The organism is Muribacter muris (assembly GCF_004569585.1).
GTDB classification, from domain to species: domain Bacteria; phylum Pseudomonadota; class Gammaproteobacteria; order Enterobacterales; family Pasteurellaceae; genus Muribacter; species Muribacter muris.
This window is the reverse complement of sequence record NZ_SPPA01000010.1, coordinates 1-81,209: the sequence shown is the minus strand read 5'-3', so window position 1 is coordinate 81,209 and position 81,209 is coordinate 1. Positions and strand designations below refer to the sequence as shown.

Sequence of the window (81,209 nt, the reverse complement as noted above, 5' to 3'; positions counted from 1 at the left end):
AAGAGCATTTTGAACTGTATTTGAAGGAATGTGAATGGCGTTTTAACCACAGTGAAATAAAAGTTCAATTTTCCATTTTAAAACAATTAGTAAAGCAGAATTTATTCTAGTTATCTAGTACAGCCCCTAAAACAAAGACAATGAAATAATAAAAAAAATTACGGTTAAACCATTAAATATCAATGGAGATAGCCAATTTATCCGAGGGGTTAAAATAGCGGAAAATACCCAGATTTTGTGAAATGATTGCGACAAGAGGATAAAAAAGGACGCCGATTGTGGCGTCCTGACAAAGTAGAAATACTGTGCTATGCGGGCGGGAAATTGCAAAAAATCACGCCGATCCCGCCCGCTTGCGTTACCTTAAAAAGTAGCGATAGGCAGGGCTTTCGCTAACATTTTGATAGCGATAGCCCAGACGGTCTAAATCCTGCCGGAAAGCGGTGTGATCCGCCTCATTCATTACAAATGCAGCGAGGATATCCCCGTAATCCGCGCCGTGTGCACGGTAGTGGAACAGTGAAATATCCCAGTTTGACAACACCTGTAAGAACTTGAGCAATGCCCCTTTCTGCTCCGGAAATTCAAAGCTGTAAAGCTGCTCTTGTTCAACGGAAATTGCCCGCCCGCCGACCATATAACGGATATGGGTTTTCGCAATATCATCTTCCGACAGATCGGTAACTTGGAATTGATTATGTTGTAAGTCCTTGATAATTTCAGACTTTTCACTGTTGCCGCTGATCCGCACCCCAACAAAAATGCAGGCTTGTTCATCGTTGGCATGGCGGTAGTTAAATTCTGTCACCGCACGGTTGCCGATTAACTGGCAGAACCTCAAAAACGCCCCTTTTTGTTCCGGAATGGTTACCGCCAGTAAGGCTTCGTGTTTTTCACCGATTTCACAACGCTCGGATACATAACGCAAAGTATGAAAATTCAAATTTGCGCCGGACAAAATACAGGTAAGGTTTTTTCCCTGCACATTATGTTGCGCAATATATTTTTTCAACCCTGCTAACGATAATGCACCTGACGGTTCTGCCACCGCACGCACATTCTCAAATACATCTTTAAGTGCGGCACAGATTTCATCATTATCCACCAACACGACATCATCGACATATTGTTGGCAAAGCCGGAAAGTTTCATCGCCGATACGTTTAACCGCTACCCCGTCCGCAAACAGCCCGACCCGTGCTAAGTCTATCGGCTGCCCCGCTTGTAGTGCGTGGAACAAACAAGCGGAATCTTTAGATTCCACCCCGATAATTTTGATGGTCGGCATCAACTGCTTAACCAGCACAGCAATACCGGCAATCAAACCACCGCCGCCAACCGGCACGAAAATATAGTCTAAATCGGCATTCTGTTGCACTAACTCCATTCCGATTGCCCCTTGCCCTGCAATGACGAGCGGGTGATCGAAAGGGTGAACGAAGGTCATATTCAGCTCTTTAGACAGCTCAATCGCTTTGGCTTTGGCTTCATCAAAATTTGCACCGTAGAGCAACACTTCACCGCCAAACCCTCGCACTGCCTCAACTTTAATCGCCGGCGTATTTTGCGGCATCACAATCAGCGCTTTTAAACCGAGATGTTTAGCGGAAAGGGCGACCCCTTGAGCGTGATTACCCGCCGAAGCGGCGATTACACCGGCTTGTTTCTGGGCAGGGGAAAGGCTTGAGATCATCGCATAAGCGCCGCGCAGTTTAAAACTATGCACCGGTTGGCGATCTTCCCGCTTAATTGAGATGTGATTGCCCAAACGCGCGGAGAGTTTCTCCATTTTTTGCAGGGGCGTAACTTGGGCGAGATCGTAAATTTTAGAGCTTAAAATGGCACGGAGATAATCCGTGCCGTTGAGTGAATGTTCACGTTCCATTGTCCATCCACCTTGAGATTAGTGGCTACAGCCGCAACCGCCGTGTCCGTGATGATGGTGGTCGTGATCGTGGTGATGACCGCCGCAGCCACAGCCGTGGCCTTCTTCATCGCTGTCGTGTCCGCAGCAACCGCCCTCTTGGTGAATATGACCGTGGGCGATTTCTTCTAAGGTTGCTTCACGGGTCGCCACCACTTCCACACTGAACAGCAACTCTTGACCGGCTAGCATATGGTTACCGTCCACGACCACTTCATCACCGTCCACTTCGGTAATCACCACAGGGAGCGGACCTAAATCGGTATCGGCGATAAAACGCATACCGACTTCAAGTTCGTCCACGCCCATAAACACCTCTTTCGGCACACGTTGCACCATATTCTCGTTGTATTCGCCGTAGGCTTCTTCCGGTTTCACACGCACTTCAAACGTATCGCCAACCGCTTTACCTTCTAACGCATTTTCTAAGCCGATCACCAAGTTATTATGACCGTGTAAATATTCAAGGGGCTGCTCAACCGGTGCTTCATCAACTAATACGCCGTCTTGAGTACGAACTTGGTAAGCAATGGCAGGCACAACATTTTTTGCGATTTTCATAAAGATTCCTTTGTGTAATGTAAATAGTAGTCGGCATTGTAGCCTGTTATGGCAGATTTGCAAATTTTAGGGCGAAAATACCCGCTTGCAAGCGGTCGGATTGATGGGCTTTTTAGCCAATCAATCCATAATGTCCGGCGTAACGGCATCCACCACATCGACCGCCGTGCCAACTGCCGCCCCGACCACCGAGGTAACCATACACCCGCTCAAACCACCACAAAGGCAAAGTAAGCCTAAGATTTTAATCAATTTTTTCATTCTGTCTTTGTTCCTAAAAAAATGCAGCCGTTTTGGCTGCATAACATCACAAATGATAACGGCTTACTCGAATGTTACTTTACCGGACGCCGTAGCGGAGATTGTTTCCTTGCCGGCTTCAAGTGGAAGATTATCCGATTTCATTTTCATCGCACTGGCTTCCATTGCGTACATTACCCGAGGGCTTGGATAGCCTTGATGGGCGCTGTTTGGCGTATCAAGTTGAATATCACTCAACACATACTGTTTGGCATTTAAGCCCTTTTGAATGACTTCGGCTTTGTGCTGGAATTGTTTGATAATATCCAACGTCATTTCATCTTCAAGAGAAACCATTTTTTCAGGCGAAACGCTGAAATGGATATATCGAATCGCCACTTTGTCGCCAAGTTGATCCAATACTTTAGCAAGGTTTTCAAACTGCTTACTTTTTAGCTGAATATTGCCTTCCGCCGTCCAGCCGACAACCTTGCCTTTCTCGTTATATTCCACATTATGGGTGATGCCTTGAGCGGTAACCTCAATAGCCGCGTCTTGCTTGGCGTGTTCTAACACTTTATTAAGCTGAGCAGAGACGCTTTTTTTCAGGTCGGCGAGATTTTTACCGGATTGGCGGCTATATACTTCCGCTTGCATCAAATCTTTTTCAACTGTACGGCTTACTTGGGTCGAAAAATGAAAGACCGATCCCGTATTAGCCTGTGCCGGTAAGTCCGCCAAGGCACTGCTACCGGCAAACACAAGCGGTAGGATAGCGGCGTATTTTTGCAATTTCATCATAGTGTGTTCCTTAGTCAATAAAGTTGGCGTTTTGATTGCGATTTTGGGGTTAAGTTCCATTTTGAATATCAATCACTGTGGCAATGGCGACATTTTCCGCATTGATTTGCCATAAGACGTTATACCCCGCCAGTTTCATTCCGTAAATACGCTCGCTGACTTTACCCTGTTGATAGGCGGGGCGGGGATCTTGCGCGATCACTTGAGCGATAAATGCGAGCGGCTCGGTAATGCCGAACCTTGCAAAATGTCGGCAAGAATTGACCGCTTGTAACGCTTTAGCGCTAAATTCCACCTGCAATTTTGTACTTGGTTTCTGCTGGGCAAATCCCGAAAGCGCATCGGGTTCGCTATCGGCATAGGCAAGATAGGGTTTAATGTCGAAAATCGGCGTACCGTCCACCAGATCGACACTGCCCAAATGCAATTTCACCTCGCCGTTGCCTGCTTCCACCCGCTCTAGCTTGACCTTGGATAAGCCCAGCGGGTTGGGGCGGTGAGTGGCACGGCTGGCAAACACGCCGATACGCTCATTACCGCCTAACCGGGGCGGGCGTACGGTGGCGTGCCACTCCCGAGCGGGAATTTGGTGAAATTGGAAAATCAACCACAAATGGCTAAATTGGGTTAAACCTCTGACCGCATCAGGCGCATTATAGGGTGGCAGTAAGTGCAAAATCCCCTTACCTTGCGGCACTAAATCCGGCTGGCGAGGCACGGCAAATTTTTCACCGTAGGGCGAGCGAACAATCCCAATTGGGTGCAAAGTAAGAGAGCTGGTCGGATTTATCATAAAAATGCAAATTTTCTGTTAAAAATCAAAAAACGAACCGCTATTTTGTAATAATATGTCGCTTTTTTAAAGCATAATCTCGGCTATCGCCTGTTTATCCGTTTTGTAATATTGAGATGAAAACACATTCTGCCTTTTCAATTTGGTTTAGTACCGCACGCCCCAAGACCCTGCCCCTCGCCCTCGCCTCTATTTTGGTTGGCTCGGCGCTGGCATACTGGGCGGACGCCTTTGATTTAACAACCACCCTGTTAGCACTTGTTACCACAGTGCTGTTACAAATTTTATCGAATTTTGCCAACGACTACGGCGATCACGTTAAAGGATCGGATACGGCTGAACGCATCGGGCCGTTGCGGGCAATCCAACAGGGAGCGATTAGTGGCGTGCAACTCAAGCAAGCGCTGATCATTTTAGTGATCCTCTCATTTATCTCCGGCAGTCTATTAGTTGGCTATGCCTATCAAAATTGGCAGGATCTACTGGTTTTCTTCGGCTTAGGCGTATTAGCGATTGTTGCCGCCATTACCTACACAGTGGGCAAACGTGCCTATGGCTATTTAGGCTTGGGCGATCTCTCCGTGCTGATTTTCTTCGGCTTTCTCGCCGTGCTCGGCACGTTCTATTTGCAAGCGCATACTCTTTTTACAATCACGCTGCTACCGGCGCTAGGCTGCGGATTACTTTCGGTAGCCGTCTTGAATATCAACAATTTACGGGATATTGAACAAGACCGAAAGGCGGGCAAAAACACCTTTATCGTACGCATCGGCAGCCGCAACGGACGCATTTACCACGTTATCCTCATCGTCTTGGCAATCCTAGCCTACCTATTATTTGCTATCGCAGCATTAAATTGGCAAGGCTATCTCTTTCTGCTTGCCACACCACTGCTTATCAAACACGCCCGTTTTGTGTATCTCCACCAATCCCCCGCCGAACTCCGCCCAATTCTAGGACAAATGGCAGGCTTAGCACTCCTAACCAATTTATTGTTTAGTTTGGGGATTGTGTTGCAATAGATTACCCCTGATAGCCTAGCGTAATTTAAACACCAACCCCAATTCAGCGATTAAGAGCGGGACGCTCAGCCATAGGGGGAGAGCGTTAAACTGCCAGAAGGTACAGAAAATGGCGGTACTTAGAGCGAGCAAACGTAGAGAGCCACCGCGGTTATGTTGTGCTTTTAGGCTTTGGTTGATTTCCGTTAAACGTAAATTGATCTGTTTTTGTTGTTGTAGGGCTTGAAACACCGCCTCCGGCAGTTCGGCAAAATGCTCCCGCCATTGTGGCAGGCGGGTTTGGACTTGGCGGATCATCGCTTTTAGCCCCACTTGTTCATTCAACCAATCTTGCAGGAAGGGTTTTGCCGTTTGCCATAGGTCGAGCTGCGGGTAAACCTGTCTGCCTAAGCCTTCAATATAGAGCAAGGTTTTTTGCAACAAGACCAGTTGCGGCTGCACTTCCATATTAAATTCCCGCGCCACATTAAACAGGTTGAGTAGTACCTGTCCGAACGAGATTTCGGCAAGGGGCTTAGCGAAAATCGGTTCGCACACTTCACGAAACGCCTGCTCAAATGCGTCAATATCCGTGTCCGCCGGTGTCCAGCCCGACTCGACGTGCATCAGCGCCACACGGCGATAATCTCGGTTGAAAAAGGCAACAAAACTTTCCGCCAAATAGCGTTTATCGTTTTGATTCAGAGTGCCGACAATGCCGCAGTCAATGCCGATATATTGGGGATTTTCGGGGTGTGCCGGATTCACAAAAATATTGCCAGGGTGCATATCGGCGTGGAAAAAGCTATCCCGAAACACTTGGGTGAAAAACACTTGCACGCCCCGTTCTGCCAGTAATTTCATATCAGTACCGTTCGCTTTCAGGCGGGCAATATCCGATACCGGAATGCCGTAAATCCGCTCCATTACGATCACATTTTTACGGCAAAACGCCTCGTACATTTGCGGGATATAGAGCATTTCGCTCTGCTCAAAATTGGCTCGCAAGCGGGTCGCATTTGCCATTTCTTTGCGAAGATCCAACTCGCCCAGCAAGGTTTTTTCATATTCCCGCACCACTTCCACCGCCCGCAGCCGTTTGCCCTCTTTGTTAAGGCGAGGAACCCAACCGGCAAGACGGTACATTAACGCTAAATCTTGCTGAATAATCGGTTCAATGTCGGGGCGAATCACTTTAAGCACCACTTCCTGCCCGCTAAACTCGTGGTGCGCTGCAAATTTTGCGGTATGCACCTGTGCGATAGAGGCAGAGGCAAGGGCGGTTTCATCAAACTCACTAAACCATTGCTCCAGCTTGCCGCCCAACGCTTGTTCGATAATTTGGCGTGCCAATTTGCCGTCAAAAGCCTCCACCGAGTCTTGCAGCAATGCTAGTTGGTCGGCAAGTGGCGGCTCAAACAGATCACGGCGGGTCGAAAGCATTTGCCCCAATTTTATCCAAACCGGCCCTAGCTCTTGCAAAGCAAGGCGTAGCCGAACCCCAAGCGGTTGATCGGGGAACTGATTTTTCACCCAAAACAGGGATTTCCGCCCCAGCCGTAGCCCACGGGTAAGCGGTAAATTCGGAATGGCTTCGTCAATGCCGTAGCGTAAAAAAGTGTGGGTAATCCGGTAAAGGCGGCGGAGATTTTTGATGTTCATTCCATTCCCAATGTTGCAAATTTTTGTTCTAATCTGACCGCTTGTCGAGCAAGCTCATCAATTTGATCGTAGAAATCCTGCGCCTCTAATCGATGAACCAAAACAGGACGCTCTACCATTAAATTTTCAATCAAATGCTGACTGTCTTGGCGGAACTGGCTGTGGATTTTACCCCATATTTTGCCGACTAAATCCGTTGAGATCTGCGCCGGCACATCGCCGATAATGTGCGAAAGCAGCTCGGCAGGCTGTTTTTCCAGCTCGTCCAACAACATTGAAAAGTGCTGCAACACTTGCAGATCGCCGGTTAATTGCACGGTTTTTTGGTTGATCAACTCACTTAATCTCGCTTTATCCGCCAGTTTGGGCAGCGCCGTTGCCTCAAGCTGAACCGTACAATCCGGCTCGCCGTCGTATTGAGAAAGCCAATCGGTGCGGGTCGGACTAAACAGGATAAAAAAAGGCAGATTTGGCTGTTTTAGAGAAATATGTAAGATTTTACCGTCAAGTTTTCGTAAGATCGGCAAAGTTTGGGCGGAACGATTGATCAGATGATTAAAAAGGCTTTCTGCTATTCCGATACCAAAGGGGGCAAGTAATAAGGGTTGGGCGAGCGACATCAGCAACGTCCCCGTTCAACAATCACGCCGACACTCGCTGCCTGTGCGACCGCTTTCGGCTTGTGTAATTGAATGCGTAGCCATTGAATCGCATACTCTTGCTGAAGCAGATCCGCCACTTTGTGTGCGACGGTTTCGACCAATTTAAACGGCGTATTCTCCACAAAATCAAGGATTTTCTGTGAGACTTGCGCATAATCCAAGCAATATTCGACATTGTCTTCGGCGACCGCCCGCTGAAAATCCCACGCCATTTCAATATCAAACACAAGGCGCTGTTTAATGGTATGTTCCCAATCGTAAGCACCAATGGTGGCAAAGGCAGTTAGCTCGGAAATGAAAACTTTATCGCTCATCGGATCTTCCTTATTTTCCTTTTCGAAAGTTGCGGTAGAATATATCATATTTGTTCAAACAAATAAGGGGAAATCTATGAATACTACCGCTTGTTTACTCATTTTCGCGGCGTATTTGCTCGGCTCTATTTCCAGTGCCGTTATTTTTTGCCACCTCGCCGATTTGCCCGATCCGAGAGAAAACGGTTCGCATAACCCCGGTGCAACTAATGTGCTGCGGGTCGGCGGCAAACTCTCGGCGTTAGGTGTGTTGTTGGCGGATTTATTAAAAGGAATGCTGCCCGTTGCACTCGGATTTCATTTGGCACTCCCCGCCTCATCGATTGGTTTTATCGCCCTCGCCGCCTGCTTAGGTCATATTTTTCCGATTTTCTTCCGCTTTCGAGGCGGTAAAGGGGTTGCCACCGCCTTTGGTGCGATCTTGGCGATTAGCCCTGTGGTCGCAGGTATCAGCTTACTCACTTGGCTTGCCGTCTTTTTACTTTTCGGTTACTCGTCATTAGCCGCAGTAGTAACCGCTTTGACCGCCGCTTTCTATATTTGGTGGGTGCAACCGGCATTTACTTTCCCCGTTGCGTTGGTGTGCTGCTTACTGATTTATCGCCACCACGATAATATCCAACGCTTATGGCGAGGGCAGGAAGATAAGCTATGGCAAAAACGCTGATTAGAGGTTTAAGCTAATATCCCGCCGATCCGCAAACGATTGGGTAAGGGTTGTACCGTCCACCATTTCCAACGCACTACCGAACGGAATGCCGTGCGCAATGCGACTGACTTTGACATTATGAAACTGGCAGATTTCGGCAATATAATTGGTTGTCGCTTCCCCTTCAATCGTCGGGTTAATCGCAATAATCACCTCGTGGAACGACTCCTGCTCCAACCGTTGCTGCAACAGATCCAAGCCGATTTCCCGTGGGCCAATGCCGTCTAATGGCGACAAATGCCCCATCAACACAAAATAACGCCCTGAAAATTGCCCCGTCTGCTCAATCGCCGGAATATCGGACGGTAACTCGACAATACAAAGCTGCCCGCTCATTTGGCGGCGGGGATTTTGGCAAATTGCGCATTCCTCTTCTTCAGTAAACGTACGGCACGATTGGCAATGCCCGATATGGCTCATCGCCTCACTCAATGCCTTTGCCAAATTCGCACCGCCACTGCGGTTACGTTGCAATAAGTGATACGCCATACGTTGGGCGGATTTCGGGCCGACCCCCGGTAATACCCGTAGGGCGTCCATTAAATTTTCGAGTAAAGGGCTTGTTTGCATAAACTTGAATTGAACATCAGCATAGAACAGAACGGCGTAATGCCGTTCAATCAAGACTAGAAAGGAAACTTCATTCCCGGCGGTAACGGCATACCGGCGGTAACAGATGCCATTTTTTCTTTTTGCATTTCATCGGCACGGCGTACCGCATCGTTAAATGCCGCCGCAATCAGATCTTCCAACATCTCTTTGTCATCTTCCATCAGCGAAGGATCGATTTCAAGCCGACGACAATTATGCGCCCCGTTAATGGTAATTTTGACTAAACCTGCCCCCGATTCGCCCGTTACTTCAAGTTGTGCGATCTCCTCTTGCATCTTTTGCATACGCTCTTGCATTTGCTGAGCTTGCTTCATCAAACCGCCTAAGCCGCCTTTTCCAAACATATTGTGTCCTCAATGAACATTAAAAAATTAAAGAGTGCCATTCTACTGAACCCTTTGGTTTGGTGCAAGCGGTCAGTTTCGTGGATTTTTTACCAAAAAGATTAAGGCAAACATCACTTAACGCTTACGGTTTGCTTTTTTTGGGCGGCATAAAATGCTAAAGTAGCGTCTCTCTTTGGCAACTCTGCGATCATAATGGTAAAAAAAGTAAAATACGAACCGATAATCGTTGTGGCAAACGGTTTACTACGGCTTTTAGGAAATTGTGTGAAAATAGCCAGCTACGGCTTTCACGCTCTTTTTCCTCAAAAACGCTTCACAATCCCTGAATTTAGTGCGGCGAAAATCACGCCCAGTCAGCCAAGTCGCATCACCAAAACCATTTGGCAAACCAATTACAGTAATCGGGTAACACTGCCGGTCTATTGCAATTACCTCTTAAACCGTCTGCTTTCATTAAATTACGACTATCGCTATGTCAGCACAGAAGCACGGGAAGCCTATCTCCAAGCCAATGCCGATGCCCGCACGTTCCACGCTTACCAACAGCTCACGGACGGTGCTGCCCAAGCGGATTTTTGGCGGATTTTCACCCTCTACCAAGAAGGCGGCGTGTATATGGATATTGACGGGCATTTAGTTTGGAATTTAGCCTCTATCATTGATCAAGACGACAGCGAAGTGGTGATTACCCGCCGCGACAAATACACCAATTTTTTCTTAGCCAGCGAAAAAGGCAACCCATTTTTAAAAGAGACGTTGGCGATCATCATCGACAATATTGAACAACGGAAGATCGACGGCGGCGTATTTCACCTCACCGGTCCCGTTACCCTAAATCAAGCGTTGGAGGGGAAAAGCGTCAATGCCCGCCGCGATAAAATCACCTGCGCACAAGGCACGTTTACCAACGAACATTTTCAATATATGGACAAAAAAATGGGCAAATGGAATCACGCTAAAAACGAAGATCTGCTCAAATAACCGTTGCACATTTTGACGCATAACCGACCGCTTGTATGAAAACCCTCGATCCGATTATGGAACAATTTTTGGATAGTCTGTGGCAAGAACACGGGCTATCTCAAAACACGCTCGCCTCTTATCGTTTGGATTTAACCGCCTTTGCCGCTTGGCAAAATACTCCGCAGCAATTTTTAACGCTGGACAGCACCGATCTACAACATTTTTTGGGGGAACGCTTAACGCAAGGTTATAAAGCAAGTAGTTCGGCACGAATGTTAAGCTGCTTACGCAAATTTTTCCGCTTTTTATGTTTGGAAAAATACCGTCAGGACGACCCAAGTGCCACGCTTATTTCGCCACGCAAGCCGGCACATTTGCCTAAATCGTTAAGTGAAGAACAGGTTTCGGATCTCCTCAATGTACCGAATACCCAAGACCCGCTCGAACTGCGGGATAAAGCGATGCTGGAGCTACTTTACGCCACGGGGCTGCGAGTAAGCGAGCTGGTTTCGCTCACTACGGGTAATTTAAGTTTGCGGCAGGGGGTAGTGCGTATTATCGGTAAAGGCGACAAAGAACGGCTTGTACCATTAGGCGAGGAAGCGAGCTATTGGATCAATCAATTTTTTGAATATGGACGGGCTGCTTTGCTGAATAATGCCCAATCGGACGTGGTGTTCCCCAGCCGCTTGGGGAAACAGATGACCCGCCAAACTTTTTGGCATCGGATCAAATATTACGCCCTGCTCGCCGGCATTGAGAGCGACAAACTCTCGCCCCACGTTTTACGCCACGCCTTCGCCACCCATTTGGTTAATCACGGCGCAGATTTAAGGGTAGTACAAATGCTGCTGGGGCATAGCGATCTCTCCACCACCCAAATTTATACACAGGTGGCAAAAGCCCGTTTGAAAGCCTTGCATCAACAATTTCACCCAAGGGGATAAGGCTTTGGTTGGTTTTAACTATCAGATTTATTTCTCGGCTTTGTGATTTGGTAGTGCCAAACCGGCACGGATTTATGGCATAATCCTGTCGTTCTATTATCCCGTCCTGTTGAGGAAAAAATGCAATCTCATTTTTCACCGTTTAGTTGGGCATTAGCGTTATTCTGCTTACCAAGCAGCCTATGGCCGTTAGCGTTATTAGTCTCGCCCAAATTTTCCGAACACCCGCAATTAACCGCCACGCAGATCGATCTGTTTTCCATCACATTTTGGGTTTACCCCTTTGTTTTGCTTACTGTGGCAGGTATTCTCTACAAAGTGCACAAAACACATCAAAACCTCGCCCGAGGGCTGCTGATCTTAGCCTTTCTCGGTTTTTATGCGCTGTGTTTTCACATTATCAGTTATATCTAATCCGCATAAAAAAACCGACCAAGCGGTCGGTTTTTAGCCTAAATATGCAATTAAAGAATATCCAATAATTCCACTTCAAAAATCAGCGTGCTAAATGGCGGAATAGATGCGCCCGCACCTCGTTCACCATAGGCTAATTGATGCGGAATGGTTAAACGCCATTTTGAACCGACAGGCATCATTGTTAAGGCTTCAATCCAGCCGGCAATCACGCCGTTTACCGGAAATTCTGCCGGCGTGCCACGTTGGACGGAGCTGTCAAATACCGTGCCGTCAATTAAAGAACCGGTGTAATGCACCCGCACTTTATCGGTTTTTGCCGGCACTTTGCCTGTCCCTTCGGTTAAAATTTCATATTGTAAGCCACTTTCAGTTTCTTTCACCGTTGCGTGTTTTTTATTTTCCGCTAAAAAGGCCTGCCCTTCTGCTTCCAACGCTTTAAAGGCTTCCGCTCTGTTCGCTTCCGCACGTTGTTGCAACGCCTGCAATGCTTTCGTTACTACATTGATGTCTAGCGCCGGCTGATTTTCGTTTAACACATCAAAAATCCCTTTGAATACTGCGTCCAACTCAAGATCTAAGCCACTGCCGAGCAACTGTTGCCCGATTTGTAAACCAATCCCGTAGCCGCCCTGTGCTTCTACGCTCTCTAATGAAATTGCGTCTAAATTAAGTGCCATAATCGTTCCTTATTAAAAATGAGTGATTTATATGGCGTTAAATTGCTGAAATACAAGGGCAAGCGGGCAGTTTTCTACGATTCTTTGCAAAATTCAATGATGTCGTAATGGAATAAAACAGGATTTGGAACGTATTTCAGGGACGCACGCCGTACGTCCCTAGATTTCTAATACGTTTTTTTAGATATTGGCTAGGCTGAATTACGCCAACTCGGCACGCAATTTTTTAGTTACGTCCATCATTACTTGTAATTGAGCAATGGTTTCCTGCCAGCCACGGGTTTTTAAGCCGCAATCCGGATTCACCCACAAACGTTCTTTCGGCACAACATTTAAGGCTTTACGCAATAAATGTTCGATCTCTTCGGCACTCGGCACGCGTGGGCTGTGAATATCGTACACGCCCGGCCCGATGTCGTTCGGGTATTGGAAATCACCAAAGGCAGTGAGCAATTCCATATCGGAACGTGAGGTTTCGATTGTGATCACATCAGCATCTAAAGCAGCAATTGCCGGCAGAATATCGTTAAATTCCGAATAGCACATATGGGTGTGAATTTGGGTATCGTCTTGGCAGCCCATTGAACTTAAACGAAACGCTTCGCCCGCCCATTGCAAATAAGCGTCCCAATCCGCCCGCTTGAGCGGTAAACCTTCACGGATTGCCGGCTCGTCAATTTGGATAACCTTAATGCCGGCTTTTTCGAGATCTGCAACTTCGTCCGACAACGCGACTGCAATCTGTTTACACACTGTGGCACGCGGCAGATCATTACGCACGAACGACCATTGTAAAATCGTTACCGGTCCGGTCAGCATTCCTTTCATCACTTTTTGAGTGAGGCTTTGGGCATATTGCGACCAACGTACCGTCATCGGCGTCGGACGGGAGACATCGCCGTAAATGACCGGCGGTTTGACGCAGCGTGAACCGTAACTTTGCACCCAGCCAAATTTGGTAAAGGCAAAACCGTCCAGCAATTCACCGAAATACTCCACCATATCGTTGCGTTCCGCTTCGCCGTGCACCAGCACGTCCAAATCCAATTTTTCCTGCTCACGCACCACATATTCGATCTCTTTCTTCATTGCCGCTTCGTAATTCTCAAGGCTCAAATCGCCTTTCTTGAAAGCGGCTCTCGCCAAGCGGATTTCCTTCGTTTGTGGGAAAGAACCGATGGTGGTAGTCGGGAAAAGCGGTAACTTGAGCCACGCATTTTGCAACTTAATCCGCTCGCTAAACGGCGATTGGCGCTGGTCGGCATTCTGCGGTAGATTTGCCAAACGCGCTGCTACGTCAGGACGGTGAATTACGCTGGAATTTGCCCGTCTATCCGCAGCGGCTTGGCTGGCGGCAAGGGCGTCTGCTACTGCGGCGCGACCTTGGTCTAACGCCGTTTTCAGCACATTTAATTCGTCCACTTTTTGCAAGGTGAAGGCTAGCCACTCATACAGATCGCCGTTTTGAGCTTTTAACTGCGTTTCGACACTTAAATCAAACGGTGTATGCAATAATGAACAACTTGGTGCAATCCACAAACGCTCGCCGAGTTTGGCTTTAAGTGGTTCAAGCACGTCAAGCACGCTATTCAGGTTTGCCCGCCAAATATTACGCCCGTCAATCACACCGGCAGACAGCACTTTATCGTAATCGGCAAAGGCAGCTAATTGTTGCGGCGCACGCACTAAATCAAGGTGTAAACCGTCCACCGCCAAGTTTTTGAGTAAATCGGCGTGTTCTGCAACCGAGCCGAAATAGGTGGCAAGCAATAATTTAGCATTGACATTACTCAATTCAGCATAGACAGCTTGATAGGCTTCCAACCACTCTGTCGGCAAATCCAAGGCTAAGGCAGGTTCATCAATTTGAATCCACTCTGCGCCTTCTGCGGCAAGCGCCTCTAAAATTTCACGATAAACCAGCACTAATTGGGTTAATAATTCAAAGCGGTTAAAGGCTTGCCCTTTCTCTTTGCCGAGCCATAAGAACGTTAAAGGTCCGACAATCACTGGTTTAACCTTTAAGCCTAACGCTTTCGCTTCCCGAATTTGATTCACATAATGCGCCGGATTAGCTTTGAATTGGGTCGCTTTGGTGAACTCCGGGACAAGGTAGTGATAGTTGGTGTCGAACCATTTGGTCATCTCAATCGCAAACTGGGTTTTGTTTCCCCGTGCGAGTTGGAAATATTGGTCAAGGGTGAGATTTTGGCTGTCAAAGCCGAAACGAGCAGGGATAGAACCGGTCGCCACTTGCAAATCTAAAATATGATCGTAAAAAGTGAAATCACCGACTGCTACAAAATCAGCATTGGCTTGCGCTTGATGCTGCCAGTTTTTTTCCCGCAACGCACGGGCAAGATCGCATAAATCCTGCTCACTGATTTCTTGCCGCCAATAACGCTCTTGGGCAAATTTCAGTTCACGCTTTGCACCGACACGAGGAAAACCGAGGATATGGAATGTTGTCATTGTAATACTCCTAAATATGATGTTGTTCATTATTTTAGCCATTTAGACGGCTAAACGCTTGAATAGAAGCATACGTCTTTTTCTGCATTATGCAACTTCATAATTTTCAAGATCATTATGAATATTTTTAATAATCCATTTCTCCCACTTATGTTGAATGCCTCAAATAAGCAAGCGGTGGGGTTGCAAAAATTTCCTGCAAACCCACCGCTTGTTAAATAGAAATCAATGTTATGCCTTAGCTCAACAAACTTGACTATCTGCACATAATGTAGAGAAGCAATGCTTGCGTCCGTTTCATAAAATCTTAACATTGTGTGATTTTATAACGGACGCCGACGTGGCGTCCCTATAATTATAATGATCTAGCTTGTTATAAATGTAGAAAAAGGCTACTGTTTAGCTCCGAAAGCGCCACCCCACGATTTACCGGCTTTCTCTTCAAATAAACCGCCGAGCTCTTGCGCTTTAGGGCCGTAGAATTTACCTTCTAAATCAGCAGCTTTTGAAAAACCGGCAGAAGTGGCTTGTCCGTTAAAACCATTTCCCTCAATTTTAGCCTTAACAGTAATCGGAGCTAATCCCTCTACATTGAAGTTACCCGTAAGCTGTTTTGAGCCAAAATCTGCTTGGAAAGCGGATTGTCCGGTTTTCCAGTCATCATCGTTAAAAGCCGGGTGCTCATTTGCTGTGAGCAGTAAACCACCATTATATGTCGCCGTGCCAGACGTCGGCATATCTTTTGTCGTACTACCATTGTAGAAAATATAAGAGTCTACAGCTTGATCATTTATCATCCCGCCATCTACACTTCCAAAGCGGACATAGCTATAGTTACCGCAACAAACTTGAAGTGATCCAATATGCATCCATCCTCCATAAAATCCCGGAAAGATGGTAGGGATTTTTTTACCTTCTACCTCAATTTCAGCCATTGAACCGTTCGTTTGCGGAGCATAACTCACCTTAACATCTTCATCTTGTAATTTACGCACTATCACATTACCTGTGGCATTAGATAATTGTGTTACATCGCCTTTTTCCGGTTGTGATTTCTCGGTTTTACCGTCAAGGGAGCTTAGCGTTTTATTTGTTTTCGGATCTTTTGCTGTGATTTCAGTATCATTACTGCCACCGCCGCTGCTTCCGCAGGCTGCCAACATTAAACAGGCAAGTGCCGTTAAACCAAATTTTATTGCATTTTTCATATTGAGTTCTCCATTAGGAATCACATTAATAAAACTTACTCCGCAACACCCTGATCCCAGCTTGACGCTTCATCAGGTGTTTTACGTTGTAAGCGGAATCGGCGGTTAGGTTCGGCTTGCGGCTGAACCACTCTGCCGGACGGTGTAGAGAAAGTAATGCCTCCGTTCAACAGTTGCGACATTGTGCCGGAGTTAATACTTGCCCCACTCAAACTGATGTCCATAGTATAGCCGGACGATGCCCAAAATTCACTATTTTTACGCACCAAATGCTTATATTGATTCGCAATCCGCAGGTGAATAAGCACCCGATCGCCTAGCTCGCTCAAGCTCAAACGCTGCACGCTGCCCACCTGCATTCCACGATACATTACCGGCGCTTGCGGGGTAATACCGTTGGCATCGCTGGTTTCTACGATAATCGGAAAACCGTTGCCATATAAGGTTTTTGCCGTATCCGTATCGGCAATTTGAAACTGAGTTTTACGCTCACCGCCGCCCACCTCAACGTTCAGGTAATTTTGTACAACCGCATCAAGATTTTTCACGCCGGTTGTGTCAATTTCAGGGAAAACAGCACTGAATCGGCTGCCCGATTTAGCAATCAGCGGGTAGTACTGCCCTTCAATGTAAGCGGTCGCTTTAATCTGTTTTTTTGCATTGTCCAGTTGTAACCTTTCGACCGTGCCGACCGTCAGCCCCATATATTTAATCGGCATACCTTTGCTTAATTTCGAGCCATCTTTGGCAAACAGGGTCAAATAGGTATTGCCAGAAGTTGCTTTCGCATAACTGGCGTAAAGGGTTTTATTGCCTTTACTGCCGTGATTATCGACGCTGATCGCCCCTTTTAAACTGCGCATTAACGGCGAGGCTTGCACTTTTAAACCGTTGCCGGAGAGATCGACCTGCACCGCCGGTTCAATCCAAAATCGGCTGGTGTCGCCCACCAAATGTCGATGTTTCGGATCAATATAGAGATCAACACTAAATTGATTTTTTTGCGGGCGGATATTCAATACTTCACCGATTTGGAACTGGCGGAACAGCACCAGCGAGCCTTTATCAATCCCGGATAACTCTGTGGCAGTTAGCGTGAGCGTCGGGCGTTTATCATCGTTTACAATACCAGCTTCGGCATTCTCGGCATTTTTATAAAGCGGATAACGGGTTTTCGGCTCGCCGCTCGGCTTATGCGGCAGAATACGGATACCCCCTTTAAGCCATTCACTCGGTGAACCGGAGTGGATACGCAAACCGTCTAACCCAACGGACACATCTACGTTGGAAATAGCGATAAATTGGGTATTCCCTGCGATTAAATGGCGGTAATTTGGGAAGATAATCGCCTCAAAGGTAACATTTTCAATACTTAATCGACGTTTTAAAATCTCCCCGACCTGCACATCATTGTAATAAATGCCCTGCCCTTGCTCCACGCCATAGGCTTTCGGCGCAGTTAAGGTCAGTGCCAGCACATTCGGCAGGTTAAGCAAATAATCCGATTCGCGTTCTACGGTAAAATGGCGTTGCGGCTCACCTTTGCCTGCTTTAATATCAAAATAAATGCCACGGAACAATTCGCCGATTTTGCTGATTTGCTCTTTGTTTAAATCAAAGCGGGGTTCACGCAACAAAATATGCGAGCCGCTACGCAGCAGATCGAGATGATTCGGGTCGATCAACAATGTCCCCTGTAACATTCCTTTCGGCGTACTTTCAGCCTCAGGGTTTTCTGTGGCATTTGCCGTTGGCATTTCAAGTTGCGACAACACCCCAATTTGCAAATTTTGATAATAGACGGGCGTTTCGTTCACTTTTAAATTAGGTGCAATCGGAATATTCACTTTCACTTCCGTGCCACGCAACGCCGCCTTTAAATTTTCAAATAAGGCAAATTTTTGCCCTTGTGCCGCCGCCGGTGAGTCGTCCGGCGAGTCAAAGGCAACTGCCCCTTGCACCACCGAAGCCAAGCTATCGACCTCAACATTCAGCCCTGCCAAGCCGGCATTGATATTCACCCCGCTGATGTTCCAGAAATGGCTCGCTTTTTTGACTAAGTTGGCATATTTTTTGTCGATCACCACGTCAATTTCAACTTTCTTTTGATCGTGGGTGAAGCGGTAATCGGCAATGTTGCCGACCGGCACTTTGCGGAAGTAAACGCTTGCCCCAACTGTGATCGAGCCGAGATCGTCCGACACAAGCCTCACCAGCAAATCGCCGTCCGTTACCGTAATCGCCGGCGGTTCTTCCTCTGCAATGAAATCATAGCGGTTCTTTGCTTCACTCTCGTCAGTCGGGAGCAAGGTGATGTAATTCCCCGATACTAACGCGTCTAACCCCGACACCCCTGCTAACGAAGCGCTGGGTTTAACCAGCCAGAATTTCGTGCCTTCCTTCAAGACCGATTTCGCTTCAGGGTTGATCTCCGCTTCAATCTGCACTTCTTTCAGATCATTAACAAAATAGACTTTCTTCACCTGCCCGATCTGCAAGCCTTGATAGCGGATCATCGTTTTGCCGGCGGTAATCCCGTCTCCCTCTTTAAAACGAATGGTGATTTTCTCGCCCTGCTCTTTGAGAATTTGGAAAAACAGTAAAGCGCCGATCGCAAAAGCGACGATCGGCAACAGCCAAAACGGTGAAATTTTTCTCGGTTGGCGGACTCTTGCCGCAACGGGTTGTGAAGTGGTTTCTGTCATTGTATTTCAATTAATAGACGTAAGCGGTGAGATTTTACACAAAATTGGCAAAATCTCACCGCTTGTTAGAAAGAAAAACGAAAAGAGGTTAGGTTATTTTTTCTCTTTTTCATCACATTTTTGAATGTTGCTACATTTGCCGTACAAATACAAACTGTGATTTGCCAGTTCAATACCGTGCTGTTGGCTAATTTCACGCTGGCGGCGTTCGATTTCGGAATCTTTAAACTCAAACACTTTACCGCAGTCCATACAGATAATATGGTCGTGTTGGTGATTGTAGTTTAATTCATAGACCGCTTTGTTTGCATCAAAATTATGGCGGGTCAAAATGCCCACTTCCTCAAATTGATTTAACACACGGTAAACCGTTGCCAAGCCAATTTCGGATTTTTGCTCTAACAGTAATTTATAAATATCCTCAGCCGCAAAATGTTGAAGGGTTTCTCGGGTGTTTTGCATCAATTCAAGAATGGTCAAGCGCGGTTCGGTTACCTTCAGCCCGACGCTTTTTAATAATTTCGTATTTTCTTCAGACATTTTTGCCTCCTGCTGGTTTACGCTAATTCGGCTAAATACATTTCATCAAAAATTTGTTTACACCAACGACTTACACGCTCTTCGGTTAATTCCGGTTGGCGATCTTCGTCAATACAGAGACCGACAAAGGTATTTTCATCAACTAAGGCTTGCGAGACTTCAAAAGTGTAGCCTTCTGTCGGCCATAATCCGACCAAAGTTGCGCCGTTTGGTTCGACAATATCTCGGATTGTCCCCATTGCATCGCAAAAATATTCGGCGTAATCTTCTTGGTCTCCGCAACCGAAAATACCGACAATTTTGCCAGTAAAATCAATTTCTTTCAGGGTTGGCATAAAATCGTCCCAATCCGCTTGAGATTCACCATAATACCAAGTCGGGATACCGAAAAGCAGAAAATCATAGGCTTCAATATCTTCTTGGGTGCTTTTTGCAATATCACGAATATCGACTAAATTTTCGCCCAATTTCTTTTGGATCATTTTTGCGATATTTTCTGTGTTTCCGGTATCACTACCGTAAAATAAACCGACAACAGCCATTTAAGTTACCTATTTATATTAAAAATCAATGGGTTAATCATTGATATAATTCGTTAAAATCATTTCGATCAATTGTCCACGAGACAGCCCTTTTAAACGGGCCTCCTGTGCCAATGCATTCACCAAATCCGAGTGTAGTTTAAGCTCAACACGCCTTAATCCCGAAGAACGATCTCGTTTTAGTTGATTACGTTTGTTGATGCGGACTTGTTGCTCTCGACTAAGGGGATTGGTGCGTGGTCGCCCAACTTTTGGCATTGATGCGAACAGATCAAGCGTAATACAATCTGAATCTTGTTTTGCCATTTTGATTTATGGGCTAAGCGCCCCTCAACAAATGAGAATGAGAAGCCAATTACTAAAGTGCGAACTATACCATAATCTCAAATGATTGAAAATGGGCTTTCTTTGCTCTTTGGCTATCCTTTAAATTGTTCGATCTATTCACTAATCTCCGCAAAAATGGCGCCCGTCAGCACGGCTAAATCTTGGGCGTTCAGCTCTATATCCAGCCCCCGCTTACCGCCGGAAACAAACACGCTCGCAAACTGTTGCGCCGATTGGTCGATCACCGTCGTCAAACGCTTTTTTTGCCCAAGCGGGCTAATGCCACCCAGCAAATAGCCGGTGGTTTTCTGGGCAATCGTTTTCTCCGCCATTTCCACCTTTTTCACGCCTAACGCTTGGGCTGCCCGTTTCAGATTTAACATTTTTGACACCGGAACAACCATCACCGCTAATTTTTTCTGATCGCCGTTTTCGGCAACCAGCAAGGTCTTAAATACTTGATCGGCATTTAAGCCGAGCTTCTCGACCACCTCTTGCCCGAAATTCGTATTGTTCGGGTCGTGATCGTAGGGGTGAAGTTGAAATGCAATTTTTTGTTTTTTAAGTAAATTAATCGCAGGTGTCACGGTTTTTCCTTTCGCAATCATTGTTAAAACAGAGTAAAATCCGTTTTTATTTTGACAAGAGATCGAAAAAATGGCAAATCTCCATTTAGCAATCGCAGCCGATTTTTTATTGGCTGAAAAACTCCTCGAAGCCTTAGAAAACAGTACGCTCAATATTGCGCAAATTTCCGCCGTTGAACTGGAACATTTTGGGGAAGAACACTCCCTGCGCTTCGGCACAAAAGCCGTCGCCCAAATTCCGTTGGACGATGTGGATTGGTCGCAATTCAGCCACGTTTTATTTGCCGGCAAAATGGCGCAAGCGGAAGTGCTGGCAAGTGCCGTGCAAGCCGGCTGCATTATTTTAGATTTATACGGTATCAGTGCTTTAATCGGCGATGTGCCGGTCATTGTGCCAAGTGTGAATAACGAAGCGATCGAAAATATGCGGGAACGCAATATCGTAGCCCTTGCCAATCCGCAAGTCAGCCAACTTGCCTTAGCGTTAAAGCCTTTACTGGATCAGCCGTTGACACATATTTTTGTCAGCTCGTTATTACCGTCCGCCTATTTTGGTGATGAAAAAGTGCGTGAGCTGGCAGGACAAACCGCTCAACTATTAAATGGTATTCCCCTTGATGCAGACACCGCCCGTGTTGCGTTCGATACCGTACCGGCAAATGTACAAGGTGAAGAAGCGAAGCTGCCGTTTTCCCGTGCGTTTGAATTGCAATTTGCAAAAGTCTTGCCGCAACTGACCGCTTGTCTGACCTTTCATTCGGTACAAGTGCCGGTCTTTTACGGCGTATCGCAAATGGTAACGGTACAATCAAACTACCCGATAGACAGCTATACGTTGAGCGAGCAGTGGCAGCAACAGGCGTGGTTAAACGTTAACCTTGAGCAAATTATCACGCCGGTTAAAAACGGCGAAAATGACGATGACCGCCAAAATGCGCTACAAATCAGCCAGTTACTTGAGAAAAACGACGCTACTGTGCAATTTTGGACGGTAGCGGACGAGCAACGTTTCAGCTTGGCGTTCCTTGCCGTCGAACTCTTAAAAATCGTGTTAGATAACTAAAGGAACAAGAATGTTAGACAAACTCTTTCAACTCAAACAAAAGCAAACCAGTGTGAAAACCGAAGTGGTTGCCGGTATTACCACCTTTTTCACAATGGTGTATATCGTGTTCGTCAATCCGTCTATTTTAGGCGTGGCGGGAATGGACAGCCAAGTGGTGTTTGTTACCACCTGTCTGATCGCCGCATTCGGTACAATCGCAATGGGTTTATTCAGTAACTTGCCGATTGCCCTTGCGCCGGCAATGGGGTTAAACGCCTTTTTCGCCTTTGTGGTGGTGCAAAAACTCGGTTACTCTTGGCAGATTGGAATGGGCGCGATTTTTTGGGGCTCGGTCGGGCTTTTTCTGCTCACCTTACTGCAAGTGCGTTACTGGTTTATGTCCGCCATTCCCCTCGGTTTACGGGTCGGGATCGGGGCAGGTATCGGCTTGTTTATCGCCTTGATCGGCTTTAAAAATATGGGCTTGGTGGTCGCTAATCCGGCAACGTTGGTCGCCTTGGGCGAGTTGCACGATCCGAAAGTGCTAATGGGGATTTTAGGCTTCTTTATCATTGTGGTTTTAAGCGCCAAAGGCATTCACTCAGGCGTGTTAGTGTCTATTGTCGTCATCACCGGCTTGGCATTAATCTTTGACCCGAGCGTAACCTTTAACGGTGTTATTTCAACGCCGCCAAGTCTGGAAGCGGTTGTCGGGCAAGTCGATATTGTCGGTGCATTGGATACTGCCCTGCTCGACATTATCTTCTCCTTTATGTTGGTGAACCTATTCGACTCCTCCGGCACGCTGATTGCCGTGACCAACAAAGCGGGCATTGCCGATAAAACGGGGCGTTTCCCGAAAATGAAACAAGCCTTGTATGTGGATAGCATCAGCGCAATGGCAGGGTCGTATATGGGCACATCGGCAATCAGTACCTACATTGAAAGCGGCTCCGGTGTTTCGGTCGGCGGACGTACCGGCTTAACCGCCATCGTAGTCGGTCTCCTCTTTTTACTCACCATTTTCTTCTCGCCGCTTGCCGCGGTTGTACCGCCTTATGCCACCGCCGGTGCGTTGGTGTTTGTCGGCATTTTAATGGCGTCCAGTTTAATTGAAGTCAAATGGGACGATCTCACCGAAGCTACGCCGGCATTTATTACCACCGCAATGATGCCGTTTACCTATTCCATTACCGAAGGGATCGCATTCGGCTTTATCAGCTACTGTGTAATGAAACTCTGTACCGGCAGACTAAAAGAGATCAACGCACCGGTGACGGTGGTATCGCTACTGTTTATCGCTAAATTTATCTGGGTCGGCTGATTTTGCTAAAAAAGCATACCATCTAACCGCTTGTTATTTGCCACAAAGCAACATAACCCATAGACTAGGAGAAACTATGAGCACAAAATTAACGCCCTATGAAGCTATCGACATCGCTTACGACACCTTTTTGGAAATGGCGGGCGAACATCTCGACCCTGCCGATATTCTGCTGTTCAACTTACAGTTTGAGGCGCGTGGCGCAGTCGAAATGGTCGAAACCGGCGATAACTGGGACGAAGAAATCGGCGTGTTGATCGACCCCGATGCCTTTGCAGAGGTGTGGGTCGGCTTAGTGAATGAGAACGACGAAATGGACGATATTTTCGCTCGCTTCCTGATTTCTCACGACGCCGAAGACCGCCAATGCCACGTTATTTGGAAACTATAAGGATAAATTATGGCTGACATTTCCCCCTTTTCCTATCAATTCCGCGAGGCAATGGCACATCTGTGCGCTGCCGTCAGCATTGTTACCAGCAACGGCTGCGCCGGTAAAGTCGGCATCACCATATCGTCCGTCTGTTCGGTAACCGATACACCGCCTACACTATTGTTTTGCGTCAATCAAAGCAGTACCCTGCACGACATTATCAAGCAAAACGGCAAAGTGTGTATCAACGTACTGAACCCGCAACACGAAGCGTTGGCAAAACATTTCGCTGGAATGTTAGACAGCACAATGGACGAGCGGTTTGAATGGGATATTTGGCAAGAGAGCGACAGCCGCCAACCTATCCTCAAAGATGCCGTGTCCGCATTGCAAGGCTACATCATTGACAGCCATAGCGTCGGCACGCATTCGGTCTTTTTTGTCAAACTGACCGATATTCAAGTGAAAACGGACGATGCGTTAGTCTATTTCGCCCGCCAATTTAAAACGCTTTCCCTTTGATATATATCAAAGCAAATAAAAAGACCGACTATTTTAGTCGGTTTTTTATTGTGAGCCGATCAGAAAAGGGTAAAATTGCCCTATACTTTCCCCTTATCACAGGATAATACAATGCAAGATTTAATTTGCTATAAGCAGTTGCCCGTCTGGCACGCCGATACGTTACCCCAAATGTTTCAAGAAAAGCACAATACGAAAGTCGGTACTTGGGCAAAATTAACCGTCCTAAAAGGTGCATTGAAGTATGACGAACTCAATGAATCCGGCGAGATCATCAGTGAAACAGTGCTTGACGCCAACCATCAGCTCCCCCTTGTCGCCCCGCAAGTGTGGCATAAAATAACGGCGCTTACTGACGATCTGCAATGCCAGTTAGCCTTTTATTGCCGCGCGGAAGATTACTTTGCGAAAAAATATCACCTCACACCAACCCACTCGGAAGTGCTGAACGCAATGCCGTATCTTCAGCAGGGGCACGCCCTCGATCTCGGCTGCGGGCGGGGACGCAATACGCTCTATTTAAACCTAAAAGGCTTTGAGGTAACGGCACTCGATCACAATCCGGACAGTATTCAATTTTTAAACCGCATTATTGAACAAGAACAGACGCAGCGGCTTCACACCGGCATTTATGACATCAACCAAGCCACTCTGACAGGTGAATTTGATCTGATTATCTCCACCGTTGTAATGATGTTTCTTCAACGTGAGCGTATTCCGCACATTATTGCCGATATGCAACAACACACCAAAAGCGGCGGCTATAATTTAATTGTGTGCGCAATGGACACGGCGGAATACCCTTGCCCAATGCCGTTTTCGTTCACCTTTAAAAGCGGTGAATTAAAGCAGTATTATCAAGGGTGGGAACTGATTAAATATAACGAGAATGTCGGTGAATTACACAAAACCGATGCACAGGGCAATCGGATCAAACTGCAATTTGCCACAATGTTGGCAAGAAAGCCCTAAACTTAAACAAGCGGTCGGTTTGCAAACAAAATCTGCAAATTGACCGCTTGTACTCTTACCGTGCAGCTAAATATGCCTTGAGTAAAAACAGCGCCGCTAAATTGCGGGATTCGGCAAAATCGGGATCGGCTAGTAATCGGTCAATCTCCGACAGGGGAAAACGTACCACTTCCAACGGTTCGGGCTCATCGCCCGATGCCAGCGGTGAAGGGTACAAATCTTCTGCCACAAACACGTGCATCAACCCAAACATATGGCTGGGGCTGGAATAGAGTGAGCGTAGTAATGTCAGTTTACCCGCAGCAAATCCAACTTCCTCGCGTAACTCTCGGTTTGCACTTTGTTCTGGGCTTTCTCCTTCATCAACCTTGCCTTTAGGAAAAGTAAGTTCGTAGCGTTCCGGCCCGACCGCATATTCTTTAATCATTACCAATTCATTTTGATGAATCGGGACAATCATCACGGAAGGCAATTTGCCGGGCTTGAGGCGTTCGTAAGTGCGTTGTTCACCATTAGAAAAACGTAAATCAACGGATTGAATATGAAAAACATTTCCCTTCGCTAAGGTGGAAACAGAAAGAATTTTTGGAAGCGATTTTGACATTGCAGCTCCTTTATGAAGTCAAACGGCTAATCAGCCTGATAAAATAGGGATAAGCGTACTTCCAAAAAATAATGATCATCACCCCGCTTGTCATCACCACCGCCCCGAAACTGATACTTTTCACCGACTGGTAGTAATGAATCACCGCAAGCACTAATGCCACATAGGCAAGTTGATGCACTCTCCCCCAATATTTACCCAGTTTTTGTTTTAAACGGGGTAACGATGTGAGTGCCATTATACTTAAAATCACAAACGCGAGAAATCCCATTAGTAAATAAGGGCGGCGAGTAATTTCGTGGCTAAAAAGGGTAATATCCAACCCTAAATCCAACCAAAGATAACAGCCGATATGCAGCCCTGCCCACGCAAACGCCCACAAACCGAGCGGACGGCGTAAAATTTGATAGTGGTTTTTCCCAAGCAGTTGCAGCAAAATCCCCAGCCCAAACATCACAAAAAAGATAATCAATGCCGTATAGCCTAGAAAATGTTCGATCTCTTTCACTGGATCGCTGCCAAAAATATAGGCATTTTCAGTGAGAATGCCATACCCCAACCAGCCGAACGGCATTGCACAGCCAAGATGAATCAACAGTCGCCAATACGCTAACATTAGAAATGTACCCTTAAATCCAAACCTTTATAAAGATGCGCTACCTCTTTTTCATAGCCGTTGAACATTAAGGTCGGTTGGCGTTTTACCGACAGTAATCCGCCGCTACCGATAATACGTTCCGAAGCCTGCGACCAGCGGGGGTGATCCACATTCGGATTAACATTGGCGTAAAAACCGTACTCCTGCGGTGCTAATTTTTCCCAAGTTGTATGCGGGCGGGTATCGGTCAAACTGATTTTGACAATCGACTTAATGCTTTTAAAGCCGTATTTCCACGGCACAGCTAACCGAATCGGCGCACCGTTTTGCGGCGGCAACGGCTTGCCGTATAAACCGACTGCAAGTAAAGTTAAAGGGTGCAATGCTTCATCTAAGCGTAATGCCTCGACATAAGGATAATCAATGCCACCACCGAAAAAGTAATTTTTCTGCCCCGGCATCTGCTCGGGATCAAACAGCGTGTGAAACACCACATATTTCGCTTTGCTTGTCGGCTTCGCTCGTTCAATTAAGCGGGCAAGCTCAAAGCCGACCCAAGGGATTACCATTGACCACGCCTCTACACAGCGAAAACGGTAGATCCGTTCTTCAAGGGGAAAGGTAGTAGTGAGCTGGCGATAATCCAAGCTGAACGGATTTTCGACTTCACCCTCAATTGTTAATTGCCACGGATCCGTTTTGAAATTTTTGGCATATTGTGCCGGCGAGCCTTTATCCACACCAAATTCGTAGAAATTATTGTAGCCCGTTACCTTATTTTCAGGGGTTAATACCAAGCCGTTTTCACTCGCTGTTTGAAAGGCAAGCGGGGAGTTCTCCGCCATTTCTGCCAAACTTATTTTCGGCAACATTGATCCGGCAATCCCTAAACCGAGAGCTTGGATAATTTTACGGCGTTGGTTGAAAATATGTTCAGGGGTAATGTCATTTGCAGGCAATCTTAGCATTTTATCCTCAAGGGTTTAGTAAAAAATATTTTCCTTTTGACAGGAATAATTTAGAATCCTTACAAAATTTAAGGAGAAAATAATGCATACATTATCCAATTCAGAAATCACTGACATTCGATTGCAAATGATAAAATTTGCGACCTTACAACTTTCCGATCCTGATCTTGCGGAAGATATTGTACAAGAAGCTCTAGCGTCCGCCTATAAACACGCCGGCACATTTCGTGGACAATCGGCACTGAAAACGTGGATCTTCGCCATTCTCAAAAATAAAATTATTGATGCGTTGAAAATCCGCAAACGTACGGTTGTGCTATCGGATATCACCGAAAGCGACAATACCGAGCAATTTTTTGACCAACACGGGCATTGGGGTGAAAAAGATTTAGTTTCGGAATGGCGTAACATTCAATCCGCTGTCTATCAAAAAGAATTTTGGGCGATTTTCAATATCTGTTTGGATCACCTGCCCGCACGGCAAGCAAAGATTTTTATGATGCGAACGCATTTGGAACTGACGAGTGAGGAAATCTGTCAGGAATGTAACATTTCTGTTAATAATTTAAACGTGATACTATATAGAGCAAGAGTCCAACTCCAACGCTGCTTATCTAAAAATTGGTTCGATGAGGAAACCTAAATGCAATGTAAACAAGCCACTGAGCTGATCTCCCTTGCCTATGAGCAATCGCTTTCGGCTCAACAACAATTTCGTCTCAAACTTCATTTGGTTATCTGCCCTTATTGCCGAGCATTCCGTCGCAATAACCACAAACTCCACCAACTGATTAAGCAGTATTGTCGGCAGGATCACCCATAATCACGGGATAACAAGCGGTCGCTTAGGCGACCTTTTTTGCAAAATCGTTGCAACAACCGCCCGCTTGCTATGCCGTTTTCAAACGTTGTAGGAAACGCTTCGTCCGCTCGTGTTGCGGGTTGGAAAAAAGGGCTTGCGGCGATCCCTGCTCCACAATTTCCCCACCGTCCATCACCACCACAATATCGGCAACATCAAGGGCAAATTTGATTTCGTGCGTAACCATCACCATTGTCCAACCTTCATTTGCCAACGATTTCATTGTATTTAGCACATCTTGTACCAATTCCGGATCGAGAGCTGAAGTCGGCTCGTCAAACAACATCAATTCCGGCTGAATAGCTAAGGCTCTGGCAATCCCTACCCGCTGTTGCTGACCACCCGATAACTGAAAGGGGTAATGATCACGTTTATCCGCCAGCCCGACTTTCTCTAACAGTGCCAAGGCTTCCGTTTTTACCTGTTCAAGCGGTCTGTTCTGCACAAAAACCGGCCCTTCCATCACATTTTCCAATGCCGTTTTGTGCGGAAACAGATTGTAATTTTGGAATACCATTCCGGAACGGCGTCTCAACGCTAAAATGGCTTTTTTGCTTGGGCGGGCGGCAAAATCCACCGACAAAGGTTCTGCATTTTCAAACTGAATCGTGCCTTGCTCCGGCATTTCCAACGCATTCAGGCAACGTAAAAAAGTGGTTTTACCCGAACCGGACGGGCCTAAAATCACCACCACTTGCCCTTTTTGAATATCTAGGTCAATCCCCCGCAAAATGGGGTTCTGACCAAAGGTTTTATGAATATTTCGGATTTTAATCATCGTTATTTCGCTACATAGCGGTCAAAGCGTTTTTCGAGCCGCGCTTGAATAATAAATAATACCCAACAATAGCCCCAATAAATCAAGCCGGCTTCGATATACACCGGCAAAAAATCGTAGGACATATTCGCCACCTGCTGTGCAACTCGAAACATTTCCGTAACCGTTACCACTGAAGCAAGGGAGGTATCTTTAAATAAGCCGATAAAGGTATTGCTGAGCGGCGGTACGGCAACCCGAAAGGCTTGCGGTGCAATAATGCGGCGAAACGTCTGCATATAGGTCATACCGATGGTATAACCGGCTTCCCACTGCCCTTTCGGTACGGATAAAATCGCCGCGCGAATGGTTTCCGAGCCATACGCGCCGATATTCAACGAAAAGCCGATAATCGCTGCCGGAATCGGATCGATAAACACGCCGATCGCCGGCAAACCGTAAAACACAATGCAGATTTGCACCAACATCGGCGTGCCACGGATAATCGAAATATAGACTTTCACCCAAAACAGCAGCAGGCGGTGCAAAATATGTTGTGAGGGACTCACCCGCACTAATGCGACCGCCACAGCAATCACCATTCCGATCAAAAAAGAAGCGATCGCTAACGGGATAGAGACTAAAATCGCCGCTTTTACCATCGGCCAAAAACCGTTTATGACCAATTCCGCTCGGGCATCGGTCATAAACGGGAGGGCGGCTAACAGATCATTTAACACTGATATCTTTTCCAAAGAATTGCTCGCCCAATGCTTTCAGCGTACCGTCTTGCTGTAATTCAACTACCGCCGCACTGATTTTAGCTAAGGCTTCATCATTGCCTTTATTGGCAATAAAGCCCGCCCCGACTTTATCCGCCGACTCCCACACGCTTTTCAAACCGGCATTTGGGTTTTTCTTTAAATAATCCAACAATGCGAGGGAATCGTTAAAGGTAACGTCTGCCCGTTTTTGTTGAATTAACAATAAGCCCTGCGCCATACCGTCAATCGGCACAATCTCCGCCTGATATTTGCGGGCTAATTCACCGTAGTTTGAGCTGAGGGTTTGCGCGGCTTTCAGCCCTTTTACATCTTCCGGTTGTTTAATCCGGCTTTCATCTTGGCGGGCGACCAACATCGCCCCCGACCAGCTGTATGGTTCGGATTTATCAAATGTCGCTTGACGCTCCGGCGTGGTGAGTGCCACTTGGTTTGCCACCAAATCAAAACGCTCGCCTTTTAGCCCCGCCAACATTGCGTCCCATTGGGTTTCCTTAAACTCAACCGTTACCCCTAATTTTTCCGCTACCGCACGGGTAACTTCCACATCGTAACCGGTCAATTTACCGCTGGCATCGTGGTAAGTAAACGGGGCGTAAGTCCCTTCCGTGCCGACCGTGATCGTGCCTTTATCATTGATACGTTCCAATAAACTCTGCTTGGCAAAAGCCGTTGTCGAGGTTGCCAAAACAGCCACAGATAACACCATTGTTGATAATTTTTTAAACATAAAATGCCCCCTTTTAATAGGTAATCTCAATTTTTGCCAATTTAAGCGAAAATCCGACCGCTTGCCAAATAACTAAATCGCATATTATCAAACGAAAGGTTTGATCTGCTTTTTGCCTAACAAGCGGTCATTTCACACAAAAAATTTGCAAAAACGGCGATTTTGCGTTATTCTTCGCCACCTCAATTCAAGTAACTCAATTCTGAATTAATCTTTACATCCAATCTTATTAACAAAATACATATCTATTATGCATCTTACAGAATTAAAAAATACGCCCGTGTCGGAGCTTGTCCGCATCGGTGAAACACAGATGGGTTTGGAAAATTTAGCCCGTTTACGCAAACAAGACATTATCTTTGCCATTCTAAAACAACACGCCAAAAGCGGTGAAGATATTTTCGGTCAAGGCGTGTTGGAAATTTTACCGGACGGTTTCGGCTTTTTACGCTCTGCCGACAGTTCTTACTTAGCTGGGCCGGACGATATTTACGTTTCGCCGAGCCAAATCCGCCGTTTCAACCTACAAACCGGCGATTCGATTGAAGGCAAAATCCGCCCGCCGAAAGAGGGAGAACGCTACTTCGCTTTGTTAAAGGTCGATCGTGTCAATGACGATAAACCTGAAGTGTCCCGCAGCAAAATCCTGTTTGAAAACTTAACCCCTCTCCACGCCAATTCCCGTTTAAGAATGGAACGTGGCAACGGTTCAACCGAAGATTTGACCGCCCGTATTTTAGATTTAGCCTCGCCAATCGGGAAAGGGCAGCGTGGCTTGATTGTTGCACCGCCAAAAGCGGGGAAAACGGTATTACTACAAAACATTGCCCAAAGTATTACCCATAATTATCCGGAATGTGAGCTGATCGTCCTCTTGATTGACGAACGTCCGGAAGAGGTTACGGAAATGCAGCGCTCAGTAAAAGGGGAAGTGATTGCCTCCACCTTTGACGAACCGGCAGCCCGCCACGTTCAAGTGGCGGAAATGGTGATTGAAAAAGCCAAACGCTTGGTCGAACATAAAAAAGACGTGGTTATTCTACTCGACTCCATCACCCGCTTAGCGCGTGCTTACAACACCGTAACCCCAGCTTCGGGGAAAATTCTATCCGGTGGGGTCGATGCTAACGCCCTACACCGCCCGAAACGTTTCTTTGGTGCAGCCCGTAACGTGGAAGAAGGCGGCAGCCTAACCATTATTGCCACGGCGTTGGTTGATACCGGCTCAAAAATGGACGAGGTAATTTTCGAAGAATTTAAAGGGACGGGGAATATGGAATTACATCTCTCCCGTAAAATTGCGGAAAAACGGGTCTTCCCGGCAATTGACTTTAACCGCTCCGGTACGCGTAAAGAAGATCTGCTTACAACGCCGGACGAGCTACAAAAAATGTGGATCTTGCGTAAAATTCTTAACCCAATGGGCGAAGTGGAAGCAATGGAGTTCCTCATTGATAAATTAGTGGTGGCAAAAACCAACGATGAATTTTTTGAAATAATGAAACGTTCGTAGCCCAATTAGAAAACGCCTCAACCGAGGCGTTTTTTATCGCTAAAGCAACATTTTGACAATTTTATCCAATTTCACCCGCCCGAATTTTTTCAGTAATTTTTGCACTTTATCCGGATAATCCTTCAATTTCTCCAAATCACTGTAATGGGTAAGCACATTGGTGTGGGTGCGAATCTGTGCCAATTCTTGATCGGCTTTGGTCTTTAATTGTGCCAGCGGGTCGGAAATCAGCACGGCATTTTCCGCATCCAATCCCCACGCGCGCGGATTGAGATTATTACCAGTCAATAAAATATAACGGCTGTCAATCCAAACACCTTTAAGGTGGTAGCTGTTATTCTCGTGCCGCCACAAGCGGATAGTTAATTGCCCGTTCTGAATAAAAGCATCGAAGCGTTTGGCAAATGCCCGCAGATTTTTTTCGTATAGATAAGGTAGCGCGGACGCCATTGTAAAAGGCTCGTCCGGCGGTGTGTAGAAATCGTTGGCTGTTTTATCGCCAACCACAATTTCAATCTGTTTGCCCGTCTCCAACAACCACGCAATGCGGTTACGCAATGAACGGGGGAAATTAAAATAAGGGGTGCAGATCGTCAGCTTTTCACTGACTTGATAAAACAGCGCCTCAATCGTTTTATTCAGTCGGTTTTTACGTCCTAAGCCGATCAATAACGCCAGCATTAGCTGTTGATCGTCAAGCGTTTGCCCCTGATATTGATACTGCTGTTGGCTCAACTGCTTGCGGAAGGCTCTTACAAGCGGGCGGATCGCCGCCGTTTTTTGCCGTTCGCTCACATCCAAACGGCTGACCGCCGGATTATCTAAAATCTGCTGTTGAATAAAAGCGACTATTGCATCGGCAAGCTGTGGATTTTCGATCTGGTGATAGCGGTCGTAGCGGTAACGTTCGAATTGTTGCAAATAGACATTGTTGATGCTTGCCCCGCTGTACAGTAAGGTATCATCAAACACAAAGCCCTTTAGGTGCAACACACCGAAAATTTCACGGCTGTTGATCGGTACGCCGAAAAACGCAATGTCGTTCTCTTGCGGCAAAGCGTATTTTTCACGCATTTTGAGATACCAATCGGCATTGCTACTTTGATCTTCCGCTCCAATCAAGCCCCGCTGCGCCCGATGCCAATCGACCAGCACTTTAATTTCCAACGCCGGATTGGCGATTTTCGCTTGATAAAGCGCCTCTAAAATCTCTTGCCCGGCTTCATCTTTCTGCCAATACAGTGCCGTGATATAAATGCGCTGTTTGGCTTGGCTGATCAGCTGTAAAATGCGTGTTTTGAACGCACGGCTATCAGTCAAAAAATAAATCTGTTTTGCCTGCTGAGGCATAAACGGCAGATTGTCGATCCATTTTTTCGCCCGATTTTGTTTGTTTAAAATTAGCATTTTGCCCTCTTAAAACTCATTGCAAGCGGTCGGATTTTGCCTTTTTCTTCAATATTATATAGCAGTTGCACAAAGTCATTTTTTGTCCGCTTGTAGGGACACACTGCGTGTGTCCAGATTTTAACCTATTGAAATAATTTGATTTTTATAAAGGACACACGCAGTGTGTCCCTACATTCTGTTAAAATTTCTACTTTTGTGTATTTGCTACGTAATACCGTTTTTCTTGCCATAACCCACCGCTTGCGACCGATAATTGCAATCGGCGTTATGCGAATTGACGCACTTCGCCGCTGCCTGCCACATTTTCAACACAACGTGGGCAGAGTGTCGGGTGTTGCGGATTTACGCCGATTTTGTCGGAATAGTGCCAGCAACGTGGGCATTTCTCGCCCGCCGCCCGCTCGACTTTCACCGCTAAACCGGCAAGCTCACCTTCTGCGACATCGGCATCCGCCAATGGTTTCACTTCCGCTTGCGAGGTAATTAACACAAAGCGCAGTTCATTGCCTAATTGTGCTAAAAGCGGACGAATATCCTCATCGGCATATACGGTAACTTTCGCTTCCAGCGCCGCACCAATCAACTTATCATTACGGGCTTGCTCTAACACACGATTGACTTCCGCCCGCACTTTCAACAGTTTTTGCCAGTAGCTGTCGTCCAAGGTTTCATTTTCACCTAAGCCGAACAAGCCTTGATAAAACTCCTCGGTAAACACAAATTCCGCCCGATTATCCACTTGCGGTAAATAACCCCAAATTTCATCGGCGGTGAACGATAAGATAGGCGCAATCCAACGGACTAGCGCTTCGCTGATGTGCCACAATGCCGTTTGGCAGCTACGGCGGGCAAGGCTGTCCGCTTTGGTGGTATATTGGCGATCTTTGATGATGTCTAAATAGAACGACCCCATTTCAATGGAGCAGAAGCGCATTAAACGCTGCACGACGGCGTGGAATTGGTAGTTATCGTACGCCTCTTTGATGTCGTTTTGCGCCTCTAATGCACAGCTTACCGCCCAGCGATCAAGGCTGATCATCGCTTCCGGTTCGACTAAATCCCGTTTCGGATCAAAGCCGTTTAAGTTTGCCAGTAGGAAACGTGCCGTGTTACGAATCCGGCGATAAGAATCCGCCGCACGATTTAAAATGTTGTGCGACACGGAAATTTCGCCGGTGTAATCCGTTGATGCCACCCATAACCGTAAAATATCCGCTCCGTTTTTGTTCCATACTTCGCTTGGTACGATGACATTACCAAGGGATTTGGACATCTTGCGTCCTTTTTCGTCCACCGTGAAGCCGTGGGTTAATACTTGTCGGTATGGCGCTTTGCCGCTGGTGGCGGTGGAAAGCATTAACGAAGACATAAACCAACCACGGTGCTGATCCGAGCCTTCCAAATACATATCCGCCGATTTGCCGTTAAATTCAGGGCGTTGTTCAACCACCGAGGCATAGGTCGATCCGGAATCGAACCACACATCTAAGGTATCCGGTACTTTACGGTAAAGCTCCGCTTCTGCGCCTAATAACTCGGCAGGATCAAGATCCCACCACGCTTGAATACCGTGTTGCTCGACCCGTTTTGCCACCTCTTCCAGTAATTCTAACGTGCGTGGGTGAAGTTCTTCCGTCTCTTTGTGGACGAACATCGCCATTGGCACGCCCCAAGTACGTTGGCGGGAGATACACCAATCCGGGCGGTTCGCCACCATTGTATCAATACGGGCTTCGCCCCAGCTCGGAATCCAACGTACGCCTTTAATTTCGCCTAGGGCTTGACGGCGTAAGCCTTGGGTTTCCATTCCGATAAACCATTGCGGTGTGGCACGGAAAATAATCGGGGTCTTGTGTCGCCAGCAGTGTGGGTAGCTGTGTTTGATACGGGTTAATTTCAGCAAGGTACCGGTTTCTTTTAATTTTTCGATGACTAAATCGTTGGACTCAAACACGCCCTTGCCGCCAAAAAACGGCACGTCCGCTTTAAATAAGCCGTCATTTGCAATTAGCCCTGCCATTTCCAATTGGTATTTTTGAGAGACAATAAAGTCGTCCTGACCGTGATCCGGTGCAGTGTGAACCAAGCCTGTACCGCCGTCGGTGGTAACGTGATCGCCCAAAATAAACGGTACGCTAAACGCATAGAACGGGTGATTAAAGCGTAACAATTCCAGATCCTGCCCTTTCGCTTCACCTAAAACGGTTACTTGTTCAACGCCGACCGCCTTCGCCACGTCTTCGACCAGTGCCGCCGCTAAAATAAAGCGTTCATCGCCAAATTGCACTAACTGATAATCTAATGCGGCATTGAGGGAAATTGCACGGTTAGACGGCAATGTCCACGGAGTTGTCGTCCAAATCACCGCCGAAATCTGCCCGTGGCCTTTACCTTCACTGTCAAATTTCGCCTCGATCTCACCGCTTGCTACCGCCGGAAAACGCACATAAATAGACGGCGAGACTTTATCTTCGTATTCCACTTCCGCTTCCGCCAAAGAAGAACCGCAATCCAAACACCAATGCACCGGTTTTGAGCCTTTATAGAGATGCCCGTTGGCAATCACTTTGCCGAGGGTACGGATAATATTGGCTTCGGTATTGAAATTCATTGTGAGATAAGGGTTATCCCAATCGCCCAAAATCCCCATTCGGATAAAATCGGCTTTCTGCCCCTCTACCTGCTCTTTCGCATAATCACGGCAGGCTTGGCGGAACTCGGCAGCGGAAATGTTTTGATTCGGTTTCCCCACCAACCCTTCTACTTTCAGCTCAATCGGCAAGCCGTGGCAATCCCAACCAGGTACATAAGGGGTATCAAAGCCAAGGGCGGTTTTGGACTTCATAATAATATCTTTCAAAATTTTATTCACTGCGTGCCCTAAGTGAATATTTCCGTTTGCATAGGGTGGGCCGTCGTGCAGAATAAAGGTTTTCTTGCCCTTTGAAGCCGCACGAATTTTTTGGTAGAGCTGCTTTTCGTACCAATTTTTCAACATATCGGGTTCACGCTTGGCGAGATCCCCACGCATAGGAAAGCCTGTTTCAGGCAAATTCAGAGTGTTTTTGTAGTCTGTCATATTATGATGTCCCAATAAATAGAAATGACTCAAACGCCGCAAGCGGTCGGACAAGGCGGATTATTTGCAAAAAATATCGGATATTGGACCGCTTGATCGGCAAAAAATGTCTCAACCGTTTTTACATCTTGCTCAATTTGATGCTTTAACGCTTCAAAATCGGCAAATTTAATTTCTGCTCTCACTTTCTTCAAAAAACGCACCGCAATGGTTTGCCCGTAAAGATTGCCAGCAAAACGGAAAATATGCACTTCCAACAGAGGCTTTGTACCGTTAATGGTCGGGCGGTTGCCGACATTGGCAATCCCTTGAAATACACCTTGTGCGGTCTCTACTTCCACCGCATACACCCCTTGGATTGGCGTTACCAAACGGTGCAGAAAAAGATTAGCGGTCGGAAAACCGATAGTTCGCCCCAATTTATTGCCGTGTGCCACCCGTCCCCGAATGGTATAAGGTTTACCGAGCAGTTGCGCAGCCAGCGTTAAATCGTCCGCTTGCAAAGCCTCCCGAATACGAGAGCTGCTGATGCGTGTCTGTTCAAAACAATGGCTGTGGCTGTTTTCCACCTCAAATCCAAACTGCTTGCCTGCATTCAATAAGGTCGTAAAATTACCCTGTCGGTTTGCACCGAACTGAAAATCGTCCCCCACGCTTAAATAGCGCACCTTTAGCGTCTCCACTAAAAATTGCCGAATAAAGCCATCGGCAGATTGTGCAGCAAAACGGGCATCAAAACGCACACATAGCACATAATCCACCCCTGCCTGTGCTAAATAATGCCATTTATCCCGTAGCCGCATTAGGCGGGCGGGGGCGGTATGAGGTTGGTACTGTTGTGCGAAAAATTCCCGTGGCTGAGGTTCAAAAATCATCACCACCGAAGGCAAGCCAAGTTCAGCCGCTTTTTGTAATAGACGTTGCAAAATCTGCTGATGCCCTAAATGCACCCCGTCAAAGTTACCGATGGTCAGTACACAACCGTTGGCTAACTCGGCGTGGCGGGTGAAATGGTGAATACCTCGAATTAACTGCATTGAATGATGATCGGCTTTTTAAGCAAAAATAAAGGTCGATTATACAGACAAGCCGGCAAAAAATACAGTTAAACCCAATAATGCTGCTTTTTGTCGGTTCTCAACGTAAAAGGGCAAAAAAGGCGTATCCGATGATACGCCTTTTTATTGAGAAAAAACGAAAGGTAAAAGAAGATTATTGTGCTAAGCACTGACTAAATTGGTCGGCAAGCGATTGCAAAAATTCAGTATACGCGGTTTTGCTTAATGTAATCTGTGCGCCGAGGGGGTCAAGCTGCCCGATTTTTGCGTCAGTGTATTGGGCTAAACTGGCGATCACTTTCGGGGTAAATTGCGGTTCGGCAAACAGGCACTTCGCTTGGTTTTTCGCAATATGTTGCTTAATTTTGGTGAGCGTTTTCGCACCGGGGGCGACTGTCGGGTTGATTGTAAACGCACCGAGCGAATTTAAGCCGTAAGCACGCTCAAAATAGCCGTAAGCATCGTGAAAAGTGTAATATCCCTTAGCTTTAAGCGGCGAAAGTTGAGCCTCAATCTGTTGGTGTTTTTCCGTGAGGGCTTGCTTAAATTGTGCTAAATTTTGGGCAATTTTTGCCGCCTGTTCCGGCATTTTTTGACTTAATCGATCGGCAATTTGTTCGGCAATCTGTTGGCTGATTTGCGGTGAAAGCCAAACGTGCCAATCTTTATCGTGATCGTGGTGATGATCGTGATGCGAATGTGCGTGCGTTTCGTGGTCGTGGTCGTGGTCGTGGTCGTGGTCGTGGTCGGAAGATACCACTAATTTTTCAATTTCAGCGATTTTTTCCAACGTAAAAACCTTCTCTTGCGGTAATTTTGCTACGCTTTTCGCCAAAAAGCCTTCCATTTCGTCCCCAATCCACACTACCAGTTGCGCAGACTGTAACGCCGCCATATCGGACGGTTTCAAGCTGTAATCGTGAGGCGAAGCCGTTACCGGCAATAACACGGTGGTGTCTGTTACGCCGTCTGTGATCGCATTGGCAATAAAACCGAGGGGCTTGATGCTGGTTAGCACGTTGGCTTGGGCGACTGTTCCCGCTAATAATAAGGCAAGGCTAAGTGCGGTTTTTTTAAACATTATTTGTCTCCTATTCTGTCGTGGGCGAGCATAGTAGCAGAATTGCAAAATAAATCCATAATTTTTTTATTGTTATTTAATTTGCAAGATTTTCCCCTCAACCGACCGCTTGCAAGCGGTCAGATCCCGTCAAATTTTTGCTATACTGCACCAAACGAGTGATAGGACAACATCAGATGAAATACAAAAATTTACGGGATTTTTTAGCCCTGCTTGAACAGCAAGGCGAGCTAAAACGGATCAGCCAAGAGATCGATCCCTATTTAGAGATGACTGAAATTGCCGACCGCATCTTACGCAAAGGCGGGCCGGCACTGCTTTTTGAAAAGCCGAAAGGACATAGTGTACCTGTGTTGTGTAACTTATTCGGCACACCGAAACGGGTGGCGATGGGAATGGGGCAGCCCGATGTGTCGGCGTTGCGGGAACTGGGCAAATTATTAGCCTTTCTGAAAGAACCTGAACCGCCAAAGGGGATCAAAGCCTTGTTCGGTCAGCTCCCCCAATGGAAACAGGTGCTCAATATGCCGACCAAAACGGTGAGTAAGCCGGATTGCCAGCAGGTCGTGTTAAGCGGCGATGAGGTCGATCTTTATCGGCTACCGATTATGCACTGTTGGCCGGGCGATGTTGCTCCCTTAGTTACTTGGGGGCTGACCATCACGCAAGGGCCGCACAAAAAGCGGCTCAATCTCGGCATTTACCGCCAGCAGCTCATCGCTAAAAATAAGCTGATTATGCGTTGGCTCTCCCATCGTGGCGGAGCATTAGATTTTCAAGAGTGGAAGGCAGCCAATCCGGACAAACCTTTTCCGGTGTCTGTGGCATTGGGCGCAGATCCCGCGACGATCTTAGCCGCAGTAACGCCTATACCCGACAGCCTTTCCGAATATGCCTTTGCCGGTTTACTGCGCGGACATAAAACAGAGGTGGCAAAATCAATCAGCAATGAGTTGGACATTCCCGCCAGTGCCGAAATTGTGCTGGAAGGCTACATCGACCCGAACGAAACGGCGTTGGAAGGCCCTTACGGCGATCATACAGGCTACTATAACGAGCAGGAATATTTCCCTGTGTTTACTGTTACTCACATTACAATGCGCAAAGATCCGATTTACCACTCCACTTATACGGGGAGACCGCCCGATGAACCGGCGGTGTTGGGTGAGGCATTAAATGAAGTGTTTATCCCGATTTTACAAAAGCAATTTCCCGAAATTGTGGATTTCTACTTACCACCGGAGGGCTGCTCCTATCGCTTAGCAGTCGTAACCATTAAGAAGCAATACGCCGGACACGCCAAGCGGGTGATGATGGGGGTGTGGTCGTTTCTGCGTCAGTTTATGTACACCAAGTTTGTGATTGTGTGCGATGACGATGTGAATGCACGGGATTGGAAAGATGTGATCTGGGCAATCACCACTCGCTGCGATCCCGCCCGTGATACGACAATGATTGAACACACGCCGATCGATTATTTGGATTTTGCCTCGCCGATAGCGGGGCTTGGCTCAAAAATGGGGATTGACGCCACAAATAAGTGGGCGGGCGAAACGCAACGGGAATGGGGAACGCCGATCCAAAAATCGGCGGAAGTCGTCAATAAAATCGATCAAATTTGGGCTTCCCTGGGGATCGATTAGATAACTTTCTTCTATTGAATTTAGGGCAATTTGCCCTAAATTTTTACAAACCTTTTACCTATTTTATCAATACCATTTTCTCTCTTGAAAAATTTGATTTAGTTCAAACAACTTCCACAATTTCCTAGTAAAGCATAAGGTTTTTGATTACTCTCACTGTTGTCATACTCTGTATCTTGTTGTTTTTAAATAAGAAACATTCTCATTTATTTTGATATCTTGTGGGAGGCACTCGTGAAACGGGTCAGCAAAACAATTCAAAGCAGCCTAGCGATTGGCTTAATGGCGTTATTCGGCTTTGCGCAATCTTCTTTTGCCGGCGAAGCAAAAGAGTTTGAAGGGCCGAAGCCGGATTTAAAAATTGAATCTGCAAACCATACCTTTGCGGAAAAATACCCTTTGCAATACAACTCTTGGAAAGCCACGTCTGAATCGACCGAGGTGATTTCAGCCTTAGAGGAAGATCCACGTTTAGTCGTACTTTGGGGCGGCTATTCTTTCTCCAAAGATTACAATAAACCTCGTGGGCATTTTTATGCGGTTACCGATGTGCGTGAAATTTTGCGTACCGGTGCGCCGACAGATGAAAACAGCGGCCCTCAGCCGATGGCGTGCTGGACTTGTAAAGGCCCTGATGTCGCCCGTTTAATCGCAGAAAAGGGCGAAGTCGGCTACTTTGATGCTAAGTGGGCGAAATACGGCTCGGAAATTGCCAATTCTATCGGTTGTGCCGACTGCCACGATACCACCTCACAAGAGTTTAAAGACGGCAAAGCTGCATTGCGTGTTGCCCGTCCGCACGTTCAACGTGCCTTAGAAGCGATCGGTTGGAAATTCGATACGTTGGACAAACACGGCAAACGTGCCGCCATTTGTGCCAACTGCCACGTTGAATACTATTTTGCGAAAAACAAAAATGCAGTAACTTTCCCGTGGGATAAAGGCGTTGATGTGGATAGCATCGAAAAATACTACGATGAAATTCAATTCACCGACTGGGTTCACTCGCTCTCCAAAGCACCAATGCTGAAAGCACAGCACCCGGATTTTGAAACTTGGTCGCTAGGTACTCACGGCAAAAACGGGGTAACTTGTGTGGACTGCCATATGCCGAAAGTGGAAACCAAAGACGGCAAAGTCTATACGGATCACAAAATCGGTAATCCGTTCGATAACTTTGAACATACTTGTAAAACCTGCCACGAGCAAAGCAAAGAAACCTTGCAAGCCCGTGTGAAAGATCACAAGAAAAAAATCAAAGACGTAATGGTACGTTTAGAAGATCAAATCGTGAAAGCACACTTTGAAGCCAAAGCCGCTTGGGATGCCGGTGCAACCGAAGAGGAAATGAAAGAGGTGCTACAAGCTATCCGCCACGCACAATGGCGTTGGGACTACTCGGCGGCAGGACACGGTGGTCATATGCACGCCCCTGATGTGATTCTACACGTTATCGGCACCGGTTTAGATCGTGCCGCAGATGCCCGTGCAAGATTAGCGGCTATCTTAACCAAACACGGCGTACAAGCCCCAATTCAATTCCCGGATATTTCAACGAAAGAAAAAGCGCAAAAAGTGATGGGGATTGACTTCGACAAAGAGAAAAAAGCCAAAGAAGAGTTTTTGCGGACTATCGTCCCTGAATGGGAAAAACACGCAAGAGAGAAAGGCTTATTACCGGCAGATGAAAAATAATCTGTAAGTCGAGGTCATTATGAAACATTTTTTCTCCAAAATAAGACGGATAGCGCTGTTACAAGCGGTCGCTTTGGGCGGATTCTTTGCAATATCCACAACTGTACAGGCAGAAATGCCTGTTCAGCCCAAGCCGATTTGGGCAGATCCGTATGCCCATATTGACAGTGAAACCTTAGCCAAAGATGCCCGCCGTGATCCGAATAAATATTGTGTGGATTGCCACGGTCATCTCTCCAAGTTTGAGCATAAAGGCAAACACTTCCAAAAAGAGACGGTTAGCCCGAATAACGGTCAGCCGTTAAATTGTGTGAGCTGCCACGGCAATATTTCGGAAAATCACCGCAAAGGCGTGAAAGATGTGATGCGGTTTAATGCACACGGCAAAGCCAAAAATCCGGCGTTGGAGCGTTCCGTTGCCGAGCAGAATCAAGTCTGCTTCGCTTGCCATAGCCCTGAAAAACTGCGGGAAACATTTTGGGCGCACGATACCCACGCCGCCAAAATTTCCTGTACCAACTGCCACACGATTCACCCTGAAAAAGAGGCAATGAAAGGCATTGAGCCGAAACAGCGGATTAAATTATGTGTGGATTGCCATACCGAAGTGCATAAAGGTGCGTTCAAAAAAACGGACGCTAAGGATACCAAATGAGTTGTTCCCGCCGAGATTTCGTATCTGGGGCGGGAGCGTTAGCGGTTGTGGCAGGCACAGGGCTTGCCGCCAGCCGACTTTCTCTCGCCAATGAGAACGAAGCAAAACCGATTCGATATGCAATGCTCCACGACGAGCAGGCCTGTATCGGCTGTACCGCCTGTATGGATGCGTGTCGAGACACCAATAAAGTGCCGGAAGGCGTTTCACGTTTAGAAATTATCCGCAGCGAACCTTACAGTGAATTTCCGAATGTAAAATATGAGTTTTTCCGCCAATCTTGCCAGCATTGCAGTAATGCGCCTTGTGTGAGCGTTTGCCCGACGGGGGCGTCTTTTATTGATAAAAGCACCGGCATTGTTGATGTTAATCCGGACTTATGCGTAGGTTGTCAATACTGCATCGCCGTTTGCCCTTATCGGGTACGTTTTATTCACCCCGAAAAGAAAACGGCGGACAAATGCAACTTCTGCCGTGATACCAACCTCGCCGCCGGTAAACAGCCTGCCTGTGTGGAAAGCTGCCCGACCAAAGCGCTCACTTTCGGCGATTTAAACGATCCGAACAGTGAAATTGCAAAATTGATTAAAGAGAAACCGGTTTACCGTACCAAAGTGGAACTGGGTACGCAGCCGAACCTCTATCACGTCCCATTTGAACACGGAGAGCCTAGACGATGAACGACTATGTGCCATTCCAAACGCCCAATCTCGTCTGGGATTCTACGATCGCCATTTACCTGTTTTTACTTGGTATTTCCGCCGGTTCGACATTGTTGGCAGTGCTGTATAAACGCAGCCGTCAATTAGCTAAGCCGAGTGAAAGTTGGATTATCCGCAGTACTGCCATTATGGCGCCGGGGGCAATCATCATCGGCTTAACCTTGCTGATTTTCCACCTTGCACGCCCGTGGACATTTTGGTTTTTGATGTTCAATTACCAATTTGGCTCGGTAATGTCGATGGGGGTAATGCTGTTCCAAGTCTTTATGGCGGTGCTATTCCTATGGCTTGCGATTATTTTCAAAGATCTGATTGCCACGCTGATCGCCCGCTTCCTGCCAAAACTAAAATTTGTGCTTGGCTTAATTGATATAGCGGCAAAGTTCACCAATCTGATTGAGCTGCTGTTAGCGCTATTAGCCGTTGCATTAGGGGCTTATACCGGCTTTTTACTCTCTGCGCTCATCAGCTATCCAATGCTGAATAACCCTGTGTTGCCGATCTTATTTCTTGCTTCCGGCACATCATCGGGCATTGCGGCACTGCTGATTGCGATTTTAGTCATCGGCAAAGTCTCTACCCACAGTGATGAGGTGAGCTTTTTACATAAATTTGAAACCCCAACGGTATTGTGTGAAATATTGCTGCTCTTTGCCTTTTTTGTCGGCTTATATTTCGGTGGCGGGCAGAAAACCCTCGCCGCTGTGAATGCCTTGTCAGGCTTTTGGGGCAGCGTCTTTTGGATTGGCGTGGTGCTGATTGGTTTGCTATTCCCGCTCATCACCGGTCAAATCGTGAGTGAGAAAACCAAGCACAACAAAGGGTTTATCGTATTATTAGCCACTGCGGGCTTAATCGGTGTACTTTGCCTGCGTTACTTTATTCTTTACGCCGGTCAGCTTACGATTGCGTAATTTAGAGAATGCAAGCGGTGAGATTACCACTTAAATTTGCAAAGCCACAGAAAACGGACGCATCGCGTCCGTTTTCTGTTAGAGAGGATATAAATGTTTTTGGTTAGGTTTGAACGGTAAAATCGAAATCTCTCCATTATGGTTCACTAACCGATAAAATTGCGGGAAATTAAAACTGCCAAGCTCGTCTGTATTATCGCTAAAACTGTCGGCATATAGGCGGCTGATTTTGGCTATTTTGGCGCTTTTCGACCCCGTACAATAGTAGTAGCACTCGGCTTGGTTGGTTTTATCCAGCACATAAACATTAAAGCTCTCGTCCGTATTGTCTTCAAAAAAGAATTGTAAAAAACCCTCGCTGGCAAAATTGGCAATCGCCTTAGGAATGTTAGCATTTGCCACATAGGTTTTCTGGCGGCTAATCGGGCTATTATCTGCCCCGTTTTCCTGCACAATTTCCGTCAAGCCTTTGTTTTTACTGAAGATAAGTTGCCATTTTCTGTCAGCAATTCTCACCGTTTGGATTTGCTCTTTTTGAAAAATCAGCCCAATCTGCACGGTAATGCAACGCTCGACCAAATCCTTGACGGATTTCTGCAACGTATTGCACAAATAATCACTGTAACAAAATACATTCACCGCTTGCGGTGGCGCGGAATTACGGTAAATTTTATTGGAAATAAATTTCAGCCCCTTCAAAATCGCATCGTTACCTTCAAAATGCTGGGTGAGAATTTCATTCCACATATTGCGGTAGATAATACTGATACTGCCTATCAGCCCCTGCTCCGAAGAGCCGAGATTAAACAGATCGAGCTGGGCGTTTTCCAACTTATGCTTCGGCAACGATTGGGTCGGATCTTTCACCAAATTGACCGCTACCACTAGATGACGAATTTCATTTGGGTGATACATTTCCTCCCGCTGTACTTTTGGCGCTTTTGCCGGAAAAGAAAGGCGTAAATCGGTAATAAAGCGGCGTAATTTATCCAATCGCAAAGTGCGGCTGGCGAGGTGCAAGTGTGTGCCGACATTCAACACCCCGTTAAAATAGGCCCAAGCCACCGATTTAATAATATTTTTATGGTATTGCACGTGGCGTAGGCGGGCATCATACAGGCTGAGCGGTGCGTGGTTAATCATATACCAGCCGGGCTTGGTTGAAACGCCTTCACTCACTTCCACAAAGGTAATATGCTCTTCGCCAAGTTGAGTCGCGATTTTCTCGTTAATCAGCGGGATTTTACCCGGCACGACTTCAAATACCGAGTACAGTTTACGCATTAAAATATCGGTATCTTGCGGCATTATGCTTGGATCGATCTGAAATTTGCGGGCAAAATGAATTAAGTTCCGATAACTTTGTAATAATTGTTCCACCAACATCTGTTGCTGCAACATTGCCTGCTTGATTTTCCACTCGCCACGGTTATTCAAGCACTGCACATCCTGATCACGCCAACCCCACTCTTTCACCAGCATTTGTAATGCTTGCTTACGTAGCGGATCGTGCTGCCCGTCATTCGCTTTAATGTAAAAACAACTGCGCAAGCGGTTCAATCTTAGCCATTCTTTACGATTTACCAAATACGCCGTAACCTGTTCCAACATCGCCAAATAGGGATCAAAATGATAGCTGACCGACTGCTCCCAAAGTAGTAACTTCTTGAAATGTTTGGAGATAAGATCGGTTTTCGGGTAGGTTTCCGCATAGCTTTCCAACAATAAAATTTTAATTGCCGATTTATACGGGCTATCAATCCCTTTGTACAACTGCCACAAACTTGCACCGAAATATTCGCCGATTGACAATTCCGAAAAATCGCCAAAATCGATCCATTCATCTAAATTCAGCATACCTTGCTCGGCATACTGGCGGATAACGTCATTATATTTCTGATTTCCCTTATCCAAATGCAGCCATAAAATACGCTTTCCGGCAAGCCGCACTGCCGAGCGGTAAAACTCATCAAGCAAAAAGAAATGCTGTGCCGAGCCGTTATGTTCTTCGGTTACTTCGCTATGGTATTTTTTCGCCTTAAATTCAGTTGGGTTCATCAAATAAAAATTGAGTTCCACCCCCAGCTCGTTCGCCCACTGCTTAATTAAGTGTAATTTTTGATGAATCAGAAAACGGGCATTTTCACTTAATACAGTGGAATGACAAAGCCATAAATCCAGATCGGAATACACCGTTTGCGTAATAGAACCAATGCTCCCCATTGCATAAAGCCCGTCAAACACGGGTGGGGAAGAGGTTTGGGGCGAATCGAAAAGATGAATACCGCAGGGGGCGTTATCTACATAACCCACCATATCCGGACGGTTAAAATGAATTAAGGCAGGTAACAGATCGACAATATGCTGAAAAGCGGGAGAGCTGCCTGCAATCGCATTTTGCAGCCGAAACCGGTCTAAACAATCAATGCGATCTCTCGCCCGTGCCAGTCTTTCAGCAAAAGAAAGTGGCATATCTTGATGGTTTAAGCTCTCGCACACAAAAACGTCCAAGGATAAAAGTAGATAATGTAGCACTTCCTTCAAAAAAGTAAAGTAAGTCAATATCATTATAGGCGGTTTAAACGGAGTATTATAGCGTTCAAAAGAATAAAAATCACACAGCACAAGATCTATTTTAATTCAATTTTTGTAGTTTTATGCTTCTGTTACACAATTTACGTAAAAATTAACACCACATAGGCGTCTGTTTATTTAAGCAGCCCCTAGCATCGCCGACCGATATTGAAATGGACGTTTAATATGCTCAAACATTATTTTTCAAAAAACACACTAAAACTCACCGCTTGTAAAATAAAAAAGTTCAGGCAAAGCCTGAACTTTTACGGAGCGGGATAAGCAACTATTTGCCTAAATTATCGAAGAACTTTTTTACACCGTCAAAAAAGCCTTGATGCTTCGGGCGGTGAGTTGCGCCGCCCTCTAGACTCTGCTCTAATTGGCTTAACAATTCTTTCTGCTCTTCATTGAGCGAAACCGGCGTTTCAACCACCACTTTACAGATTAAGTCGCCGGCATAGCGACTGCGTGGGCTGGTTACGCCTTTACCCCGCACGCGGAACAGTTTGCCCGTTTGTGTTTCTGCAGGGATTTTCAGTTTCAATCTGCCGTCTAATGTCGGGACTTCAATTTCACCGCCCAGCGCTGCCATTGTGAAGCTGATCGGCACCTCGCAGTAAAGATTTGCGCCGTCCCGTTCAAAAATATCGTGCTCTTTAACGTGAATAACCACATACAAATCACCTGCCGGTGCGCCGTTTTCGCCCGCCGCTCCTTCGCCGGATAAGCGTAACTGATTGCCGGTATCCACCCCTGCCGGAATAGTAACGGAGAGATTTTTAGTTTTATGCACACGTCCGTCGCCGTGGCACGATTTACATGGTTTCTCAATTTTTTTACCTGAACCGTGGCAGGTCGGACAGGTTTGCTCGGTCATAAAGAAGCCTTGCTGACGGCGGATTCTGCCCGAACCGTGGCAGCTTGGGCAGCTTTCCACCTTACTGCCGGCTTCCGCCCCTGATCCGTGGCAGCTATCGCATTCGGCAAGGGTTTGCAGGCGAATATCTTTTTTCACCCCTTTCACCGCTTCTTCAAGGGTGATTTCAAGGGTGTATTGGAGATCGTCTCCCCTCACAACCCGTTGGCGACTGCGTCCGCCACCGCCAAAACCGCCACCGAACATTTCGCTGAAAATATCTTCAAAGCCGCTAAAGCCTCCGAAACCGCCTGCACCACCGCCAAAGCCACCTTGTTCAAAGGCTTGATGACCGTATTGGTCGTACATTGCCCGTTTTTCGCTATCGCCTAGCACTTCGTAGGCTTCTTTGATTTCTTTAAATTTTTCTTCTGCGTCTTTGCTACCTTGGTTTTTATCGGGGTGATGCTTTGCCGCCAAGCGTTTATACGCCCGTTTGATTTCCTGCTCGCTCGCCCCTTTGGATAAACCAAGGACTTCGTAATAATCTCGTTTTGACATACATTTTCCGTTTGTAAAAAATTAAGCTGATCTGACCGCTTGTCTATTATCAACAAAAAGGCATTATGGCGATATAAATTTCCACCTTGCCATCCGGATAATATTTCTCGAAATCCACCGTATAAGCCCGCTTAATCAGCCCTTGCTGGCATCTCAACCAAATATGCTGCCACGTTTGGGCGATGTGATCACGATCGGTAATAAATTTCTCATAAAGGATAAGATCTTCAATTTCAATGGCAGGGTAGCCGTTATCTGTGGGTTGCTCAACGGCAATAGCAAAATCATAATCACCTTTGTAGTCCGATTGATAATTGGAATATACGCCGTAGTAGATTTCAGGTAAATTTGTTTGGGTATGCCATAACGTCAATAACTTATCGAGCTGTTGGTTATTTAAACGCTCACTCACAAGTGGGCGGAGTGTTAATATTGATGTCATTTTATTGTCCTTGTAAGAGGAATGGCAAAGAGTACCCCTAAACCAAACCCAGTTGGTAGCCCGATAAAGAGGTTAAACTCATCTGTTTGAATAATACCTGTACCGATATGTAGTGCAACACTAATAATGTAACGGAAAATAAAAATAAACAGATAGAGTCCAAGGGGAATATAGCTGCCTTTTTGATACCATTTCCCATTTTGTTGCATAAGCAGAGGATTTTGTTTCCATAAAACATAGCCTAACAGCAGCCCTACCACGATGCCTGCAATCAATCCAAAGTATGCCAGCATAGGAGAAACAGCAGAGAGCATCATCTGAATGGTTAATCCAAGAAAGATCACTGGGGCAATAAAGAACCTTGCAAGATGAATTTGCCGCGTTTTGCTTTGTATACCACCGTAATACAGCAAAAAGACCAAAATAATCCAGACATAGATCGGTGTATTTTGAATAAAAGCCATATATCCCCCTTGGGTTTAATTGATGCACGGCTATAGACGAAAAGGGCGTATTGCTACGCCCTCGGATTCGTTATTTGTTATCCTTCACTTCTTCAAACTCAGCATCAACCACACCGTCATCTTTCGGTTGGCTTTGTTGAGCTTGTTGCTGACCGGCTTGTGCCTGTGCTTGTGCGGCTTGAAGTAGCGGTTCGGACGCTTTTACCACCGCTTCGATTTTCGCTTCGATATCCGCTTTGTCTTCGCCTTTTGCAGATTTTTCGAGATCGACAACCGCTTGTTCGATCTTCGCTTTGTCGTCTGCGTTTAAGCTCTCGCCTGCTTCAGCGATTTGTTTACGAGTTGAGTGAACAATCGCATCGGCTTGATTGCGGGTTTGCACTAATTCTTCAAACTTACGGTCTGCTTCGGCGTTTGCTTCCGCATCACGCACCATTTGCTCAACTTCCGCATCGCTTAGACCAGAAGAGGCTTTGATAGTGATTTTTTGCTCTTTACCGGTATTTTTATCTTTTGCAGATACGTGCAAGATACCGTCCGCATCAATATCGAACGTTACTTCGATTTGCGGCATACCACGCGGTGCCGGTTGAATACCGTCAAGGTTGAACTGACCGAGTGATTTGTTATCGCTCGCACGCTTACGCTCACCTTGTAAAACGTGGATTGTTACCGCACTTTGGTTATCTTCCGCTGTCGAGAATACTTGGCTGTGCTTAGTCGGGATCGTAGTGTTTTTCTCGATCAATTTCGTCATCACACTGCCCATTGTCTCAATCCCTAATGAAAGCGGGGTAACGTCTAACAATAATACATCCGTTACATCACCTGCTAATACGCCGCCTTGCACCGCTGCACCGATTGCCACCGCTTCGTCTGGGTTCACGTCTTTACGAGGCTCTTTGCCGAAAAACTCTGCCACTTTTTGTTGCACTAATGGCATACGGGTTTGACCGCCGACTAAGATTACATCGTTGATCTCTGACACACTTAAGCCTGCATCATTTAACGCCACTTTAACTGGTTCAAGTGAACGAGCGACCAAATCTTCCACTAACGCTTCTAATTTCGCACGGGTAACGGTGATTACCAAGTGTTTCGGGCCTGTCGCATCTGCAGTGATATATGGCAAGTTTACTTCCGTAGATTGTGCAGAAGAGAGTTCGATTTTCGCTTTTTCTGCGGCTTCTTTCACACGTTGCATAGCCATTGAGTCGTTGCGTAGATCAATGCCTTGCTCTTTTTGGAACTCATCAACAAGGTAGTTGATTAAACGGTTGTCGAAGTCCTCACCACCTAAGTGGGTATCGCCGTTGGTCGCACGTACCTCAAAGGTTTGTTCACCATCAAAGTTATCGATCTCAATGATTGACAAGTCGAACGTACCGCCACCTAAGTCATACACCGCAATAATTTGGTTCTCTTTTTTGGAATCTAAGCCGTAAGCTAATGCCGCAGCCGTTGGTTCGTTAATGATACGTTTGACTTCCAAACCTGCGATACGTCCTGCATCTTTGGTCGCTTGACGTTGTGCATCGTTAAAGTACGCTGGCACAGTGATTACCGCTTCAGTAACAGGTTCACCTAGGAAATCTTCTGCGGTTTTCTTCATTTTTTTCAATACTTCAGCCGAAATTTGCGGTGGTGCCATTTTTTCATTTTTTACGTTTACCCACGCATCGCCGTTGTCTGCTTTCACGATTTCAAACGGCATAATGCTCACATCACGCTGAACTTCTTGGTCTTCAAAACGGCGACCGATTAAACGTTTGATCGCAAATAACGTATTTTTCGGGTTTGTGATTGCTTGGCGTTTTGCCGGCTGACCGACTAAGGTTTCTTTATCGGTGTAAGCGATAATTGATGGTGTGGTTCTTGCCCCCTCTGCATTTTCAATTACACGAGGTTTGTCGCCGTCCATTACTGCTACACAAGAGTTAGTTGTTCCTAAGTCAATACCAATGATTTTTCCCATTTTAAATTCTCCAATAATAAATTTGGTTGTTTATTCAAGTTAGCCACAAGATTGTGCTTTTTCAGGACATTTCAAGGGCAACTTAATCTTTTTCAAAAAGAAATGGGATTTCAGCTCCCATTCAGACGGCACAATAAATAGGGATAAAATTTCAGGCTTCAAGGGAAAGGGCAAAAATTTTTCACTCATTCGCTAAAAATGCTGATGAACAAGGCAACATCTGCCAGCCAAATAACAAAAAAGCCATATTTATCACTAAATATGGCTTAGAAGAATGCGTAAAAATTAGGCTTTCGCTTTTTCCGCCGCTTTCACAATCACCGCAAACGCCGGGGCTTTAAGTGATGCACCGCCGACTAATGCGCCGTCAATATCCGGCTGGGTGAACAATTCCGCCGCATTCGCATCATTGACCGAACCGCCGTACTGAATGATCACTTGATCCGCCACCGCTTGAGAGTGTTTTGCAATATGCCCACGGATAAAAGCGTGTACCGCTTGTGCTTGTGCCGGAGTTGCCGATTTGCCCGTACCGATCGCCCAAACCGGTTCATAAGCGATCACCGCACCGTTAAAGGCGTCCGCCCCTAAGGTGTTTAACACCGCATCTAATTGTTTTGCACATACCGCTTCCGTTTGACCCGCTTCATTTTCCGCTTCCGTTTCGCCGATACATAATACCGGCACTAAGCCTGCCTGTTTTAATGCAGCAAATTTTTTCGCAATAAATTCATCGCTCTCTTTATGGTAAGTGCGGCGTTCAGAATGCCCGATGATAATGTATTTTGCCCCGAAATCTTTTAGCATTTCCGTTGAAATATCGCCGGTAAACGCCCCGCTGGCATTCACATCAACATTTTGTGAACCTAATGCAATGATTTGTTTGGTTTGGCAGCTACACTCACAGCTATTTAATGCTGCTTCCGCTTCGGCAAGATACATTACCGGCGGTGCAATTGCGACATCACAACCGGTTACGCCATCAAGCTCACGCTTTAACTCTTCCACCAACGACTTGGTGAAGGCTTTGCTACCGTTTAATTTCCAGTTACCCATTACAAGTGGACGACGTGCCATTTTAGTTTCTCCATAATCAAATATAAAAAATAAAACCGGATGCACTATACCAAATTTTGCGCCCAATTTTGATGCTTTTGCGCAAAATATTGTGATTTAATCCCCATTTGGCAGCAGAATTTACTTAGGCTGAAATTCGCCTGCCAAAATTCAGGTATAATGCCTGCCTTGGCTTAAACCGACACTGCGGTGTCCTTGGTGATGAATAAAATGAACCGACTTCCCTATTTATTTGGCGAACCGCAGCAAGCGGGCAGATTAAAGGCAGAATTTGCAGACTTTATCGTAACAGAAGAGCTAGGCTACGAGCTGTTCGGCGATGGTGAATTTGTAGCGGTAAAGGTGCGAAAAACCAATGCCAATACCCTATTTGTCGGCGAAAAGTTAGCGGATTTTGTCGGTATTTCGGCAAAAAATATGAGCTATGCCGGCTTAAAAGATCGGCACGCCGTTACAGAACAGTGGTTTTGCCTGCACCTTGCCGGCAAAGAAACGCCCGACTTCAGCACTTTTCAGCTTGACGGTGTTGAAATTTTAGCCGTTACCCGCCACAACCGCAAAATACGCATCGGCAGTCTGGCGGGCAACCATTTTGAGCTGTTACTGCGGGACATTCACCAAACGGACGAGCTGAATGCCCGTTTAAACCAACTGCAAGCGGTCGGTTTTCCCAATTATTTTACCGAACAACGTTTCGGGCGGGACGGACATAACCTCACCCAAGCACAGCGTTGGGCAAAGGGCGAAATTCAGGTTAAAGATCGCAAAAAACGCAGTTTTTACCTCTCCGCCGCCCGCAGCGAAATATTTAATTTAGTGGTGGCGGATCGCATTCAAGCAGACTTGATTGATCAAGTATTTGAACACGATATTGTGCAACTTGCCGGCTCGCACAGTTGGTTTGTGGCGCAATCCGCGGATTTGGGCAGTCTCAACACGCGGTTAGATGAGGGCGATATTTTGCTGACTGCCCCACTGGTGGGTGAAGATTCCCTTAATCAAAAGCTATTTGAAAGGGAGCAGCACATCGTCAGCACACATACGGATTTAATCAAACTTGCCACGCAAGAACGGATGAAATCCGCCCGCCGCCCAATGCTTGCCAAACCGCAGCAATTTAAGTGGCAGTTTGAACCGGCGGGCTTACGGCTCAACTTTTTCCTTGATGCCGGCAGCTATGCCACCGCTTTAGTGCGAGAGTTGATGTTAGTCGATGATAACGGCTAAACCTTTTGGCAAAAAAGAGGTCGAAAGAGAGGGCTTGCTTGCTATATACATAGACTATATACTTTTTATATTGCGTCTCTAGGGAGATTAAAATGGAAGCATCTGTCTTTATTACAAATCGTACTCAAGCGGTGCGTTTACCGGCAACAATGCGGTTTGATGAGCATATCAAAAAAGTGAATATCCGTATTGTCGGCAAAGATCGTATTCTTAGCCCGACTGAACATAGTTGGGACAGCTTTTTTCTTACCGAGCAAAATGTCAGCGATGATTTTCTGAATGAACGGGAGCGCTCTATTCAAACGGAAAGGGAAGAGTTTTGATGCTGAAATATATGCTTGATACCAACATTGTCATTTATGTGATCAAACGCCGCCCGTTGAGTGTCTTGGAAAAATTTAACCAACACGCAAATCAACTTTGCGTCAGCAGTATTACCGCCGCAGAGCTTTATTACGGCGCAGAAAAAAGTCAATTCCCAGAGCGAAATATGAGCGTAATAGAAGATTTCCTCTCTCGCCTGACACTGCTAAATTATGAAGCCAAAGCGGCGGCACATTTCGGGCAGATCAAAGCCGCGCTTATCAAACAAGGCAAGATCATTGGTGAAAACGACCTACATATTGCCGGACATTGCCGCAGTGAAGGACTTATATTAGTCACAAATAATCTGCGTGAATTTGAGCGAGTCGAAGGGCTACGCTTAGAAAATTGGCTATAACACAATAACCTATCTTTATCCAAAAAGGACAAAATGAATATTTTAATGAGTAATGATGACGGCTTTCACGCTGCGGGCATTCAAATTTTAGCTAAAACCCTGCGGGAAGCCGGTCATAATGTTACGGTGGTTGCACCCGATCGCAATCGCAGTGCGGCGTCTAGCTGCTTAACCTTGGTTGATCCGCTACGGGTGTTCCGCTTTGAGAACGGCGATTACACCATCATTGCCGGCACACCTGCCGATTGTGTCCACTTAGCGTTAAACGGTTTGCTGGATACCCCCTTTGATTTAGTGATTTCCGGTATCAATCACGGGGCAAATTTAGGTGATGATGTAGTCTATTCCGGCACGGTTGCCGCCGCTTTGGAAGGTCGCCACTTGCATTTGCCTTCACTCGCCGTTTCACTGGTCGGGCAGCACGGGGCAAGCTATTTAGCGGGCGAATGCCACTTTGACACTGCTGCCCAAGCGGTACTGGCTATCTTGCCTAAGATCCAAGCCGGTTTACTGCCGGCACAGCATATTTTGAATATTAATGTGCCGAATTTACCCTATTCACAATTAAAAGGGATACAGATTACCCGCTTGGGCAGACGCTCACCGGCAGCACAGATCGTAAAACAACAAGATCCGCGCGGTTCAACCGTATATTGGATCGGCGAGAACGGCAAACCGGTTGAAGCGAGTGAAGGCACTGATTTCCACGCCATTGAGCAGGGTTATGTGTCGATTACCCCATTACAAGCGGATATGACCGCCCACGCCTCGCTCAACGCACTCAATAAGGCGTTCCAATGAAACTGTTCGGCACAATTTATGACAAAACAATGGAATGGTCAAAACACCGTTTTGCCGGATTTTGGCTGAGTTTAGTCAGCTTTATTGAGGCAATCTTTTTCCCGATTCCGCCCGATGTAATGCTGATACCAATGTCGATGAGTAAACCGCATTTAGCCGCCCGTTATGCCGTTTATACTACGCTGGCGTCCGTGCTTGGCGGGATTATCGGCTACGGCATCGGCTATTTTGCGTTTGATTGGGTCAAAGAGATCATCAGTAACTGGGGAATGCAGGCAAATTTTGATAAAGCGATGAATTGGTTTGAAACCTGGGGCGTGGCGATAGTTTTTTTAGCCGGCTTCTCGCCAATTCCTTATAAAGTGTTTACAATCTGCGCAGGGGTAATGCAAATGGCATTTTTCCCCTTTGTGATAACTGCGGCGATTTCCCGTTTTGCCCGTTTCTATCTCGTGGCAAAACTCTCTGCGTGGGGCGGGGAGAAATATGCCGATAAAATCCGCCGTTCGATTGAAATCATTGGGTGGGCAACCGTTGCCTTGGCAGTGGTCGCTTACTTCGTTTATACCTTAACTAAGTAGAGTTCTATTATGAAAAAGTCATTAATTTTATTTCCATTTTTCGCCTTCGCTTTAGCCGGCTGCCAATCTAACTCCAGCGCTGAAAACAGCAGCGCCGAAATTAGCGAAGCGAATACCGCTTGGCAAACCGAGGTTCAGCCGACCGAAATGCCAAGCACAATGAATCAGCCAACCTACGGTGCTAACACGCCATATCCACAGCCGCAACCTTTACCGCAGCCAAGCTATAACGGGCAAACGGAGATGGTCGGCAACTGCCAAGTGGTGCGTGAAGGCACGACCCCGGTTTACAGCCAAATCCAAAAAGGCTGCTATACCGGTGCGACTTATACGGTCGGCAAACAAGACACCCTATTTCTTATCTCTTATTTGGCAGGTAAAGAGGTCAATGAAGTCGCACGCCTAAACAATCTGCGTGTACCGTATCAGTTAAAAGTCGGTCAAGTGCTGCGTTTAAAATAATGTTGCAATAAATCCCGCACAACTAACCGCTTGCAAACATTAGGATAACCAATGAAGAAATCATTTTTACTTTTACCGCTTGCCAGTTTGATTTTAACCGCTTGCGGTTCAAACACACCTGCACCGGTCGTTACCGCCGATGACGGCGAACTACCGCCGGGCGTAATGCAACCTGTCGCAGGTACAGGGGCAACTCACCAAAGTTACGGTTGGCAAAACGAAGTGGAAACCGCGCCAATGCCTAACACAATGCCGGCTTATACACCACCGCCACAACCGGTTTACCAGCCTGAGCCGATCAGCACTCCTCAACCGGTTCAACCCGCACCACAGCCCGTTGCCAAGCCCAAGCCGGTGGTGAAAAAGTCTGTGCCGCAGGATTTCACCATTCCCCGTGATGAAAACAATGCGCCGATTTACAGCCAAATCGACAAGGGATTTTATAACGGCGAGAGCTACACCGTCCGCAAAGGCGATACAATGTTTCTCATCGCTTACATTGCGGGCAAAGATGTGAAAGAAGTGGCGGCGTTAAACAATATGAGCGAGCCGTATCAGTTACGGGTCGGACAAACGTTAAAATTAAGCAAGGCATCACCGAAGCCACAACCAACTGCTCAAGTGCAAGCCGAGCCACAACCGGCACCAAAACCGATTGAGCCGCCAGTTACTTATACCCAAGCCGCAAACGGCACAGCGTACGGCTCTGACGGTACGGTTACCGGTCCGGTCAAAGCCGGCACGAGCAGCACGCCGCCGGCACCCCGCCCGGTTGTTACCGCCTCTGTCGGCACGACACCGAGCGTAACCGCCACAACAGGCGGCGTCCGGGCAAGCAGCGGACGTGATTATAGTGCTGCTCCTGCGGTTTCTTCTCTCAAATGGCAGTGGCCGACAGAAGGTCGGGTCATTTCCGGCTTCTCTTCTTCCGAAGGCGGAAATAAAGGCTTAGATATCGCAGGCAGCAAAGGGCAAGCGGTAAAAGCAGCGGCAGCCGGCCGTGTGGTATATGCGGGCAATGCGTTGCAAGGCTACGGAAATCTGATCATTATTAAACATAACGATGATTTCTTGAGCGCTTATGCACACAACGACAAAATCAAAGTGGACGAGCAAGATAAGGTGAAAGCCGGCGAAACGATTGCGACCCTAGGCAGCACCGGCACTAACAGCAACAAACTGCACTTTGAAATCCGTTATCAAGGCAAATCGGTCGATCCGGCACGTTATTTGCCGAGACGCTAACAATTATTGGGACGCCACATTGGTGTCCCATAAAATAAACGCATAATGCGATTAAATGGACAGCTCCAATGCTGGTATCAAGATCGCTTTTTGCGTTTGCAAAAAAATTGACTAAACCGACCGCTTATGAACGCACATTGTGCGTTCTCTTTTTTAGGATAGAAAAATGACAACAAACTGCCCGTGGCCCGGCGATGATCCGCTTTATCTGGCATATCACAATAACGAGTGGGGCAAGCCACAATACGATAGCCATAAATTGTTTGAACAGATTTGTTTGGAAGGTCAGCAAGCGGGGCTGTCTTGGATCACGGTTTTACGCAAACGGGAACATTACCGCCAGGCCTTTCACCACTTTGATCCGCATAAGATTGCGGAGATGACCGACGCAGATCTCGATCGCTTAATGCAAAACCCGCATCTGATCCGACACCGAGCCAAGCTGGAAGCAATCGTAAAAAACGCCAAAGCCTATTTGGCAATGACCACTTCCGGCGAAGATTTCAGCCATTTTATTTGGTCGTTCGTCAATCATCGGGTACAACGTAATGACGTACCGAGCTTGGAAACAGTGCCGAGTAAAACCGCAGTGTCCAGCGCAATGTCGAAAGCGCTGAAAAAACGGGGCTTTGTCTTTATCGGCGAAACCACTTGCTACGCCTTTATGCAATCAATGGGCTTGGTGGACGATCACCTCAATCATTGTACCTGTAAACTTCCCTTACAAAAAAGCGATGAAAACTGACCGCTTGCAGATCCTATTTGCCCACAATGATGAAGCATTACCGCCCGCTTTTTCACCCACGCCGCCGCCTCACCTCTCAGCACGGCTACTGCGTAAATGGAAAAGCCGCCGTACGGCGCACTTTTTGTTGAACAGGTTATTGCAACAAAGCGGGCTTGATCCTAATTTGCTCAAGGATATGCAACGCACCATCAGCGATCGCCCCTATCTCGATCACGATCGGCTCGATTTTAATATCAGCCATTCCGGTGATTGGGTGGCGGTGATTTTCTCTCTCTCGCAGCCTAAACGGGCGGTCGGCATTGATATTGAACACCCGCAAAAAATACGGCGTTACCGAGATCTGCTCCGCTATTTTGCCGCCGCAAATGAAATCGCCGAGATTGAAAATGGCAATATTTTGCCGCAATTAGACCGCTTGTCCGGTCGTTTCTACTTGAGCTGGTGCTTGCGTGAAGCCGTACTCAAATCGCAAGGGGTCGGTATTGTCAAATTATCGGAAGTTCGGCACTCTCCGGCACAGCAGCGGATTTTTTCCGCCCACTGCCCAAAGGGTGAATTGCATTTTTACCATCAGTTGCCTTTCTACCTTGCCTACTTTTTTGAGCAGTCGGATTTTATGCTATCATCACCAACACTCGCCCAGTGGCAAAACGGGCAAATTGTGCCGATTCAGCATTCACCCATTATCTATCAGGTAAATTAGTTAATGACACCGTTTCCTTCTCACTCAACCCATTCCCGCTTTGGAAAATGGATTTCCGAGATTTTTCAATGGATTCTCAATCTTTCTCTGCTCGCGGCAGGGGTGATCTTAGCCTATGCCCTCTTTTCAGAAGCAGCCTCTTTGGTTGAACTACTGCTTAGCCATAGCGAAAAATTTCAAATTGTTGAAAAAATTGTGGTCTTTTTTCTGTATTTTGAATTTTTGGCACTGATCGTTCAATATTTCAAATATAATTACCATTTTCCGCTACGCTATTTTCTCTATATCGGCATCACCGCAATGGTGCGTTTGATTATCGTCGATCACTCTAATGCCGTGCATACATTGCTGTTTGCACTCGCCATTTTGGTGATGATCATTGCACTTTATATCGTTCACACCGAGCGTTTACGTAAAAGTTAAGGATTATTTATGCAGCCTACTATCCAACAATTTTCCCGTCAGGATCTCCACGTTGAGCGGGAAGAAACCGTCTATCAAGGGCATTTTCAACTGAAAAAAATCTACTTTCGCCACAAACTGTTTTCCGGCGGAATGAGCGGTGAAGTAGTGCGGGAATTATTGGTCAAAGGCGCTGCCTCTGCCGTGATTGCTTATGACCCCGTACAAGATAGCGTCGTCTTGGTGGAACAAGTGCGAATCGGTGCTTACGATCCGAACAGCAATTCATCGCCGTGGTTGGTTGAGTTAATCGCCGGTATGATCGATACCGATGAAACGCCGGAGCAAGTCGCTATCCGTGAGAGCCAAGAGGAAGCGAGGCTAGCTATCAACCATTTGGAACACGCCTTGAGTGTATGGGATAGCCCCGGCGGTACGGTAGAGCGGCTACATCTCTTTTTAGGCTTGGTCGATAGCCGCCAAGTCGGCGGCATTTACGGGTTAGCCGAGGAAAATGAAGATATTTTGGTACACGTTGTCAGCCGTGAACAAGCCTATCAGTGGGTTGAACAGGGCAAAATCGATAATGTTATCGCCGTACTGGGCTTGCAGTGGCTACAACTGAATTATCAAAAATACCAATCAAACTCGTAAAATAAACTGCCCCTGATTGTAAAAATTAGGGGCGATCTTACCGCTTGCTCTGCTTAGAAGCGTTTAATATCAAACTCTTTTTGCAGTTTCTCAATGTTAGTGATCTTTTCAAAGCCTTTCAGCTCTGCCGCTTGGTTAATTTTGCTGTTGCTGCCGATGGCTTGGCTGGCAAATACAAGTCCTTTCTGATCAATTACTGCATTGCGATAAAAATCAATCAGATCCTGCTTATTCAGCTGTTCAACCTGTGCAATAATTCTGGCTTTGAGATCAAATTGCGTATTGCCTCGGATAAAATCTGTGTTAAATCTGATAAACTCTCGCGAAAGGGATTCCGGTTTATGCCGTAAAATTTCCAAGAGGCTTGCACGGTATTTCTCAAACTCCGATTCTGACATTTTTTGCAATTTCGCCAATGTCTCAGCAAAAAAACGTTGGTTATGTTGCATAATTTGCTGCGGCGATGCCGTTGGGCTTTGCACCAAAAAGAGTAAACCGGATGTTTTACCGATAAGTGCATCCGTAGCAGATACAACATAGCCTAGCTGTTTATCGGTACGCAAATCATCAAAATACCAGCGACCAATAATGTCTTTCAGCAACATTGCACGGCTTAGCCCTTCCAATTCACCATAACCTTTTGCAAAAAAGGCGATACTCAAGCCGTTATCTTCGTGGGGAATGCTTTGAATATAGTTGAGTTTACGCTCGCTATCGTTAATATCCACATAACGTCCGGTATTCAACGCCGATTGGTTATTTTTAATCACGGAAGACATATCCGCAGTAATCGCTTTTACCTGCTGATCGGATAAATTACCAACGGACAAGACCCTTGCTCCCGTCATTTGGGTCAAAAAGCGGGTACGGATCTGCTCAATATCCGCCAGTTGAATTTGCTCGACCATTTTACGTTGTTGCTCAACGCTATAATAAGGATAGTCGGCAAAATCGGATATTGCCCGATTTGCTTGACGCAATGCATTGTCTTTCGCAAGCCGATCCAGCCCCTCAAGATAACGCTGTTTTCCCTGTGCTAACACACTCTGTTTCAACTCAAAACGGCTGAAACTTGATACCACGTCTTTGACTAATTTTGCCAAATGCTGTGTGTAACCTTCCACTTCAAGCACTAAAGTATTATGATCTCCCGACCACCCTATATCCATACCGGCAACGGCAGCCTGAAAATCTAATTGGGATTGATCCAAATCATACATATAACCCAGCAATTTCGCACTCACTGCCTGTTTAAGATCATCTTTTTCAGGCGAAATCATAAAATTCAGCGCGATTTTTGCCTTAGGCTCTTCGGCAAAGTAGTGGCTCGGCATCGCATAAATTTCTAACCCTTGTTGTTGCACAATTTGTGCCGGCTTTATACGGCTACGATCAACGGGATTAAGCGAAAAATCCGTGGCGAAATAGGGATTAAGTGCCGGTAATTTCAGGGTCGGATTTTGGCTGAAATCCAAATATTTTGCCTTTTGTGCGGCGGTTAATTTAGCAATCGCATAAGGCGCTTCAAAATATTGGGTTTTCTTATCCGTTTTCGCCTTATCATCTATCAATAAAATACGCACATTATCAATATTCATTAAATCTAATTTGGCTTTTATTGCATTTTCATCCATTTTATCCGCAATATAGCTTTGATCGATAATATGCGCCAACGGATAATCAATCATTTGATTGACTAAGCCTGCGACATAACCGCCCCCCTTTACAATTTCTAAATGCTGAAATTCTTGGCTAAGGCTCTCTTTTAATTCGTTAAAATAGCTTGGTTGAATCCCTGCCTTTTTAATCGCTTCAATTTGTTGGAAAACCAGTGAAATAATTTTATCTTTTTCGGCTAAACCTTTATCCGTAAGTGCAATATTAAAGGAAAAACTCCCCCGATTACGAGTAATATCCGGCTCATAATTTGCAGAAATACCGCTATCGGATAAGCCTTGTTTAATTAAATAATCGGATAATGTTCCCTCGGTATTATTTTCAAAAACATAAGATAAATATTCCCCTGTTTTTGATTGAAATGCGACTTTATCTTCCGGCATATCAAAAGAGAGTGATAATGTTTTATTTGGCTTAATCGGTTTATAATGAATAATAACGCTTTTATCGTCTTCTCTTAATAAAGGAATATCGACTTTCGGCGGGGTAATGTGTTTATTTTCCACCAATCCTAACGTTTTTTCGGCTAATTTTGCTAATTTTTCAATCGGTTGATTAGAATATAATACCGCTTTCATTATATTTGCCGAATAATATTGCTGATAAAATTTCACTAATTCATCTTGTAATTTACTGCCTTTTTTATCGGACAACGTTGTATGATTACCGACCGCAAATTTCGTTATTGGGTGAGCAGGGTTTGCCGTGGCTAAAGTAACATCTCGCACTAAAAATCCATCATTAGATTTCGCTCTCACCATCTCGGCATTAACGGCATCAATCTCTTTTTTCGCATTTTTTTCCGATAATAGCGGCTGTGCCATTGTATCGGCAAAGCGAGTTACCGCTTCATCAAACGCACTGTGCTTCACTTCCAAATAATACACCGTGCGATCAGAGGCAGTGTAGGCGTTATTGTAGCCTCCGTTTTTTGTCAGGAAGTTATCCAAGCTATTGGTTTCAGGGAAATTTTTCGACCCCATTAAAATCATATGCTCCAAGTAGTGAGCCAGCCCTTGCTGCTGAATAGGGTTATCCATCGAGCCAATCGGCAAGCCGACAGACAATAACGATTGGTTCGCCTTTTCGTCCGAAACTAACAGGACTTCCATTCCGTTGGCGAGTTTAATCGCTTGATAAATCGCTTTATCGGTCGGGCTTTTATTGATCGTAGTTTTAATCACTTCAAAGCCTTTAGGCTGCGTCATTACCGTATTGTAAGCGGTGTGATCTGCCTGATTTTCTGCAAAAATCGGGCTTGAATATAACAGACCGCATACCAATAGTGCGGATAAGCTATAACGAAGTAACGGTTTTCTCATTATTCTTCCTCCTCAATGAAATGTTGAATCATTGGTGCAAACCAGTTAAACGTCCGTTGGTGAATGGCTTCCCAATCTAAATCAGCGGTTTGCGCAAATACTCGGTCTAAATAAGGACTTTGTATTAACTCTGTCGCCGTTTGACAATAATATGCTGGCGAAGTTTCTGCCGTATAATCTTGAATATAGCGGCAAATATGTTGTGTGATTGCCCATTTTAATGTCTGGAAACTGGCTAAATAATCTTGAATATATATGCCTAATAATAACGCCGCATTCGCCTTTGAAATCGGTGTAAAAGTGATTGATTTTACTTCACTATCCTCTAAATAATAAAATTTGAATGTTGAAAACGGAATATCCGAAACAATCATCACTAAATAATAAATCCAACAGTGAATAAGATCTTTATCCCTTAATTTCCCAACTCGCCATTGAATAAAATCCTGTTCAAATAAGCTATCAATATTACCGACTAACTTCACCTTATCCGAAATAATATCTATCTCCGCCTCAATTTCAATGATGTTATTCTGCTCTATCTGATAATTCGTTAATGTTGCTTGTAGCATTGAAACAGCTTTCTTTAATTCTAATTCCGCCATTACACCAAACGCATTTATCGGTAATTTTCCTTTTAAGGTTTCATTTTTAAAAAAATGATCGACTTCATCGGAATGAAGATTAACAATCTCATCAAGTAACTGATAACGTTCTAAATGAGAAAGGCTAAATATTTCCGTTTCATCAATTGATTCATCATAATTTTCAAATTTAACCCCCAGTTGATGATGAAAAAAATACTTTAACGGATCTTGGATATAATAAATTAAATCCGTCATATCAATCTCTGATAAAATCTGTTGTTGATGAATAGCCGTTAAAAACGGTTTGTTCTGATGATATTTTCGCTTTATTTCCAGCCATTCTTGGTCATAAGAAATATAATCTGCCTGATAATACTTTTGGCTAAAGACTGTCATCGGGTGATTTATTGGCTGAATGTGATTTTCTATCAGGTTTTGATTGATATAATCCATCAATTGAGAAACCAATAAAGAAGGTAATTTTGCATTATTATCCGTTAAAGATTGCCCAAGATAGCTTACATAAAAAATAGATTGTGCTGACAGCAACGCTTCAAGGAATAAATAACGATCATCATCTCGCCTTGCTCTATCACCGATAATCGGTGCATATTGCATTAAATCAAAAGGATTAGGGTTCTGTTGGCGGGGAAACTCTCCCTCATTCATTCCCAATAAACAGACGACTTTAAAAGGAATAGCACGCATTGGTAATAACGTACAAAAATTCACTTTACCCGATAGGAAATTCAAGTTACTGCGCTGCTCATTTAATTCCGCTTCCATTAGTTGCTGAATAACACCGATCTCAATCTCTTCAGTAAAATTCACGTTTGAAATATGCTGAATAATAGTCTCGACCGCATTATTTAAAGTTAAAATAATATCCAGATTTTCTTCATCTTCTTGATAGAATAAAGCGATGATTTCCGTAAGTTTACGCAGCCAATTATCTGCGGTTTGCGCTTTTTGAATAAAAGCGAACCAAGCGGTCAGATCATCAATAAATTTTGCAAGTTTTCCGGCAATTTCGGCAGATAATCCGTAACTTTCGTTAAATGCAAGCGTATTTTGCCAGCTATTATGCTCTTCTTTTAAACTGCTTCCCAGTAACAAACGCTCTAGCCCATTTTGCCACGAATTATAATTTAGCCAATCAACTGATTGCATATTCAATCCGGCACGAATACCGACATTCCTAATCCATTGACGTAATGTCATATATTGTTCATTCGTAATAAGATATTTATTCTGAATAGCTTTGACATTTAATAGATCTAAAATATCTTCCGCAATAAACCGATTCTCTTTTAAAGATAATAATGTGAAAAAACTCTTTATAATCGGATCAATATAACTTATTTTTTGATCGGATAAACTAAACGGAATAAATCGGCTATCATTTCGATTATACTCATCTCTTTTTGTATAACGAGAAAAAACAGCTTCAATATAGGGGGCATAGCTATCAATATCCGGCGACATTACAATAATATCTTTGGGCGATAAATCGGGATCGGCTTCAAATAAATTTAACAGTTGATTATGCAACACTTCAATTTCCCGCATTTTACTATGACAAGAATGAATTTGTACCGACTTATCTGATTTATCTAAGCTAAATTGCGATTTCTGTTCAAAATTTAAAATCGCATTTTTTATTTGGTTTAAGAGTAGATGGCTATTAGGGTAATCCGTATAAAAATCAACGGATTGAATATCTGCCTCAATCAATAAATTCAGAAATTCCTTACCTTGCTTCCCCCAAGCCGATAATAATTTATTCCCTTGATGTTGATATAAATCTGCTAAATCAGATGATGAAAGCTGTTGTTTTAATGCTAATTTCTCAATTAATTTTGCTTCTTGATTATTTCCCCAATAATATTGGCTCGGGTTAGTAAAAAATAAATGGATATGGCAATATTGACTCAATTTATGCAAGAGTAAAAAATAACTGTTTGGTAACGATGAAATGCCAAAAATAAAAATACGCTTAGGTAATTTCAGTTTCTCCTCTGCACTTAAATTATCCAACTTATCAAAATAGCGTTGCTGTAAATAGGCTCTATGGGACGTATTAAACAATATTTCACTGGTTTCACTTTTTATCTCATCAATCAATTTAACCCATAGAAAACTCTGCCACTCAATAATGGCAAAAATATCGTTCTCCTCTTTTTTCTTAAAAGAAGGTCTATTTAATATCATATCCTTAACGGTATTTAGATTACCCTTTTCCCATTCAATCAGCCATTCGGGACGATATACGAGATATTGGTCGAATAAATCCGCAATTTTTGTACAAAGTTGATATAATTTTAGCTGATCCGCCCCATTCAAATAATGCTTTAAAGGTGCAAAACATTGATTATCTAAATATTGCGGTATTAAACGCATCAAACGCCATAACATTGAATGGCGATCAAAGCTGTTTTCTTTAGGTAATTCCGGAAAAAGTAAACGGTATTGTTGCCATAGAAACGTGGTCGGATAAGGAAATTGAAAATGCGCCGCAACACCGAGATCGCTGGAAAGCTGCATCTGTAGCCACTGCTCCATTCCCGTACTCTGTACAAGGATTGTTTCCTGCTCAAACGGATTTGGGTTAGGGTCATTTCTAATAATATTGACCAGTAAGTCTTTCTGATTTTCTAGCTGATTTGCATAATATACCGTAAACATAGCATCTCTCCTTCCAAAAAGAGTGCTATTCTACCCTGTTTATTTTACTTTTCCGATCACAATCTCACCCAAAGGAAAGCTCACCTTTACCCCCTGTTCCGTACATAGCACACGGAAAGAAATATTATTTTGGCTAATTTGATTATCGCAAGATACGCCTGCCATTTTCAAAGCGATTTGGTTTTCGGCTATTTGTAATGCCTGCTTTTTTTGAAATAAAAACAGATTTTGATTCAGTTGCTCGGCTTGCCACTTCATATACATTAGTATAATCAAGCTAAATAGCACTATTGCCGTTAATAAACTGATAAATGTTTCTGCTTTAATTAAGTTTCTCATTATTTAATATATTCCGAGAGTGGGTTAAATATTGCCAATAGGAATATTTTTCCTTCAAATTTTTAATTACCTCACTTTGATAAGTAATATAGCGATTTTTACTCTCATTAGGATATGAAGAATATAATACGCCATAAAATTTCGCCCCAAATTTAAGCTCAAAGTAATGATGAGTAATGATAATACCGTAAAAATCTTGCTCTAATTTCCCCGATACCGCATCTGTCAATATTACTATCTTTGGCTCATCGATTGAGCTAATAGGTAGATCTGCTAATGAACTGACTTTAATTATAGGTACAGAAATGAGATTAAGATAGTCCTCTATATGTTCAAAAGATATGTATTTCTTGGTCGGTTCTTTCTCTAAAAATAGGCTAATAAACTCACAGTGGAAATGATAGTTTATATTCCCTAACTTAATTAAAACGGTGTCGTTCTTGATTTCAGCACAACGGGCATTTCGTTGAGAATTACTCTGATTGATTTCCTTAATCAATTTGAATTTATCATTCAAGTAATTAAAATATTCATTTTGGTTGATTTTTTCTTGATGGATAAATAATGCTTTATGGGTAAATATAAAGGTCAAAAGTATGCTTATAATGACGAGTGTTACTAATAAACTGCCGGCAGGGATTATGGACATTCTTTTCATTTATCCTTCCCTTGCATTAAAAATATAGCTATATATCGTAGCACTGTATTGTTTATTACGATCTTTATATGATGAAACCATTATCTCAACTTTCAATAAAATTCCTTCTTTTACCCAACTAAACTGCAATTTTTCAATATGATATTCCGATAAATCGGAAAGTTTAGACCACTTAAATTTATGGCAATTTTTCAATATTGATAAACATTCATTTTGATAGCAACTACGAATATGTTTATCATCATCAAGAATAGTCAGTTTTTTGTTTTCTAGCTTAAATCCAAAAATCTCTTTGGCAACCGCTTTAGTATTATTACGATTCTGTAATCGGCACGCATTATTTTTTGATCTTGAGCCGATACACCCATCACCATTTAAATCATAGATAAAAATAAAACATTGTGCATTATTGAGGGAATAGGCCTGAGTTGGGATAAATAAATTAAAATTATGCGATTTTCTATTTTTACCTTGATAGCCGATATGTTGAATATGATGCTGTAAATACTCTAATAATTGATGAGCGTGCCTTTGTAGCTGAAATAACTCACGTTGCGTATTTTGATGAATAAATTGATCAGCATAAAATTTTATTGCAGATAATAAAACAAGTGTGCCTAAACTCAATGCAATCAATATTTCAACTAAACTAAATGCTGCATTAAGATTAACGGCATTTGGTACGCTTATTTTTCTGTACCACATTTATGCCTCCGGCTTCATCAAATTGTATAACTTCCTGAGTCTCATTCAGGCTAAGTCCCAAGCATTTCTCACCTAATCTTGCCGCATTACCGTCAATATTAAAAAATATCTCCGGATATAAACCTTGGCTTTTTAATACAATAGCACTATTTTTGCTCTGATAAAGATGATAATCCGATTGAATCCGGCAACTTGGCAAAAATAAGCAATCACAAGCGGTTTGTTTATCCGATTTTTTTGCAACCGCAATAATACAATATCGATGATTCTGTTTATTTTGTGCAATGGTAACGGAATAGCTTTGCTTACGATATTTAGCTTTGGTTTGAATATAATAAATAAAAGATCGGATATGTTCGATTTCTTGATGAAGTAAAATAGTGCTTTGAATACGCAGGAAAATAGGCGAAAGGAAATAAGCGGAAATAACAATTATCGTTAATACGGCTAATATTTCAATAAAGGTTATTGCTCTCGTCATATCTTCCCTATTCATCAGGTCTATTTAGGGAAGATAATAGAGAAAAAGATCAATCTGTAAATTGAGATATGTTTATTTTACGATCACGATCGCAAAATTTAAAATGCGGTTGTATCTTGGAATAGCCCGACTTTCAAATCTGTGGCAGTATAGATAATTCGCCCGTCCACTTCGACTTCACCATCCGCCATTCCCATCACTAATTTGCGGTTAATCACACGCTTCATATTGATACGGTAAATCACTTTTTTCGCCGTCGGCAAAATTTGTCCGGTAAATTTCACTTCGCCGACTCCCAACGCACGCCCTTTGCCTTTACCGCCAATCCAGCCCAAGTAAAAGCCGACTAATTGCCACATTGCATCAAGCCCTAGACATCCCGGCATCACCGGATCGCCGATAAAATGGCAGCCGAAAAACGGCAAACTCTGATCAATGTCCAACTCGGCTTCAATATAGCCTTTGGCAAATAAGCCTTCCGCCTCTGTAATTTTAGTGATTCTGTCCATCATTAACATTGAAGGTGCAGGGAGCTGAGGGCCTTCTTTACCAAAAAGCTCGCCTCGTCCGGAAGCTAACAGATCTTGGTAATCATACTGCGATTTCACATTCGGTGTACAACTGTTCATTTTTCCTATCCTATTCTTATTAAAAAAGTCTGCAACACTAAGATAATTCATAGTAACAGACTTTCAATTTAGCGAACAGTTGTAAGCTGACTTGTCGGATCAGTATAATTTTAGCCGTTTGCCGATTTTCTGCCATAACGAACCGCTTACCACCGTGCTTTCACCCTGCTCAATATATTGATGAATAAGGGTGAAGATCGCAGCTTTGTCCGTTTGTTGCGGTGCGTCTTCCTCGTAAAAAGAGTGTTCAAACAGCAACCAAACCGCTTCAAAAACATCGGACACCGTCCAAATATTGAATTGTCCTGCCTTTACCGCCTCAATCACTTCCGATTTCAAACACAGTTGCGACACACAAACCGCTGGTATAATCACTCCTTGCTCACCCGTTAATCCCCTTTCTTGGCAAATCCTGAAAAAGCCCTCGATTTTTTGATTCACGCCGCCGACACTTAACACATTCCCAAATTGATCGATCGCCCCCGTTACCGCCAACGATTGTGGCAATGGTCGTTTCGATAAGGCACTGATCAACACACAAAAAATCGCTAACGAGGAACTGTCGCCGTCAATCTCACCGTAAGATTGCTCAAAGGCAAGGGAAGCCGAAAACGGCAACTGTGCCGGCAGTTCAAGCAAATTCGCCAAACACGATTGTGAAATTAAAATCCCTTTCGAGTGGATATTACCGCCCAGTTCCACTTTTCGTTCAATATCGTGAATTTCACCTTCACCATACTGCACATTGCAAGTTATCCGTAGCGGTTCACCGAAAGCGTAAGGCACGCCGTCAAATTCGACAACGGATAACCCGTTAATCTGCCCAATAATAGCCCCTTGCGTTTCAATATAAATCTGATTTGATAAAATATCTCTAATCGTATAGTCATTAATGACGGCAGATTGTGCCTCCCAAAATGCCAAATAAGCACTGATATCCATTATATTTTGCTTGTTTTGATAAAAAGCGTGAATATGTTTAATCTGCTTTTTTAATATTGTTGGCAAAATTGTAATTAACTGTTTATCTTCGCTATCTCGCACAAAATATTGTAATAGTTGATTCAGTACCTGTGGCGAAAAAAGCGGATAATCTAAATCATTACAAAGCGAGTTAATATAATATCCCCATTTTAAATAATTTTCTTCATTAAGCTTTAAATAACGATTTAATTCGGCATACTGGCTAATTTCAGGTAAATTTTCATCATAATTCGCTAAAACAGCCATATCTTCTCGGCTGCCGACTAAAATCAATTTAAACTGCACTGAAATTGCCGGTAACGCCTTAGGAATCGGGTTTAACTGAATTTGCTCATATTCTCCAAATAATAAAGCCTGTTTTAGTTTATCCCATTGTGAAATATCGGTAAGTAATTTATTCAAATTTAAAATCAAAATGCCGTCATCGGCTTTTTGCAAAAATCCCTCAACGGTTTCCAGCTTATTTTCTTGTTCTAAATACACACTATAACCAAATAATGTCTTTTCAGTAAAATCCGTTTTTACATTAACAGCTAATGCGTGCTGTTTTAAAAAACTCTCTACTTCAAAAAATATATCGGGTAAGGTGTCTGCTTTTAGCAGCAATAAACTGCCGTAATCGCCCAAGATAAACTGCTCTAGTGCTTGCGCAGCGTTTATTTGAAAATCAAAGAAACCGACCGCTTGTTGTTGCGCCGAAAACGGGTATTCAACCGTTAAAGATTGCCAATCTAAAGGGGAAAGATGCACAAAATAACCTCGTTATAGAAATTTACGCCATTATACGCATAATTACGCTATACTTCACTGGATATTGGGGGACGAAATGCGCTATCAGAAATTAGACATTCAAGAAGCAAATTGGAAATGGAAGTACCTGCTGAAAAAATATCGAGAAGGCGAGAATGTAACGAAACATCAAGAAGAGAGCCTGATCGAACTTAAAATGCAGCTACTCACCACCTTACAACATTCTCCGCAAGAAATTGAACGCTGGATCAAAGCCGAAATGCCGGCGGATCAACGCCGCAAAATGCGGCAGTCTATCCGCGCCAGACGCAAACGTTTTTTTAATGCGGAAAAGCAATCAACACGCAAAAAATCTATCGATCTGACCTATGCCAGTTGGAAGCGTTTATCCGAGTTGGCAACCGAATTGGAAATGACCCTGTCAGAAACCGTGCTTTATCTGATTGATGAATTGGAAAATAACACCATTTACACCGAACAAGTGGGCAAAATAAAAGATAATCTCAAAGCATTGCTTAAAGAGTAACACGTTGATTTTACGATATATAAAATGTGCATATTATGGTAACATTTCAGCACATTGAACTATTAAACAGGAAAAGAAAATGCCGTCTTTTGATATTGTATCCGAAATTACATTGCACGAAGTGCGTAACGCCGTTGAAAATGCCAATCGGGTATTAAGTACTCGCTACGATTTTCGTGGGGTTGAAGCCGTCATCGAATTAAACGAAAAAACCGAGTCAATCAAACTTACCACCGAGTCTGATTTCCAGTTGGAACAATTAGTGGAAATTTTAATCGGTGCGTGTATCAAACGAGATATTGACCGTACCTCCCTTGATATTCCGACAGACAGCGAGCACCACGGCAAGCTGTACAGTAAGGACATCAAGATAAAACAAGGCATTGAAACAGAAATGGCGAAAAAAATCACTAAGTTGATTAAAGAGTCAAAACTGAAAGTGCAAACCCAAATTCAAGGGCAACAAGTGCGTGTTACCGGCAAATCCCGTGATGATCTGCAAGCGGTCATTCAATTGGTAAAAAATGCAGAACTTGGGCAGCCGTTCCAATTTAGCAATTTCCGTGACTAACTCGCCGTGCCTGATGCGTAAGCAAAGGCACATTTTAATAGGAGGTATTTTATGAAAAAATCATTGCTTGCTTTACTCATTTCATCGCTCATTGGTTTATCTGCCTGCGAGGACAGCAACCTACCGCAAAAAGTCTTTGAAACGGAGAAAAAAATCGTCCAACTGGAAAGTGATTTCAATCGGGTTACAAAAGAGCTGGTAGCCAAAGAAACGGAACTGGACGAGCTAAAACGCGCCTATGAAACACTCAAAACCGAGCAGGATAACGCTAAACAGGCGGCAACCAATATCCCTGCCTTAAATGTTAAAATTGAAAGCCTCTATCATAAAACCGAGAAACTTAAATTTAAGAAAGATCCGAAAGACGAATTTGCACGAGAAGAGAGTGAGATTACCGTCAGCATTGATGTGCCTGTTACCAACATAGATTGGCTGGATCAAATTCTACTCAATCAAGCCTATCAAAATTTTGGTTATGATGACGGAAAAGACAAAGCTGCCCAGGTTACTAAACCAATGCTGGTACAAATGGCGGACGAATTATTCCAATCTCACCTCGCTAATGCGAGAGAGGACAAGCCTATCGGCTTAGATAATGTCTTATCCGCTTTCTACCTCGGACAACGTAACAATATTGCCACTTTCCGCTATATTGATTACACCTATGAGGGTGGGGCACACGGCATACACTCAACCCAATATCTCAATATTGATGCGAACAAAAAAGCGGTTATCAGCTTAAACGATTTAATTTCACCCAAAAATCAGGCAGAATTAAAAGCGATTTTATGGCGTATTTATGAAAGCGATAATCTTGATGAAAACGGCAAATATAGCGGCTCAGTAGAGAAAGCTGAGTTCAGGATACCGGATAATTTCTATTTTAAAGACGGCGACATTGTCTTTGTCTACGGTGTGTATGAATTAGGTAGTTATGCCGAAGGCAATGTTGAATTAACTGTCGCTCGTTATGAAATCAACGATCTCTTAAACGCCGATTATCAATATACCCAAGATGACGGTTTTGAAAAGGGCGAATAAAAAACCTCAATAAATCAAGGCATAGCATCAATGCTATGCCTTCTTTTTTTATGGTTTCAACGCTTTTGTAAATAACGTCGCAAAACTGACCGATTGCGATCCTTTGGCATTATTCCGCTTGAAAGGCAACAATCGGCTTACCGTAATCCATCGGCGATAAGCCAAAATAGTTCGCTACCGTCTGCCCAATATCCGCAAAGGTTTCCCGCTTACCGAAAGACTGCTTCGCCACACCTTTGCCATAAAGCAACACAGGAATATGTTCTCTGGTATGATCCGTGCCTTGCCAAGTCGGATCGCAGCCGTGATCGGCGGTAATAATCAACAGGTCATCATCTTGGACTAAATTCAACAACTCCGGCAAACGACTATCCCAATACTCCAGCGCTGCTGCATAACCGGCAACATCACGGCGATGCCCGAAATCCGAGTCAAAATTCACAAAATTGGTGAATACAATCGTATTATTACCCGCCGCTTTGACCTCTTGTAAGGTCTTATCAAATAACTCCGGCAAGCCGGTTGCCTTGATTTTGCGGGTAATGCCTGTGTGCGCATAAATATCGGCAATTTTACCGATAGACACCACTTCACCGCCCTTTTCAGCGACTAATTTTTGCAGCACAGTCGCAGACGGCGGTTCAATAGAATAATCTTTGCGGTTACCCGTACGCTGAAATTCCCCCGCTTTCGCCCCGATAAACGGTCGGGCAATCACCCGCCCGATATTATAGCCCTCCAATTCTTCCCGCACGATTTGACAAAGCTCATACAGTTTTTCTAAGCCGTAGGTTTCTTCGTGGCACGCAATTTGAAAAACCGAATCGGCGGAGGTATAGAAAATCGGCAGCCCGCTTCTCATATGTTCTTCACCCAGCTCGTCTAAAATAACCGTGCCGGACGAATGGCAGTTGCCCAAATATCCTTTTAAATTTGCCCGTTTGACAATCTTATCCAGCAATGCCTGCGGAAAGCTATTTTCGTGATTTGGAAAATAGCCCCAATCAAAGAGTACCGGCACTCCCGCCACCTCCCAATGTCCGGACGGCGTATCTTTGCCCGAAGAAATTTCCTGTGCAAAACAATAACCACCCGCCAACTCGACATTCTGCTCCAAGCCCGCCGGATATTGCCCGCACGATTCTTCCGCAGCCAAGCCCAATCCTAAACGGTTCATATTCGGCAGTTTTAATGCACCACTGCGGCGGTGATCATCTGCTTTGCCTTCGGCACATTGAGCCGCAATATGCCCCAACGTATTTGAGCCTTTATCACCAAATTTTTCCGCATCACTCGCATAGCCGATCCCGAAAGAGTCGAGCATCATAATAAATACACGTTTCATTATTTCCTCACTTTATTGTCAGTTTTTCTTTATCTTTTCCAACCGGAAAAAGCAAGCGGTCAGATTATACCTTAAATTTGTAATAATCCGACCGCTTTTCAACATAGAGTAGCTATAAAGTAGCCTAACTCTGTAACCTATTTTTTGATTTCTTTGAGAAGCTCAACCAGTAATGTTTTTTGTCGCTGAGTTAAGTCCATCCAATATCGGTCTGCTTCATCACTATTCCAGTCAAACCCTGACATACAATCTTCAAAAAAGTAGCTAATCGGTGTTTTTAGAAAAGTCGCGATTGCGACTAAATGTGCCACATTGATCTTATTTGCCCCTCGTTCATAGCGGGAAAGTTGTGGCTGGGAAATATCTACATACTCCGATAGTCTTTCCGCGGAATAGCCCTTTTCACGCCGTTTTTGTTGGATGCGTTGACCGACAAAGCGATCAATCTCTGATGCAACTGGTTGTGCCATTTTACTGCCCATATAAGATTATTCATTTTAAGCATATTTTTTGTGATTTATTGCATTGACTGAATACACTATAAGACATAAAATACCCCAAAAATATGCCTTGAAAGCATATTTTCAAATCACAAACATATCGAGGAACTTTCAAATGAATGATATCTTTATAATCATTTCAATTATCGTTATTTTAGCTACCCTAGCCTTATGGAATTCAGGAAGAAAAGTAAGAAAAACGTTTTATCAAGCGATTGAAAATGCCCAAAATTACATATTGTATAATCCGTCATCAGTCTTAGCCGAATATTATACTCAACCAAATTCTTCGAAGAAAAAAGAAGTCGAACTACTCGGTATAGATCATGTGTTAAAAACTGAAACTAATGACGAAATTCGTAAGGCAGTTAAAATCATTATGGCACACCTTGTTGTTGAAGAAGTAAGAACAGTATATAGACATATGTCTGAGGAAGAAACATTAAGAATGTTATCTCATAATGCTAAAACTAAAGAAAAATTTGAGGAAGCAGTATCGCTTGTCTCTATGTTTAGGAGTATCATATAATGCCTTTCTTATTTACCTTATTGCCATTGGCTTACTTTATCGAACTAAATTCCACATCTCTCTTAGTTGCATTACTCCTAAGCTGTGTATTAAATGCACTTTTTTTTGGAAAATTTATTCATCTTATTCCCCAAATAGTTGGTGTTTTCTCATTTGTACCTGTTATCTATGAAAGGTTTACACCTGATTCCTTTATTAGCTTCGTTGGTTTAGGTATATTAATATATATAATCATAGCCTTAATATTATTTATTTATGATTTTATTTGCAATTTACTTGGCGTATTAACCAAATTATCCTCTAAAAAATAAGGTAATCTATGAGTAATAAGATATTAACCTCTTGGCATCCTGCCATTCGTTGGATACTACTCCCTATTACATGTATATTATGTCCAATTATTTTATCAATCATTGTGCTTATTCTTACACCTGGTGAAGGTAATTATGTTTGGGATGGTCGAGGATATTATTATATAGGGTCTTTAGATGCATATTGGTTTGCATGCTTAAGGACAATAGCATTTAGCTCGGGATTTATTCTCCCAATTATCTATTTAGCGCCTAAATATACTAAAACCATTATTAACGTAGTCAGAATAATAATGCTGATAGTTTTCATAGGATTATTTATTTGGCTTTTAAACCTCGACAAGACACTGGGTTGGTGGGATATAATTAAACTTACTGGTCATTTCTTATGCCTTATATTAGGATTATTTATTAGTAAATTTTTTGATATAGAAGATTAAACTATAAATGCAGAAACAGCAGGAGTATCAAAACAATAAAAGTACCAGAACGACTTGTTACAATTACAGTGGCACTATCCATTGCGATAGTTTTCAATATTAAGTTTAATAGGAGATAAATGTTATGAAAAAAACTGTCTTTGCTCTACTTACTGTAGCCTTTTCCTTACCCGCTTTTGCCTGTGATGAAGATTACGGTCAAGGGCAACGTTATTCCACCGGCTATTACCTTAAAAACGGTAAGCTCACCAAAAGCAAAGTAGAAAATTGCACAAATGGAGTGGGACACCAAAGCTATACTTTTAGTAATGGAACGATCGTCAGTTTTATCCATATCAATTTAGCAATGACAACCGGCGAAGACGGTTATAAAACAGATATTGACATCAATGGCAAAGAGGCTAAAGAAACCAAACGTTTAAAAGGTCTTCCTGCTAGTTTTAGAGGGGCTTGCTACCGACCAAAATCAAAAGGCTCAAAACAAGTTTATTGTATTTAACCCCATTGAAATAAACAGCCCAATTAAGGGCTGTTTTGCTTTAGGCTTAAAATATCAATCGAATAGAGTTAAATTTTTGCCATTTTTAAACCTATTCTCACCGCTTACAAGCGGTTAATTTTCCGTAGAAATTTGCAATAATCGCCGAGAGATTGTAATGCTTAGTGTGGTAGTTTTTGCCGTCTTGAGCAGTTACTCGAAATTTTCGAGTAACTGAAACTTCCTCTAACTCCCGATCACTAAAGATTTTTTGCAGATGTATAGAATACTGTAATTATAAACAATATCTATAAGGCTAGGTAAGTGAATAGTCGGTTTTTCGAGTGAGATCACAAAAAAACCGCTTGCAGTTTTCACTACAAGCGGTCGCTTTTCATCTAAATTTTACAAACTTTCAATTACATCGAAGTCGTGAACGTCCGCGTAATCACGTCCTGTTGCTGCTCTTTGGTTAATGAGTTGAAACGTACCGCATAGCCGGAAACACGGATAGTTAATTGCGGGTATTTCTCCGGATGTTCGACCGCATCCAACAACATTTCACGGTTTAATACGTTTACGTTGAGATGCTGACCGCCTTCAATGGTCGCTTCGTGGTGGAAATAACCGTCCATTAAGCCTGCGAGGTTGCGTTTTTGGGCTTCGTAATCTTTACCTAACGCATTCGGCACGATAGAGAAGGTGTAAGAGATACCGTCTTTCGCAAAGGCAAACGGCAGTTTCGCCACCGAGGTTAAAGAGGCAACTGCACCTTTTTGATCACGACCGTGCATTGGGTTTGCACCCGGCCCGAATGGTGCTCCGCTACGGCGACCGTCCGGTGTATTCCCCGTTTTCTTACCATACACCACGTTTGAGGTAATGGTTAAGACCGATTGGGTCGGGGTCGCATTGCGGTAAGTGTTTAACTTCTGAATTTTCTTCATAAAGCGTTCCACTAAATCACAGGCAATTTCATCAACACGGTTGTCGTTGTTACCGAATTGCGGATATTCACCTTCAATTTCAAAGTCAATCGCCACGTTTTTCGCAATACCTGTTACTTCGCCCGCTTTATTTTTGATTTCGATATCGCCACGGATTGGTTTAACTTTGGCATATTTGATCGCAGAAAGTGAGTCCGCCGCCACAGAAAGCCCTGCGATACCGCACGCCATTGTTCTGAACACATCACGGTCGTGCAACGCCATTAACGCCGCTTCATAGGCATATTTGTCGTGCATAAAGTGAATGATGTTCAATGCCGTAACATATTGTTTCGCCAACCAATCCATAAAGCTATCGAGGCGAGTCATTACATCATCGTAATTGAGGTATTCATCGGTAATCGGGGCGGTTTTCGGCCCGACTTGATCACCGGATTTCTCGTCCACCCCGCCATTGATTGCGTATAGCAAGGTTTTCGCTAAGTTTGCACGAGCGCCGAAGAACTGCATCATTTTACCGACGATCATCGGGCTAACACAGCAGGCAATCGCATAGTCGTCATTGTTGAAGTCCGGACGCATTAAGTCATCGTTTTCATACTGAACCGAGGAGGTGTCGATAGACACTTTTGCCGCATAACGTTTAAAGCCGTCCGGTAAACTTTCAGACCATAAAATGGTTAAGTTCGGCTCCGGTGATGGCCCCATTGTGTAAAGGGTGTGGAGAATACGGAAGCTGTTTTTGGTTACTAATGTACGACCGTCTAACCCCATACCCGCAAGAGTTTCCGTTGCCCACATCGGGTCGCCGGAGAACAGTTGATCGTACTCCGGGGTACGTAAGAAACGCACCATACGCAATTTCATTACCAAATGGTCGATCAGCTCTTGCGCTTCCTGCTCGGTGATTTTGCCCGCTTGTAAATCACGCTCAATGAAAATATCTAAGAAAGTCGATACACGCCCGAACGACATTGCCGCTCCGTTTTGAGATTTCACCGCAGCAAGATACGCGAAATAAGTCCACTGTACCGCTTCTTGCGCATTGGTCGCCGGATTGGAAATATCAAAGCCGTAGGATGCCGCCATCTCTTTCATTTTGCCTAACGCACGGTGCTGCTCGGCAATTTCTTCACGCAGTTGGATAGTCGCTTGAATATCTACGCCGCTTTCTAATTTTTCCTGTAATGAATTGAATTGCTTGACTTTATCTTTCATCAAGAAATCCGCACCGTAAAGTGCCATACGGCGATAATCGCCGATGATACGCCCACGCCCGTAAGCGTCCGGCAAGCCGGTGATCACGCCTGATTTACGGCAGCGTAAAATATCCGGCGTATAAACATCAAACACGCCTTGGTTGTGGGTTTTGCGGTATTCGGTGAAGATTTTTTCCACCATCGGATTTAATTCACGGCGGTAAACTTTACACGAGCCTTTCACCATATTGATACCGCCAAACGGCATAATCGCCCGTTTTAATGGTGCATCTGTTTGTAAACCAACGATTTTTTCTAAATCTTTATTGATATAGCCCGGTGCGTGTGAAGTGATGGTTGAAGGCGTTTCACAATCAATATCGTAAGGTTCGTGGGTTTTGTTTTCCACTTTGATTTTTTCCATCACATCATTCCAAAGCGTTGTGGTTGCTTCGGTAACGTCCGCTAAGAAAGATTCATCACCTTCATAAGGGGTGTAGTTTTTCTGGATAAAATCACGCACATTGACTTCAGTTTGCCATTCGCCCGGTGCGAAACCTTCCCACGCTTTTAATTGAGCTTCTGTTAATTGAGTCATTTTAAGTCCTCGTTAGTTAAGATAAATTGAGTAACAAGCGGTATGTTATTGCAAAAAATCGGCAAAAAACGACCGCTTGCCGTTAATGTTTTTTCAAGTGCAAAAACCACTGCACCAAACCGATAAATACTGCCCCGCCGACAATATTGCCCAGCGTTGCTGGAATGAGATTATTTAACACGAAATGCGAGAGCGTTAAATCGGCAAATTGCGCCGCATCCACACCGATTGCTGTCCAAAATTCAGCGCCGGCAAAAGCGTGAATTAGCACGCCCATTGGGATCATAAACATATTTGCCACACAGTGTTCAAAGCCCGATGCCACAAACATTGAAATCGGCAAAATCATAATAAAGGCTTTGTCCGTCAGGCTTTTCCCCGCATACGCCATCCACACGGCGATGCAAACCATCAGATTACAAAAAATACCGAGATGAAATGTTTCCCACCAACTATGGTGAATTTTGTGCTGGGCGGTTTTCAAAATCGTTAAACCCCACTGCCCGTTCGCCGCCATTATTTCACCACTAAACCACACCAACCCGACAATAAACAATGCCCCGATAAAATTACCGCCGTAAACCACTAACCAATTTTTCAGCATTTGTGCTAAAGTAATTCGCTTACTGGCTTTAGCCACGGCAGTCATTGTCGAGGAAGTGAATAATTCCGCACCAAATACCACGCACATAATAATACCGAGCGAAAATACCACGCCGCCAATCAACTTGGCTACGCCCCACGGCAACTCGCCCGCACCGACTTGCGTAGTGGCATAAAACACAAAAGCGATGGAAATATAAGCCCCTGCGGTAATCGCAGAAATAAAAGAATAAAATTGGTGTTTGGTGGCTTTATAAACTGCCGCATCCTCGGCGATCTTTGCCATTTCAGCAGGAGAAAACATTGCGATCCTTAAATAGAAAGTTGAAAATTTGCAAAAATTTTTGAGAATTATAGACCTGTTACCCACGCTATTAAATAATTTTTACCAATAAAATAAATAAAGTCGGAAATTTTATTGACCTATATCAATATTTAACAAAATCAAATAGTTAAGTTTATTAAATCCCTACACAAATTTAACAAGAAAATTACAAAAATGAACGATTATCTCACCGCTTTCATCGGTTTTTTCACCAGCACGGAATATCAATGGCTCATTCTGTTCACCAGTGCCTTTTTGAGTGCGACCTTATTGCCGGGAAATTCAGAAATCGTCTTTACCACATTGGTTAGCCAAGCCCTGTGGAAAAACGGCGAAGATATGCCACTGCAACTGTTGCTGCTGCTCGCCAGTGCTACCCTCGGCAACAGTTTAGGCAGCATAACCACCTATTTTCTGGCACGCCTTGCCCCCGAACCACAACTTCACAACCTCCGATCCGGTAAGGCAAGATGGGCATTGACAGTCAGCCAACGCTACGGTGTATGGGCGTTGCTCTTAAGCTGGCTGCCCGTGATCGGCGATTTACTCTGCGGCATTGCCGGCTGGCTACGTTTTCATTTCACAATGAGCGTGCTATGTATTACCCTCGGTAAACTCGCCCGCTATCTCGTGATTTTGTTCGGTCTCTATATATTGCTTGAGTGAAGCGTAATCAAAAGTGCCTAAATGATAAAACACCGATACTCTATATCTCTGTAAGTACGTGAATATTATTTTAGTGCAAATTAAAACTTAATTAAAAACAAACAATTAAAAAACCACCTCACTTAAAACTTGTATCACTGTTAGTTCACTGATTCACAATGACACAAGTAACAAAATGGTTTGACAGATTCTTTAATGAAGAAACTAGAGTCTTTGAACAATGTGCAAAAGATATTAAAGAAATAATAAAGTGTAGAAGATCAAACTCAATCTGACAGTCCCCGTTTAAAACGATGTGTGTCTGTCAGATTAATTTGAGCTTAAATTTTTTTCTGCCCAAATTCGTTTTCCATCAACTAATGTTTCCATTGCCGTTCTTCCACAGCACATTTTTCCTCGATGGGTTCGGTGATGGTTATAATACAGCAACCATTCATCCAAATCAGCTTGTAATGTACTCAAATCCATATAAATTTTCTTCCTAAATGCCACTTGGTAA

The 81,209-nt window shown here is 44.6% G+C and carries 82 protein-coding genes and 3 pseudogenes; 37 read left to right on the top strand and 48 right to left on the bottom strand.

The window, feature by feature from the left end; translation table 11 throughout:
- A pseudogene (locus E4T80_RS05945) lies at window positions 1-110 on the top strand (IS1595 family transposase); the annotation flags it as partial.
- 248 nt (window positions 111-358) lie between these two features.
- Here E4T80_RS05945 and ilvA read toward each other — a convergent pair.
- The 5 genes from ilvA to tsaA all read right to left on the bottom strand — a co-directional run bounded on the left by ilvA (window position 359) and on the right by tsaA (window position 4,319).
- Complete coding sequence (gene ilvA, locus E4T80_RS05940; protein ID WP_135056032.1) at window positions 359-1,885, bottom strand: threonine ammonia-lyase, biosynthetic; 1,527 nt, start codon at window positions 1,883-1,885, stop codon at window positions 359-361.
- Window positions 1,886-1,903: 18 nt separating this feature from the next.
- Window positions 1,904-2,485 (bottom strand): peptidylprolyl isomerase, encoded by a 582-nt coding sequence (gene slyD, locus E4T80_RS05935; RefSeq protein ID WP_047977216.1) that lies wholly within the window; start codon window positions 2,483-2,485, stop codon window positions 1,904-1,906.
- A 120-nt stretch (window positions 2,486-2,605) separates the two neighbouring features.
- Window positions 2,606-2,746, bottom strand: a complete 141-nt coding sequence (locus E4T80_RS12775) for a hypothetical protein (RefSeq protein WP_167740698.1) — start codon at window positions 2,744-2,746, stop codon at window positions 2,606-2,608.
- A 63-nt stretch (window positions 2,747-2,809) separates the two neighbouring features.
- Entirely contained in the window at window positions 2,810-3,523 is a 714-nt protein-coding gene (locus E4T80_RS05930) for an SIMPL domain-containing protein (protein WP_135056040.1), read from the bottom strand.
- 52 nt (window positions 3,524-3,575) lie between these two features.
- Window positions 3,576-4,319 (bottom strand): tRNA (N6-threonylcarbamoyladenosine(37)-N6)-methyltransferase TrmO, encoded by a 744-nt coding sequence (gene tsaA / locus E4T80_RS05925; protein ID WP_135056029.1) that lies wholly within the window; start codon window positions 4,317-4,319, stop codon window positions 3,576-3,578.
- Window positions 4,320-4,435: 116 nt separating this feature from the next.
- Between tsaA and E4T80_RS05920 the strand changes: the two genes are divergently transcribed.
- The gene (locus tag E4T80_RS05920; RefSeq protein WP_135056026.1) at window positions 4,436-5,341 is read left to right on the top strand and encodes a 1,4-dihydroxy-2-naphthoate polyprenyltransferase; all 906 of its coding nucleotides are present in this window, start codon (window positions 4,436-4,438) and stop codon (window positions 5,339-5,341) included.
- A 15-nt stretch (window positions 5,342-5,356) separates the two neighbouring features.
- Here the strand turns inward: E4T80_RS05920 and ubiB are convergent, their stop codons facing one another.
- The 3 genes from ubiB to folB are packed head-to-tail and all read right to left on the bottom strand — an operon-like array spanning window position 5,357 to window position 7,958.
- Window positions 5,357-6,982: a ubiquinone biosynthesis regulatory protein kinase UbiB gene (gene ubiB / locus E4T80_RS05915; protein WP_135056023.1), complete on the bottom strand. Its 1,626-nt coding sequence runs from the start codon at window positions 6,980-6,982 to the stop codon at window positions 5,357-5,359.
- A complete protein-coding gene (locus E4T80_RS05910) occupies window positions 6,979-7,608 on the bottom strand; it encodes a ubiquinone biosynthesis accessory factor UbiJ (protein ID WP_407662343.1) in 630 nt (209 codons plus the stop codon). Before E4T80_RS05910 ends, ubiB begins: the two co-directional genes overlap by 4 nt.
- Window positions 7,602-7,958, bottom strand: coding sequence for a dihydroneopterin aldolase (folB, locus tag E4T80_RS05905; protein WP_047977238.1), 357 nt, complete (start codon window positions 7,956-7,958; stop codon window positions 7,602-7,604). The genes E4T80_RS05910 and folB overlap by 7 nt, the downstream gene beginning before the upstream one ends.
- 76 nt (window positions 7,959-8,034) lie before the next feature.
- On the opposite strand from folB, the gene plsY reads away from it, so the two are divergent.
- Complete coding sequence (plsY, locus tag E4T80_RS05900; protein ID WP_135056017.1) at window positions 8,035-8,625, top strand: glycerol-3-phosphate 1-O-acyltransferase PlsY; 591 nt, start codon at window positions 8,035-8,037, stop codon at window positions 8,623-8,625.
- Here plsY and recR read toward each other — a convergent pair whose 3' ends face one another.
- A complete protein-coding gene (gene recR, locus E4T80_RS05895) occupies window positions 8,626-9,237 on the bottom strand; it encodes a recombination mediator RecR (RefSeq protein ID WP_047977246.1) in 612 nt (203 codons plus the stop codon). It lies immediately after the preceding gene.
- Between the two features lie 56 nt (window positions 9,238-9,293).
- The gene (locus E4T80_RS05890; protein ID WP_047977236.1) at window positions 9,294-9,623 is read right to left on the bottom strand and encodes a YbaB/EbfC family nucleoid-associated protein; all 330 of its coding nucleotides are present in this window, start codon (window positions 9,621-9,623) and stop codon (window positions 9,294-9,296) included.
- 195 nt (window positions 9,624-9,818) lie between these two features.
- Here E4T80_RS05890 and E4T80_RS05885 point away from each other — a divergent pair, with 195 nt between their 5' ends.
- The 3 genes from E4T80_RS05885 to E4T80_RS05875 all read left to right on the top strand — a co-directional run bounded on the left by E4T80_RS05885 (window position 9,819) and on the right by E4T80_RS05875 (window position 11,950).
- The gene (locus E4T80_RS05885; RefSeq protein WP_135056014.1) at window positions 9,819-10,607 is read left to right on the top strand and encodes a glycosyltransferase family 32 protein; all 789 of its coding nucleotides are present in this window, start codon (window positions 9,819-9,821) and stop codon (window positions 10,605-10,607) included.
- A gap of 35 nt (window positions 10,608-10,642) precedes the next feature.
- On the top strand, window positions 10,643-11,536 hold the full coding sequence (gene xerD, locus E4T80_RS05880) for a site-specific tyrosine recombinase XerD (protein ID WP_135056011.1): 894 nt from the start codon (window positions 10,643-10,645) through the stop codon (window positions 11,534-11,536).
- Between the two features lie 120 nt (window positions 11,537-11,656).
- Window positions 11,657-11,950: a DUF5389 family protein gene (locus E4T80_RS05875; RefSeq protein WP_135056008.1), complete on the top strand. Its 294-nt coding sequence runs from the start codon at window positions 11,657-11,659 to the stop codon at window positions 11,948-11,950.
- 50 nt (window positions 11,951-12,000) lie between these two features.
- Here the strand turns inward: E4T80_RS05875 and E4T80_RS05870 are convergent, their stop codons facing one another.
- From E4T80_RS05870 to ybaK, 8 genes are all read right to left on the bottom strand, one after another.
- Entirely contained in the window at window positions 12,001-12,630 is a 630-nt protein-coding gene (locus E4T80_RS05870) for an FKBP-type peptidyl-prolyl cis-trans isomerase (RefSeq protein WP_047977232.1), read from the bottom strand.
- 201 nt (window positions 12,631-12,831) lie between these two features.
- A complete protein-coding gene (gene metE, locus E4T80_RS05865) occupies window positions 12,832-15,102 on the bottom strand; it encodes a 5-methyltetrahydropteroyltriglutamate--homocysteine S-methyltransferase (protein ID WP_135056005.1) in 2,271 nt (756 codons plus the stop codon).
- A gap of 392 nt (window positions 15,103-15,494) precedes the next feature.
- The gene (locus E4T80_RS05860) at window positions 15,495-16,310 is read right to left on the bottom strand and encodes a Slam-dependent surface lipoprotein (protein ID WP_135056003.1); all 816 of its coding nucleotides are present in this window, start codon (window positions 16,308-16,310) and stop codon (window positions 15,495-15,497) included.
- 35 nt (window positions 16,311-16,345) lie between these two features.
- A complete protein-coding gene (locus E4T80_RS05855) occupies window positions 16,346-19,015 on the bottom strand; it encodes an MlaD family protein (RefSeq protein WP_135056000.1) in 2,670 nt (889 codons plus the stop codon).
- 93 nt (window positions 19,016-19,108) lie between these two features.
- Window positions 19,109-19,555, bottom strand: coding sequence for a ferric iron uptake transcriptional regulator (fur, locus tag E4T80_RS05850; protein WP_047976975.1), 447 nt, complete (start codon window positions 19,553-19,555; stop codon window positions 19,109-19,111).
- Between the two features lie 17 nt (window positions 19,556-19,572).
- The gene (fldA, locus tag E4T80_RS05845) at window positions 19,573-20,097 is read right to left on the bottom strand and encodes a flavodoxin FldA (RefSeq protein ID WP_135055997.1); all 525 of its coding nucleotides are present in this window, start codon (window positions 20,095-20,097) and stop codon (window positions 19,573-19,575) included.
- 33 nt (window positions 20,098-20,130) lie between these two features.
- Window positions 20,131-20,403 (bottom strand): LexA regulated protein, encoded by a 273-nt coding sequence (gene ybfE / locus E4T80_RS05840; RefSeq protein WP_047976973.1) that lies wholly within the window; start codon window positions 20,401-20,403, stop codon window positions 20,131-20,133.
- Between the two features lie 134 nt (window positions 20,404-20,537).
- Complete coding sequence (ybaK, locus tag E4T80_RS05835) at window positions 20,538-21,011, bottom strand: Cys-tRNA(Pro)/Cys-tRNA(Cys) deacylase YbaK (RefSeq protein WP_135055994.1); 474 nt, start codon at window positions 21,009-21,011, stop codon at window positions 20,538-20,540.
- 70 nt (window positions 21,012-21,081) lie between these two features.
- On the opposite strand from ybaK, the gene E4T80_RS05830 reads away from it, so the two are divergent.
- The 5 genes from E4T80_RS05830 to tehB all read left to right on the top strand — a co-directional run bounded on the left by E4T80_RS05830 (window position 21,082) and on the right by tehB (window position 25,247).
- Window positions 21,082-22,074 (top strand): oxidoreductase, encoded by a 993-nt coding sequence (locus tag E4T80_RS05830; protein WP_135055991.1) that lies wholly within the window; start codon window positions 21,082-21,084, stop codon window positions 22,072-22,074.
- 10 nt (window positions 22,075-22,084) lie between these two features.
- Window positions 22,085-23,380 carry an NCS2 family permease gene (locus E4T80_RS05825; RefSeq protein WP_135055988.1) on the top strand — a complete coding sequence of 432 codons (1,296 nt, stop codon included), beginning with the start codon at window positions 22,085-22,087 and terminating at the stop codon, window positions 23,378-23,380.
- 76 nt (window positions 23,381-23,456) lie between these two features.
- Entirely contained in the window at window positions 23,457-23,771 is a 315-nt protein-coding gene (locus tag E4T80_RS05820; protein ID WP_135055985.1) for an HI1450 family dsDNA-mimic protein, read from the top strand.
- A gap of 9 nt (window positions 23,772-23,780) precedes the next feature.
- Window positions 23,781-24,275: a 4-hydroxyphenylacetate 3-monooxygenase, reductase component gene (gene hpaC, locus E4T80_RS05815; RefSeq protein WP_135055982.1), complete on the top strand. Its 495-nt coding sequence runs from the start codon at window positions 23,781-23,783 to the stop codon at window positions 24,273-24,275.
- Between the two features lie 111 nt (window positions 24,276-24,386).
- Window positions 24,387-25,247 (top strand): SAM-dependent methyltransferase TehB, encoded by an 861-nt coding sequence (gene tehB / locus E4T80_RS05810; protein WP_135055979.1) that lies wholly within the window; start codon window positions 24,387-24,389, stop codon window positions 25,245-25,247.
- Between the two features lie 55 nt (window positions 25,248-25,302).
- Here the strand turns inward: tehB and nudE are convergent, their stop codons facing one another.
- The 3 genes from nudE to msrP are packed head-to-tail and all read right to left on the bottom strand — an operon-like array spanning window position 25,303 to window position 27,417.
- Window positions 25,303-25,851, bottom strand: a complete 549-nt coding sequence (nudE, locus tag E4T80_RS05805; RefSeq protein ID WP_047976967.1) for an ADP compounds hydrolase NudE — start codon at window positions 25,849-25,851, stop codon at window positions 25,303-25,305.
- A gap of 10 nt (window positions 25,852-25,861) precedes the next feature.
- Window positions 25,862-26,467, bottom strand: coding sequence for a protein-methionine-sulfoxide reductase heme-binding subunit MsrQ (locus tag E4T80_RS05800; RefSeq protein WP_135055976.1), 606 nt, complete (start codon window positions 26,465-26,467; stop codon window positions 25,862-25,864).
- Window positions 26,467-27,417, bottom strand: coding sequence for a protein-methionine-sulfoxide reductase catalytic subunit MsrP (gene msrP, locus E4T80_RS05795; protein WP_135055973.1), 951 nt, complete (start codon window positions 27,415-27,417; stop codon window positions 26,467-26,469). Before msrP ends, E4T80_RS05800 begins: the two co-directional genes overlap by 1 nt.
- A gap of 82 nt (window positions 27,418-27,499) precedes the next feature.
- Between msrP and E4T80_RS05790 the strand changes: the two genes are divergently transcribed.
- Window positions 27,500-28,060, top strand: coding sequence for a sigma-70 family RNA polymerase sigma factor (locus E4T80_RS05790; protein ID WP_047976964.1), 561 nt, complete (start codon window positions 27,500-27,502; stop codon window positions 28,058-28,060).
- A complete protein-coding gene (locus E4T80_RS05785) occupies window positions 28,061-28,240 on the top strand; it encodes an anti-sigma factor family protein (RefSeq protein WP_047976963.1) in 180 nt (59 codons plus the stop codon).
- A 67-nt stretch (window positions 28,241-28,307) separates the two neighbouring features.
- On the opposite strand, the gene E4T80_RS05780 is transcribed toward E4T80_RS05785, so the two are convergent.
- Genes E4T80_RS05780 through E4T80_RS05770 form a run of 3 tightly spaced genes read right to left on the bottom strand, consistent with a single transcriptional unit; the run spans window position 28,308 to window position 30,548 of the window.
- Window positions 28,308-29,057, bottom strand: a complete 750-nt coding sequence (locus tag E4T80_RS05780) for an amino acid ABC transporter ATP-binding protein (protein ID WP_135055970.1) — start codon at window positions 29,055-29,057, stop codon at window positions 28,308-28,310.
- Window positions 29,058-29,059: 2 nt separating this feature from the next.
- Window positions 29,060-29,743: an amino acid ABC transporter permease gene (locus tag E4T80_RS05775; protein ID WP_228064843.1), complete on the bottom strand. Its 684-nt coding sequence runs from the start codon at window positions 29,741-29,743 to the stop codon at window positions 29,060-29,062.
- A gap of 22 nt (window positions 29,744-29,765) precedes the next feature.
- Window positions 29,766-30,548 (bottom strand): amino acid ABC transporter substrate-binding protein, encoded by a 783-nt coding sequence (locus E4T80_RS05770; RefSeq protein WP_135055962.1) that lies wholly within the window; start codon window positions 30,546-30,548, stop codon window positions 29,766-29,768.
- Window positions 30,549-30,798: 250 nt separating this feature from the next.
- Here E4T80_RS05770 and rho point away from each other — a divergent pair, with 250 nt between their 5' ends.
- Entirely contained in the window at window positions 30,799-32,061 is a 1,263-nt protein-coding gene (gene rho, locus E4T80_RS05765; RefSeq protein WP_047976959.1) for a transcription termination factor Rho, read from the top strand.
- A 39-nt stretch (window positions 32,062-32,100) separates the two neighbouring features.
- On the opposite strand, the gene pssA is transcribed toward rho, so the two are convergent.
- The 4 genes from pssA to znuA form a co-directional block, all read right to left on the bottom strand.
- The gene (gene pssA / locus E4T80_RS05760; RefSeq protein ID WP_135055959.1) at window positions 32,101-33,468 is read right to left on the bottom strand and encodes a CDP-diacylglycerol--serine O-phosphatidyltransferase; all 1,368 of its coding nucleotides are present in this window, start codon (window positions 33,466-33,468) and stop codon (window positions 32,101-32,103) included.
- A gap of 268 nt (window positions 33,469-33,736) precedes the next feature.
- A complete protein-coding gene (gene ileS, locus E4T80_RS05755) occupies window positions 33,737-36,550 on the bottom strand; it encodes an isoleucine--tRNA ligase (RefSeq protein WP_135055956.1) in 2,814 nt (937 codons plus the stop codon).
- 29 nt (window positions 36,551-36,579) lie between these two features.
- Window positions 36,580-37,587, bottom strand: coding sequence for a bifunctional riboflavin kinase/FAD synthetase (gene ribF / locus E4T80_RS05750; protein ID WP_135055953.1), 1,008 nt, complete (start codon window positions 37,585-37,587; stop codon window positions 36,580-36,582).
- 175 nt (window positions 37,588-37,762) lie between these two features.
- Window positions 37,763-38,689 carry a zinc ABC transporter substrate-binding protein ZnuA gene (znuA, locus tag E4T80_RS05745; RefSeq protein ID WP_135055950.1) on the bottom strand — a complete coding sequence of 309 codons (927 nt, stop codon included), beginning with the start codon at window positions 38,687-38,689 and terminating at the stop codon, window positions 37,763-37,765.
- Window positions 38,690-38,865: 176 nt separating this feature from the next.
- Between znuA and ubiD the strand changes: the two genes are divergently transcribed.
- The 5 genes from ubiD to nrfD all read left to right on the top strand — a co-directional run bounded on the left by ubiD (window position 38,866) and on the right by nrfD (window position 44,318).
- A complete protein-coding gene (gene ubiD, locus E4T80_RS05740) occupies window positions 38,866-40,332 on the top strand; it encodes a 4-hydroxy-3-polyprenylbenzoate decarboxylase (RefSeq protein ID WP_135055947.1) in 1,467 nt (488 codons plus the stop codon).
- Window positions 40,333-40,566: 234 nt separating this feature from the next.
- Entirely contained in the window at window positions 40,567-42,027 is a 1,461-nt protein-coding gene (gene nrfA / locus E4T80_RS05735; RefSeq protein ID WP_135055944.1) for an ammonia-forming nitrite reductase cytochrome c552 subunit, read from the top strand.
- A 19-nt stretch (window positions 42,028-42,046) separates the two neighbouring features.
- Window positions 42,047-42,682, top strand: coding sequence for a cytochrome c nitrite reductase pentaheme subunit (gene nrfB, locus E4T80_RS05730; RefSeq protein WP_135055941.1), 636 nt, complete (start codon window positions 42,047-42,049; stop codon window positions 42,680-42,682).
- On the top strand, window positions 42,679-43,362 hold the full coding sequence (gene nrfC / locus E4T80_RS05725) for a cytochrome c nitrite reductase Fe-S protein (protein ID WP_135055938.1): 684 nt from the start codon (window positions 42,679-42,681) through the stop codon (window positions 43,360-43,362). Before nrfB ends, nrfC begins: the two co-directional genes overlap by 4 nt.
- Complete coding sequence (gene nrfD / locus E4T80_RS05720) at window positions 43,359-44,318, top strand: cytochrome c nitrite reductase subunit NrfD (protein ID WP_135055935.1); 960 nt, start codon at window positions 43,359-43,361, stop codon at window positions 44,316-44,318. The genes nrfC and nrfD overlap by 4 nt, the downstream gene beginning before the upstream one ends.
- 78 nt (window positions 44,319-44,396) lie before the next feature.
- On the opposite strand, the gene E4T80_RS05715 is transcribed toward nrfD, so the two are convergent.
- The 6 genes from E4T80_RS05715 to tpiA all read right to left on the bottom strand — a co-directional run bounded on the left by E4T80_RS05715 (window position 44,397) and on the right by tpiA (window position 52,270).
- Window positions 44,397-46,790, bottom strand: coding sequence for a class I adenylate cyclase (locus E4T80_RS05715; RefSeq protein ID WP_194186348.1), 2,394 nt, complete (start codon window positions 46,788-46,790; stop codon window positions 44,397-44,399).
- Between the two features lie 388 nt (window positions 46,791-47,178).
- The gene (dnaJ, locus tag E4T80_RS05710; RefSeq protein WP_135055929.1) at window positions 47,179-48,312 is read right to left on the bottom strand and encodes a molecular chaperone DnaJ; all 1,134 of its coding nucleotides are present in this window, start codon (window positions 48,310-48,312) and stop codon (window positions 47,179-47,181) included.
- A gap of 49 nt (window positions 48,313-48,361) precedes the next feature.
- Window positions 48,362-48,754, bottom strand: coding sequence for a GyrI-like domain-containing protein (locus E4T80_RS05705; RefSeq protein WP_135055926.1), 393 nt, complete (start codon window positions 48,752-48,754; stop codon window positions 48,362-48,364).
- On the bottom strand, window positions 48,751-49,218 hold the full coding sequence (locus E4T80_RS05700; RefSeq protein WP_135055923.1) for a DUF6622 family protein: 468 nt from the start codon (window positions 49,216-49,218) through the stop codon (window positions 48,751-48,753). The genes E4T80_RS05705 and E4T80_RS05700 overlap by 4 nt, the downstream gene beginning before the upstream one ends.
- 70 nt (window positions 49,219-49,288) lie before the next feature.
- Window positions 49,289-51,193 (bottom strand): molecular chaperone DnaK, encoded by a 1,905-nt coding sequence (dnaK, locus tag E4T80_RS05695; protein ID WP_135055920.1) that lies wholly within the window; start codon window positions 51,191-51,193, stop codon window positions 49,289-49,291.
- A gap of 285 nt (window positions 51,194-51,478) precedes the next feature.
- Window positions 51,479-52,270, bottom strand: a complete 792-nt coding sequence (gene tpiA / locus E4T80_RS05690; RefSeq protein WP_135055917.1) for a triose-phosphate isomerase — start codon at window positions 52,268-52,270, stop codon at window positions 51,479-51,481.
- Window positions 52,271-52,480: 210 nt separating this feature from the next.
- On the opposite strand from tpiA, the gene truD reads away from it, so the two are divergent.
- From truD to nudF, 11 genes are all read left to right on the top strand, one after another.
- Entirely contained in the window at window positions 52,481-53,497 is a 1,017-nt protein-coding gene (gene truD, locus E4T80_RS05685) for a tRNA pseudouridine(13) synthase TruD (protein ID WP_135056038.1), read from the top strand.
- 92 nt (window positions 53,498-53,589) lie between these two features.
- Entirely contained in the window at window positions 53,590-53,820 is a 231-nt protein-coding gene (vapB, locus tag E4T80_RS05680; protein WP_135055914.1) for a type II toxin-antitoxin system VapB family antitoxin, read from the top strand.
- On the top strand, window positions 53,820-54,218 hold the full coding sequence (gene vapC / locus E4T80_RS05675) for a type II toxin-antitoxin system tRNA(fMet)-specific endonuclease VapC (RefSeq protein ID WP_047977182.1): 399 nt from the start codon (window positions 53,820-53,822) through the stop codon (window positions 54,216-54,218). Before vapB ends, vapC begins: the two co-directional genes overlap by 1 nt.
- Window positions 54,219-54,251: 33 nt before the next feature.
- Window positions 54,252-55,019, top strand: coding sequence for a 5'/3'-nucleotidase SurE (surE, locus tag E4T80_RS05670; protein ID WP_135055911.1), 768 nt, complete (start codon window positions 54,252-54,254; stop codon window positions 55,017-55,019).
- Window positions 55,016-55,600, top strand: coding sequence for a YqaA family protein (locus E4T80_RS05665; protein WP_135055908.1), 585 nt, complete (start codon window positions 55,016-55,018; stop codon window positions 55,598-55,600). Before surE ends, E4T80_RS05665 begins: the two co-directional genes overlap by 4 nt.
- 9 nt (window positions 55,601-55,609) lie before the next feature.
- Window positions 55,610-56,062 carry a LysM peptidoglycan-binding domain-containing protein gene (locus tag E4T80_RS05660; protein WP_135055905.1) on the top strand — a complete coding sequence of 151 codons (453 nt, stop codon included), beginning with the start codon at window positions 55,610-55,612 and terminating at the stop codon, window positions 56,060-56,062.
- Between the two features lie 51 nt (window positions 56,063-56,113).
- Window positions 56,114-57,307 (top strand): murein hydrolase activator NlpD, encoded by a 1,194-nt coding sequence (nlpD, locus tag E4T80_RS05655; RefSeq protein WP_135055902.1) that lies wholly within the window; start codon window positions 56,114-56,116, stop codon window positions 57,305-57,307.
- A gap of 166 nt (window positions 57,308-57,473) precedes the next feature.
- Complete coding sequence (locus E4T80_RS05650) at window positions 57,474-58,052, top strand: DNA-3-methyladenine glycosylase I (protein WP_135055900.1); 579 nt, start codon at window positions 57,474-57,476, stop codon at window positions 58,050-58,052.
- Window positions 58,042-58,758: a 4'-phosphopantetheinyl transferase family protein gene (locus E4T80_RS05645; RefSeq protein WP_135055897.1), complete on the top strand. Its 717-nt coding sequence runs from the start codon at window positions 58,042-58,044 to the stop codon at window positions 58,756-58,758. The genes E4T80_RS05650 and E4T80_RS05645 overlap by 11 nt, the downstream gene beginning before the upstream one ends.
- 3 nt (window positions 58,759-58,761) lie before the next feature.
- Entirely contained in the window at window positions 58,762-59,181 is a 420-nt protein-coding gene (gene psiE, locus E4T80_RS05640; protein WP_135055894.1) for a phosphate-starvation-inducible protein PsiE, read from the top strand.
- Window positions 59,182-59,190: 9 nt separating this feature from the next.
- Window positions 59,191-59,814: an ADP-ribose diphosphatase gene (gene nudF, locus E4T80_RS05635; protein ID WP_135055891.1), complete on the top strand. Its 624-nt coding sequence runs from the start codon at window positions 59,191-59,193 to the stop codon at window positions 59,812-59,814.
- A gap of 53 nt (window positions 59,815-59,867) precedes the next feature.
- Here nudF and ptrA read toward each other — a convergent pair whose 3' ends face one another.
- The 8 genes from ptrA to E4T80_RS05595 form a co-directional block, all read right to left on the bottom strand.
- A complete protein-coding gene (ptrA, locus tag E4T80_RS05630; protein ID WP_135055888.1) occupies window positions 59,868-62,813 on the bottom strand; it encodes a pitrilysin in 2,946 nt (981 codons plus the stop codon).
- The gene (gene recC, locus E4T80_RS05625; protein ID WP_135055886.1) at window positions 62,813-66,085 is read right to left on the bottom strand and encodes an exodeoxyribonuclease V subunit gamma; all 3,273 of its coding nucleotides are present in this window, start codon (window positions 66,083-66,085) and stop codon (window positions 62,813-62,815) included. The genes ptrA and recC overlap by 1 nt, the downstream gene beginning before the upstream one ends.
- Window positions 66,086-66,124: 39 nt before the next feature.
- Window positions 66,125-66,424, bottom strand: a complete 300-nt coding sequence (locus E4T80_RS05620; RefSeq protein ID WP_135055884.1) for a DUF5374 domain-containing protein — start codon at window positions 66,422-66,424, stop codon at window positions 66,125-66,127.
- Window positions 66,408-67,082, bottom strand: a complete 675-nt coding sequence (locus tag E4T80_RS05615; protein ID WP_228064840.1) for a DUF2572 domain-containing protein — start codon at window positions 67,080-67,082, stop codon at window positions 66,408-66,410. The genes E4T80_RS05620 and E4T80_RS05615 overlap by 17 nt, the downstream gene beginning before the upstream one ends.
- Window positions 67,083-67,787, bottom strand: a complete 705-nt coding sequence (locus E4T80_RS05610; protein WP_135055882.1) for a hypothetical protein — start codon at window positions 67,785-67,787, stop codon at window positions 67,083-67,085. It lies immediately after the preceding gene.
- Entirely contained in the window at window positions 67,750-68,268 is a 519-nt protein-coding gene (locus E4T80_RS05605; RefSeq protein WP_135055880.1) for a pilus assembly FimT family protein, read from the bottom strand. The genes E4T80_RS05610 and E4T80_RS05605 overlap by 38 nt, the downstream gene beginning before the upstream one ends.
- A gap of 98 nt (window positions 68,269-68,366) precedes the next feature.
- Window positions 68,367-68,897, bottom strand: a complete 531-nt coding sequence (fabA, locus tag E4T80_RS05600) for a bifunctional 3-hydroxydecanoyl-ACP dehydratase/trans-2-decenoyl-ACP isomerase (protein ID WP_135055878.1) — start codon at window positions 68,895-68,897, stop codon at window positions 68,367-68,369.
- Between the two features lie 99 nt (window positions 68,898-68,996).
- Window positions 68,997-70,631, bottom strand: coding sequence for an AAA family ATPase (locus E4T80_RS05595; RefSeq protein ID WP_135055875.1), 1,635 nt, complete (start codon window positions 70,629-70,631; stop codon window positions 68,997-68,999).
- A 76-nt stretch (window positions 70,632-70,707) separates the two neighbouring features.
- On the opposite strand from E4T80_RS05595, the gene matP reads away from it, so the two are divergent.
- The 3 genes from matP (at window position 70,708) to E4T80_RS05580 (ending at window position 72,769) form a co-directional block, all read left to right on the top strand.
- Window positions 70,708-71,157, top strand: coding sequence for a macrodomain Ter protein MatP (gene matP / locus E4T80_RS05590; protein WP_135055872.1), 450 nt, complete (start codon window positions 70,708-70,710; stop codon window positions 71,155-71,157).
- A 79-nt stretch (window positions 71,158-71,236) separates the two neighbouring features.
- Window positions 71,237-71,728 carry a YajQ family cyclic di-GMP-binding protein gene (locus E4T80_RS05585; RefSeq protein WP_135055869.1) on the top strand — a complete coding sequence of 164 codons (492 nt, stop codon included), beginning with the start codon at window positions 71,237-71,239 and terminating at the stop codon, window positions 71,726-71,728.
- Between the two features lie 51 nt (window positions 71,729-71,779).
- Window positions 71,780-72,769 (top strand): RsiV family protein, encoded by a 990-nt coding sequence (locus E4T80_RS05580; protein WP_135055866.1) that lies wholly within the window; start codon window positions 71,780-71,782, stop codon window positions 72,767-72,769.
- 109 nt (window positions 72,770-72,878) lie between these two features.
- Here the strand turns inward: E4T80_RS05580 and E4T80_RS05575 are convergent, their stop codons facing one another.
- Window positions 72,879-74,114 carry a phosphopentomutase gene (locus E4T80_RS05575; RefSeq protein WP_135055863.1) on the bottom strand — a complete coding sequence of 412 codons (1,236 nt, stop codon included), beginning with the start codon at window positions 74,112-74,114 and terminating at the stop codon, window positions 72,879-72,881.
- A gap of 137 nt (window positions 74,115-74,251) precedes the next feature.
- Window positions 74,252-74,584, bottom strand: coding sequence for a helix-turn-helix domain-containing protein (locus tag E4T80_RS05570; protein ID WP_135055860.1), 333 nt, complete (start codon window positions 74,582-74,584; stop codon window positions 74,252-74,254).
- 145 nt (window positions 74,585-74,729) lie between these two features.
- Here E4T80_RS05570 and E4T80_RS05565 point away from each other — a divergent pair, with 145 nt between their 5' ends.
- The 3 genes from E4T80_RS05565 to E4T80_RS05555 all read left to right on the top strand — a co-directional run bounded on the left by E4T80_RS05565 (window position 74,730) and on the right by E4T80_RS05555 (window position 76,393).
- Entirely contained in the window at window positions 74,730-75,143 is a 414-nt protein-coding gene (locus tag E4T80_RS05565; RefSeq protein WP_135055857.1) for a hypothetical protein, read from the top strand.
- 319 nt (window positions 75,144-75,462) lie between these two features.
- Window positions 75,463-75,894, top strand: coding sequence for a hypothetical protein (locus tag E4T80_RS05560; RefSeq protein WP_135055854.1), 432 nt, complete (start codon window positions 75,463-75,465; stop codon window positions 75,892-75,894).
- Window positions 75,895-76,018: 124 nt separating this feature from the next.
- A complete protein-coding gene (locus E4T80_RS05555; RefSeq protein WP_135055851.1) occupies window positions 76,019-76,393 on the top strand; it encodes a hypothetical protein in 375 nt (124 codons plus the stop codon).
- Window positions 76,394-76,517: 124 nt separating this feature from the next.
- Here E4T80_RS05555 and E4T80_RS13120 read toward each other — a convergent pair.
- The 3 genes and pseudogenes from E4T80_RS13120 to focA form a co-directional block, all read right to left on the bottom strand.
- Window positions 76,518-76,652 (bottom strand): annotated as a pseudogene (locus E4T80_RS13120) (cell filamentation protein Fic); the annotation flags it as partial.
- 139 nt (window positions 76,653-76,791) lie between these two features.
- Window positions 76,792-79,116 carry a formate C-acetyltransferase gene (gene pflB, locus E4T80_RS05545; RefSeq protein WP_135055848.1) on the bottom strand — a complete coding sequence of 775 codons (2,325 nt, stop codon included), beginning with the start codon at window positions 79,114-79,116 and terminating at the stop codon, window positions 76,792-76,794.
- A gap of 82 nt (window positions 79,117-79,198) precedes the next feature.
- Window positions 79,199-80,023 (bottom strand): formate transporter FocA, encoded by an 825-nt coding sequence (gene focA / locus E4T80_RS05540; RefSeq protein WP_047977206.1) that lies wholly within the window; start codon window positions 80,021-80,023, stop codon window positions 79,199-79,201.
- A gap of 195 nt (window positions 80,024-80,218) precedes the next feature.
- Between focA and E4T80_RS05535 the strand changes: the two genes are divergently transcribed.
- Window positions 80,219-80,710 carry a YqaA family protein gene (locus E4T80_RS05535; RefSeq protein ID WP_135055845.1) on the top strand — a complete coding sequence of 164 codons (492 nt, stop codon included), beginning with the start codon at window positions 80,219-80,221 and terminating at the stop codon, window positions 80,708-80,710.
- 309 nt (window positions 80,711-81,019) lie between these two features.
- On the opposite strand, the pseudogene E4T80_RS05530 reads toward E4T80_RS05535, so the two are convergent.
- Window positions 81,020-81,209, bottom strand: a pseudogene (locus E4T80_RS05530) (IS481 family transposase); the annotation flags it as partial.

Coding starts and splice junctions, on each gene's coding strand:
- surE (WP_135055911.1), top strand. CDS start 54,252: ATGAATATTTTAATGAGTAATGATGACGGCTTTCACGCTGCGGGCATT.
- hpaC (WP_135055982.1), top strand. CDS start 23,781: ATGGCTGACATTTCCCCCTTTTCCTATCAATTCCGCGAGGCAATGGCA.
- focA (WP_047977206.1), bottom strand. CDS start 80,023: ATGTTTTCTCCTGCTGAAATGGCAAAGATCGCCGAGGATGCGGCAGTT.
- E4T80_RS05535 (WP_135055845.1), top strand. CDS start 80,219: ATGAACGATTATCTCACCGCTTTCATCGGTTTTTTCACCAGCACGGAA.
- ribF (WP_135055953.1), bottom strand. CDS start 37,587: ATGCAGTTAATTCGAGGTATTCACCATTTCACCCGCCACGCCGAGTTA.
- E4T80_RS05715 (WP_194186348.1), bottom strand. CDS start 46,790: ATGCCACTTTCTTTTGCTGAAAGACTGGCACGGGCGAGAGATCGCATT.
- E4T80_RS05875 (WP_135056008.1), top strand. CDS start 11,657: ATGCAATCTCATTTTTCACCGTTTAGTTGGGCATTAGCGTTATTCTGC.
- ileS (WP_135055956.1), bottom strand. CDS start 36,550: ATGACAGACTACAAAAACACTCTGAATTTGCCTGAAACAGGCTTTCCT.
- nlpD (WP_135055902.1), top strand. CDS start 56,114: ATGAAGAAATCATTTTTACTTTTACCGCTTGCCAGTTTGATTTTAACC.
- ubiD (WP_135055947.1), top strand. CDS start 38,866: ATGAAATACAAAAATTTACGGGATTTTTTAGCCCTGCTTGAACAGCAA.
- E4T80_RS05610 (WP_135055882.1), bottom strand. CDS start 67,787: ATGTGGTACAGAAAAATAAGCGTACCAAATGCCGTTAATCTTAATGCA.
- E4T80_RS05585 (WP_135055869.1), top strand. CDS start 71,237: ATGCCGTCTTTTGATATTGTATCCGAAATTACATTGCACGAAGTGCGT.
- rho (WP_047976959.1), top strand. CDS start 30,799: ATGCATCTTACAGAATTAAAAAATACGCCCGTGTCGGAGCTTGTCCGC.
- E4T80_RS05820 (WP_135055985.1), top strand. CDS start 23,457: ATGAGCACAAAATTAACGCCCTATGAAGCTATCGACATCGCTTACGAC.
- E4T80_RS05665 (WP_135055908.1), top strand. CDS start 55,016: ATGAAACTGTTCGGCACAATTTATGACAAAACAATGGAATGGTCAAAA.
- E4T80_RS05660 (WP_135055905.1), top strand. CDS start 55,610: ATGAAAAAGTCATTAATTTTATTTCCATTTTTCGCCTTCGCTTTAGCC.
- E4T80_RS05615 (WP_228064840.1), bottom strand. CDS start 67,082: ATGAAAAGAATGTCCATAATCCCTGCCGGCAGTTTATTAGTAACACTC.
- fur (WP_047976975.1), bottom strand. CDS start 19,555: ATGTCTGAAGAAAATACGAAATTATTAAAAAGCGTCGGGCTGAAGGTA.
- E4T80_RS05770 (WP_135055962.1), bottom strand. CDS start 30,548: ATGTTTAAAAAATTATCAACAATGGTGTTATCTGTGGCTGTTTTGGCA.
- xerD (WP_135056011.1), top strand. CDS start 10,643: ATGAAAACCCTCGATCCGATTATGGAACAATTTTTGGATAGTCTGTGG.
- E4T80_RS05930 (WP_135056040.1), bottom strand. CDS start 3,523: ATGAAATTGCAAAAATACGCCGCTATCCTACCGCTTGTGTTTGCCGGT.
- ubiB (WP_135056023.1), bottom strand. CDS start 6,982: ATGAACATCAAAAATCTCCGCCGCCTTTACCGGATTACCCACACTTTT.
- vapC (WP_047977182.1), top strand. CDS start 53,820: ATGCTGAAATATATGCTTGATACCAACATTGTCATTTATGTGATCAAA.
- E4T80_RS05785 (WP_047976963.1), top strand. CDS start 28,061: ATGCAATGTAAACAAGCCACTGAGCTGATCTCCCTTGCCTATGAGCAA.
- E4T80_RS05650 (WP_135055900.1), top strand. CDS start 57,474: ATGACAACAAACTGCCCGTGGCCCGGCGATGATCCGCTTTATCTGGCA.
- ybfE (WP_047976973.1), bottom strand. CDS start 20,403: ATGGCAAAACAAGATTCAGATTGTATTACGCTTGATCTGTTCGCATCA.
- folB (WP_047977238.1), bottom strand. CDS start 7,958: ATGAGCGATAAAGTTTTCATTTCCGAGCTAACTGCCTTTGCCACCATT.
- nrfC (WP_135055938.1), top strand. CDS start 42,679: ATGAGTTGTTCCCGCCGAGATTTCGTATCTGGGGCGGGAGCGTTAGCG.
- tehB (WP_135055979.1), top strand. CDS start 24,387: ATGCAAGATTTAATTTGCTATAAGCAGTTGCCCGTCTGGCACGCCGAT.
- E4T80_RS05555 (WP_135055851.1), top strand. CDS start 76,019: ATGAAAAAAACTGTCTTTGCTCTACTTACTGTAGCCTTTTCCTTACCC.
- E4T80_RS05870 (WP_047977232.1), bottom strand. CDS start 12,630: ATGGCACTTAATTTAGACGCAATTTCATTAGAGAGCGTAGAAGCACAG.
- E4T80_RS05860 (WP_135056003.1), bottom strand. CDS start 16,310: ATGAAAAATGCAATAAAATTTGGTTTAACGGCACTTGCCTGTTTAATG.
- tsaA (WP_135056029.1), bottom strand. CDS start 4,319: ATGATAAATCCGACCAGCTCTCTTACTTTGCACCCAATTGGGATTGTT.
- ptrA (WP_135055888.1), bottom strand. CDS start 62,813: ATGAGAAAACCGTTACTTCGTTATAGCTTATCCGCACTATTGGTATGC.
- E4T80_RS12775 (WP_167740698.1), bottom strand. CDS start 2,746: ATGAAAAAATTGATTAAAATCTTAGGCTTACTTTGCCTTTGTGGTGGT.
- nrfD (WP_135055935.1), top strand. CDS start 43,359: ATGAACGACTATGTGCCATTCCAAACGCCCAATCTCGTCTGGGATTCT.
- pssA (WP_135055959.1), bottom strand. CDS start 33,468: ATGCTAATTTTAAACAAACAAAATCGGGCGAAAAAATGGATCGACAAT.
- nrfB (WP_135055941.1), top strand. CDS start 42,047: ATGAAACATTTTTTCTCCAAAATAAGACGGATAGCGCTGTTACAAGCG.
- psiE (WP_135055894.1), top strand. CDS start 58,762: ATGACACCGTTTCCTTCTCACTCAACCCATTCCCGCTTTGGAAAATGG.
- E4T80_RS05580 (WP_135055866.1), top strand. CDS start 71,780: ATGAAAAAATCATTGCTTGCTTTACTCATTTCATCGCTCATTGGTTTA.
- E4T80_RS05560 (WP_135055854.1), top strand. CDS start 75,463: ATGAGTAATAAGATATTAACCTCTTGGCATCCTGCCATTCGTTGGATA.
- nudF (WP_135055891.1), top strand. CDS start 59,191: ATGCAGCCTACTATCCAACAATTTTCCCGTCAGGATCTCCACGTTGAG.
- E4T80_RS05645 (WP_135055897.1), top strand. CDS start 58,042: ATGAAAACTGACCGCTTGCAGATCCTATTTGCCCACAATGATGAAGCA.
- fabA (WP_135055878.1), bottom strand. CDS start 68,897: ATGAACAGTTGTACACCGAATGTGAAATCGCAGTATGATTACCAAGAT.
- metE (WP_135056005.1), bottom strand. CDS start 15,102: ATGACAACATTCCATATCCTCGGTTTTCCTCGTGTCGGTGCAAAGCGT.
- E4T80_RS05885 (WP_135056014.1), top strand. CDS start 9,819: ATGGTAAAAAAAGTAAAATACGAACCGATAATCGTTGTGGCAAACGGT.
- E4T80_RS05920 (WP_135056026.1), top strand. CDS start 4,436: ATGAAAACACATTCTGCCTTTTCAATTTGGTTTAGTACCGCACGCCCC.
- slyD (WP_047977216.1), bottom strand. CDS start 2,485: ATGAAAATCGCAAAAAATGTTGTGCCTGCCATTGCTTACCAAGTTCGT.
- E4T80_RS05620 (WP_135055884.1), bottom strand. CDS start 66,424: ATGAGAAACTTAATTAAAGCAGAAACATTTATCAGTTTATTAACGGCA.
- E4T80_RS05570 (WP_135055860.1), bottom strand. CDS start 74,584: ATGGCACAACCAGTTGCATCAGAGATTGATCGCTTTGTCGGTCAACGC.
- E4T80_RS05775 (WP_228064843.1), bottom strand. CDS start 29,743: ATGACCGATGCCCGAGCGGAATTGGTCATAAACGGTTTTTGGCCGATG.
- dnaJ (WP_135055929.1), bottom strand. CDS start 48,312: ATGTCAAAACGAGATTATTACGAAGTCCTTGGTTTATCCAAAGGGGCG.
- E4T80_RS05575 (WP_135055863.1), bottom strand. CDS start 74,114: ATGAAACGTGTATTTATTATGATGCTCGACTCTTTCGGGATCGGCTAT.
- E4T80_RS05705 (WP_135055926.1), bottom strand. CDS start 48,754: ATGACATCAATATTAACACTCCGCCCACTTGTGAGTGAGCGTTTAAAT.
- E4T80_RS05855 (WP_135056000.1), bottom strand. CDS start 19,015: ATGACAGAAACCACTTCACAACCCGTTGCGGCAAGAGTCCGCCAACCG.
- plsY (WP_135056017.1), top strand. CDS start 8,035: ATGAATACTACCGCTTGTTTACTCATTTTCGCGGCGTATTTGCTCGGC.
- matP (WP_135055872.1), top strand. CDS start 70,708: ATGCGCTATCAGAAATTAGACATTCAAGAAGCAAATTGGAAATGGAAG.
- nudE (WP_047976967.1), bottom strand. CDS start 25,851: ATGTCAAAATCGCTTCCAAAAATTCTTTCTGTTTCCACCTTAGCGAAG.
- E4T80_RS05825 (WP_135055988.1), top strand. CDS start 22,085: ATGTTAGACAAACTCTTTCAACTCAAACAAAAGCAAACCAGTGTGAAA.
- ilvA (WP_135056032.1), bottom strand. CDS start 1,885: ATGGAACGTGAACATTCACTCAACGGCACGGATTATCTCCGTGCCATT.
- msrP (WP_135055973.1), bottom strand. CDS start 27,417: ATGCTAAGATTGCCTGCAAATGACATTACCCCTGAACATATTTTCAAC.
- E4T80_RS05830 (WP_135055991.1), top strand. CDS start 21,082: ATGGCAAATCTCCATTTAGCAATCGCAGCCGATTTTTTATTGGCTGAA.
- E4T80_RS05700 (WP_135055923.1), bottom strand. CDS start 49,218: ATGGCTTTTATTCAAAATACACCGATCTATGTCTGGATTATTTTGGTC.
- recC (WP_135055886.1), bottom strand. CDS start 66,085: ATGTTTACGGTATATTATGCAAATCAGCTAGAAAATCAGAAAGACTTA.
- E4T80_RS05780 (WP_135055970.1), bottom strand. CDS start 29,057: ATGATTAAAATCCGAAATATTCATAAAACCTTTGGTCAGAACCCCATT.
- E4T80_RS05890 (WP_047977236.1), bottom strand. CDS start 9,623: ATGTTTGGAAAAGGCGGCTTAGGCGGTTTGATGAAGCAAGCTCAGCAA.
- E4T80_RS05565 (WP_135055857.1), top strand. CDS start 74,730: ATGAATGATATCTTTATAATCATTTCAATTATCGTTATTTTAGCTACC.
- E4T80_RS05605 (WP_135055880.1), bottom strand. CDS start 68,268: ATGACGAGAGCAATAACCTTTATTGAAATATTAGCCGTATTAACGATA.
- tpiA (WP_135055917.1), bottom strand. CDS start 52,270: ATGGCACGTCGTCCACTTGTAATGGGTAACTGGAAATTAAACGGTAGC.
- dnaK (WP_135055920.1), bottom strand. CDS start 51,193: ATGGGAAAAATCATTGGTATTGACTTAGGAACAACTAACTCTTGTGTA.
- E4T80_RS05800 (WP_135055976.1), bottom strand. CDS start 26,467: ATGTTAGCGTATTGGCGACTGTTGATTCATCTTGGCTGTGCAATGCCG.
- fldA (WP_135055997.1), bottom strand. CDS start 20,097: ATGGCTGTTGTCGGTTTATTTTACGGTAGTGATACCGGAAACACAGAA.
- znuA (WP_135055950.1), bottom strand. CDS start 38,689: ATGTTTAAAAAAACCGCACTTAGCCTTGCCTTATTATTAGCGGGAACA.
- truD (WP_135056038.1), top strand. CDS start 52,481: ATGAACCGACTTCCCTATTTATTTGGCGAACCGCAGCAAGCGGGCAGA.
- E4T80_RS05790 (WP_047976964.1), top strand. CDS start 27,500: ATGCATACATTATCCAATTCAGAAATCACTGACATTCGATTGCAAATG.
- vapB (WP_135055914.1), top strand. CDS start 53,590: ATGGAAGCATCTGTCTTTATTACAAATCGTACTCAAGCGGTGCGTTTA.
- pflB (WP_135055848.1), bottom strand. CDS start 79,116: ATGACTCAATTAACAGAAGCTCAATTAAAAGCGTGGGAAGGTTTCGCA.
- recR (WP_047977246.1), bottom strand. CDS start 9,237: ATGCAAACAAGCCCTTTACTCGAAAATTTAATGGACGCCCTACGGGTA.